Origin of the sequence: Nocardia sp. NPDC004151, from assembly GCF_042874235.1 — a bacterium.
GTDB lineage: Bacteria > Actinomycetota > Actinomycetes > Mycobacteriales > Mycobacteriaceae > Nocardia.
The window spans coordinates 1-115,343 of sequence record NZ_JBIAMR010000021.1; the positions used below are offsets into that span (position 1 = coordinate 1).

90 protein-coding genes and 3 pseudogenes (1 of these 93 running past the window's edge) are annotated in these 115,343 nt (G+C 68.9%); 75 read left to right on the forward strand and 18 right to left on the reverse strand.

Features of this window, described 5'->3' with window-relative positions; all coding sequences use genetic code 11:
* Together ACFYTS_RS32965 and ACFYTS_RS32970 are read left to right on the forward strand one after the other, a co-directional pair.
* A pseudogene (locus ACFYTS_RS32965) lies at positions 1 to 243 on the forward strand (esterase family protein); the annotation flags it as partial.
* Positions 244 to 369: 126 nt separating this feature from the next.
* Positions 370 to 1,623, forward strand: a complete 1,254-nt coding sequence (locus ACFYTS_RS32970; protein WP_387309280.1) for an Nramp family divalent metal transporter — start codon at positions 370 to 372, stop codon at positions 1,621 to 1,623.
* 9 nt (positions 1,624 to 1,632) lie between these two features.
* On the opposite strand, the gene ACFYTS_RS32975 is transcribed toward ACFYTS_RS32970, so the two are convergent.
* Positions 1,633 to 2,421 carry an enoyl-CoA hydratase-related protein gene (locus ACFYTS_RS32975; protein WP_387309281.1) on the reverse strand — a complete coding sequence of 263 codons (789 nt, stop codon included), beginning with the start codon at positions 2,419 to 2,421 and terminating at the stop codon, positions 1,633 to 1,635.
* Positions 2,422 to 2,548: 127 nt separating this feature from the next.
* Here ACFYTS_RS32975 and ACFYTS_RS32980 point away from each other — a divergent pair, with 127 nt between their 5' ends.
* Complete coding sequence (locus ACFYTS_RS32980) at positions 2,549 to 3,790, forward strand: TetR family transcriptional regulator (RefSeq protein WP_357285044.1); 1,242 nt, start codon at positions 2,549 to 2,551, stop codon at positions 3,788 to 3,790.
* A 61-nt stretch (positions 3,791 to 3,851) separates the two neighbouring features.
* Here ACFYTS_RS32980 and ACFYTS_RS32985 read toward each other — a convergent pair whose 3' ends face one another.
* Complete coding sequence (locus ACFYTS_RS32985; RefSeq protein WP_357285048.1) at positions 3,852 to 5,333, reverse strand: aldehyde dehydrogenase family protein; 1,482 nt, start codon at positions 5,331 to 5,333, stop codon at positions 3,852 to 3,854.
* Positions 5,334 to 5,665: 332 nt separating this feature from the next.
* Between ACFYTS_RS32985 and ACFYTS_RS32990 the strand changes: the two genes are divergently transcribed.
* The 4 genes from ACFYTS_RS32990 (at position 5,666) to ACFYTS_RS33005 (ending at position 9,492) form a co-directional block, all read left to right on the forward strand.
* A complete protein-coding gene (locus ACFYTS_RS32990; RefSeq protein ID WP_357285051.1) occupies positions 5,666 to 6,673 on the forward strand; it encodes an ATP-binding cassette domain-containing protein in 1,008 nt (335 codons plus the stop codon).
* On the forward strand, positions 6,670 to 7,479 hold the full coding sequence (locus ACFYTS_RS32995) for an ABC transporter permease (protein WP_387309282.1): 810 nt from the start codon (positions 6,670 to 6,672) through the stop codon (positions 7,477 to 7,479). Before ACFYTS_RS32990 ends, ACFYTS_RS32995 begins: the two co-directional genes overlap by 4 nt.
* Entirely contained in the window at positions 7,476 to 8,366 is an 891-nt protein-coding gene (locus ACFYTS_RS33000; RefSeq protein ID WP_357285054.1) for an ABC transporter permease, read from the forward strand. The genes ACFYTS_RS32995 and ACFYTS_RS33000 overlap by 4 nt, the downstream gene beginning before the upstream one ends.
* Positions 8,367 to 8,463: 97 nt before the next feature.
* Positions 8,464 to 9,492 (forward strand): SDR family oxidoreductase, encoded by a 1,029-nt coding sequence (locus ACFYTS_RS33005; protein WP_387309283.1) that lies wholly within the window; start codon positions 8,464 to 8,466, stop codon positions 9,490 to 9,492.
* A gap of 33 nt (positions 9,493 to 9,525) precedes the next feature.
* Here the strand turns inward: ACFYTS_RS33005 and ACFYTS_RS33010 are convergent, their stop codons facing one another.
* Positions 9,526 to 10,758: a lycopene cyclase family protein gene (locus ACFYTS_RS33010; RefSeq protein WP_387309284.1), complete on the reverse strand. Its 1,233-nt coding sequence runs from the start codon at positions 10,756 to 10,758 to the stop codon at positions 9,526 to 9,528.
* 61 nt (positions 10,759 to 10,819) lie between these two features.
* Complete coding sequence (locus ACFYTS_RS33015) at positions 10,820 to 11,296, reverse strand: hotdog fold domain-containing protein (protein WP_357285062.1); 477 nt, start codon at positions 11,294 to 11,296, stop codon at positions 10,820 to 10,822.
* Positions 11,297 to 11,489: 193 nt separating this feature from the next.
* On the opposite strand from ACFYTS_RS33015, the gene ACFYTS_RS33020 reads away from it, so the two are divergent.
* From ACFYTS_RS33020 to ACFYTS_RS33095, 16 genes and pseudogenes are all read left to right on the forward strand, one after another.
* The gene (locus ACFYTS_RS33020) at positions 11,490 to 11,915 is read left to right on the forward strand and encodes a hypothetical protein (protein ID WP_357285064.1); all 426 of its coding nucleotides are present in this window, start codon (positions 11,490 to 11,492) and stop codon (positions 11,913 to 11,915) included.
* 495 nt (positions 11,916 to 12,410) lie between these two features.
* A complete protein-coding gene (rpsJ, locus tag ACFYTS_RS33025; protein WP_040804197.1) occupies positions 12,411 to 12,716 on the forward strand; it encodes a 30S ribosomal protein S10 in 306 nt (101 codons plus the stop codon).
* 14 nt (positions 12,717 to 12,730) lie between these two features.
* On the forward strand, positions 12,731 to 13,396 hold the full coding sequence (gene rplC / locus ACFYTS_RS33030; RefSeq protein ID WP_357285067.1) for a 50S ribosomal protein L3: 666 nt from the start codon (positions 12,731 to 12,733) through the stop codon (positions 13,394 to 13,396).
* Complete coding sequence (gene rplD / locus ACFYTS_RS33035) at positions 13,393 to 14,064, forward strand: 50S ribosomal protein L4 (protein ID WP_357089175.1); 672 nt, start codon at positions 13,393 to 13,395, stop codon at positions 14,062 to 14,064. The genes rplC and rplD overlap by 4 nt, the downstream gene beginning before the upstream one ends.
* Positions 14,061 to 14,366: a 50S ribosomal protein L23 gene (gene rplW / locus ACFYTS_RS33040; RefSeq protein ID WP_067712168.1), complete on the forward strand. Its 306-nt coding sequence runs from the start codon at positions 14,061 to 14,063 to the stop codon at positions 14,364 to 14,366. Before rplD ends, rplW begins: the two co-directional genes overlap by 4 nt.
* 32 nt (positions 14,367 to 14,398) lie before the next feature.
* Entirely contained in the window at positions 14,399 to 15,229 is an 831-nt protein-coding gene (gene rplB / locus ACFYTS_RS33045; RefSeq protein ID WP_067712165.1) for a 50S ribosomal protein L2, read from the forward strand.
* Between the two features lie 14 nt (positions 15,230 to 15,243).
* Positions 15,244 to 15,525, forward strand: a complete 282-nt coding sequence (rpsS, locus tag ACFYTS_RS33050) for a 30S ribosomal protein S19 (RefSeq protein WP_019931198.1) — start codon at positions 15,244 to 15,246, stop codon at positions 15,523 to 15,525.
* Positions 15,522 to 15,923, forward strand: a complete 402-nt coding sequence (gene rplV, locus ACFYTS_RS33055) for a 50S ribosomal protein L22 (protein ID WP_213558069.1) — start codon at positions 15,522 to 15,524, stop codon at positions 15,921 to 15,923. The genes rpsS and rplV overlap by 4 nt, the downstream gene beginning before the upstream one ends.
* Complete coding sequence (rpsC, locus tag ACFYTS_RS33060; RefSeq protein ID WP_033091021.1) at positions 15,924 to 16,730, forward strand: 30S ribosomal protein S3; 807 nt, start codon at positions 15,924 to 15,926, stop codon at positions 16,728 to 16,730.
* A 3-nt stretch (positions 16,731 to 16,733) separates the two neighbouring features.
* Positions 16,734 to 17,150: a 50S ribosomal protein L16 gene (rplP, locus tag ACFYTS_RS33065; protein ID WP_213558068.1), complete on the forward strand. Its 417-nt coding sequence runs from the start codon at positions 16,734 to 16,736 to the stop codon at positions 17,148 to 17,150.
* On the forward strand, positions 17,150 to 17,389 hold the full coding sequence (rpmC, locus tag ACFYTS_RS33070) for a 50S ribosomal protein L29 (protein WP_040804215.1): 240 nt from the start codon (positions 17,150 to 17,152) through the stop codon (positions 17,387 to 17,389). The genes rplP and rpmC overlap by 1 nt, the downstream gene beginning before the upstream one ends.
* Positions 17,386 to 17,682 carry a 30S ribosomal protein S17 gene (gene rpsQ, locus ACFYTS_RS33075; RefSeq protein WP_357285070.1) on the forward strand — a complete coding sequence of 99 codons (297 nt, stop codon included), beginning with the start codon at positions 17,386 to 17,388 and terminating at the stop codon, positions 17,680 to 17,682. Before rpmC ends, rpsQ begins: the two co-directional genes overlap by 4 nt.
* Positions 17,683 to 17,922: 240 nt before the next feature.
* A complete protein-coding gene (locus ACFYTS_RS33080; RefSeq protein WP_379276771.1) occupies positions 17,923 to 18,516 on the forward strand; it encodes a hypothetical protein in 594 nt (197 codons plus the stop codon).
* 234 nt (positions 18,517 to 18,750) lie between these two features.
* Positions 18,751 to 18,822, forward strand: a pseudogene (locus tag ACFYTS_RS33085) (hypothetical protein); the annotation flags it as partial.
* A gap of 173 nt (positions 18,823 to 18,995) precedes the next feature.
* A complete protein-coding gene (locus tag ACFYTS_RS33090) occupies positions 18,996 to 19,091 on the forward strand; it encodes an FAD/NAD(P)-binding protein (protein WP_387309285.1) in 96 nt (31 codons plus the stop codon).
* A 154-nt stretch (positions 19,092 to 19,245) separates the two neighbouring features.
* Positions 19,246 to 19,488: pseudogene (locus tag ACFYTS_RS33095) on the forward strand (3-carboxy-cis,cis-muconate cycloisomerase); the annotation flags it as partial.
* An 8-nt stretch (positions 19,489 to 19,496) separates the two neighbouring features.
* Here the strand turns inward: ACFYTS_RS33095 and ACFYTS_RS33100 are convergent.
* Positions 19,497 to 19,919: a DUF5997 family protein gene (locus ACFYTS_RS33100; protein WP_357285076.1), complete on the reverse strand. Its 423-nt coding sequence runs from the start codon at positions 19,917 to 19,919 to the stop codon at positions 19,497 to 19,499.
* A 60-nt stretch (positions 19,920 to 19,979) separates the two neighbouring features.
* Here ACFYTS_RS33100 and ACFYTS_RS33105 point away from each other — a divergent pair, with 60 nt between their 5' ends.
* The 4 genes from ACFYTS_RS33105 (at position 19,980) to ACFYTS_RS33120 (ending at position 24,991) form a co-directional block, all read left to right on the forward strand.
* Positions 19,980 to 20,942: a LysR family transcriptional regulator gene (locus tag ACFYTS_RS33105; protein ID WP_387309286.1), complete on the forward strand. Its 963-nt coding sequence runs from the start codon at positions 19,980 to 19,982 to the stop codon at positions 20,940 to 20,942.
* Between the two features lie 202 nt (positions 20,943 to 21,144).
* Positions 21,145 to 21,657, forward strand: a complete 513-nt coding sequence (locus ACFYTS_RS33110) for an EXLDI protein (protein ID WP_357285081.1) — start codon at positions 21,145 to 21,147, stop codon at positions 21,655 to 21,657.
* A 38-nt stretch (positions 21,658 to 21,695) separates the two neighbouring features.
* Positions 21,696 to 23,855 carry an MMPL family transporter gene (locus ACFYTS_RS33115; RefSeq protein ID WP_387309287.1) on the forward strand — a complete coding sequence of 720 codons (2,160 nt, stop codon included), beginning with the start codon at positions 21,696 to 21,698 and terminating at the stop codon, positions 23,853 to 23,855.
* A 137-nt stretch (positions 23,856 to 23,992) separates the two neighbouring features.
* A complete protein-coding gene (locus ACFYTS_RS33120; RefSeq protein ID WP_387309288.1) occupies positions 23,993 to 24,991 on the forward strand; it encodes a sulfotransferase domain-containing protein in 999 nt (332 codons plus the stop codon).
* Between the two features lie 196 nt (positions 24,992 to 25,187).
* On the opposite strand, the gene ACFYTS_RS33125 is transcribed toward ACFYTS_RS33120, so the two are convergent.
* Positions 25,188 to 25,952, reverse strand: coding sequence for a CPBP family intramembrane glutamic endopeptidase (locus ACFYTS_RS33125; RefSeq protein ID WP_357285086.1), 765 nt, complete (start codon positions 25,950 to 25,952; stop codon positions 25,188 to 25,190).
* A gap of 46 nt (positions 25,953 to 25,998) precedes the next feature.
* Positions 25,999 to 26,931 carry a pseudouridine synthase gene (locus ACFYTS_RS33130; protein WP_387309289.1) on the reverse strand — a complete coding sequence of 311 codons (933 nt, stop codon included), beginning with the start codon at positions 26,929 to 26,931 and terminating at the stop codon, positions 25,999 to 26,001.
* A gap of 123 nt (positions 26,932 to 27,054) precedes the next feature.
* On the opposite strand from ACFYTS_RS33130, the gene ACFYTS_RS33135 reads away from it, so the two are divergent.
* The 4 genes from ACFYTS_RS33135 (at position 27,055) to ACFYTS_RS33150 (ending at position 33,134) form a co-directional block, all read left to right on the forward strand.
* Positions 27,055 to 27,876, forward strand: coding sequence for a DUF4190 domain-containing protein (locus tag ACFYTS_RS33135; protein WP_387309290.1), 822 nt, complete (start codon positions 27,055 to 27,057; stop codon positions 27,874 to 27,876).
* 94 nt (positions 27,877 to 27,970) lie between these two features.
* Positions 27,971 to 29,854, forward strand: a complete 1,884-nt coding sequence (locus tag ACFYTS_RS33140) for an ABC transporter ATP-binding protein (protein WP_387309291.1) — start codon at positions 27,971 to 27,973, stop codon at positions 29,852 to 29,854.
* Positions 29,851 to 31,587, forward strand: coding sequence for an ABC transporter ATP-binding protein (locus tag ACFYTS_RS33145; protein ID WP_387309292.1), 1,737 nt, complete (start codon positions 29,851 to 29,853; stop codon positions 31,585 to 31,587). The genes ACFYTS_RS33140 and ACFYTS_RS33145 overlap by 4 nt, the downstream gene beginning before the upstream one ends.
* 251 nt (positions 31,588 to 31,838) lie before the next feature.
* Positions 31,839 to 33,134, forward strand: coding sequence for a SidA/IucD/PvdA family monooxygenase (locus ACFYTS_RS33150; RefSeq protein ID WP_357285100.1), 1,296 nt, complete (start codon positions 31,839 to 31,841; stop codon positions 33,132 to 33,134).
* Here the strand turns inward: ACFYTS_RS33150 and ACFYTS_RS33155 are convergent.
* A complete protein-coding gene (locus ACFYTS_RS33155) occupies positions 33,089 to 33,745 on the reverse strand; it encodes a GNAT family N-acetyltransferase (protein WP_357285103.1) in 657 nt (218 codons plus the stop codon). The two genes, ACFYTS_RS33150 and ACFYTS_RS33155, sit on opposite strands and share 46 nt — an antisense overlap.
* 156 nt (positions 33,746 to 33,901) lie before the next feature.
* Between ACFYTS_RS33155 and ACFYTS_RS33160 the strand changes: the two genes are divergently transcribed.
* From ACFYTS_RS33160 to ACFYTS_RS33180, 5 genes are read left to right on the forward strand one after another with little or no spacing between them, the layout of a single operon-like run.
* Positions 33,902 to 34,657 (forward strand): thioesterase II family protein, encoded by a 756-nt coding sequence (locus ACFYTS_RS33160; RefSeq protein ID WP_387309293.1) that lies wholly within the window; start codon positions 33,902 to 33,904, stop codon positions 34,655 to 34,657.
* Positions 34,658 to 34,662: 5 nt separating this feature from the next.
* Positions 34,663 to 35,970: a polyketide synthase gene (locus ACFYTS_RS33165; protein ID WP_387309329.1), complete on the forward strand. Its 1,308-nt coding sequence runs from the start codon at positions 34,663 to 34,665 to the stop codon at positions 35,968 to 35,970.
* Positions 35,963 to 39,229 carry an SDR family NAD(P)-dependent oxidoreductase gene (locus ACFYTS_RS33170; RefSeq protein ID WP_387309294.1) on the forward strand — a complete coding sequence of 1,089 codons (3,267 nt, stop codon included), beginning with the start codon at positions 35,963 to 35,965 and terminating at the stop codon, positions 39,227 to 39,229. The genes ACFYTS_RS33165 and ACFYTS_RS33170 overlap by 8 nt, the downstream gene beginning before the upstream one ends.
* Before the next feature lie 19 nt (positions 39,230 to 39,248).
* Positions 39,249 to 44,318: an amino acid adenylation domain-containing protein gene (locus ACFYTS_RS33175; protein WP_387309295.1), complete on the forward strand. Its 5,070-nt coding sequence runs from the start codon at positions 39,249 to 39,251 to the stop codon at positions 44,316 to 44,318.
* Complete coding sequence (locus ACFYTS_RS33180; RefSeq protein ID WP_387309296.1) at positions 44,315 to 48,856, forward strand: amino acid adenylation domain-containing protein; 4,542 nt, start codon at positions 44,315 to 44,317, stop codon at positions 48,854 to 48,856. Before ACFYTS_RS33175 ends, ACFYTS_RS33180 begins: the two co-directional genes overlap by 4 nt.
* Before the next feature lie 67 nt (positions 48,857 to 48,923).
* On the opposite strand, the gene ACFYTS_RS33185 is transcribed toward ACFYTS_RS33180, so the two are convergent.
* Positions 48,924 to 50,021: an AMP-binding protein gene (locus tag ACFYTS_RS33185; protein WP_357285119.1), complete on the reverse strand. Its 1,098-nt coding sequence runs from the start codon at positions 50,019 to 50,021 to the stop codon at positions 48,924 to 48,926.
* Positions 50,022 to 50,231: 210 nt separating this feature from the next.
* Between ACFYTS_RS33185 and ACFYTS_RS33190 the strand changes: the two genes are divergently transcribed.
* Genes ACFYTS_RS33190 through ACFYTS_RS33200 form a run of 3 tightly spaced genes read left to right on the forward strand, consistent with a single transcriptional unit; the run spans position 50,232 to position 52,923 of the window.
* A complete protein-coding gene (locus tag ACFYTS_RS33190) occupies positions 50,232 to 51,206 on the forward strand; it encodes an ABC transporter substrate-binding protein (RefSeq protein WP_357285121.1) in 975 nt (324 codons plus the stop codon).
* The gene (locus ACFYTS_RS33195) at positions 51,203 to 52,552 is read left to right on the forward strand and encodes a SagB family peptide dehydrogenase (RefSeq protein WP_387309297.1); all 1,350 of its coding nucleotides are present in this window, start codon (positions 51,203 to 51,205) and stop codon (positions 52,550 to 52,552) included. Before ACFYTS_RS33190 ends, ACFYTS_RS33195 begins: the two co-directional genes overlap by 4 nt.
* Positions 52,553 to 52,587: 35 nt before the next feature.
* Positions 52,588 to 52,923 (forward strand): MmcQ/YjbR family DNA-binding protein, encoded by a 336-nt coding sequence (locus ACFYTS_RS33200; RefSeq protein ID WP_387309298.1) that lies wholly within the window; start codon positions 52,588 to 52,590, stop codon positions 52,921 to 52,923.
* A gap of 20 nt (positions 52,924 to 52,943) precedes the next feature.
* Here ACFYTS_RS33200 and ACFYTS_RS33205 read toward each other — a convergent pair whose 3' ends face one another.
* Both ACFYTS_RS33205 and ACFYTS_RS33210 read right to left on the reverse strand, forming a co-directional pair.
* Positions 52,944 to 54,980 carry a M13 family metallopeptidase gene (locus tag ACFYTS_RS33205; protein ID WP_387309299.1) on the reverse strand — a complete coding sequence of 679 codons (2,037 nt, stop codon included), beginning with the start codon at positions 54,978 to 54,980 and terminating at the stop codon, positions 52,944 to 52,946.
* A 77-nt stretch (positions 54,981 to 55,057) separates the two neighbouring features.
* Entirely contained in the window at positions 55,058 to 57,106 is a 2,049-nt protein-coding gene (locus ACFYTS_RS33210; RefSeq protein ID WP_387309300.1) for a M13 family metallopeptidase, read from the reverse strand.
* 302 nt (positions 57,107 to 57,408) lie between these two features.
* Between ACFYTS_RS33210 and rplN the strand changes: the two genes are divergently transcribed.
* From rplN to ACFYTS_RS33240, 6 genes are all read left to right on the forward strand, one after another.
* The gene (rplN, locus tag ACFYTS_RS33215) at positions 57,409 to 57,777 is read left to right on the forward strand and encodes a 50S ribosomal protein L14 (RefSeq protein ID WP_033090674.1); all 369 of its coding nucleotides are present in this window, start codon (positions 57,409 to 57,411) and stop codon (positions 57,775 to 57,777) included.
* A gap of 2 nt (positions 57,778 to 57,779) precedes the next feature.
* The gene (gene rplX / locus ACFYTS_RS33220; RefSeq protein WP_357089127.1) at positions 57,780 to 58,094 is read left to right on the forward strand and encodes a 50S ribosomal protein L24; all 315 of its coding nucleotides are present in this window, start codon (positions 57,780 to 57,782) and stop codon (positions 58,092 to 58,094) included.
* 1 nt (position 58,095) lies between these two features.
* On the forward strand, positions 58,096 to 58,662 hold the full coding sequence (gene rplE / locus ACFYTS_RS33225; RefSeq protein WP_120741133.1) for a 50S ribosomal protein L5: 567 nt from the start codon (positions 58,096 to 58,098) through the stop codon (positions 58,660 to 58,662).
* A 3-nt stretch (positions 58,663 to 58,665) separates the two neighbouring features.
* Positions 58,666 to 58,851 (forward strand): type Z 30S ribosomal protein S14, encoded by a 186-nt coding sequence (locus ACFYTS_RS33230; RefSeq protein ID WP_029923637.1) that lies wholly within the window; start codon positions 58,666 to 58,668, stop codon positions 58,849 to 58,851.
* Positions 58,852 to 59,002: 151 nt separating this feature from the next.
* Positions 59,003 to 59,212 (forward strand): type II toxin-antitoxin system VapB family antitoxin, encoded by a 210-nt coding sequence (locus ACFYTS_RS33235; RefSeq protein WP_357285135.1) that lies wholly within the window; start codon positions 59,003 to 59,005, stop codon positions 59,210 to 59,212.
* A complete protein-coding gene (locus ACFYTS_RS33240; protein WP_387309301.1) occupies positions 59,209 to 59,628 on the forward strand; it encodes a PIN domain nuclease in 420 nt (139 codons plus the stop codon). The genes ACFYTS_RS33235 and ACFYTS_RS33240 overlap by 4 nt, the downstream gene beginning before the upstream one ends.
* A gap of 521 nt (positions 59,629 to 60,149) precedes the next feature.
* On the opposite strand, the gene ACFYTS_RS33245 is transcribed toward ACFYTS_RS33240, so the two are convergent.
* Positions 60,150 to 60,758 (reverse strand): hypothetical protein, encoded by a 609-nt coding sequence (locus ACFYTS_RS33245; RefSeq protein ID WP_387309302.1) that lies wholly within the window; start codon positions 60,756 to 60,758, stop codon positions 60,150 to 60,152.
* 420 nt (positions 60,759 to 61,178) lie between these two features.
* On the opposite strand from ACFYTS_RS33245, the gene ACFYTS_RS33250 reads away from it, so the two are divergent.
* Complete coding sequence (locus ACFYTS_RS33250) at positions 61,179 to 62,783, forward strand: alpha/beta fold hydrolase (RefSeq protein ID WP_387309303.1); 1,605 nt, start codon at positions 61,179 to 61,181, stop codon at positions 62,781 to 62,783.
* Between the two features lie 156 nt (positions 62,784 to 62,939).
* Here ACFYTS_RS33250 and ACFYTS_RS33255 read toward each other — a convergent pair whose 3' ends face one another.
* Positions 62,940 to 63,413, reverse strand: coding sequence for an SRPBCC family protein (locus ACFYTS_RS33255; protein ID WP_357285147.1), 474 nt, complete (start codon positions 63,411 to 63,413; stop codon positions 62,940 to 62,942).
* Positions 63,414 to 63,505: 92 nt separating this feature from the next.
* A complete protein-coding gene (locus ACFYTS_RS33260; RefSeq protein ID WP_387309304.1) occupies positions 63,506 to 64,036 on the reverse strand; it encodes a hypothetical protein in 531 nt (176 codons plus the stop codon).
* Positions 64,037 to 64,438: 402 nt separating this feature from the next.
* Between ACFYTS_RS33260 and ACFYTS_RS33265 the strand changes: the two genes are divergently transcribed.
* From ACFYTS_RS33265 to ACFYTS_RS33340, 16 genes are all read left to right on the forward strand, one after another.
* Positions 64,439 to 65,191, forward strand: coding sequence for a helix-turn-helix transcriptional regulator (locus ACFYTS_RS33265; protein WP_357285152.1), 753 nt, complete (start codon positions 64,439 to 64,441; stop codon positions 65,189 to 65,191).
* Between the two features lie 73 nt (positions 65,192 to 65,264).
* Positions 65,265 to 65,726, forward strand: a complete 462-nt coding sequence (locus ACFYTS_RS33270) for a PPOX class F420-dependent oxidoreductase (protein WP_357285155.1) — start codon at positions 65,265 to 65,267, stop codon at positions 65,724 to 65,726.
* Positions 65,727 to 65,823: 97 nt separating this feature from the next.
* A complete protein-coding gene (locus ACFYTS_RS33275; protein ID WP_387309305.1) occupies positions 65,824 to 66,603 on the forward strand; it encodes a hypothetical protein in 780 nt (259 codons plus the stop codon).
* A gap of 230 nt (positions 66,604 to 66,833) precedes the next feature.
* Entirely contained in the window at positions 66,834 to 67,232 is a 399-nt protein-coding gene (gene rpsH / locus ACFYTS_RS33280; RefSeq protein WP_213558035.1) for a 30S ribosomal protein S8, read from the forward strand.
* A gap of 14 nt (positions 67,233 to 67,246) precedes the next feature.
* Positions 67,247 to 67,786 carry a 50S ribosomal protein L6 gene (gene rplF, locus ACFYTS_RS33285; RefSeq protein WP_033087353.1) on the forward strand — a complete coding sequence of 180 codons (540 nt, stop codon included), beginning with the start codon at positions 67,247 to 67,249 and terminating at the stop codon, positions 67,784 to 67,786.
* A gap of 3 nt (positions 67,787 to 67,789) precedes the next feature.
* Complete coding sequence (gene rplR / locus ACFYTS_RS33290; RefSeq protein ID WP_357089108.1) at positions 67,790 to 68,197, forward strand: 50S ribosomal protein L18; 408 nt, start codon at positions 67,790 to 67,792, stop codon at positions 68,195 to 68,197.
* 31 nt (positions 68,198 to 68,228) lie between these two features.
* Entirely contained in the window at positions 68,229 to 68,876 is a 648-nt protein-coding gene (rpsE, locus tag ACFYTS_RS33295; RefSeq protein ID WP_357285161.1) for a 30S ribosomal protein S5, read from the forward strand.
* A gap of 1 nt (position 68,877) precedes the next feature.
* Positions 68,878 to 69,057, forward strand: a complete 180-nt coding sequence (gene rpmD, locus ACFYTS_RS33300) for a 50S ribosomal protein L30 (protein WP_040804320.1) — start codon at positions 68,878 to 68,880, stop codon at positions 69,055 to 69,057.
* A gap of 2 nt (positions 69,058 to 69,059) precedes the next feature.
* Entirely contained in the window at positions 69,060 to 69,503 is a 444-nt protein-coding gene (rplO, locus tag ACFYTS_RS33305; RefSeq protein WP_357285164.1) for a 50S ribosomal protein L15, read from the forward strand.
* A gap of 154 nt (positions 69,504 to 69,657) precedes the next feature.
* Entirely contained in the window at positions 69,658 to 70,977 is a 1,320-nt protein-coding gene (gene secY / locus ACFYTS_RS33310) for a preprotein translocase subunit SecY (protein ID WP_357089100.1), read from the forward strand.
* The gene (locus tag ACFYTS_RS33315) at positions 70,974 to 71,519 is read left to right on the forward strand and encodes an adenylate kinase (RefSeq protein WP_357285167.1); all 546 of its coding nucleotides are present in this window, start codon (positions 70,974 to 70,976) and stop codon (positions 71,517 to 71,519) included. Before secY ends, ACFYTS_RS33315 begins: the two co-directional genes overlap by 4 nt.
* Complete coding sequence (map, locus tag ACFYTS_RS33320; protein WP_357285170.1) at positions 71,520 to 72,320, forward strand: type I methionyl aminopeptidase; 801 nt, start codon at positions 71,520 to 71,522, stop codon at positions 72,318 to 72,320.
* Positions 72,321 to 72,428: 108 nt separating this feature from the next.
* Entirely contained in the window at positions 72,429 to 73,928 is a 1,500-nt protein-coding gene (locus ACFYTS_RS33325) for a YncE family protein (protein ID WP_387309306.1), read from the forward strand.
* Positions 73,929 to 73,955: 27 nt separating this feature from the next.
* On the forward strand, positions 73,956 to 74,165 hold the full coding sequence (locus tag ACFYTS_RS33330; protein ID WP_387309307.1) for a hypothetical protein: 210 nt from the start codon (positions 73,956 to 73,958) through the stop codon (positions 74,163 to 74,165).
* 4 nt (positions 74,166 to 74,169) lie between these two features.
* Positions 74,170 to 74,331 (forward strand): hypothetical protein, encoded by a 162-nt coding sequence (locus ACFYTS_RS33335; protein WP_387309308.1) that lies wholly within the window; start codon positions 74,170 to 74,172, stop codon positions 74,329 to 74,331.
* An 87-nt stretch (positions 74,332 to 74,418) separates the two neighbouring features.
* A complete protein-coding gene (locus ACFYTS_RS33340) occupies positions 74,419 to 75,237 on the forward strand; it encodes an SDR family NAD(P)-dependent oxidoreductase (RefSeq protein ID WP_387309309.1) in 819 nt (272 codons plus the stop codon).
* A gap of 9 nt (positions 75,238 to 75,246) precedes the next feature.
* Here ACFYTS_RS33340 and dtd read toward each other — a convergent pair whose 3' ends face one another.
* Positions 75,247 to 75,690 (reverse strand): D-aminoacyl-tRNA deacylase, encoded by a 444-nt coding sequence (gene dtd, locus ACFYTS_RS33345; RefSeq protein ID WP_387309310.1) that lies wholly within the window; start codon positions 75,688 to 75,690, stop codon positions 75,247 to 75,249.
* A gap of 114 nt (positions 75,691 to 75,804) precedes the next feature.
* Between dtd and ACFYTS_RS33350 the strand changes: the two genes are divergently transcribed.
* The 13 genes from ACFYTS_RS33350 (at position 75,805) to ACFYTS_RS33410 (ending at position 113,594) form a co-directional block, all read left to right on the forward strand.
* Entirely contained in the window at positions 75,805 to 77,889 is a 2,085-nt protein-coding gene (locus ACFYTS_RS33350) for a hypothetical protein (RefSeq protein ID WP_387309311.1), read from the forward strand.
* A complete protein-coding gene (locus ACFYTS_RS33355; protein ID WP_387309312.1) occupies positions 77,886 to 78,680 on the forward strand; it encodes an ESX secretion-associated protein EspG in 795 nt (264 codons plus the stop codon). Before ACFYTS_RS33350 ends, ACFYTS_RS33355 begins: the two co-directional genes overlap by 4 nt.
* Positions 78,681 to 78,792: 112 nt before the next feature.
* On the forward strand, positions 78,793 to 79,107 hold the full coding sequence (locus tag ACFYTS_RS33360; protein WP_387309313.1) for a hypothetical protein: 315 nt from the start codon (positions 78,793 to 78,795) through the stop codon (positions 79,105 to 79,107).
* Between the two features lie 6 nt (positions 79,108 to 79,113).
* Positions 79,114 to 79,602 carry a YbaB/EbfC family nucleoid-associated protein gene (locus tag ACFYTS_RS33365; RefSeq protein ID WP_387309314.1) on the forward strand — a complete coding sequence of 163 codons (489 nt, stop codon included), beginning with the start codon at positions 79,114 to 79,116 and terminating at the stop codon, positions 79,600 to 79,602.
* A 29-nt stretch (positions 79,603 to 79,631) separates the two neighbouring features.
* Complete coding sequence (locus ACFYTS_RS33370) at positions 79,632 to 106,301, forward strand: hypothetical protein (protein WP_387309315.1); 26,670 nt, start codon at positions 79,632 to 79,634, stop codon at positions 106,299 to 106,301.
* 105 nt (positions 106,302 to 106,406) lie between these two features.
* A complete protein-coding gene (locus tag ACFYTS_RS33375; protein ID WP_387309316.1) occupies positions 106,407 to 106,688 on the forward strand; it encodes a hypothetical protein in 282 nt (93 codons plus the stop codon).
* 12 nt (positions 106,689 to 106,700) lie between these two features.
* A complete protein-coding gene (locus ACFYTS_RS33380; protein ID WP_387309317.1) occupies positions 106,701 to 108,371 on the forward strand; it encodes a hypothetical protein in 1,671 nt (556 codons plus the stop codon).
* A 78-nt stretch (positions 108,372 to 108,449) separates the two neighbouring features.
* Positions 108,450 to 110,303 carry a hypothetical protein gene (locus ACFYTS_RS33385; protein ID WP_387309318.1) on the forward strand — a complete coding sequence of 618 codons (1,854 nt, stop codon included), beginning with the start codon at positions 108,450 to 108,452 and terminating at the stop codon, positions 110,301 to 110,303.
* A gap of 2 nt (positions 110,304 to 110,305) precedes the next feature.
* Positions 110,306 to 111,097, forward strand: a complete 792-nt coding sequence (locus ACFYTS_RS33390) for an ESX secretion-associated protein EspG (protein WP_387309319.1) — start codon at positions 110,306 to 110,308, stop codon at positions 111,095 to 111,097.
* Complete coding sequence (locus tag ACFYTS_RS33395; protein ID WP_387309320.1) at positions 111,094 to 111,432, forward strand: hypothetical protein; 339 nt, start codon at positions 111,094 to 111,096, stop codon at positions 111,430 to 111,432. Before ACFYTS_RS33390 ends, ACFYTS_RS33395 begins: the two co-directional genes overlap by 4 nt.
* A 179-nt stretch (positions 111,433 to 111,611) precedes the next feature.
* Complete coding sequence (locus ACFYTS_RS33400) at positions 111,612 to 111,929, forward strand: type VII secretion target (RefSeq protein WP_357089064.1); 318 nt, start codon at positions 111,612 to 111,614, stop codon at positions 111,927 to 111,929.
* A complete protein-coding gene (locus ACFYTS_RS33405; protein ID WP_387309321.1) occupies positions 111,926 to 113,185 on the forward strand; it encodes a hypothetical protein in 1,260 nt (419 codons plus the stop codon). The genes ACFYTS_RS33400 and ACFYTS_RS33405 overlap by 4 nt, the downstream gene beginning before the upstream one ends.
* Positions 113,186 to 113,276: 91 nt before the next feature.
* Entirely contained in the window at positions 113,277 to 113,594 is a 318-nt protein-coding gene (locus ACFYTS_RS33410) for a PE family protein (protein ID WP_357285204.1), read from the forward strand.
* Between the two features lie 24 nt (positions 113,595 to 113,618).
* Here the strand turns inward: ACFYTS_RS33410 and ACFYTS_RS33415 are convergent, their stop codons facing one another.
* The 3 genes from ACFYTS_RS33415 to ACFYTS_RS33425 all read right to left on the reverse strand — a co-directional run.
* Positions 113,619 to 113,906: a hypothetical protein gene (locus ACFYTS_RS33415; protein ID WP_379105131.1), complete on the reverse strand. Its 288-nt coding sequence runs from the start codon at positions 113,904 to 113,906 to the stop codon at positions 113,619 to 113,621.
* Positions 113,907 to 113,990: 84 nt separating this feature from the next.
* Positions 113,991 to 114,659 (reverse strand): hypothetical protein, encoded by a 669-nt coding sequence (locus ACFYTS_RS33420; protein WP_387309322.1) that lies wholly within the window; start codon positions 114,657 to 114,659, stop codon positions 113,991 to 113,993.
* A gap of 59 nt (positions 114,660 to 114,718) precedes the next feature.
* On the reverse strand, positions 114,719 to 115,343 hold the 3' portion of the coding sequence (locus ACFYTS_RS33425) for a hypothetical protein (protein WP_387309323.1). Its footprint extends 4,832 nt past the window's final position; 625 of the gene's 5,457 nt are visible here — the last part of the coding sequence; its start codon lies off the right edge, out of view; its stop codon occupies positions 114,719 to 114,721.

The window sequence follows — 115,343 nt, forward strand, 5'->3', positions numbered from 1 at the left end:
TACGACACCCTCAACGGCGCCTACGCGCTGCCCGGCTCCTACGGCCTGGCCAACCAGATGATCATCGGTGGCGTCATCGAGGCGGGCACCAACTTGTGCAGCCACAACCTCGCGAACAAGCTGAACTCGCTGGGCATCCCGGCCACCTACAACTTCCGGCCGACCGGTACCCACTCGTGGGGCTACTGGAACGACGAGTTCATCGCGTCGTGGCCGCTGCTCGCCCAGGGTCTCGGCATCTAGAGACCCACGCGCACAACGTGATACGGCCCGGCACCGGAAGGTGCCGGGCCGTTCGCCGTTATGGCTGTGGTCACAGGGTGCACGGAAGGGCTAAACAAAAAGTTCGGGAACCCGTAAACTCATCTTGTGAGTACCAGCGTGGCCGATAAGAGCAGCACCCCGTTCCAGCGAGCGCGGTCGGCCAGTGTGCTGCTGGGCCCCGCCTTCGTCGCCGCGATCGCCTATGTCGATCCCGGCAATGTCGCCTCCAATATCAGCGCCGGCGCCGAATACGGCTATCTGCTCGTCTGGGTCGTGGTGATGGCCAACATCATGGCCGGGCTGGTGCAGTTCCTGTCCGCGAAACTCGGCCTGGTGACCGGCCGCTCCCTCCCGGAAGTGGTGCGCGCCAAGGCCGGTCGCTGGGTGCGGCTCAGCTATTGGGCCCAGGCCGAGACCGTCGCGGTGGCAACCGATCTCGCCGAGGTCGTCGGCGGCGCCATCGCGCTCAACCTGCTGTTCGGACTGCCGCTCATGGTCGGCGGCATCATCACCGGCTTCGTATCGATGATCCTGCTGCTCATCCAGAACCATCGCGGGCAGCGGCCCTTCGAACGCGTCATCACCGGACTGCTCGGCATCATCGCCATCGGATTCCTTGCCTCCGTGGTCATCTCACCGCCCTCCGCGTCCGGCACCGTCGGCGGCCTGGTGCCCCGCTTCGCCGACTCCGGCAGCGTGCTGCTGGCCGCCGCCATGATCGGCGCGACCGTCATGCCGCACGTGGTCTACCTGCACTCCGGCATGGCCCGTGACCGGCACGGGCACCCCGAGGTCGGCGCGGCTCGAAATCGCCTGCTGCGCATCACCCGCTACGACGTCGCCCTGGCCATGCTGCTCGCGGGCACCGTGAACCTGGCCATGCTGCTCATGGCCGCCAAGACCCTGCGCGGCCGCGAGGGCGTCGACACCATCGAGGGCGCGCACGCCGCGGTGCAGGACGTGCTCGGTCCCGTCGCGGGACTGCTGCTCGCGGTCGGCCTGCTCGCCTCCGGGCTGGCGTCCACCTCCGTCGGGGCCTACGCGGGCGCGATGATCATGCAGGGTCTGCTGCACCGGCACGTCCCGCTGGTGGTGCGCCGCGTGATCACGCTGATCCCCGCCCTGGTGGTGCTCGCGGTCGGCATCGATCCCACGCGGGCGCTGATCATCTCGCAGGTGGTGCTGTCGTTCGGGATCCCGTTCGCGCTCATCCCGCTGGTCCGGTTCACCAGCGACCCGGAACTCATGGGGGAGAACGTCAATCACCGCGTCACCACCGGGTTGGCCTGGCTGGTGGCCGCCATCATCACCACGCTCAACGTGGTGCTGATCTACCTGACGGCCACCGGAAAGGGCTGACGCCGGGCGCTACTCGGCGAAGACGGCCGTGCGCTTCTGCAGCATGGCCGCCGCGCCCTCGGCGAAATCGCCAGAGCCCAGCAGTTCGCACTGGCCCGTCTTCTCGGCGGCCAGCGCGGCCTCGAGCGAGGTCAGCGCCGCCGCGTTGAGGGCGCGCTTGGTGAGCTCCAGCGCCCGGCGTGGGCCGTGCGCCAGCTTGGCGATCACCGCCTCCACCTTGGCGTCCAGTTCCTCGTCGGAGTACACGCCCGCGATCAGACTGTGCTCCAGGGCCTTTCGGGCCGGGAGCCGCTCGCCCAGCAGCGCCATCTCGGCGGCCAGCGGCCGCCCGGCCGCCGCTGCCACCAGCGCCGCCGCCCCGCCGTCGGGCATCAGGCCGATATTGATGAAGGCCAGCAGCAGGTAGGAGTCCTCGGCGGCGTAGGCGAGATCGGCGGCCAGCGCGAACGCCACGCCCACCCCGGCGGCCGCGCCCTTGACCCGGGCGACGACCGGGATCGGCGCGTCCACGATGGCGCGGATCATCCGGTTGGCCACGTCCATGGTCATCTCGGGCGTGATGCCGCGGGCCTTCTCCTCCGGGGCGGAGGACAGGTCGGCGCCGGTGCAGAAGTCGCCGCCCTCACCGGTCAGCACGATGACCCGGACCGCCGGATCCGCCGAGGCCGCCAGCACGGCGTCGCCCAGGCCCGCCATGGTGTCGTAGCTGAGCGCGTTCTTGCGTTTGGGATTGGTGATGGTGATGCGCAGGATGCGCCCGTCCTTGATCGCGGTGTACCCCGGCGTGCTCGTGGTCATCGGGCGCTCCCCAGATATATCTGCGGCCTGGCCGCAGGCTGTGTGTTCGGCTTTGCGAATTGTGGTTAACTTAGGAGCGTTCGTCCGGCACTGTCAACAGCCGGTGTCATCGAGAAGGAGAAACTGTATGGTCGCCGATCGCAGCGAGGCCGCCCTCGCTACCGGGCGACCGGCCGGTACTCCCGACGGGGAATCCGGCCCCCGCCGTCGCCCCAAGAACCGCAAGGCGCAAATCGTACGAGTAGCGGCGCGAGCCTTCGCCGAACGCGGCTACCACCCGGTCGGCGTCGACGAGATCGCGGCCGAGGTCGGCATTTCCGGCCCCGCCCTCTACCGCCACTTCCGCAACAAGTACGCCCTGCTGGTCGCCGCCGCCGAAATGGGCGCGCAGCAATTGCTCGACGCCGCCAAGGCCGCCGACAATCCCGACCTGGAACCGGAACCACGACTCACCGCGCTGATCCGCGGAATCGCCGAGTACACCATCGACGTGCGCCGCGAGGGCGGCCTGTACCGGTGGGAACGCCGCTACCTGGAACGCGAGGACCGCGCCCGCATCCGGGTCATCTACACCGAACTGCACGACACCGTCGCCGCCGCCATCGCCGCGCTCTACCCCGACGCCGATCCGGCCGACACCCAGCTGCGGGCCGCCGCCCTGCTCAGTGCCATCGGATCCATCACCGCGCACCGCACCGCGCTGTCCACCACCCGGCTGGTCAACCTGCTCACCGAGATCTGCTGGGACATCCTGCGCGCCGACCTGCCGCCCGCGCCCGCCCCGGCCACCGGCGAGCCGCTGGTGCGCGGCCTGCCCGTCATCTCCAAGCGCGAGCAGCTGCTCACCGAGGCCATCCGCATCTTCGGACGGCAGGGCTACCACGAGGCCAGCATCGAGGAGATCGGCGCGGCCGCGGGCATCAACGCCTCCAGCGTCTACCGCTACTTCGCCAGCAAGGCCGACCTGCTCGCCGCCGCCTTCCACCGCACCGGCGAACGCGTCGCCATCGCCAACAACGAGGCCCTCGCCGAGGCCACCAGCCGCTCGGACGCCGCCGTGCGGATCGCGGACCGCTTCGCCCGCATGACCTTCGCCATGCCGGAGATCCTGCCGGTCTACTTCTCCGAATTCTCCAATCTGCCCGCCTCCGAACAGCATCGGCTGCGGTCCGTGCAGCGGCAGAACGTCCTGGAATGGGCGAACCTGCTCGACGGCGACCAGGTCGAGGCCCGCTTCCGGGTGCACGCCGCCATCGCCCAGGTCATCGACGTGGGTCGGCGCATCCGATTCGACGGACGGCCGGAGAACCTGGCCCGGGTGAGCGCGCTCATGCGCGCGGTGCTGCTGGGCGCACCCGCCGCCGAATAGGTCCGGCGAACAGGTCGGGCCCACCGCCGAATCGGCCTCGGCGGCAGGCCCTCCCGAATCCTCAGACCCGGTGCCGCATCCGGAACAGCGCCCGCGCCACCCGCAACCGGCGCGGATGCTTCTCGAACGTGCCCGAGGTGATCTGGTCCGGCGGGTGCTTCTCGGTGATCGTCTGCGGCCGCGTGAACTCCCGCAGCGTGCGCGGATCCCGGATCCGTCCGGGACCGTTCACGCCGTACACCGGGGCCGTGTTCACCGTGATCAGCTCACTGCGCAGCCGGGCGGCGAACTCCGGGACCGAGCGGACGTCGCGGGTGAACACCGAGACCGTGCGCGGCTTCCGATCCGCGTTCACGCGATCGGCGGCCTCGTCCATCGTGGCCACCCGATTCACCACCAGCACCGGCCCCACGGGCTCGCCGGTCACCGCGGCGCTGTTCTCCGGCACCTCGGTCAGCACGATCGGCTCGATGTAGGGCTCGCGGATCGATTCCAGGCTCCCGACCACCAGCCGCGCGCCCCGGGTCACCGCGTCGCGCACCTGGCGGCGCACCACGTCGATCTGGGCGTCCACGATCATCGGCCCGTAGGAGGCGCGCCGGTCCGCGCCGGGCCGCAACCGCCGGGCCTGATCGGCGACCAGCTCCAGGAACGGCTCGTACACCGAGTCGGCCACGTACACGCACTGCACCCCGGCGGGCTGCTGGCCCGAATTGGCCATGGCGCCGTACACCGCGGCGGCCGCGGCGCTGTCGAGCTTGGCGTCGACCTGGACCACCATCGACCCACGCCCGCCCGGCTCGATGACCAGGGGAGTGGACGCCTCGGCGGCCAGCGCGGCCACCTCGCGCGCCCCCGCGCCCGACCCGGCGTAGGCGAGCTTGTCCACCGGTGCGCGGCACAGGGCGGCGGCGGTGCCGCTGTCGCCGGTGACCACTTGCAGCACCGGCTGATTCGGGGCCAGGTGATTCCAGGTGTCGGCCAGCCACGCGCCCACGCCGGGCGTGAGTTCACTGGGCTTGAACACCACCGCGTTGCCCGACGCCATCGCGCTGGCGATCGAATTCATCGGGGTGAGAACGGGATTGTGCCAAGGCCCCAGCACGCCGACCACACCCAGCGGCAGGTAGCCGATGGTGCCGGTCGGTTCGCGGCGCAGTGTGGCGCCCAGCCGGGTGGTGCGGCCCAGTGTCCGTTCGGCATGTCGCGCAACCCAATCCAGGTGCTCGACGGCCAGGGTGACCTCGATGGCCGCGTCGATGCGCGGCTTGCCGGTCTCGCGGCTGATCAGTTCCACCAGGTCGCGGGTGCCGCGGGCGAGGCTGCGTTTCCAGTCCAGCAGCCAGCGTTTGCGGGCATCGAATCCCAGTGCCGCCCACCATTGTTCGGCGCTGCGGGCGGAGCGCACGGTGCGGGTCAGTTCGCCCGCCCCCATGCCTGCGTATTCGCCCACGACTTCCCCGGTTCTGGGGTCATAGGACGTGAGTACCTTGGATCTGCGCGCGCCGGCGCGTCCTGCTGCCGGCTGCGCCGACTCGGCCATGGTCAACCTCTCGTGGCCTGTGAATGTCTCTCCCCGCCAAGGCCAGACTATGGTTCGAGGCGCAGATGCGACAAGGTAGCGAAATCGCCGCATACCGCCCGGTCTGCGCCTGGATCAGCGGCTATTCGGCCGGCCCTCGATTTGTGACCAAGGGCACAGTTTGAAATTCGCTGCTTCGGCAAAGAAACGGCCTCCCGCGCGGCACGCCGGTAACATCACGGCCGGCGGTGTGGATCATCCCGGCGGGCGGTAACTACCGCCCCCGCGCGATGTGGGGACCCGCCGCCCCGGGGCGACATCGTTCAGCCCGACCAGCCGATAGTGGAGAGTTGATGCCCAGCTTGGACAGACCGGAACCCGTAGCAGCCGACGATCCGGCCGTTTTCGTCGAAGACATTCGCAAGTCCTTCGGCGATGTGCACGCGCTGCAAGGGGTCAGCTTCACCGCCGCCCGCGGCCAAGTCCTCGGTATCCTCGGCCCCAACGGGGCGGGCAAGACCACCACGGTCAAGATCCTGTCCACCCTGCTGCGCCCGGACTCCGGCGTCGCCCGCATCGCCGGGCACGACGTCCGCACCGATCCGGCCGCCGTGCGCCGGTCCATCATGATGACCGGCCAGTACGCCGCCCTCGACGAAAACCTCTCGGGACGCGAGAACCTCGAACTCTTCGGCCGCCTCATGGGCCTGCCCCGCAAGGCCGCCCGGCAGCGCGCCGACAACCTGCTCGAGGAATTCGACCTCACCGGCGCCGGCCGCCGCGCGGTCCGGCACTACTCCGGCGGTATGCGCCGCCGCGTCGACATCGCCTGCGGCCTCGTGGTCCGGCCCGAGGTGGTGTTCCTCGACGAACCCACCACCGGTCTGGATCCCCGCTCGCGCCAGGGCGTCTGGGACCTCGTCACCGCGCTCAAGACCCAGGGCATCACCGTCCTGCTGACCACGCAGTACCTCGAAGAGGCCGACGTGCTCAGCGACAACATCATCGTCATCGACAAGGGCACGGTCATCGCCGAAGGCACCGCCGACGCCCTCAAGGAGAAGACCGGCGGCAGCTACTGCGAGGTCGTGCCACTCGACCCGACCCAGCTGACCAAGGTCGCCGACGCCCTCGGCGACCTGGTGCCCGCCGCGGTCCGCGCCGAACTCTCCGGCGACCGGCTGTCCATCCCCGCCCCCGAGGGCGCGGCCACCCTCTCCGAGGCGCTGCGCCGGCTCGACAGCGCGGCCGTCAAGCTCGCCGACATCGGCCTGCGCCGCCCCTCGCTCGACGACGTCTTCCTCACCCTCACCGGGCACTCCGGCACCAAGGAGACCGTCGGCGCGGAAGGCGCCGCGTGACCGCGCTCGCGGCGAACGCCGCCGATCTCTTCGCCGGGGTACCCCCGGCCCGGCCCAACAGCTTCGCGCAGTGGCGGGCCCTGACCGGGCGCGTGGTCTGGGTGATGTTCACCAAGGGCGAGATGCTCATCGCGGTCATCGTGCCGCTGGTCTTCACCCTCGGCTTCTACCTGCCGCTGCGCTACGTGATGAAGTTCCAGGGCATCGACTACGCCCAGTTCGTCATGCCGATCATCGTGCTGCAGACCATGTCCTTCACCATGATGTCCAACGCGCAGCTGGCCGCGTTCGAAGCCATGACCGGACTCAACACCCGCATGCAGACCATGCCCATCGGCAAGATGGTGCCGCTGGTGTCGCGATTGTCCGCGGGCTTCGTGCGCTCGGTGGTCTCGCTGATCGCGGCGCTGGGCTGGGGACATCTGATCGGATTCCACTTCGTCGCCGGCTGGGGTCAAGCCGCGCTGTTCTGCGGGTTCTCCCTCGCCGTCGGCACCATCCTGGCCATCGGCGCCGACGGGCTCGGGTCGCTGACCAAGAGCCCCGAATCGCTGAGCCAGGCCCTGACCCTGCCGACCCTCATCTTCGGCATGCTGTCCTGCGGCTTCGTGCCGGAGAACGGATTCCCCGTCTGGGTGCGGCCGTTCGTGCGCAACCAGCCCATCTCGCAGTTCTCCTTCGCACTGCGCGACATGGCTCAGCACGGGGTGACCTGGAATGTGTTGTGGGTGCCGCTGGTGTGGCTGGGCGGCCTGCTGGTCGTCTTCCTGCCGCTGGCGGTCTGGGCGAGCGTGAGGCGGTCATGAGCACGGCGACCACGGCCGAGACGGCCGTCGACAAATCCGGGGACCCGGTGACCCAACTCGATTCGTGGGCGGGGCATGAGCCGCTGCCCGTGGTGAAGCCCCGCTCGGAGCGCGCGCTCTCGGTGTGGGCGCAGCAGAGCGTGATCCAGTGCAAGCGCATGCTCATCGGCTGGATGCGCGACCCCGCCACCACCATTCAGACCTTGGTCTACCCGGCGGCCACGCTGATCATGTTCCGGATCGTGCTCGGTGACTCGATCACCATGGCCACCGGCATGCCCAGCATCTACGGCACCGTGCCGATGGTCATGCTGGTCGCGGCCATGTCCGGATCGGTGGTGAGCGCGCTCGGCTTCAAGGTGGAGAAGGCGACCGGTCTGCTCGGGCGGTTCTACACCATGCCCATCCACCGCGCCGCCGGGCTCACCGGGCGACTGATGGCCGAGGCCATTCGCGTGGTGATCACCTCGCTGTTCGTGCTCGCGGTGGGCGTCGCGCTGGGCTTCCGGTTCTGGTACGGGCCCGCGGCTTCGATTGCCATGCTGGCGATTCCGGTGCTGTTCGCACTCGGATTCGCGGTGCTGGTGACGGCGCTGGCCACCCTCACCGAAGGCGTCATGCTGGTGTCGCTGGTGGGCATCATCAACACGCTGCTGATGTTCTTCAACTCCGGGTTCGTGCCGGTCTTCGCCTACCCGGTGTGGTTGCAGAAGACGGTCGAGAACCAGCCGATGAGTACGGCCATCGACGCCATGCGCGGCCTGTCCTACGACGGGCCCATCGCGACCCCGCTGTGGAAGACCGCCGCCTGGGCGATCGGCATGATCGTGGTGTTCGCCTACCCCGCCATCCGCGGGTACCGGCGCGCGGCCGAGACCGGAGCCTAGACACGCCGGGAACCGGTCGGGCGGACACGCCCGACCGGTTCCCCCCGGGTGTGACCCTCAGGGTTCCAGTGGCGTGCGTCACGTTAAGGTGGCCCCCATGTCATACCTGGTGACCGGGGCAACTGGGTTCATCGGTCGGTTTCTCGTACCCGAACTGCTGAAGCGCGGCGCGGACGTTCACGTCCTGGTGCGGCCGGGCGAGGACTCGGTGCTGCGCTACAACCGCTGCCTACGCGACTGGGGCGACCGCGACCGGGTCCACCCGGTCCGCGGCGACCTCGCCGCGCCCGGCCTCGGTGTCGACGCGAGCTGGATTGCCGCGCACCGCGGTTCGATCGACCACGTCTTCCACCTGGCCGCCGGGTTCGACGCCACCGGCGCGGGCGGCGGCACCCTCCGGGTGGCCGAACTCGCGGGCGCGCTGGAAGCGGGACGACTGCACCATGTTTCGACCATGCGCGTGGCCGGGGCCTGGGAGGGCGTGTTCACCGAGGACATGACCGACGTCGGCCAGCTACTGCCCACCCCTCACCAGCGCGCCATGTTGCGCGCCGAACAGGAGGTGCGCGACCAGACCGCGGTGCCCTGGCGGATCTACCGCCCCGCCATTGTGATCGGCCACTCCCGCACCGGCGAGATCGACCGCATCGACGGCCCCTACTACTTCTTCCGGCTGCTGCGCATGGCCGCGCAACTGCCGCGCATCCTGCCCGTGGTGGCGCCCCAGCTCGGCGAAACCAATATGGTGCCGGTCGATTTCGTGGTCCGCGCGCTCGACCACATCGCGCACCGAAACGGCGACGGGCCGGACACCTACCACCTGGTGGACCCGCGCGAGCAGAGCGTCGCCGAGGCCTTCAACCTCTTCGCCGACGAGGCCGGCGCCCCGCACCTGATCGAGGTGATGCCCAAGCAGACCCTCGACGTCACGCTGCGGGTGCCCGGCATGGGGTGGGCGCTGCGTCAGATCGGCATCCCGATGGAGGTCATCGAGGACTGCGAGTTCGCCTGCCGCTTCGACTCCCACAATGCCGCGGCCGCTCTCGCCGGGACCGATATCAAGGTCCCGCCGCTGGCCGCCTACGCCGGGGTGGTGTGGAAGTACTGGATCGAGAACTGGGTCTGAGGCGCGCGAGCCCGCGTCGTGGCTGCCGCGGCCTCAGGGCGTGTCGTCCCCGGGCAGCAGGCTGTCCGGGGGCAGCAGCAGATCGTCCAGTGTGCGGGCCCGCCCGTAATCCCAACCGACCCAGCGGTTTCGATTGGTCCAGCCGACCAGGTCGTACCGCCACGTGAACGGCCAGGTGGTCGCGACCGTCATGAACAACGCCGTCCCCAGCGCCGAGTAGTCGTCGTGCGCCGACAGCAGGGCGCGCTGCTGCCGCGGCGGCCGGGTGAAGAACGCCTCGAACATGGCGATGGACTGCGCGGTGGTGAGCCGCCCCAGCCCGTACACGCCGCGCATGCGCATCCAATAGACCAGCCGCGCCTGCCACGGCCACAGCGCCTCGATCGGATCGGTGCCGCGCTGCACCGCGTCCAGCGCGGTGTCGACCAGCGCCAGCGAATCCGCCACGCAGTACCCGGTGATCGGATGCATCATGCCGCCGCGCGAACCGAACGGAATCACCGCGCCACGACCGGCTTTCGGCGGCAGTTCGTCGAGCGGATAGTGGGCGGCCTCGGTCGGCTCGTCGCCGCGCAGCCGAATCCCGTGCGCCGCCAGCCGATTCAGGGTGCGCCGCCGCAATTCGTGCTGCGGCATGCCGCCGCGCAGGCCCAGGCTGGTCTCCTCGAAGATGACCGTGCCGTCGCCGAGTGGCACCGAGTACAGGAACGACGGCGGCTCGTCCGGGCCCGCGCCGTTCTCGTCGCGCCAATCCAGCAGCAGCCCTTCACCGGCGGTGACCAAGGGCGCGGCGATGTCCTCGTCCACGAAGATGCCGTGCGCGCTGGCCGTGCGGCGCGCGCCCGGCGTGGCCTGGCCGCGGGTGTCGAAGACGGTGGCCGCGCGCACCTCGGTGCCGTCGGCAAGCTCCACCCGGTGCGCCTCCACGGTGCGGGCGCGACCGGTGATCACGGTGGCGTCGTCGAGCGGGAGCGCGTCGAACAGGCCCTGCTTGGACAGCACGCAGTAGGGCCGCGGAATGCGGTGCTCGGTGGTGGTCCACACCGCGGGCGCCTCGATCCGGCTGGCGATGGCGCTGTGCCCCAGCCAGTGCGGCAGTTCGTCCACCCAGCAGGAGAAGGTCGGGGCCCACAGCCGCGTCGGCCGCGGATCCACCGCGACCACCCGCAGGCCCGCCACCATGGCGCGGTGCGCCAATGCCCGCCCCGTGGGACCGAGCCCCACCACACACACGTCGGCGGCCCTGCCGACCTCCCGGCCACTCATACCCGCATTCAAACAGCCGGGACCCGTGCACGCCAGGTCGGTCCCGACTTCGCGCACCCGATTACTTGGGCGTCACCCAGGTGGTGATGTCGGCGTGCACGACCTCGAGCCCGGACCGGTCGTAGATCGACACCGGCACCACGAGTTCGCGCCCCTCGGTGATCTGCGCGAAATCGGGCACCTCGTCCAGCTGCGCGACCGCCCGCAGGCCCGAGTTGGCCTTGGCCAGGTACTGCACGTTCATGGCCTTGGGAATCCAGCGGTGGGTGTCGGGCACGGTGGCCTCCGACAGCATCCCCATCGCCACCTCGGCCAGGTTGCACGCCGCGATGGCGTGGAAGGTCCCCAGGTGATTGTGGATGCCGAACCACTTGGGCGCGGTCACCTCGCACAGCCCCGGTTCCAGCCGTACCACGCTCGGCAGCACGGTGCCGAAGTACGGCACCCGGGCCACCATCCCGAGCGAGAACAGCGTGTGCCCGATCCGGTTGTCCGGAAGCTTCTTCCACCCGCGATACGTAGCGGTCTCTTTACCCATGACCCGTATCTTACTCAAAAGTAAGTTCCATGGAAGTGCCGTGTCGTATAGGTCATCGGATCGGTCGGCAGGTTGCCTGGCCGCGCGAAACCAGCCGGTTGCTAGTTATCTGGGAAGGCTGCGCCACGAGCGCGGCTGGGAGCCGGTACCACCCCGGACCGGCTATCGGGGAAATATAGGAGTTCTCGACATCATGCGTATTCGCACCGCGGTGGCCACTGTCGGCATCGCACTCGCGGGGGCGGCCGCCGCCACCGCGTCCGCCGGCTCGGCCGCCGCCTTCACGCCGTACAGCAACCCGGGTGAGGGCATCATCCTCGGCGTGGACCTGACCCACGATGAGACCGTGGCCCTGTCCAACACCTGGATCCCGGCGGCCATCACCCAGATCAACGGCGGTCACAATATGATCGCCCCCGACCCGTACTACTCCGACCTGGTGGTCGACGGCCGCCCGCACGGCAACATGACCCAGGTCATCGGCGAGGCCGCCGATGTACCGGGCGGGCAGGTCGGCCTGTACCTGGTCGACCCCGCCCGGTTCCGCGGCGGCAACTTCCTGTTGCTCCAGGATCTCGGCGGCTGGGACTATTACCTGCGCCACATGCACGACAACTGAGGGTGAAATGGCCGGTGCGCGAACCGAATTCCGCACCGGCCGGCACGCGGGCCGGGCCGGGGGGCTCGACCGGGTGTGACCAGGGCCATTGGCTCGGGGGTGGGGGAGGGGGCGATTTGAAGTGGGGCGGGGGCTCGAGGCATACTGTTCGGGTTGCCCACACCGGGTTGCGTCTTTTCCGTTGGATCGGCGCTGGTGGTGGGTGAGCAAGACCCAATTTTGCACCCCGCTGATTTGCGGCGTGGGTGCGTCCGGAACAATGTTCCGAGGCTTGTAAGGATTTTGGTCCGGGGCCGAGGAATGAGCGGCGGAGCGACACGCCCGACCGCGTGGACCGGATGAACCATGACAGATGAACAGCGGCGATGGATCGGGCCCGAGGGCCTAGGTCGTGTGGTGGCTGATGCGTCTTCGTGTGTTCGGCAGTGCAAATGAGGGTGGTTCGGGAGTGAAAGCTCCTGGGCCACAACGCAAGCGGAGAAAAGGACACTCAGCGTGGCGGGACAGAAGATCCGCATCAGGCTCAAGGCCTACGACCATGAGGCGATCGACGCGTCCGCGCGCAAGATCGTCGAGACGGTGACCCGTACCGGTGCCCGTGTGGTCGGCCCGGTGCCGTTGCCCACCGAGAAGAACATCTACTGCGTCATCCGGTCGCCGCACAAGTACAAGGACTCGCGCGAGCACTTCGAGATGCGTACGCACAAGCGGCTTATCGACATCCTCGACCCGACGCCGAAGACGGTTGACGCCCTGATGCGTATCGACCTGCCGGCCAGCGTCGACGTCAACATTCAGTGACGGGGACTTCGAATATGACTGACAACAAGAGCCGTCCGGCCGCGGGCATCCTGGGCACCAAGCTCGGCATGACCCAGGTCTTCGACGAGAAGAACCGCGTCGTTCCCGTGACCGTCGTCAAGGCGGGCCCGAACGTCGTTACCCAGATCCGTACCCAGGAGCGCGACGGCTACGCCGCCATCCAGGTCGCGTACGGCGCCATCGACCCCCGCAAGGTGAACAAGCCGGTCTCCGGTCAGTTCTCCAAGGCCGGTGTCACCCCTCGCCGCCACATCGCCGAGCTGCGCGTCGCCGACGTCGCCGCCTTCGAGGTCGGCCAGGAGATCAACGCGGACGCCTTCGAAGAGGGCAGCTACGTCGACGTGACCGGCACCTCCAAGGGCAAGGGCTTCGCGGGCACCATGAAGCGCCACGGCTTCCGTGGTCAGGGTGCCTCGCACGGTGCGCAGGCCGTGCACCGTCGTCCGGGTTCCATCGGTGGTTGCTCCACCCCGGGCCGTGTCTTCAAGGGCATGCGCATGTCGGGCCGTATGGGTAACGACCGCGTCACCACGCAGAACCTCTCGGTCCACAAGGTGGACGCCGAGAACGGCCTGCTGCTGATCAAGGGCGCGATCCCGGGCCGCACCGGCGGCATCGTGATCGTCAAGAGTGCAGTGAAGGGTGGTGCCCGGGCATGAGCACCGAGACCAAGACCAACCTGACGCTCACGGTCAAGGCCGCTGGCGGCAAGACCGAGGGCACCGTCGAGCTCCCCGCGGAGATCTTCGACGTGACCGCGAACATCGCGTTGATGCACCAGGTCGTCGTGGCCCAGCAGGCCGCGGCTCGCCAGGGCACGCACGCCACCAAGACCCGCGGCATGGTCCGCGGTGGTGGCAAGAAGCCGTACCGCCAGAAGGGCACCGGCCGTGCGCGCCAGGGTTCGACCCGTGCGCCGCAGTTCGCCGGCGGTGGCACCGTCCACGGCCCGCAGCCGCGTGACTACACCCAGCGTCTGCCCAAGAAGATGAAGGTCGCCGCGCTGCGTGGCGCTCTGTCGGACCGGGCTCGCAACGAGCGCATCCACGTGATCACCGAGCTGGTGGCGGGTCAGACCCCGTCGACCAAGGCGGCCAAGTCCTTCCTCGCCGAGCTGTCGGAGCGGAAGAACATCCTGGTCGTCGTCGGCCGTGAGGATGTCACCACGTGGAAGAGCGTGGCGAACCTGCAGGGCGTGCACCCGATCGCCCCCGACCAGCTGAACACCTACGACGTTCTCAAGAGCGACGAAATCGTGTTCTCGGTCGAGGCGCTCAACGCCTTCGTGCACGGCCCCGCCGAAGCTGCACAGGAGGAGAGCAAGTGACCACCATCGCCGACCCGCGCGACATTCTGCTGGCGCCGGTGATCTCCGAGAAGTCCTACGGACTGATCGAAGAGGGCACCTACACCTTCATCGTGCACCCGGATTCGAACAAGACGCAGATCAAGATTGCTGTCGAGAAGGTTTTCGGCGTCAAGGTGACCAGCGTCAACACCGCCAACCGTCAGGGCAAGCGCAAGCGGACCCGCTTCGGTTACGGCACGCGTAAGAGCACCAAGCGCGCGCTCGTCACCATCTCGGCCGACAGCAAGCCCATCGAGATCTTCGGAGGCCCGGTCGCGTAAGCGGCGGGGACTTCAGAAAGGCAGAAGAACTCATGGCAATTCGTAAGTACAAGCCGACAACCCCGGGCCGCCGCGGTGCCTCGGTCTCGGACTTCGCCGAGATCACCCGCTCGACCCCCGAGAAGTCGCTGCTGCGTCCGCTCACCAAGACCGGTGGCCGTAACGCGCAGGGTCGCATCACCACCCGTCACAAGGGTGGCGGTCACAAGCGCGCCTACCGTCTGATCGACTTCCGTCGCCTGGACAAGGACGGCATCCCGGCCAAGGTCGCTCACATCGAGTACGACCCGAACCGCACCGCCAACATCGCGCTGCTGCACTTCGCCGACGGCGAGAAGCGCTACATCATCGCGCCCAAGGGCATCGCCCAGGGCACGAAGATCGAGTCGGGTCCCGGCGCCGACATCAAGCCCGGCAACAACCTGCCGCTGCGCTCGATCCCGACCGGTACCACGGTTCACGCCGTGGAGCTGCGTCCGGGTGGTGGCGCCAAGCTGGCTCGTGCCGCGGGCATGTCCATCCAGCTGCTGGGTAAGGAAGGCGCCTACGCCGTCCTGCGTATGCCCTCCGGTGAGATCCGTCGCGTCGATGTGCGCTGCCGCGCCACCATCGGCGAGGTCGGCAACGCCGAGCAGTCGAACATCAACTGGGGTAAGGCCGGCCGTATGCGGTGGAAGGGCGTTCGCCCGACCGTCCGTGGTGTGGTCATGAACCCGGTCGACCACCCGCACGGTGGTGGTGAGGGTAAGACCTCCGGTGGTCGCCACCCGGTCTCCCCGTGGGGCAAGCCCGAGGGCCGTACCCGTAAGCCCAACCGTCCCAGCGACAAGCTCATCGTCCGCCGCCGCGGCAAGAAGCGTTAAGGAGGAGGTTAGACATGCCACGCAGCCTGAAGAAGGGCCCGTTCGTCGACGAACACCTCCTCAAGAAGGTGGACGTCCAGAACGAGAAGGGCACGAAGCAGGTCATCAAGACCTGGTCGCGTCGTTCCACCATCATCCCCGATTTCATCGGCCACACGTTCTCGGTCCACGACGGCCGCAAGCACGTGCCGGTGTTCGTGTCGGAGAACATGGTTGGACACAAGCTCGGTGAATTCGCGCCGACCCGCACGTTCAAGAGCCACGTCAAGGAAGATCGGAAGAGCAAGCGGCGATGAGCACTGAAACTCAGAACCCGACCGCGCGCGCGACCGCCAAGCACGTTCGCGTGACGCCGATGAAGGCGCGTCGCGTCGTGGACCTGGTCCGTGGCCGTAGCGTGCAGGACGCGCTGAACATCCTGAAGTTCGCGCCGCAGGCCGCGAGCGAGCCGGTTGCGAAGGTTGTCGCCTCGGCGGCGGCCAACGCCGAGAACAACCTCGGCCTCAACCCGGCCACCCTCGTCATCTCGACCGCGTTCGTCGACGAGGGCGCGACCATGAAGCGTTTCCAGCCGCGTGCCCAGGGCCGCGCGTTCCGGATCCGCAAGCGCACCAGCCACATCACCATCGAGGTCGAGAGCGTGCCCACCGCCGGCGCTGCCACTCGTAGCCGCCGGAAGGGAGGGGCAAAGTAAATGGGACAGAAGATCAATCCCCATGGCTTCCGCCTCGGTATCACCACCGACTGGAAGTCGCGTTGGTACGCGGACAAGCAGTACGCGGACTACGTGAAGGAAGACGTCGCGATCCGCAAGCTCCTCGCCACCGGCATGGAGCGGGCCGGCATCTCGAAGGTCGAGATCGAGCGCACCCGTGACCGCGTGCGTGTGGACATCCACACCGCGCGCCCGGGCATCGTGATCGGCCGTCGTGGCGCCGAGGCCGACCGCATTCGCGCCGAGCTGGAGAAGCTCACCAAGAAGCAGGTTCAGCTGAACATCCTCGAGGTCAAGAACCCCGAGTCGGACGCTCAGCTGGTTGCTCAGGGTGTTGCCGAGCAGCTGTCCAACCGTGTGGCGTTCCGTCGCGCGATGCGCAAGGCCATCCAGTCGGCCATGCGTTCGCCGAACGTCAAGGGCATCCGTGTGCAGTGCTCCGGCCGTCTCGGCGGCGCGGAAATGTCGCGCTCGGAGTTCTACCGTGAGGGTCGCGTGCCGCTGCACACGCTGCGCGCCGACATCGACTACGGCCTGTACGAAGCGAAGACCACCTTCGGCCGTATCGGCGTGAAGGTCTGGATCTACAAGGGCGACATCGTCGGCGGCAAGCGCGAGGTCACCGCTGTGGCCCCGTCCGGCCGCGATCGTGACGACCGCCCGCGTCGCGAGCGTCCGAGCCGCCCCCGTCGCAGCGGTGCCCAGGGCACCACCGCGACCAGCACTGAGGCCGGCCGCGCCGCCACCGCTGTGGCGGAGGCTCCGGCAGAGAATCAGGAGGGCTGACCTATGTTGATGCCCCGCAAGGTCAAGCACCGTAAGCAGCACCACCCCGGCCGTTCCGGCATGGCGAAGGGCGGCACCGCGGTGACGTTCGGTGAGTACGGCATCCAGGCTCTCGAGCCGGCCTACGTCACCAACCGTCAGATCGAGTCGGCTCGTATCGCGATGACCCGCCACATCAAGCGTGGCGGCAAGGTCTGGATCAACATCTACCCGGACCGCCCGCTCACCAAGAAGCCGGCCGAAACCCGCATGGGTTCCGGTAAGGGTTCGCCGGAGTGGTGGATCGCGAACGTCAAGCCCGGACGCGTCATGTTCGAGCTGTCGTACCCGACCGAGGAGATCGCTCGTGAGGCCCTGCGCCGCGCGATGCACAAGCTCCCGATGAAGTGCCGGATCGTGACCAGGGAGGAGCAGTTCTGATGGCTACCGCCAACCCGACTGCAGAGCTCCGCGAGCTCGACAATGAGGCGCTCGTCGCCAAGCTGCGCGAGTCCAAGGAAGAGCTGTTCAACCTGCGCTTCCAGATGGCGACCGGTCAGTTGCAGAACAACCGCCGCCTGCGCGTGGTCCGCCACGAGATCGCGCGCATCTACACGGTCATGCGTGAGCGCGAGCTCGGCCTGGCCTCCGGTCCTGAAGGCAAGGGAGACGCCGCATGAGCGACGCCAAGGGCCCGGCCAAGACGCCGGCCACCCAGGAGGAGCGGGGCCAGCGCAAGACGCGCATCGGCTACGTCGTCTCCGACAAGATGAACAAGACCATCGTGGTCGAGCTGGAAGATCGCGTGAAGCACTCGCTTTACGGCAAGATCATCCGCACCACCTCGAAGGTGAAGGCCCACGACGAGAACGAGATCGCCGGTGTCGGCGACCGCGTGCAGCTGATGGAGACCCGTCCGCTGTCCGCCACCAAGCGGTGGCGTCTGGTCGAGGTGCTGGAGAAGGCCAAGTAGCCTGCTCCATGACTTGAACCAAGTCATTGATCACCGGTCCGCTTCCCCGTGGGGAAGCGGACCGGTGTGTTTTCGGAGGGAGAGTGCGGGAACCGCTTGCCATTCGGGAAGCGGTTCCTTTCTTTTTGTCCGGGTACTGGCCGGTAATGCCAAACCTGGACGAGTGTGACCAAACTGAAACCCCATATGTCCAAATGGAATTGGCGTGTCGCCCGGCAGAAGCGTTAGCGTGTACGAGCTATGAGGGATGCTGCGACAACAACTTCCGGGGCTTGGCGGATCGACGACCGGACCGCGGTGACTTTCCGCGACGCGGCCGTGGCCTGGTCCCTGGCCGCCCACGAGGTACTGGCCGAATGTGCTTCCGGCTACGGACATTTCGTCACAGTGAACGAACTGGCCGAGCGTGTTCAGGAGATGTCGGGCATTCGCACCGACGCGCCGACCCGCACCTGGATGGACGCCATCCTGCGCAAGGTCGCGCGGCGCTGCCACAATGCCGGCGAACCGCCGCTGACCGCCCTGTGCGTCAAGCAGAATCACAAGGTCAGCGACAGCTACAAGTACGTGTTGGAGCTGGCGCATCTGCCGATTCCCGCCGATCTCGAGGTGCATGCCGCCTACGCCCGGTGGCAGTGCTACGCCGCCTACGGCGCGGACATTCCGACCGACGGTGGTATTCCGCCGCTGATTCCGCGCAATGGCGGCGCGCCGCGCCGGGTCACCGCGGCGGCCGCGGCGCCGGTGGCAAAGCCGGAGCCGGAGGCGCGCAAGGCCGTGTGTGTCAACTGTTTCACCGAGCTCCCGGCCAATGGCGTCTGCTACTACTGCTGAGAATTCCGGCGCTGTTGACAATTCCGGCTGAGCAGACGTTCCGCACCGATTATTCTCGAGGGCCTGTTCCACCCACTGCTAGCCTCGGCGGCGTATCCGGATTCGAATACGGCTAATCGAGCGCGATCGGTGAGTCTGCATGCTCGACAATGTTTTACGGATCGCCATCGTTGGGTCGGTCCTTGAGGTCTGAATGTTTTCGAACGTGTTTGCGCCAATGCACGCCAATTAGGTATCGACGCCGGTGTCGAGCTGGTGGTCATCGACTCGAATCGGGTCGGCACCGGCTCGGCCTGGCGGACCGACCAGTCGTCACACCTGCTCGTGAACACCGTCGCCGAGCAGGTCACGATATCCACCGACGGCACCATCGAGATGGCGGGTCCGGTCGACCGGGGCCCATCCATTCCGAGTGGTCGAACTTCCTGGCCAAGATCGGCAATTTCGCGTGCCTGCCCACCACCGCCTTCGGTGTGGCCGTGCGGATTTCCCCCGACACCTATCCGCCACGCGCCTTCTATGGCCATTATCTGCGCTGGGCCTTCGAACGCACCCGTGATCGATACGCCGAATAGGTGCGGGTCCGCGAAATCGCGGCAACCGTGGTGGATATGCGCGAGGGCCCCGGCGGCTTCCAGGAACTGGAACTCAGCACCAGGGAGCGACTGCGCGGGTTGCACGCGGTCGTGCTCACCCAGCGCCATCTTGCCGAGGCCGCTCCGGCCGCGCCCGATCGCCGATCTGGCCGTCACCTCGGGCACCCTGGGCAAGCTGGCCGTCGACGTGATCTCCCGGTCCCGGGACCAGACCGCGGAACCGACCGAGCCCGCCGCACCCGGCCACGGGGAGTCCTCGGCCATGCCGCGGAAGCGGAACCCGGTGCTGAGCACCATGATTCGCGCGCTCCAGGTCCCGGCCCCGGCCTCGACCTTGTTCGGCGCGCTGCTGGCCGAGGACGAGCGTTCGGCCGGGGTGAATCCCTACTTGGGGCCGAAGAGGTTCTTGGGCGGACGGTTGCTGGCGGCGCGGCGCGCGGCGTCCTTCTCCTTGACCCGTTCGGCTTCCTTGCGGACGGCCACCAGGTTCTCGCGTTCGCGGACCAGCCATTCCGGCGGATCGGCGAGGAGGGCGGTGATCTCCTCGGCGGTGAGTGCGTCGGACACCCCCGCGCGGCCCAGGCCGGAGTTGGAGATGCCGAGTTTCCGGGCCACCACGTCGCGCGGGAACGGGCCGTTGGCGTACAGGTCGGTCAGCCACTGCGGCGGGTTGGCGCGCAGTTCCTCGAGCTGGGCGCGGGTGATGGGTGAGCTCTGGAACTCCTCCGGGGTAGCCGGGAGGTAGATGCCGAGTTTGTTCGCCGCGGTCAGCGGCTTCATGGTCTGGGTGTTCTTGTCCGGGCTCACCGGTCCAGCGTATCGGGCGGGTGGGGAGAACCCGCTGGCCGGTGCAATAACCTGGACCCCATGACAGGTCAGGGCCGGTTGGAGTCCATCGACGTCACGCGTCTGCGCTGGTTCGTCGCGGTTGCCGAGGAATTGCACTTCGCCCGGGCGGCGCGTGGCCTGGGCATTTCCCGGCAGCGTTTGAGCGGCACGGTCATCGAGCTGGAGGAAGAGCTCGAGATCAAGCTGTTCGTGCCGGGCGCGCAGCCGACCCAGTTGAGCGAGGACGGTCGCGCCGTGCTGGAGCAGGCCCGGGCGCTGATCGCGGCCGCCCCACCGGAACCGGTCGCCGCGCCGGAGGCGGTGGATCGCCTGCGCGTCGGTTTCGTCCCGGGCGTGACCGTCACCAAGTGGGAGCGCATCTGGGGCGAGCGTTTCCCCGAGGTCGCCCTCGACTTGATCCCGGTTCCGATGAAGGAGCAGGAGACGGCATTGCGCACGGACGCGGTCGACATGTGCTTCGTGCGCCTGCCCATCGACCGCGACGGCATGAGCGCGATCCCGCTCTACCGCGAGGTCCCGGTGGTCGTGGTCCCCAAGGACCACCCGATCGCCCTCTTCGATCAGGTCGCCACCGCGGATCTGGCCGACGAGCGCATGCAGGACGCCGCCGACCTGGACGACGCGGCCATGACCATGGAACTGGTGGCCGCGGTGAGCGGCGCCGCCATCGTCCCGCATTCGATCGCCCGCCTGCACCACCGCAAGGATCTGGTCTATCGCACGGTCACCGATGTGGCCGAGACCGAGATCGCGCTGGCCTGGCCGGCCGCCGCCACCACCGAGCTGGTGGAGGAGTTCGTCGGTGTGGTCCGCGGCCGCTCCCAGCGCAGTTCCCGGTTGCCGTCGGGGCAGCAGCCGGACAAGCAGGCCAAGCAGCAGTCCGCGCCGAAGCGCAAGCCCGCCCCCGCGAAAAAGCCCGCGGCCGCGGCCAAGTCGAAGCAGGGGGCCGCGCGGAAGCCGGGTAAGCGGCGCGGTCGCTGACCGTTTCAGGGGTCGACCTGGAGAAATCTCAGGGTCGACTCAGGGTTGCTCTATACGTATACGTCTACTTATAGTGACGTAAGACGGCGTTCCGCCGTCGGGAACCGCTGAGATCGATAGCGGCGCACCGGATGTGAGATCCGGGGTGTCGTGTCGTACACGCATGCCCATATAAGCATCTACGAATGATTCGGAGCGTCTCATGGCCCTCGAAATGGACAAGCCCGCCACCGACCTGGTCCCGGATCCGCAGCCCGAGGGCATGCGTGAGATCACCCTCCGCGTCGGCCCCGGCGGCGGCCGCACCCAGCGCTTCGTCGGCCGCCCGCTGGCCGACGGTCGCAAGGTCACCGGGGAGGGGAGCGAATCGGTCCAGGTCTTCCTGAGTCGCAAGGGCAAGCTGGTCGTCCACCGGCACTTCCTCGACTGGACCGACTTCGCGCGTGCCACCAGGACGGTCGCGGAGGAGCGGAAGGACGAGTACCTGACCGTCCGGAAAGGTTCCGATCGGTCGGATCTCTCGCTGATGGCCGAATGGCTCAAAGGATTTGGGGGGTGGCGGGAATTCCTTCAGTTGGGTAAGGATGGATACGGCGACTTCACCGTCGACATCGTGGACTCGCCGGGGGAATTGCGTGATCTTGTTCCAGCGAAGGTCTACCGGACCGTCGCTGATGCGCTGGAGAACCCGGCATCCCAGGTCCTCGACATCTGATCAGCGCGCGGCCGAAACCCCGAAAGGACTTCTCCCGCATGTTCTCCGGACTAGGACGCCTGGTCGTCCGCTTCCCGTGGCTGGTGATCGGCGCATGGCTGATCGCGATCGTGGCGGTCGTCGCCACGGCCCCCAAGCTCACGGCCACCACCGAGCAATCAGACTTCCTGCCTTCGCACTACGAATCCGTCCAGGCGATGGAGTTGCAGCAGAAGGCCTTTCCGAACAGCAACACCCCCGCCGCGCTGATCGTCTTCGAGCGCTCCGACGGGGCCCCGCTGACCGATCAGGACGCGGCCGTCATCTCGTCGGCCGCGACCAAGCTGTCGGACAAGCACATCAAGGACGTCACCGCCGTCCAGGCGCTGCCTCCGTCGCAGACCAAGGTGATCGGCGTGGTCGCTGTCGCCATGGAGAAGGCGACCGACGCGGCGGCCAAGAACCAGACCGACGCCGTCAAGGCGCTGCGTGACGCCTTGAAGGAGCAGGTCTCCGGCACCGATCTGAAGGCCGGCGTCACCGGCACCGCGGCCCAGATGCTGGATCAGCAGGATTCCAGTGAGAAGGGCCTGGCCATCATCGGCATCGCGACCGTGGTGCTGATCCTGGTGCTGCTGCTGGTCATCTTCCGCAGTCCGATCATCGCGTTGCTGCCGATCATCGTGATCGGAATGGTGTCCGCGCTGGCGAACGGCGTGATCGCCTCGGCCAGTGCGGCATTCGACCTGAAGATCGACAACTCGGTGCAGTCGCTGCTGGTCGTGGTGTTGTTCGGCGTCGGCACCGACTACATCCTGTTCCTGATGTTCCGCTTCCGGGAGCGCCTGCGCGCCGGTGAGGACCCGAAGACGGCCATGGTCAGTTCGGTCGAGCGGGTCGGCGAGGCCATCACCTCGGCCGCGGCGGCGGTGATCATCGCCTTCGGCGCGCTGACCCTGTCCACCCTGGGCATGTTCCGGTCGATGGGCATCGCGCTGGCCATCGCGGTGGCGGTGGCGCTGCTGGCGGGTCTGACCCTGGTCCCGGCCATCGTCTCGCTGTTGGGCACCAAGGTGTTCTGGCCGTCGAAGGCCTGGCAGACCGAACCCGAGGGCGCGCGGTTCCGGGCGGTCGGCAATGCGCTGGGCAAGCGTCCGGCGGTGTTCGCCGCGGTCTCCGGCGGCGTGCTGCTGGTGCTGGGTGTCTTCGCGCTGGGCTTCAACCCGACCTTCGATCTGAGCTCCGGTTCGACCTCGAACGCGGCCGAATCCACCGTGTACGGCAAGGAATTGCTCAAGGGCATGCCCGCGGGCAGCACCCAGCCGTCGCAGGTCTACCTGCGCGCCGAGCAGGGGACGCTGAACCAGGGTGAGCTCGACGCCTTCCGGACGGCGCTCACCGGCGTGAGCGGTGTGGGCCAGGTGTCGTCGGCGACGCTGTCGAAGGACAGCGCGGTGGCCGAGTTCCAGGTGACCCTCGCCGACAAGCCGGAATCCGATGCCGCGCTGGAGACCGTGAAGGGTCCGCTGCGCGATACCGCGCACGCCTCGGCCCCGGCCGGCACCACCGCGGTGGTGGGCGGTATGACCTCGGTGTTCGTCGACTTCCAGCACGCCATGAACCGTGACTACATGGTGGTGTTCCCGGTCGCGGGCATCCTGATCATGATCGTGCTGGCGCTGCTGCTGCGCAGTGTGGTCGCGCCCTGGTACCTGATGGCCTCGGTGTTCCTGGGCTTCGCGGCGACGCTGGGTTCCGCGGTGCTGGTGTTCCAGCGCATCCAGGGCGAGCAGGGTCTGATCTTCCAATTGCCGTTGATCATGTACCTGTTCGTGGTGGCGCTGGGCACCGACTACAACATCCTCATGGTGGCCCGTCTGCGGGAGGAGGCCCGCGAGGGCAACGATCCGCACGCCGCCGCGGCGCTGGCGGTGCGGCACACGGGTCCGACGGTGGCGGCGGCCGGTGTCATCCTGGCGGGCACCTTCGCCTCCATGATGCTGGCGGGCAATTCGGTGCTCTCCCAGATGGGTTTCGCGATCTCGCTGGGTATCACCATCGCGGCGTTCGTCATGGCGATGTTCTTCACGCCCGCGGTGACGGCTCTGGTCGGCCGCTTCGCCTGGTGGCCCGGACATGGCGGGGATGCCGAACAACCGCCGGTATGGGATACCGAATGGTCGGAAACCGATGTGGTAAGCGGACAGTCGCGACACTGAGTTTCGAATAGGTATCCGAATAGGTATCCGAATAGGCCGGCTCGCTTCTCCGTTGGAGAAGCGGGCCGGTTCGCTGATACCGTCTCCGCCAGTCGATTCCCGGTGGCAGTGGGATCGTCTGGTGAGGGGATAAGTGAATGAGTAAGTCCGACAGTGCTGTTCAGGAGGGGGCCTGTACCGGCGATGACCGGTATACGGAGGGCTTCCAGGTATTCGAGCAATGGCAGTTGCGGCGATACCACAATGAGCGCCATCTGAAGCATCCGGTTCGCAGTCTGCGCCTGGGTTGGCGGTACCTGACGCTGAATCACTATTTCGGTGCGGTGCCACCGATTCGGCTCTGGTGGCGGTCCCGTTTCGGCGGACCGCGCGCGTTGCCCGACTTCACGTGTGTGGGAGCACTGAAGAGCGGAACGACCGATCTGGCAGCCTATTTGATGCAGCATCCGAGCGTGGTGGTGCCGCTGACGAAGGAGATCGGTCACGGTTTCCCGGCCGCCTGGGGGCCGTACCTTCCGACCGAGCGGGAGAAGGCGGCGGTCGCCGAGCGCACCGGTCGAGCGCTGGTGGGGCATTTCGATCCGCTGCTGCACGATGTGCCGCTGATCGACAATCTCCGCGAGTCCAGCCCGGGCGCGAAGGTCATCATCATGCTGCGCGATCCGGTGCGGCGGGCCTATTCGCACTACAAGTGGGATCTGTTCCTCAGCGGTGAGAACGGTTTGCGCAGTGGGCGATACGGCGAGAACTTCGGCGATTACGTGTCCTTGGCGCTGGGGGCCTTCCCGGGTCCGCCGCCGCCGACCATGCTGCCGACCATGCCGATGCTGGCGGCCGGGATCTACGTGAATTCGGTGCGTCGCTGGCTGGACACCTACGGCCGCGAGAACGTGCACCTGGTCGCGGCGGAGGACTTCTTCGCCGATGTGTCCAAGACGGTGTGCGGCATCCACGAGTTCCTCGGGCTGCCCGCGGTGGAGCCGGAGTTGCATGCGGAGGTGGTGAACCGCAATCCGCTGGAGTACCCGCCCGCCGAGGTCGAGTCGCTGGCCCGGTTGCGGGAGTTCTACCGCCCGTACAACGAGGAGCTGTTCGAGCTGTTGGGCCGCGATCTGGGGTGGAATCGCCCGGCCTGATCTGGTCTGACAGAAACGCGTTTCACTTTTTTCGCGAAACTGCCTCGCGGTGAACTGGACAACCGATACAGTTCGGGCCGACGCACAGACTCGGTTCGGCGTGGCCCAACCCGCCGAACCGACCCCGGGCCGGCTGACCATAATCCTCTGTTCCCAGGTCAGCCGGCCTCCTCTTCTTTCGTCGGAGAGGCCGCCGCTAGCGCACGGTCACGTGCCACACCACCGCGGCGGCCAGCGCGCCCGCGCCGTTCACCGCCCAGTGCAACGCGATCGGCGCGAGCAGGCTCCCGCTGCGCCGCCGCAGCCAGGTGAAGACCATGCCCGCCCCGGCCGTCGCCAGCACCGCGAGCCCGATCCCGAGGATCTGCCCGGCCGGGCCGCTGCCCAGGAATCCGGTGAGGCCCTTGTTGCCGCTGGTCAATCCCAGCGATGAGGCAATGTGCCAGAGCCCGAACAACATCGACCCGGCGGCGAATACGCCACGCGCGCCGACCACGCGGTCCAAGGTGCCGTGCAGCACGCCGCGGAAGGCCAGCTCCTCGGGAATCGCGGTCTGCAAGGGGATGACGATCATGGACGCGATGAGCGCGCCCGAGACCGCGGCATAGCGGTCGTTCAGGAAGAACGGCCGGGTGATGGGCAGGGCCGCGCCGATGGCCACGGCCGCCAGCACCACGCCCACCGCCGCCACTGCCCAGAGCGAGCCGCGCCGCCACTGCGAGGGGGAGAGTCCCAGCTCCGCCCAGCCCAGTCCGCGACGCCGGACCATGGCCACCAGCACCACCGCGGCAATCGGCACCGAGAGGATGCTGGCCCACTGGTTGGTGAAGTGTGCGATGAGGTTGGTGCAGGTCAAAACGACGACAACGACGGCAACGTCCACGTAGGCGTGCAGCTTGTGGCCGGGCGAGGTGGGCGCTTCCGGCGATGCCGCCGCCGCGCCGTTATCGTTTCGAGACATCCTGGCCAGTGTACGAGCGAATTCTTGGAATCCGCCTCGATTGTGGTTAATCGCTCGCCCAGCCCGCGGGGTCGTCCCAGGCTCGCAGGGTGCGCGCGGTTTCGAAACGCCGGGTCTCGCGGGTGACAGGGTCGGGGAACTCCAGCGCCGACGCCAGCAACTGCAGCGGCCGCGTGTAATCGTCGACCGGCTTGTCGGTGAGCTCGGGATAGAAGTCGTCGCCCAGGATCGGGATCCCGAGGCTGTTCATATGGATGCGGATCTGGTGGGTGCGCCCGGTCCGCGGCCGCACCCGGTAGCGGCCCAGCCCGTCCCGGTGGTCGAGGAGTTCGATCAGTGTCTCGGCATTGGGCTCGCCCTCGGTCTCGTAGGCCTTGAGCACCTGCCGTTCCTTGACGATGCGGCTGACGACCGTGCGCGGCAGGTCCAGGCTGGGATCGAAGCGCGCGATGGCCTCGTACTCCTTGTGGACCAGGCGCTTGTGGAACATGGTCTGATACGCCCCGCGCCGAGCCGGATTGATGATGAAGAGAACAAGGCCGGCGGTCACCCGGTCCAGCCGGTGCGCGGGCACCAGATCCGGCAGGTCCAGTTCGCGGCGCAGCTTCACCAGGGCGGTCTGCAGGATGTGCTGGCCGCGGGGGATGGTCGAGAGGAAGTGCGGTTTGTCCACGATCAGGATGTCCTCGTCGCGGTGGACGATGCCGATCGGGAAGGGGACCTCGGTCTCCTCGGGCAGATCGCGGTGGAACCACACCGCGCCGCCGGGTATGTAGGGGGTGTCGAGGGCGATGGGTCCCGCCAGGTCCACGATGCCGCCCTCGCGCAGCAGTTCGTCGATGCGTTCGGGCCGGACCCGGGGCAGCCGTTCCACGAGGTGGTCGCGGATGGTCGCCCAGTCGCCCTCCTCGGGTAGCCGCAACCGGGCCGGATCCAATCCGTGCCGCTTCGGTAGCGGTGGTTGCTGCCTGCGTCTCACCTGGGAAACCCTAGCCCCCGGGTATGTCCGGATTGCGGGGTACGGTGGGCCGACGCCCGGAATGTCCGGGTCAGCGCCGTGATCGGGGGTCTCGTGTATCCGAACGACCAACAGCCTCAGGGTGTGCCGGGCCAGCCCGGTCAGCCGCAGCCGGGCCAGTACGGCTACCCGCAGCCCGGGCAGCCGGAATACGGCCAGCCCGCGTATGGACAGCCGGACTACGGGCAGCAGCAGCCCTTCTACGGTCAGCCCGACTACGGCCAGCCCGGGTATCAGCCGATGCCGCCTGGCTATCCGGTGGCGCCGCCGCCCGCGCAGGGCACCAATGGTTTCGCGATCGCCGCGCTGATCTTCGGTCTACTCGGCTGCACCAGCCTGCTCGCGGTGCCGTTCGGCATCATTGCGCTGAATCAGACCAAGCAGCGTAATCAGGGCGGCCGGGGACTGGCCATTGCCGGGCTGATCCTGGCGGGGTTGTGGTTGCTGTTCTCCGTCGTGCTGGTCGCGATCGGCGCGGTGACCGATTCGAACACCACGGCGGCGCAGGACAATACGACCCGCACCTCGGCCCTGTCGGATTCGCCGACCTCCATCTCCATCGACGAGGTGAAGACCGGTGACTGCGTGCAGACGGTGGAGGAGAACAACCACATTCGCAAGGTGACCGTGCTGTCCTGCGATTCTCCGCACGACGGTGAGGTGATCACCCAGGTGCACCTGCCGGGTTCGTGGCCGGGTTCGGGTGACGCGTCCTTCGACAAGGCCAGCGAGGCCTGCCAGGTGCAGCTGGACAAGCTGCTGGCCTCGAGCCCGGTGGTCGAGCAGCTGGAGTCGTTCATCCTGTATCCGGCGAACGAGACGCAGTGGAACAAGTCGAACGGCCGCGCGACCTGCATGGTGCATAACGCGGACGGTTCGAAGTTGACCACGAAGGTGCCGCGCTGACCCTCGGTGTGGTCGGCAAGCCAAAGTTAGCCTAACCTATCTTCTCGCCGGTGTTCGTGGGAGCGCCGGACGGATGAAGGTGGAAGGCGGACTGATGACGGTCGAGTCACCGCCCGCGGTCGAGGCGGGCCCGGAGCCGAGCGGGCCCGACGCGAAGGCCGAGGTGAAAGCGCGGCGGCAGGCGGAAGCCGCCGCCCGCAAGGAGATCCTCGCGCCGGTGCGCGGGCCGCTCACGGTCGCCGGGCTGATCGTGGCCGTGGCCGCCGTCTGCTCGGTGGTCCCGTTCCTGCTGATCGTCTCGGCCTGCCGGGAGCTGCTGCGGGAGGTCCCCGACACCGATCGGGTGTGGCGGCTGCTGCTGATCGCGGTGCTGGTCCTGGTGGCCCGCGCGATCCTGCAGGCGGTCGCGTTGACCTGGTCGCACGCCGTGGATGCGCGTTATCAGCTGACCCTGCGCCGACTGCTGGCCGACAAGCTGACCCGGGTGCCGCTGGGCTGGTTCGGCGCCCGCGCCTCCGCCGACGTGAAGAAGTATCTGCAGGACGACGTCGAGGCGCTGCACTATCTGGTGGCGCACGCGCGCTTGGACTTCATCGGTTCGGTGACCGCGCCGCTGGTGACCCTGGTGTACCTGGCCACGGTCGACTGGCGGTTGACCCTGGTCCTGCTGATCCCGCTGATCGTGTACGCGCTGTGCATGCGCGCCATGCTGGACGAGCCCGGCCGTGAGCGGCTGCTCGCTTATAACGCCGCCGAACAGCGCACCCGTGCCGCCACCGTGGAGTTCGTGGACGGCATCCAGGTGGTGCGGGCCTTCGGGCGAGCGGGCAAGGCGCACAGCGAGTTCCGCGCGGCCGTCGAGGAGCAGACCGACCGGCTGCGGCGGCTGAAGCTGCCCGTCATGACGGTGCAGTCGATCTCGGACACCGTGGTCTCCCCGGTGTTCGTCATGCTGCTGGTCGTGGTGGCCGGGCTGGCGGGTGTCGGCCTGGACTGGCTGGAGCCCCTCGACCTGCTGCCCTTCCTGCTGGTCGGGCTGGGCTTGGGCAGTTCGCTGCTGGGCCTGGGCTACGGCACGCAGGCGTTGCGCACGGCCGGTGACGCCGCGCTGCGTCTGCACGAACTCATGCAGACCCCGGAATTGGCCTCCGGCACCGGGGCATCCGCGGCGCCGGACGTGCCCGCGGGCCTGATCCGTTTCGAGGGCGTGAGCTTCGGCTACCGCGCCGATCATCAGGTGCTGCGCGGCGTCGACCTCGAGCTGGCGCCCGGCACCATGACCGCCCTGGTGGGCCCGAGCGGCTCCGGCAAGTCCACGCTGGCCAAGCTGCTGCCGCGCTTCTACGACGTGGACAGCGGCCGGATCACCATCGGCGGCAGGGACATTCGCGACATCCCGAGTGCGGAGCTGTATCGCACGGTCGGCTTCGTCTTCCAGGATGTGCGCCTGATCCGCGGCACCATCGCCGACAATCTGCGGCTGGCCCGCCCCGAGGCCGACATCGCCGAGCTGGAACGCGCGGCGCGTGCCGCCCGCATCCACGATCGCATCACGGAGCTGCCGCGCGGCTACGACTCCGAGATCGGCGCGGATGTCGTGCTGTCCGGCGGTGAGGCGCAGCGGCTTTCGATCGCCCGCACGCTGCTGTCCGACACCCCGATCCTGGTGCTGGACGAGGCCACCGCCTTCGCCGACCCCGAATCCGAGGCCGCCGTCCAGGACGCGCTGGCCGAGCTGGTGGCCGGCCGCACGGTCCTGGTGATCGCGCACCGCCTGCACACCATCACCGGTGTGGACCGAATCCTGGTGCTGGAGAACGGAACCCTGGTCGAACAGGGCGACCACGCGAGCCTGCACGCCGCGGGCGGCCTGTACCAGCGGCTCTGGGAAATCAACGCGGCGGCCCTGGCCGATGTCGCGGCCACCGACCGTCCCGCCCAGCCGGTTCGCGCCGATGCCGAGGAGGCCCTCCGATGATCCGCAAGGTGCTCGGCCTGGTGCCGGGCGAATTCGCCGCGCTGACACCGCGATTGCTGCTGGCCATCGTGGCTCAGGCGTTGTCGCAGGCGGCCGCGTACGTGCAGCTGGTGCCCGTGCTGAAGGCCCTGTTCGCCCAGGATCTGGGCCGGGCCTGGTGGTGGACGCTGTGGCTGGCGCTGGCCGTGGCCGGGGTCGTGGTGTTCGGCTACTTGCAGTCGGTGCTGGGCCTGCGGGTCGGCGTGGGCATGCAGCACGGATTGCAGACCCGGCTCGGCGATCATCTGAACGCATTGCCGCTGGGCTGGTTCGACGACAGGCACGCGGGCGAGCTGTCGCGGGTGATGGTCGAGAACGTTCGCGAGGTGCAGGGCCTGATCGCCTATCTGCTGGCGAAGATGCTGACCGGCGTGCTGGTTCCGCTGGGTGTCGCGCTGGGCATGCTGTTCGTGGACTGGCGGATCTCGCTGGCCATGCTGGTGACCGCGCCGGTGCTGTTCCTGGTGAACCTGTGGGCCAACCGTTCCTATGTGACGGCCGACGAGCGCATGCACGAGGCCGCGACCGAGGCGAACGCCCGGGTGCTGGAATTCGCTCAGGCGCAGCCGATGCTGCGTTCGCTCGGCGCGGTCGGCGCGGGCAATCGGGCGCTGGACGCGGCCCTGGCGCGCCAGCGCACCGCCGCCAACGGTCTGCTCGTCGCGGCGGTTCCCGGTCTGATCGGTTTCGCGCTGGTGGTGCAGGCCGTCTTCCTGGTGCTGGTGTACCTGGTGGTGGGCCGGGCCACCGACGGCGCGATCTCGGCCGCCGCGGCGATCGCCCTGATCGCGGTGAGTGCGCGTTTCATCGAGCCGCTGACCCAGGCCGCCCAGCTGGGTGGCGCGTTGCGCACGGCCGCGGCCGCCGCCGATCGGGTGAGCGCGCTGCTGGCGGAACCTGGACTGGCGCAGCCGGATTCCCCGGTCGAGCACGCTGCCGCGCGGGTCGAGTTCGACGGCGTCACCTTCGGTTATGGCCCGGGCAAGACGGTCCTGGAGGACATTTCGTTCACCGCCGCTCCCGGCACGACGACGGCGATCGTCGGTCCCAGCGGCGCGGGCAAGTCCACGCTGCTGCGCCTGGCGGCCCGGTTCCACGACGCGGATTCGGGCCGGGTCTCGGTCGGCGGCCACGATGTCCGCGACCAGCCCGCCGAGTCGTTGCTGAGCCGGCTGGCCCTGGTCTTCCAGAGCGTCTACCTCTTCGATCGCTCCGTGCTGGAGAACATTCGGGCGGGCCGCCCGGACGCGTCCGACGACGAGGTCCTCGCGGCCGCGCGCACCGCACGGGTGGACGAGATTGCCGAGCGCCTGCCCGATGGTTGGCTGACCGCGGTCGGTGAAGGCGGTTCGGCGCTGTCCGGCGGTGAGCGCCAACGGGTTTCGATCGCGCGTGCCTTGGTGAAGGACGCCCCGATCGTGCTGCTGGACGAGGCGACCAGTGCGCTGGATCCGCACAACGAGGCGGCCGTGGTGCGCGGTGTGCACGAACTCACCCGGGGCCGAACGGTACTCGTGGTGGCGCACCGGCTGGCGACCATCGCGCACGCCGATCAGATCCTGTTCATGGACGCCGGTCGCATCGTCGAACGTGGCACCCATGCGGAGCTGATCGCCCTCGACGGCCGTTACGCCGCCTTCTGGAACGAGCGCACCCGGGCGTCGGGCTGGCGTCTGGCTCGGGTCTCCGCCTAGCGAAACGGCCCCGGATCCCTTGGGGTCCGGGGCCGTTCGTGCGGGCGAACCATCCGATCGTCAGAGGCTGCAGGGCAGCATCGCGACGCCGGCCACGGTGCACTCGGCCACGGGGCATGTGTTCTGTCCAATCTTTTCGTCTCGAGCGCTTCGCAAGCGAAGCCTAAGCAATATAAGGTAAGGCTATGCAAACCTAAGCGTTGGTGGTTTGTGCGAGGCAGGCGACAAGTGAGCAACTGGGACGGAGAGCGGTGGAGACACTTCTGGTGGTCGGAGCGGGGCCGAAAGCCCTGGCGGTAGCGGCCAAGTCGCGGGTGCTGCGGGACCTGGGCCTGCCCGCGCCGCGGGTGACCGTCGTCGAAGCGCGGACGGTGGGCGGCAATTGGCTGCCGACCGGTGGCTGGACCGACGGACGGCACCGCCTGGGCACCAGCCCGGAGAAGGATGTCGGCTTCCCGTACCACTCCACCTGGGCCCGCGGCCGCAATCGCGAAATCGACGAGGCCATGCGGGCGTTCAGCTGGACCGCCTTCCTGGTCGAGCACGGCACCTACGCCGAGTGGATCGACCGCGGCCGTCCCAGCCCGCAGCATCACGTGTGGGCCAAGTATCTGGGGTGGGTGGCCAAGCGCTGCGACATGGACCTGGTCCAGGGCTCGGTGACCGGTATCGCCGCCGCGGCCGACGGCTGGCTGGTCTCGGTCACCGACGCCGACGGCGGGGTCGACGAGATCGATTGCGACGCCGTCATGATCACCGGTCCCGGCCGCAGCGACCGCGCCCTGGCCGAGCATCCGAAGGTGCTCAGCATCTCCGAGTTCTGGGAGCTGGCGGGCCGCCGCGAGCTGCCGCCGTCCTCGCGCGTCGCGGTGATCGGCGGTGGCGAGACCGCGGGTTCGGCGCTGGACGAGCTGATCAACCACGACATGCTGACGGTCTCGGTGATCTCGCCCAAGGCCACGCTGTACACCCGTGGGGAAAGCTATTTCGAGAACTCGCTCTACAGCGATCCGACCAAGTGGGCCGGGCTGGGCATGGCCGAGCGTCGGGATGTCATCCGCCGCACCGATCGCGGCGTGTTCTCGGTGCGCGTGCAGGAGAGCCTGCTGGGCGACAACCGGGTGCATCACCTGCAGGGCCGCGTCGTGAGCCTGGCCGAGCAGGACGATCGGGTCGCCCTGACCCTGCGCAACGATCTGCGCCCGGATCAGGTGCACACCTTCGATCTGGTGGTGGACGCCACGGGCGGGCAGCCGCTGTGGTTCCTGGATCTGTTCGATTCCGCCGCAACCGATCTGCTGGAGCTGGCCGTCGGCGGTCCGCTCGAGCACGGGCGGCTGGAGGCGGCCATCGGTTACGACCTGGCGGTGTCCGGGCTGGACGCCAAGCTGTATCTGCCGAATATGGCCGCCATGGCGCAGGGTCCGGGTTTCCCGAATCTCAGCTGCCTGGGCGAGCTGTCGGACCGGATCCTGCAGCCGGTGGTGAATCCCGGTCCGCGCTACCGGATCTCGGGCAGGTCCGCCGCGGTCCGCGGCAGCGTGTAGAGCGAGATCCGACGGTCCGGTCGAATGTCGAAGTCGCCGAGGTGCTGCCACCCGATCTTCTCCAACGCCTTCCGCATGGGGGCGTTGCGGTGATCGGGTTCGCACAGCAGCCGGCGGCATTCGGGTTCGGCCGCCAGGACCGCCCGGCCGAGCTGCCGCATCCAGTCCGACATGACGCCGCGGCCCAGCAGGGCGGTGTCGGCGGTGGCGATGTGGAAGCCCATGTCGTGGGCGTCGGCGTCGTAGAGGCGAGCGATCTCGTCCTTGGCGGGCCGGTACAACTCCACATAGGCGACCTCGCGATTGCCCAGGTCGGGCCGGTCGAGTGCGGTGAAGTCGTATTCGAGAACGCAGGGGCGGGAGAAGGTTCCGGCCAGCTGGGTCGCGCAGTCGAGGCGGCGGCGGTCGGCGTCCCAGGCCTGTTCCCAGGTCTCGAGCAGGTGCGGCCGGTGCATCCATTCGGTGATGGTCTCCGGATCGCCGGATTCGACGTCCACCAGGCGCAGCGTGAACGGCGCGGGGAACTCGGGCACCACGGGTGCGGGGGCGCTGCGGATGTGGTCCGGAAGGTCCGTGAGTTCGCGCGCGAGGACGTAGGTCGTCCGGTTCATCGCTGTGGCGCTCCGTTCGTCGGTTAGCTTGATCACCCTGATTGGTAAGGCTAGCCTATACTAACTAGGCGGTGTTACGGTTGCCCGGACATTGCAAGGGGGACAAGCGGAACCGGCGGCTGATGCGGTCGGGCGGGTCGTAGGAGAGATGCGGACATGGCACGGGAACTCGGCTGGATCAGGCAATTTCAGGCCCCGAGTGCGGAATCCGCGCCACCGCTGCTGATCTTCCCGCACGCGGGTGCGGGCGCTTCCGCCTACCGGGTCTTCGCCAAGAAGATGGCCGCCGAATTCGACGTCGTGGTCTTCCAGTACCCGGGCCGGCAGGACCGCGCCCGCGAGGCCGCGGCGGAGACGCTGCAGGACATGGCCGCCGGAGCCTTCGAGGCCTTCCGGGACTCCGCGCACGACTCCGGTGCGCCGCTGACCATTTTCGGCCACAGCATGGGCGCCATCGTCGCCTTCGAATTCGCCCGGCTGGCCGAGGCCGCGGGGTTGACCGTGCAGTTGCTGGCCGCCTCCTCGGCCGCCGCTCCCGCGCGCATCGCCGATCTGCCGAACCACCCCACCGACGACGAGGCGCTGCTCGACCACATGTCGGCGCTCAACGGCACCGGCGCGGAGGTGCTGGGCAGTCGTGACGTGCTGCGCATGGCGCTGCCGGTGATGAAGGCCGATTACCGCGCCTTCGACGCCTACTCCTGCCCGGCCGAGGTCGCCGTGGACGCCCCCATTCACGTGCTCGGCGGCGACGAGGACGAATTCGTCGCGCCGCGTGACCTGTTCGCGTGGGAGTGTCACTCGCGCGCGGGCATCCGGGTCACCATGTTCGCGGGCGGCCACTTCTATCTGGACCAGCACGTGGACGGCATCGCCGAACTGCTCGTCGCGGAGAAGAGCGTCGTCGCGTGACCCGAGTGGACTCCGGCGATCCGATCGTGATCGTCGGCATGGGCATCGAGGCGCCCGGTGGCGTGGACACCCTCGCGGAATTCTGGTCGGCGCTGGCCTCGGGCCGTGAACTGCTGGGACCGTTCCCGCGGGACCGGGACTGGCCGCTGGCGGAACTGCTGAGCCTGGGCGCCCAGGACGGTTGGGGCGCGGTCCCCGACGCGGGCGGCTTCCTCACCGGCGCGACCGCGTTCGATCCCCTGTTCTTCGGCATCACCCCGCGCGAGGCGGTCGCCATGGACCCGCAGCAGCGGGCCGGCATGCGGGTGGCCTGGCGAGCGCTCGAGCAGGCCGGGATCAATCCCGCCGCGGTGGAGGGCGATTCGGCGGGCTGCTGGATGGGCGTCTCCGTGATGGAGTACGGGCCCCGGGTGGCCTCGGTCAACGAGCACAGCGGCTACCGGGTCACCGGGACCGCGCTGGGCGCGGTGGCCGGGCGCATCTCGCACGGGCTGGGCCTGACCGGGCCCTCGATCAGCGTCGACACCGCGTGCGCGTCCGCGCTCACCGCCGTGCACCAGGCCGCCGCCGCCATCCGGGCGGGCGAGTGCGAGTGGGCGCTCGCGGGCGGAGTGTGCGTCATGGGTTCGCCGGGCGCGTTCTACGAGTTCTCCAAGAACAACGCCCTGGCCTCCGACGGCCACTGCCGCTCCTACGCCGCCGACGCCACCGGAACACTGTGGGGTGAGGGCGCGGGAGTCGTTGTGCTGGAACGGGAATCACGGGCGCGCGCGCTCGGGCACCGGGTGTACGGACGGCTGCTGGGCTCGCGCGTCAATCACAACGGCAAGGGCGCGCCGATCGCGGTGCCCAGCGCGGCCGCGCAGGAACGACTGATCCGCGACACCCTGGCGGTGTCCGGCATCACCGCCGAACAGGTCGGGCTGATCGAGGGCCACGGCACGGGGACCCCGGTCGGCGACCCGCTCGAATTGGCCGCTCTCGCCGCGACTTACGGCGTCGAGCGCGCCGACACCCCGCGTCTGGGCTCGGTGAAGTCCAACGCCGGTCACGCGCAGGCGGCCTCGGGCCTGCTGGCCCTGATCAAGGTGCTGCTGGCTGGGATGCACGGGCAGATCCCGCCCACCCTGCACGCCGAGCGTCCGACCGGCGAAATCGATTGGGACGCCACCAGTCTGCGGCTCGCCACCGAACTCGAACCGTGGTCCGCCGCGGACGGCGTGCGCTACGCGGCCGTGTCCTCGTTCGGTGTCGCGGGTACCAACGCGCACGCCCTGGTCGCCATGCCCGAGCTGGAGGAAAGCGATGTGTAGCCACCGGCTGCCCGATGGCAGCATCCCCGTCCTGCTCTCGTCCGACACCGCCGACGGCGTGCGCGCCGAGGCCGCGGGCATTCTGGAATTCTTGGAGTCGCGGCCCGCGGTCACCCCGGAACGGGTGGCGGACATGCTGTTCCGCACTCGCGCCGCGCGCCGGTACCGGGCCCTGGCCATGGTCACCGGACGTGAGGAACTGCTCGACGCGCTGCGCGCCGTCGCCGCAGGGACCGCGCATGCCGCGGTGGTGGCCGGCGACGGTCCCGCCACCGCGCGCCGGATCGGGTTCGTGTTCCCCGGCCAGGGCAGTCAGCGCCCAGGCATGGGCAAGCTGTATTACGAGCTGTCCCCGGCCTACCGGGCGGCGGTCGACGAGTGCTCGGGCCTGCACGCCGAACGCTTCGGCCACGACCAGCCGCTGCACTACCTGCTCGGCTCCGAGGGGCAGTACCAGGACACGGTGTGGGAAGTGCAGCCCGCCTTGATGTTCCACATGGCCGGTCTGGCCGCCATGTGGCGGGCCGCGGGCGTCGAGCCCGCCGCCACCGTCGGACACAGCCAGGGTGAGCTGGCCGCGGGCGCGGTCTCGCGGGTGATGTCGGTGCGTGACGCCGTGCTGGTGGTCACCCACCGCGCGCGCCTGGTGGAGCGGCTGTCCCCGCGCGGCTTCTCCATGGCCGTGCTGGCCATGGACCGCGAGGACTGCGAGGCGCTGCTGGCGCGGAACTCCGGCTGGGCCGAGCTGTCGGTGGTGAACGCCCCGCACATCATGGCCATCTCCGGTGACCGCGAGACCATCACCGACATGGTCGCCGCGGCCACCGCCCAGGGCCAGTTCGCCCGCGAGATCGGTGTCGCCTACCCGGCCCACACCTCGATCGTGGCCGAGCTGCGCGAGGAGTTCGAGGGCTTCCTCGGCGGCGAGATGAGCAGCGCGACCTTCCTCGACACTCGAATCCAGTGCTATGGAGCGACCTTGGGCGCGCCCATCACCGCCGACCTGATCCAGGAACAGTACTGGTACTGGAACCTGCGCAACCGCGTCCGCTTCGACCGCGCCGTGGTGGCGGCGGCCCGCGACGGCATCGACACCCTCATCGAGGTCGTCGAGCATCCGGTGCTGCAGCTGGCCCTCCAGGAGAACCTCACCCTGGTCCCGCCGGACCCGGCCCGCGGCCCCCGCGACTTCAAGGTCCTCGGCACCTCCCTGCGCACCGCGACCACGCTGCGCGAATTCACCCGCAACCTGGCGACCGTCGCGGTCCACGACCTCGGCTACGACTGGAATGCCCTGCGCACCGACGCCGTCCCGGCGCTCCCGCTGCGCGACTTCCCGCACACGGTCATGAACCCCAAGCGCCTGTGGGCGAACCCGGGCTACGCCCCCGACAAGGTGACCGCCCCGGCCCCGGCCGTGCCAAAACCCCAACGCCTGGTGGAGAAGTGGGTTACCTGGGAGCGGCGCTCCCTGACCGCGCCCCGCCGATTGGCCTTCGTCGACCCCACCGGCCGTTGCGCCGACCAGCTGGCTGCGCTCCTGGCCGCCGCCGACCGCTACGGTGCGACCGCGACCACGTTGGTCGTGGATACGCCCGGTGCGCGGTCCGATGCCACGGTGGCCACGCCTGCCGCCGACGGTGATGCGCCGACTCGTGCGGGTTCGAGTGCGACCGCGCCGAACCCTGTGCCCGGCAAGGGAACCAACAGCTCCGCTATCGCTGCGGTGCCGAACCGGGCCACGCCGCCCGCCAAGGCGCCGGACGGCGGGTCGGACTTCGACAGCGTCGTGATCCTGTGGCCCGCGCTGGCGGCCGGCGCGACCGTGGATGCCGTTGCCGAGCTGAGTGAATTCTTCGCCGGGCGGGCGTGGCTGCCCGCGGTCGCCGGTGTGCGGCCGGGCGGCGACTTCTGGCTGGTGACGGTCGGCGGCGAGACAGTGGTGCCGGGAGATGCGGTGCCGCAGCTGTTCCACGGTGCCGTGGCCTCCGGATTCCGGTGTGTCGGTGTGGAGAAGCCCGGCGTGCTGTTCCGGCACTTGGATCTGGCGGCCGACGCCGGGACCGCCGAGTCGAATCGGATGGTGGCGGCGCTGCACACGGCGGGTGAGCCGGAAGTGGCGCTGCGCGGCGGGAAGGTCTTCGTCAAGCGATTGGTCGCCGACGAGTCCGAGCCGGGTGCGGCCGCCGATCTCGATCATGTGCTGATCGTGGGCGGCACCGGCAAGCTCGGCCTGTTGTTCGCGGAGCATTTCGCCCGGCAGGGCGCGGGCCGGGTCACCCTGGTCAGCCGGTCCGGCGAATCCGGTGCGGCCGCCGCGGATTTGGCGCGGGTGCGGGCCGCCGGAGCCACCGAGATCGTGGTCGAGGCCTGTGATGTGAACGCCGCCGACGATGTGGCGCGCCTGGCGTCGGGGTTGGGGGAGCGGCCGGTGAGCCTGCTCGTTCACGCCGCCGTCAACTATGTGGACGCGGGCATCGAGGAGATCACCGCCGACATGGTGGCCACCGCCGCCGCGTCGAAGGTGCTGGGCCTTGAAGCCGTGCTGGACGCGGTGCCGTTGACCGCGACCGGCCGGGTGCTGCTGTGCTCGTCCATGGCCGCGACTCTCGGTGGGCGCGGGCAGATCCTGTACGCGGTCACCAACCGGATGCTGGATGTGCTTGCCCGTCGTGTGCGGGAGCGTGGCATCGACTGCTCGTCGCTGGAGTGGGGGCTGTGGAGTGTCGCGGGTCCGCTGGACGAGGCGGGCATGGCGCGGGTCGAGGGCGCCGGGGTCTTCCCGATGCATCCCGCCGACGCGATCGCCGCCGGATTCACCGGACAGCCGACGGACGCCATCGTCATCTCCGCGGACTGGCCGTTCCTGCGCGATGTCATGGGAGCGTTCGGTCAGGCGTCGGTGCTGTCGGACGTGCCGGAGCCGGAACCGGTTCCGGCGATCGCCGCCCCGGAACCGGAAGCGCCCGTCGCGGCCGAGGTCGTCGCGCCGGAGCCCGCCGCGCCCGCGCCGGTCGTCGCCGGCCGTCCGCTGGCGGATCAGGTGCTCGCCGAGCTCGAACGCGTCATGGGCATCGACACCGGCGACAGCATCGACCGTTCGGTGCCGCTGGTCGCTCTGGGTCTGGATTCGTTGCAGGCCCTGGACTTCCGCAAGCGCGTGCAGGCGTCGCTGGACCGGGATCTGCCGGTCGCCGCGATTCTCGGCGGTGCGTCACTCGACGATGTCGTGCTGCTCATGGCAGCGAACACCAACTAAGGGCTAGGGGCCAGATCTCATGTCAGACACCGATGCCACCGTGACCGTGGCCGGAACCTCCGTCGCCGACCGCCGCCGGGAACTGTTGCGGCGCAAGCTGGCCGAGCAGGGCTTGGCCGTCGACACCGCCGCCCCGGTGCGCCGCACCGCGGCGGGGGAGCGGCGGCCGCTGTCGGCCGGTCAGCGCCGCATGTGGTTCCTGCAGACCCGTGACCCCGAGGGCACCACGCTGAACATCTGCGTGGCGTACCGGTTGACCGGCCCGCTGGACGAGGAGCGGCTGCGGCAGGCGGTGGCGTCGGTGTTCGCCCGGCACGACGTGCTGCGCACCACCTTCGGTGTGGACGAGAACGGCGAGCCCTTCCAGGTGTTCACCGACGAGATCGCCCTGCCCTGGCAGTCGCACGATCTGACCGAGCTGGCCGAGTCCGCCCGCCAGGTGCGGGTGGAGGTGCTGGCTCGCCGCGAGTTCGGCCGCCCCTTCGATCTGGCCACCGAACTGCCGCTGCGGATCACGCTGGCGCGCACCGGAACCCAGGAGTGGGTGCTGCTGTTGTCGGCGCACCACGGCTGCTGGGACGACGACGCCTGGGGCGTGTTCTTCGCCGACCTGAACGCCGCCTACAACGGCGCCGCGCGGTCCACCCCGCCCGCGCAGTTCGTCGACCTCGAGGTCCTCGACGCTCTCGCGGACGACGAGGCGGACATCGCCTACTGGCGGAACACCCTGCGCCCCTTGCCCGAACCGCTCGAGCTACCCGGCGCGGCCGTGGCCGCACCCTCCAAGCGCGCCGACCGCTGCACCGTGGCGCTGCCCGCCGACCTGCTCGGCCGGGTGGACGCCTTCGCCCGTGAGCACGCGGCCAGCCCCTTCATGGTGCTGCTCGCCGGGTACGCCGCGCTGATCCAGCGCTACACCGCCGCCGAGGACTTCCTGGTGTCCATCCCGGTCACCAACCGCCGCTCGGCCGCCGCCGAACAGCTCATCGGCTATTTCGGCAACACCCTGCTGCTGCGCGAGACCTTCGCCCGCACCGAGACGTTCGCCGGTCTGGTCGAGTCCACCAAGCGCACCTGCCTGGACGCGTTCGCCCATCAGGCCGTCGGCATCGACCGCGTCGTCCGCGAGGTGAATCCGGAGCGGGTCGCCGGCCGCGACGGCATGGATCAGCTGGTGCGGCTGGGCTTCAGCGTCCGCAAGAGTGCCGACGGTTTCGCGTTGCGCGGGGTCTCCTCGGTGCAGCTGGACGAGCTGGGCGCGCCGACCGCACAGGTGCCGCTGGCCCTGGCCGTCGTCACCGAGAGCGCGCACGGCGCGGTGCTCGAGGCCGAGTACCAGGTGGACGTGCTGTCCGAGCCGCTGGTGCGGCGCATGCTGGAACATTTCGTGCGCCTGCTGGATCGGGCGCTGAGCGCGCCCGCCGCCCGCCTCGCCGACCTCGACATGCTGGGCGGCGACGACCGCACCGCGATCCTGGAGCAGTCGCGCGGCGCGCAGGTGCCCTCGGACGAGACCACCATGGTCGACCTGTTCGAGGCCGCTGTCGCCGCCGGACCCGAGACCCTCGCCCTGGTCTCGGACGACACCGAACTCACCTACGCCGCCCTGAACCGCCGCGCGAACCGCCTGGCGCACTGGCTGATTCGCGAGGGCCTGGGCGGCGAGGACATCGTCGCCCTGCGCATGAGCAATTCGGTCGAGTTCATCGTGGCCGTCTACGCCGTGCTCAAGGCGGGCGCGGCCTACCTGCCCATCGACCCCGCCTACCCGGACGACCGCATCGACTATCTGGTCGCCGACGCCGCCCCCCGGCTGGTGCTGGGCCGGGTCGAGCTCGACGCCGCGGAGGAGGCCGCCGCCGGGCTGCCCGACACCGACCCCTCCGACGCCGATCGCGTCCGCCCGCTGCTCCCGGCCAACCTGGCCTACGTCATCTACACCTCGGGGTCGACGGGCAAGCCCAAGGGCGTCCCGGTCTCGCACGCCGCGATCGCCGAGCATGTGGTCGGCTTCACCGCCGAATGGGGCATGACGTCGGAAGACGTGTTGCTGCAGTCGTCCTCGGTGTCCTTCGACGCCTCGCTGCTCGACATCTTCGTCACCCTCGCGCTGGGCGCGCGCCTGATCGTGCCCAAGCCGGAGGCGTTCCGCGACATCCGCTACGTCGCCGACCTGATCACCCGCCGCGGCGTCACCGTGCTGCACATGGTGCCGTCCATGCTCAGCACCTTCCTGCTGCTGCCCGAGGTGAGTGAATGGCGGGCGCTGCGTCACGTCCCGGTCGGCGGTGAGGCGCTGCCGGGCGAGGTGGCCGACAAGTTCGCGGCCGTCTTCGACGCCGAACTGCGCAACCACTACGGCCCGACCGAGGCCGTCGTGTGCGCCACCCATCAGCCGGTGTCGGGCCCGCAGGGCACCGGGATCGTGCCGATCGGCGTCCCCAATCGGAATGTGCACGCCTACCTGCTCGACGAGGCCCTGCAACTGGTGCCCGCGGGCGTGGTCGGCGAGATCTACCTGGGCGGTGCGCAATTGGCGCGCGGCTACCTGGGCCGCCCGGCCCTCACCGCGAGCCGTTTCGTCGCCGACCCGTTCACCCCGGGCGCGCGCCTGTACCGCTCCGGAGACCTGGCCCGCCGCAACGAGTTCGGCGAGATCGACTTCGTGGGCCGCGCCGACGAGCAGGTGAAGGTGCGCGGCTTCCGGATCGAACTCGGCGAGGTGGAGTCCGCGCTGGCCGCGCACCCGACCGTCGGCCACTGCGTGGTCGTGGTGACCGAGGACCCGGCCGTCGGCGCCCAGCTGGCCGCCTACCTGGTGCCCGCCGTCGGCGCGACCGTGGACGTGGAGCAGGTCCGCGCTCAGGCCGCCGCCGCGCTGCCGGAGTACATGGTGCCCAGCGCTTTCGCCGTGATCGACGAGATCCCGCTGACCGTCAACGGCAAGCTGGACAAGCGCGCGCTGCCCGCCCCGACCCCGGCCGTGGAGCGCGTGCACCGCGCGCCCGCCACCGCCACCGAGCGCCGCCTGTGCGGGATCTACTCGCACTTGTTCGGCGTCCCGGTCGTCGGCGCGGACGATTCGTTCTTCGAACTCGGCGGCCACTCGCTGCTGGCGGCCCGCCTGGTCGCGCAGATCCGCGCGGAGTTCGGTGTCGAACTGGATGTGCGCATCGTGTTCGACACCCCGACCCCGGCCGGTCTCGCGGCCGGTCTGGTCGACCGGTTCCGTGACGAGTTCGGCATCGACCTGGACGCCATGGACGACGCGGACGAGACCGCCGAGCCGGTCGAAACCGTGGTCCCCGCACCGGTTTCCGGCCGTCCCGCCGTGGCCGAACGGGAGCGCCCGGAGCGGCTGCCGCTGTCGTACTCGCAGCTGGCCATGTGGTTCCAGTACCGCATGGAGGGCCCCAGCGCGGTCGGCAACCTGCCCTTCGCCGTGCGTTTCGACGGCGGCCTCGACATTCCCGCGCTGCGCGCCGCGCTCACCGACGTGGTGGCCCGGCACGAGGCGCTGCGCACCGGATTCGGTGAGCGGGACGGCATTCCGTACCAGGAGATCCGAGCGGCCGGGGAGGTCGCGCTCGACGTGACCGGCGTCGACCCCGAACTGCTGGCCGACGAACTCGCCGAGATCGGCCACTACGCCTTCACCGTCGAATCCGAGCCGCTGCTGCGCGCCCGGCTGCTGGTGCTCGACCCGAGCACCCAGGTGCTGTCGCTGCTGGTGCACCACATCGTGGCCGACCACGCCTCGCTGGGCATTCTGCTCGACGACCTGATCGCCGCCTACCGTGCCCGCGTCGAGGGCGGCCGGGCTTCGGAGTGGACTCCGCTGGCCGTGCAGTACGCGGATTACGTGCTGTGGCAGCACGACGTCTTCGGGCCGGGAACGGATTCCGCGGCGCGCGACTACGGCCGGGCGCAGCTCGAACACTGGCGCGGCGCGCTGGCCGACGTCCCGGACCAGATCGACGTCGCGCCCGACCGGGCCCGCCCCGCGGTGCTCGGCAAGCGCGGCGAGGTCGCCACCTTCGCCGCTCCGGCGGCCCTGCGCACCGGGCTCGCGACCCTCGCCGAGTCGTGTGGCGCAACGGAATTCATGGTCTACCAGGCCGCCGTCGCGACCCTGCTGCACAAGCTGGGCGGCGGCTCCGACATCGCCCTCGGCACCCCGGTGGCCAGCCGTGTCGACCCGGCCGTCGCGCCGCTGGTCGGCCTGTTCGCCAATATGGCGGTGTTGCGCAACGACCTGTCCGGCACGCCGACCCTGCGCGACACCGTGCGCCGGGGCCGCGAGGTGGTGCTGGACGCCCACGCGCACCAGGAACTGCCGATCGAACGCCTCGTGGAGGCGCTCAACCCGGCGCGTTCCCGCTCCCGCAATCCGCTGTTCCAGAGCATGCTGCACTTCCGCGGCGCGGACTGGGCCCCGGCGACGGTGACCGTGGCCGGCGCCACCACCGCCACCGTGCTGCCCGTCGACTTCGACGTGTCGTTCCTGGATCTCAATATCTCGGTGAACGTCACCGGCGATGGCGGACTGGCCGTGCGCGTGGTCGCCAACGCCGACCTGTACGAGCCGGAGACCGTGCGGCTCATCGGGTCCGCGCTGGTCACCACCCTGGAGGCGTACGCGACCGCGCCCGACCGCACTGTGGTCGAGCTGGAGGTGCTGCCGGTCGCCGACCTGAACCGGCTGCTCGCGCCGCCCGCGCCGGCCGCGCGGACCCTCTCCGTGGCCACCGGCGACCACTCCGCCACCGAACGCGCCCTCATCGACCTGCTCGAGGAGCTGCTCGAGATCGACGACGTCGAGGCCGACGAAAACTTCTTCGCTCTCGGCGGCGACAGCGTCATCTCCATCCAGTGGTCGGCCCGCGCCACCGCGCTCGGCCTGGCGCTCACCCCGCAGCTGGTGTTCGAGCACCTCACCATCGCCGAACTGGCCGCCGCGGTCGATGCCGCCGAACCCGTCGCCGCGCAAGCGGAGTCGATTCCGCAGGAGGAATCCGCACCCATGAGCGCTTCGGGCCTCGACGCCGCCGCCCTCGCCGCCCTGACCGCCTCCTGGGGAGCCCGATGACCGCCGCCGCTGAAACCCCGAGCGCCGCACCGCCGCGGATCGAGGACGTCCTCGCGCTGAGCCCGTTGCAGGAGGGCCTGTTCTCGCTGTCGCGGCTCGCCGGCGACGGAATCGACCTGTACACCATGCAATTCGTGGTGGACATCGACGGCCCGCTCGACACCGGCCTGCTGCGCCGCAGCGCCCAGGCCATGCTGGACCGGCACCCCAACCTGCGTGCCGCGTTCTGGGACGAGAACGTGCCGCGGCCGGTGCAGATCGTGCCGGCCCACGCCGAGATGCCGTGGACCGAACAGGACGCGCGGCCCGAGGAATTCGACGACCTCGCCGCCGCCGAACGGCGCGTCCCGTTCGATCTGAGCCGCGGGCCCGCCCTGCGCGTGCTGCTGCTCACCGTGCCCGAGACCGGCGCGCGGCGCATGATCCTCACCGCCCACCACATCCTGATGGACGGCTGGGCGGTGGCGATCTACTTCACCGAGCTGCTGGCCGTCTACCAGGCGGGCGGATCCGTCGCGGCACTGCCGAAACCACGTCCCTACCGCGACTACATCGCCTGGCTCGGCGCGCAGGACACCGCGGCCGTCACCCAGCGCTGGACCGACTACCTGGCCGAGCTGACCGGCCCGCTGCTGCTGGCGGGCGGCGCGCCGATCGCCGCCGACGCGGTGCCGGAGAAGACCCGCCTGCTGCTGTCGGCCGCCGACACCGCGGCCGTCCGGTCCTGGGCGGGCGCCCACGGCCTGACCCTCAACACCGCGGTGCAGTTCGCCTGGACGGTCCTGCTCGGCCGCCTCACCGACCGTCGTGACGTCGTCTACGGCACCACCATTTCCGGTCGCCCCGACCAGCTTCCGGGCGTGGAGGGCATGGTCGGGCTGTTCATCAACACCGTGCCGGTCACCCACCGCCTGGACCGCGAGCTGTCGGTGGTCGAGCAGTGCGCGCGCCTGCAGCGCGAATGCGCGTCCATGCGCGACATCGGCTACGTGAGCCTGTCGTCGGTGCAGCGCGCCGCTGGGCACGGCACGCTCTTCGACACCCTGTTCGTGTTCGAGAACGCGCCCATCGACGACGCCATCCGCACCGTCACCGCCCCCGACGGGGCCCGGTTCCGGCCGGTCGAGATGGAATCCCTCGCGCACTACCCGCTCACCGTGGTCGCCCACATGAGCGGCGACGAACTGCTGGTCCAGTTCGAGGCCATGCCCGCCGCCCTGCCGTACCTGCCCGCCGAGGGTCTCGGCGAGCGGCTGCTGGCCGTGCTGCGCCGGCTGCCCGGAATCGGGTCGGCCACACCGGATGCGCTCAGCGTGCTCACCGACGCCGAGCACGCCGCGTTCGCCGCCGCCGAGACGCCGAGCGTGGACCCGGCCGAGCCCGCCGATTCGGTGTGGGAGCTGTTCGAGCGGCAGGTCGCCATGACACCGGAAGCCGTTGCGCTCCAGGACAGTTCCGGACTCCGGCTGACCTACCGGGAGCTGCGGGAGCTGGCCGCCCGGCAGGCGGTCGAGTTCGCCGAGCGTGGTGTCGGCGCGGAAAGCGTTGTCGCGCTGGTCATGCCGCGCTCGCCGCGATCGATCATCGCCCTGCTGGCCGCGTTCGCCGCGGGCGGCGCGTACGTGCCGGTGGACACCACCTTGCCCGCCTCCCGCATCGAATCGATCCTGCGGCAGGCGAACCCGGCGCTGGTGGTCACCGACGCCGCCACCCGCCACGACCTCGATCCAGAGGGCGCCCTGCTGACCGGTTCCGTACTGGTGCTGGACGATTCCCCGGTCGTGCAGGGCCTTTCGGGCGAGCACGTCGCGACCCCGCGGGTCGTCCGGCACCCGGATCAGCTCGCGTACCTCATCTTCACCTCCGGCTCGACCGGCGAACCGAAGGGCGTCGCCGGAACCCAGGCCGCGCTCATGGCCTACTTCGCCGATCACCGCGACCGCGTCTACCGCCCGGCCACGGCGCGGCTGGGCCGTCCGCTGCGCATCGCGCACGCCTGGTCGCTGAGCTTCGACGCCTCCTGGCAGCCCATGGTCGGTCTGCTGGCCGGGCAGGCCATCCACCTGTTCGACGCCGTGGAGATGCGCGACGCGCACCGGTTGTGCGCGGGCATGATCGCCGCCGACATCGACATGATCGACACCACCCCGTCGATGTTCGCGCAGCTCAACGCCGCCGGACTGGTCGACCGCGAACTGCCGGTGCTGGCACTGGGCGGCGAGGCCATCGACGCCGCCCTGTGGGCGCGACTACGCGAGCTGGCCCTGAGCGCCGGCAGCGGACGCGGCGGGACCGCGGTGTACAACTGCTACGGCCCGACCGAGACCACGGTCGAGGCCGTGGTCGCTCCCATCGCCGAGTTCGAGACCCCGACCATCGGCACCCCCAATGCCGGAATGTCGGGCTACGTCCTGGATTCCATGCTGCGCCCGGTTCCCGGCGGCGTCGTCGGTGAGCTGTACCTGTCGGGTCCGCAGCTGGCCCGCGGTTACATCGGCCGCGCGGCAACGACTTCGGACCGCTTCGTGGCCGACCCGTTCCGGCCCGGCCGCCGCATGTACCGCACCGGCGACCTGGTCCGTCACCTGCCGCACGGCGGCCTCGGCTACCTGGGTCGCGCCGACGCGCAGGTCAAGGTGCGCGGCTACCGCATCGAGATCGGTGAGATCGAGACCGCGCTGCGCCGGCTGCCCGGCGTGGACACCGCGGCCGTCACCGTGGTCCGCCGGGCGGGTGGGGCGAGCCTGGTGGGCTTCGTGGTCGGCGAGGCCGATCGGGTCGTGGACCCGGTGCGCACCCGCGCCGCGCTCTCGGAGCGACTGCCCGCCTACATGATTCCGGCCCGGGTGCTCGCGCTGCCGCGGCTGCCGGTCAACGCCAACGGCAAGCTCGACGGTCCCGCCCTGACCCGGCTGGCCGAGGCCGCCCTGGCCGACACCGGCTCCGACACCGCGCCGCGCACCGCCACCGAGAAGGAACTCGCCGAACTGCTGGCCGAGCTCTTCGACGGCCGCGCGCCCGGCGTGGACGACGACTTCTTCGCCCTCGGCGTGGACAGCATCGTCGCCATCTCCCTGGTCAACAAGGCCCGCCGCCGCGGTCTCACCCTGACCCCGCGCATGGTCCTGGCCACCCCCACCATCCGGGAACTGGCCGCCGCCCTCGACGCGGCCGAGACCGCCGCCGCCGAGAAGGTCGCGGATTACGGTGCGGTACCGCCGCTTCCGGTGGTGTCGTGGATGTACGAGTACGGCAACTACCGGCGTTTCACCCAGACCGCGCTGCTGCGCCTGCCCGCCGGCATCGACCGGCAGGCCATCGAGGCCGCACTCCAGGGTGTACTGGACGGCTACGACACGCTGCGCTCCAGCCTCACCGATACCGACGACGGCCCGCGCCTGATCACCGCGCCGCCCGGCGCGGTGCGGGCGGCCGACATCCTCACCCACATCGCCGATCCCGCCGACACCGCCGAGGCCGTGCACGGCGTGGCCCGGGTCCTGATGGACGAGATCGACCCGCGCACCGGCGATATGGTGCGCGCGGCCTGGTTCTCCGGCACCGATCAGGGTGACGTCCTGCTGCTCACCATCCACCACCTGGCCGTCGACGTGGTGTCGTGGCACCTGCTGATCGCAGCCCTCGGGGAAGGGGCCGCGCTGCCGGAGTCCACCTCGTACCGGGAGTTCTCCCGGCGGATGGCCGAGCGCGCCGAGTCGGCGGAAATCCTGTCCCAGAGCGCGTATTGGCGTGAGCAGCTGGACGCCCCCGACCCGGCCATCGGCCGCCGCATCCCGTATCCGGACACCGACACCTGGTCGTCGCTGCGGGTCGCCACGGCCGTCACCCCGGTCCCCGTGACCGAACGGGTGCTGGCCTCCCTCACCCGCGACGAGGGCGTGCGCGAATTCCTGCTCACCGCCCTCACCGTCACCCTGGCGAGCTGGCGGCGCGAGCGCGCCCAGGATCCCGCGCACGGCGCGCTCATCGCGCTCGAGGGTCACGGCCGCGCCGACGACCTGCTCGGCACCGACACCAGCAACACCCTCGGCTGGTTCACCACCGTGTTCCCGGTCCGCCTGGGCGCGGGCGCGACGGTGGACATCGAACGCGCCGAACAGGATCCGGCGGCGGCGCGCGCCCTGCTGGACGCGGTGACCGCGCAGCTGGCCGCGATCCCGAACGGTGGCTCGGACTACGGTCTGCTCCGCTACACCACCGGCGTGCCGGAGCTGGCCACCGCGCGGCACCCGCAGGTCGAGTTCAATTACCTGGGCCGCGTGGACCTCAGCGGCCAGGCCGCCGACTCGTGGTCGCTGCTCACCGGCCCGCTCAACGATTCGCTGCCGCTGGATCCGGAACCGGACCTGCCGCTGCGCTACGCCCTCGATGTCATCGCGGGCATCGGCTTGACCCCGGAAGGCCCGCAGCTGACCACGAATTGGCGCTGGAGCGAGACCCTGTTCACCGAGGCGGAAGCCACCCGTCTCACCGAACTCTGGCAGCGCAGCCTGGCCGCGCTGGCAGCCGCCACGTAGCGGCAGACGAGACGATATCGGCCGCCGATCTCGAAAAGGTCGGCGGCCGTTCGTCTATGGGAACGAATCAGGCGGCGGCGGATTCGCCGCGGTGACCGTGACGCGGCGCGGAGAGCCGCCGCTCGATGGCCGATGACGCCGCGGGAGCGACGGACCCCTCCAGATCGAGCAGCAGCCAGCCGTCGGGCGTCCAGCCGCCGTGGATATCGGTCCGTGCCAGGCGGCCGCCCGGCACGAACGGGTCGTTGACGAATCCTTCGGCGGCGCCGTCCAATTCCAGCGCCAGCGCCGAGCCGCCCAGGTACACACGGCCGGACCGGCCCGGCGGCACCAGCCGCAGCGCGTCGTCCAGCACCAGCAGCCGAGCGCCCGGAATCGGCCGCACCCGCCCCGAACCGTCCAGAGGTCCGCGCGCCGCCACGCCCGCGTATTCCGGTGTGGTGTAGGCGAATCCGGTGCAGGAGCCCGGAGCCAGTTCGTGCAGCAGCGCCGACAGCGCCGCCGGGCAGTCGTTTCCGAACACATCCCAGCGGCGCACGCTGGGCAGCGCGGGGGAGGGCAGGAAGGCCAGGTTGGCCAGGGTGTCGGCGTCGGCCACCACGTGGGTCGCCGCACTCAGCGCGATGAGTTCGGCCAGGGCGCCGGCGTCGGCGCGCTGCGGGGCCGTGGCCAGGACCAGCGTCGCCCCGTCGGCCAGCGCGGCCAGCAGTTCGACCGCGGCGTCGGTGGTGTCCCAGCGGGTGGCCAGCAGTCGCGAATCCGGCGAGCCGTAGGCCCGGTCGATCTGGCAGGAGCGCTGATCGGCGGCCACCGCGCGGCGGTCGTCGGCGGCCGCGGCCACCGCGACCGGTTTCAGTCCGGTGCCGGTGGGGCCCAGTTCGGCCAGTACCGTGCCGAATTCGGCGGCGCTGGCGATATCGCAGAGGATGCGGGCCAGATCGTCGAGGGTGGGTCCGGCGGTGCCGGTCACGCCGCCGTCGAGCCGTTCGTAGAGTTCGGCGTAGGTGAGGATGTGCCCGCCGCAGCGGACGGCGGTGCGCAGTGACGGCACGCGGCGTCCGCCGTCGATGAGCATGGAAACCGAGGGGACGTCGTACAGTTCGACCCCATTGGCCCATTCGTCCGCGAGCCGATGACGCTCGACGGCGGACAGTGAATCCGGCACCGCACGCTCCATCGTTCCAAACCCCCAGTACTAACTTATGCAACCCTAACCTAATCCATGAAGGGCACGATCGGCCACCCCTTCGGGGATCGAATCGGCGACAACGGTCTGCAACTCGGGAGAAAATTAGGCTAGGCTCACCTACCGCTCGACCGTTTCGGCCGGGCACGCTCGGTCGATCCGGTCGGGCAGAGCAGACAGGAGAGCACGATGAAGTCGCGGTCGTTCACCGCAAAAGCCGCCCTGGCGGCAGTCGCAGGCCTGCTCGCGCTCGGGCTCACGGCCTGCGGATCCAGCTCCGACGACACGGCCTCGGGTGGCGGCGCCCCGGTCACCATCACCCACGCGCACGGCCAGACCACTGTCGAGGGCACCCCGACCCGCATCGTCGCCCTGGGCAACCAGTGGCTCGACACCACACAGGCGCTCGGCGTCACCCCGGTCGGCTACATCGACAACATCGCGGTGCTCAGCAAGGGCGCCCCGCCCTGGGAGCCGGCCACGTTGTCGCAGTCCAAGGCCCTCTCGACCACCGGCAATCTGGCCGAACAGGTCGCCGCGCTGAACCCGGACCTGATCCTGGCGGACCCGTTCATCGCCGACGCCAAGACCTACGGCGACCTGTCCAAGGTCGCGCCCACCCTGCCCGGCCTCACCAAGGAAGCCGTGACCCCGTGGGCCGACCAGGTGCACGCGCTGGGCCAGGTGCTGCACAAGACCGCCGACGCGGACAAGGTGGTCGCCGACCTCAACGGCCGCATCGACGGTATCGCGCAACGCAATCCGGGCCTGAAGGGCAAGACCTTCATCAGCTCCTGGCTGGCCGGGCCGTCGCAGCTGATGGTCCTCACCGACCCGAAGGACGGATCCAGCCGCCTGTTCACCCAGCTCGGCATGACCATCCCGCAGCGCCTGGTGGAGCAGGGCGGCAACGGCGGCCGCCTGGCCCTGTCGCCGGAGCGCCTCGACGAACTGAACTCCGACCTGCTGCTGGCCGGCTACTCGCCCGGCCTGGACGAGAAGTACCGCGCCCTGCCGGGCTACAACGACCTGCCGTCGGTGAAGAAGAACTCGATCGTCTTCCTCACCGTCCAGGAGATCAGCGCCATCAACCAGCCCACCCCGCTGGCCCTGCCGTACCTGCTCGACAAGCTCGAACCGGCTCTGGCCAACGCCGCCAAATGACCCGCGCCGACCACCGCTACGCGCTGCGCCCCGGCGTCACCTGCCTGACGATGCCGGGCGGCGCGGTCCTGCTGAACCCGCCCCGCAACGAGAAGCTGACGGGCCTGACCGCACCCCAGAGCCAGGCCCTGAAGACCCTCAATCGCGGCCCGGCGACCCTCACCCAGCTGGAGCCCGAATCCGATTCGGTGACACCGCTGCTCGACCGCCTGACCGGCGCGGGCTGGCTGGAGGTCACCGTCCGCGACGGCGATCGGGACCTCTACACCCTGCGGCCCTTCGCCACCCCGCCCGCCCGTCCGGCGGGCGCGGCGGCGGCCCCCCTTTCGAAATTCACGGTGATCCACCGTGATTCGGAGGGCCTGGTGCTCGAGCACCCCACCTCCTGGTGCGACCTGCGGGTGCACGACCCGCGCCTGCTCGCCGTGGCGGGCGGTGCGAGCCCGTCCGAACTCGGCCTGCCCGAGCATCTTTCGGCCCGCATCGCCGCCGACCTGGCCTGGGGCGGCTTCACCGCAGACCCGTCCACCGAGTCCGGCGACTTCACCACCCGCAGCTGGAGCGCCCCCGATCTGTGGTTCCACCGCCGCAGCACGCTGGGCTCCCGCACGGTCACCTGGGACAACTTCGGTCCGACGGCGTGGGCGAAGGACGAGTTCCCGCAGCTCCCCGCGCACCGTCCGGCCTACCCGGGCGAGTCGATCGCGCTCCCGGCCCCCGATCTGGCCGCGCTGCGCGCCTCGGACCTGTCACTGACCGCCGCCGTCGAGGACCGCCGCTCCTGCCGCGCCTTCGATGACAGCAACCCGATCACCCTGGCTCAGCTGGCGGAACTGCTCTACCGCACCGCTCGCACCCGCTCGATGGAACGGACGCCCGACGGCGGCGAACTCCCGTCCCGCCCTTACCCTTCGGGCGGCGGCGTTCACGAACTGGAGCTCTACCCGGTGGTCCGCACTGTCGAGGGCCTGCCCCCCGCCATGTACCACTACGACTCCTTCGAGCACGTCCTGCGCCCCGTGGCCCCCGCCGATTCCCCCGAGGTCGAGCGTCTGCTCCGCACCACGACGGCGACCCTGGCGAACGCGTCCGAACCGCAACTGCTGCTGTTGATCTCGGCGCGCGCGGGCCGGGTCATGTGGTCCTACGAGTCGGTCGCCTACGCCAACATGCTCAAACACGTGGGCGTCCTCATGCAGACCCTCTATCTGGCGGCCACCGCCATGGGTCTGGGCGCGGTGGCCCAGGGCTTCTCCGACACCGCCGCGTTCACCGCCGCCACCGGCGTCTCCGAACTGGAGGAATGCAACGTGGGCAGCGTCATCCTGGGCACCCCCGCCGCCTGAGCCGGTTGTCGGACCCGCCTGGGAGGATCGATCACATGATGGTGACCGGGGATGATGTTCGGGCGGTGGCGCTTTCGCTGGCGCGCACCGCCGAGCAGTTCGAATGGCAGATGCCGACCTTCCGGGTCGCGGGGAAACTGTTCCTGACCCTGCCGGAGAACGAGACCTCGATGGCCGTCCGGTGCCCGATCGCCGACCGCGACGAACTGGTGCGGGCCGAGCCGGACAAGTTCTGGATCGCCCCGCACGAGGCGGGCAACGCCTGGGTCCGGGTTCGCCTGGCGGCCTTGGACGATCGCGACGAGCTGGAGGCCATCGTCACCGACTCGTGGCGGCAGGCCGCGCCCCGGGAGTTGACGGACCCGGCCTGAGCGGCCGGGTCCCGCGTGGGTCAGAAGGTGACGCGCTGGTCCTCGGGCAGGAAGAGCTTGTCGCCGGAGGTGACGCCGAACGTGCTGTAGAACTCCGGCAGGTTGCGGACCACCTGGTTGCAGCGGAATTCGTCGGGGGAGTGGGTGTCGGAGAGACCCTCGGCGGTGAGCTCGGGGGTCTGCTTCGCACGCCAGCCCCGGGCCCAGGACAGGAACATTGTGCGGTAATCCGGGTTGTCATTGCCCGCGCGCTTCTCGGCGAGCCGGTAGGCGGCCAGGGCGATCTGGAGTCCGCGCAGGTCGGCCAGGTTCTCGCCGAGCGTGAGTTTGCCGTTCACCTTGTTCTCGGGCGACACCCCTTCGGGCACCAGGCCGTCGTACTGGGCGACCACCTTGGCCGCGCGGGCTTCGAAGGCGGCCTTGTCCTCCGGGGTCCACCAGTCCCGCAGGTTGCCGTCGCCGTCGTATTTACGGCCCTGATCGTCGAACCCGTGACCGATCTCGTGGCCGATGGTCGCGCCGACCGCGCCGAAGTTCACCGCCGGCTGCGCGTCGTTGTCGAAGTACGGCGGCTGCAGATACGCGGCGGGGAAGACGATCTCGTTGTTGGGCGGCGAGTAATACGCGTTGACGGTCTGCGGGCTCATACCCCACTCGGACTTGTCGACCGGCGTGCCGAGCCGGTCCCAGTCCTTCTTGTTGTTGAAAGCGTTGATGGCGAGCAGGGATTGGACGAGCTTGCCGCGGGTGACGGTCAGCTTCGAGTAATCGTCCCACTTGTCCGGGTACCCGATCTTGACTCGCATCTTGTCCAGTTTGGCCAGGGCCGCGTCCCGGGTGGGCTGCGTCATCCAGGCCGAGGCGCGGAAGTTCTCCCGGTAGGCGTTCAGCAGATCGTCCACCATCCGCTTGACCTCGTCCTTGGCCGAGGCCGGGAAGTGCTTGTCCACATACAGCTTCCCCAGCGATTCCGGCAGCGAGGAGTTCACCAGGTTGACGCCGTATTTCCAGCGCTCCTGCCGCTCCTGCTGTCCGCGCATGACCCGCCCGGCGAACTGGAAGTAGGCGTCGTTGATCGCGATCGGCAGGTAGGGCGCGTAGGCGCGAACCACCGACAGCTTCAGATAGTCGCGCCAGATCGCGATATCGGTGTCGGCCCAGATCTGCCCGGCCGCGGTGATGTAGGACGGCTGCGCGACAATCACTTCCGCGAACAGGTCCTTGGGCCGGTCGGTGCATCCGGCCAGCCACGGCTCGAAGTCGAAGCCGCGGCCGAGTTCGGTCAGCTGCTGCCAGGTCATGCGGTTGTAGGAGGCGTCGGCGTCGCGGCGGCGCACCCGATCCCAGAAGACGGCCGCGATGCGGGTCTCCAGGTCGAGGATCCGCTGCGCCATTCCGCTCGGATCGGCGAACCCGGCGCCCTTCGCGATCGCTTCCAGGTAGACCCGATACCCCTTCAGCTTCTCGGCGTACTGCGGTTTGCTGTAGTAGTCCTCCTCCAGCCCGAGCCCGGACTGCGAGATCCCGGGGATGTAGGCGTTGGAGTTCTTGCGGTCGATGCTGACGCCGATCCCGATCAGCCCGCCGATCGGCAACGCGCCCATCACCTTCGCCAGATCGGGCTTGGTCGCGGCCTTGTCGACCTGGTCGAACAGCTCCTGCAGCGGCGACATCCCGAGTTTCTCGACGGTGTCCCAGTCGACGCGCGCGTCGTAGAGGTCGCGGATCTTCTGCGCGTCCGAACCCGGTTCCGGGTCCTTGATCCCGTCGATGATCTCCCGCAACTGGTTCAGCGTGCGCTCGTTGGCCTCGCTGATCGCACCGAAGGCGGGCTTGTCCGGCGGCAGCTGGTACTCGCGCAGCCACTTGCCGTTGACGTACCGGTACAGGTCGTCCTGTACCCGGACCGCCTCGTCGGCTCCCGAAAGATCCGGTCCCGTCAACGTTTTCGCCGTCGAATCCTTGCTGCAGGACGCCAAGGCGGCCGCGGCCGGAACCAGCCCGAGGGCGATCAGGAATGCGCGGCGATCCAAGCGCGCCGAACCCGACGAAGTCACAGGCACTACCTCTCGTGAAGCTGCGATACCGACGCGAGGCTACCGGGGAAGGCAGCCCCGCGCGGGGTGTCGCGAGCTCAGAGGGTGACGCGCTGGTCCGGCGGCAGGTACGCCTTGTCGCCTTCCTTCACGTCGTAGGTGCTGTAGAACTCGCCGAGATTGCGCACCACCTGGTTGCACCGGAATTCCGCCGGCGAGTGCGGATCATTGGCGAGCTGCCGTTCGAGCGACTCGTCGGTCATCTTGGTCCGCCAGGTCCGGCCCCAGGATTCGAACATCGGCTTGTAGTCGGGCGTCGCGGTCCCTGCGCGCTCCCGCACCATGCGGTACGCGGCCAGCGAGATCTCCAGTCCGCGCAGGTCGGCCAGGTTCTCGCCGACGGTGAGCTCACCGTTCACATGCTGATCGGCGGGCAGTCCCTCCGGCACCAGCACGTTGTACTGCGCGATGAGCTGCGCGGTCTTGGCCTGGAAGGCGGCCTTGTCCGCCGGGGTCCACCAGTCCTTCAGATTGCCGTCCCCGTCGTACTTCGCGCCCTGATCGTCGAAACCGTGGCCGATCTCGTGGCCGATGACCGCGCCGCCCGCACCGTAGTTCACCGCGGGCTCGGCGTTCGGGTCGAAGAACGGCGGCTGCAGGAACGCCGCGGGGAAGACGATCTCATTGCCGCTGGGGTTGTAGTAGGCGTTCACGATCTGCGGCGGCATACCCCACTCCGATCTGTCCACAGGCGTCCCCAGCCGGTCGAACATGCGCTTGGCCTCGAAGGCCGCGGAGGCGCGCAGGGATTCGACCAGGCGGTCGCGGGTGACGGTGAGCTTGCCGTAGTCCTTCCATTTGTCCGGGTAGCCGATCTTGGCGTCGATCTTCTCCAGCTTGGCGATGGCCGCCTCCCGGGTGGGCTGCGTCATCCAGGTCGAGTTCTTGAAGTTGTCCCGGTAGGCCGCCCGCAGATCGTCGACCATCTCCAGCGCCCGCTTCTTGGCCTCGGGCGGGAAGTGCTTGTCCACGTAGAGTTTTCCGAGCGCCTCGCCGACCACCTCGTTGACCGTGGACACCGCGGTCTTCCACGGTTCGGGCCGCTGCTGCAGGCCCGCCATCTCCCGGCCGAAGAAGTCGAAGTTCGGGTCGGCGATGGCCTTGGGCAGATAGGTGGCGAAGCCGCGCACCAGCGCCAGCTTCAGATATTCACGCCAGGCGGGGATGTCGACCTCGGCCCACAGCTGTGCGGCACCCGTGACGAACGACGGCTCGTCGACATTGACCTTGCCGAACAGGTCCTTGGGTCGGTCGGTGGTGCCCGCCAGCCAAGGGTCCCAATCGAATTGCGGCCCCAGCGCGGTCAAGTCGGCCCACGTCTTCAGGTTGTAGGTGGCGTCGGTGTCGCGCAGTTTCACATTGTCCCAATGGAATCCGGCGATCCGTTTCTCCAGGTCGACCACCCGGTCGGCCAGGGCGGTGGGATCGGCGAACCCGGCGCCGGCCGCGATGCGCTGCATATAGGTCCGGTACTTGGCGAGCTTGTCGGCGTTCTCGGGCTTGCGGTAGTACTGCTCGTCCAGCCCGAGCCCGGCCTGCGAGACCCCGGGCAGGTAGGCGTTGGAGTCCTTCGGGTCGGGCCCCACCCCGATCCCGATCAATCCGACCCCGGGCAGCGAACCCATCACCCTGGCGAGGTCGGCCTTGGTCGCGGCCCGGTCGATCTGCTCGAACAGATCGTTGAGCGGCGTGATGCCGAGCTGTTCGATGATGTCCTTGTCGATGCGCCCGTCGTAGAGGTCGCGGATCTTCTGCGCGTCGGTTCCGCCCTTCGGGTCGTGGATGCCCTCGATGATCTCCTTGAGCTGCTGTTCCACCCGTTCCTGCACCTCGTCGAAGGTGCCGAAGGACACCTTGTCCGGCGGCAGCTGGTACTCGCGTAGCCATTTCCCGTTGACGAACCGGTACAGGTCGTCCTGCGGCCGGATCGCCGGATCCGATCCGGCCATGTCGGGCCCGATGAGCGTGGCCGGTTTCCCGGCATTGGCGTCGTTCTTGTTGCAGGAGGCCAGCACGGCCGCGGCGGGCACCAGTCCCAGCGCGATCAGGAAGCCACGGCGGTCGAGAACAGGACGCTCGGAAGTCAACGCGAATCTCCTCTACCGGATAATCGGGATAGCTCGTACGTTGCTCGGGCCGACGCTAGCGGACCCGGCTGAGGAACCCCTGAATCCGCGCCGAACCCCCTGATTTGGGTAGGACCTGGGCCTTCGTTAGACTGTTGCGGTTGCCTGCGGGAGCTATGCCCGCACTTCGGCCGCGAACCCACAGTGGTTGTTCTCCCAGTTTGGTGAAAAACCGCTGGCAGGCGCGCGTCGCAGGGCAACTGACCATGCTCGTCGGGTCGGCAATCCGGCGTGCATTTCGTCCAGGTCTAGGAGGAGCTGAAGTGATTCAGCAGGAGTCGCGACTGCGCGTCGCCGACAACACGGGTGCGAAGGAAATCCTCTGCATCCGCGTGCTCGGTGGTTCGTCGCGTCGCTATGCCGGCATCGGTGACATCATCGTCGCCACTGTCAAGGACGCCATCCCCGGCGGCAACGTCAAGAAGGGCGAGGTCGTCAAGGCCGTCGTCGTGCGCACCGTCAAGGAGCGTCGTCGCCCGGATGGCTCGTACATCAAGTTCGACGAGAACGCTGCGGTGCTCATCAAGGCGGACAACGATCCGCGTGGCACCCGCATCTTCGGCCCGGTCGGCCGTGAGCTGCGTGAGAAGCGCTTCATGAAGATCGTCTCGCTGGCCCCGGAGGTGCTGTAACCATGAAGGTGCACAAGGGCGACACGGTCATCGTGATCTCGGGCAAGGACAAGGGCGCCAAGGGCAAGGTCATCCAGGCCTTCCCGGCGACCGGCAAGGTCCTCGTCGAGGGCGTGAACCGCATCAAGAAGCACGTCGCGGATTCCGCGAACCAGCGTGGCGCCAGCTCGGGCGGCATCGTCACCCAGGAAGCGCCGATCCAGGCCTCCAACGTGATGGTCGTCGACTCCGACGGCAAGCCGACCCGCGTGGGCTACCGCACCGATGAGAACGGCAAGCGGGTCCGCATCTCCCGTCGCAACGGGAAGGACATCTGAGATGACTTCTACCGAGAACAAGGTTCAGCCCCGCCTGAAGACCCGCTACCGCGAGGAAATCAAGCCGGCCCTGAACAACGAGTTCAACTACGCCAACGTGATGCAGATCCCGGGCGTCGTGAAGGTCGTCGTGAACATGGGTGTCGGCGACGCCGCCCGTGACGCGAAGCTGATCAACGGCGCGGTCGCCGACCTCACCCTGATCACCGGCCAGAAGCCCGAGATCCGCAAGGCCACCAAGTCCATCGCGCAGTTCAAGCTGCGTGAGGGCATGCCGATCGGCGCGAAGGTCACCCTGCGCGGCGACCGGATGTGGGAGTTCCTGGACCGTCTGATCTCGATCGCGCTTCCGCGTATCCGCGACTTCCGCGGTCTCTCGCCGAAGCAGTTCGACGGCCACGGCAACTACACCTTCGGTCTCTCCGAGCAGTCGATGTTCCACGAGATCGACGTCGACAAGATCGACCGTCCGCGTGGTATGGACATCACCGTGGTGACCACCGCGACCAACAACGAAGAAGGCCGCGCGCTGCTCAAGCACCTCGGCTTCCCGTTCAAGGAGAACTGATCCATGGCTAAGAAGGCTCTGATCAACAAGGCCAACGCCAAGCCGAAGTTCGCGGTGCGCGCCTACACCCGCTGCCAGCGCTGCGGTCGTCCGCACGCTGTGTACCGCAAGTTCGGCCTGTGCCGCGTGTGCCTGCGCGAGATGGCCCACCGCGGCGAGCTCCCGGGCGTCCACAAGTCGTCCTGGTGAGCCGAAGCTCCTCGTGAGCTGACAACTCCACACCCGAAGGCCCCCACCGTGATTCGTCCCGGTGGGGGCCTTCGGCGTTCGGCGCCCACCTGCGGCCGATATCCGGTATATTTGGGTCGGCTATTACATATATCAATGGGAGGTGGTCTCGATGTCCAAACTGCTGATCGACGTCGATGACGAGGCGCTCGCGGAGGCGCAGCGCCTGCTGGGCACCGCCACCAAGAAGGACACTGTGAACGCGGCTCTGATCGAAGTCGCGAAGCGGATCAAGCGCGCCAAGGCACTGGCCGAGCTAGTCGAGATGGCCGAGCGAGGTGACTTCGACTATCTGCTCGACAAGCAGGGGTATCGCTCGTGATCGAATACCTGATCGATACGTCCGCAGTCGGGCGCCTGCTCCTGAATCCCTCGATCCGTAAGGCATGGGACGAGCCGCTCAATGCGGGGTTGATCGCCATCTGCGACGCGGTCGAGCTGGAATTGCTGTACGGCGCGACCTCTCTAGCTGATCGTCTGCGCAAGAAAGAACTGTTCGATGGATTGTTCGGTTGGGTTGTCACGCCCGACGCCGCGTGGCACCGGGCGCACCGCATTCAGCAATCCCTCACCGAGTCCGGTCGGCATCGCAGTGCCGGGGTGGTAGATCTCCTGGTATCGGTAACCGCCTCCGCCCACAACCTCACAATCCTCCACTACGACCATGATTTCGAGACCATCGCCGGCGTGACCGGCCAACCAACGCAATGGATTTCAACGCCCGGATCGGTTTCCTGAGCCCCTGTGATCGGGGGATCCAGTGGGAAGGGATAGCCGGATCTGGGAACGCTGACTCAGTACGGCAGGTGAGGGTGCAGGCCGAGGCATCGGAATCCGTAGCCAAGCTGCTCGTAATCGCCTCGTCGTCCGGCTTCCGGGGTCTGTAACTCCGGGGCGGTCACCTGGAGCCGCCGCAGTGGTCCGGGTTCGAGGTCGGTGTGGATCGCGAAATCCAGGCGATCCTCGCCAGCCAAAATACTGAACTGCGGTGGTGATTGGTACGGTGGTCAGGATCGCCTGTCTGGGTCAGCAAGAAGACTTGATGCCCAGCCGAGTTGACGAGATGTATCGATCACCGCGGCGAGTCCCCGGGCGCCCACACGTCGTCCTGGTGACTCACCGGTCCTGGTGACCTGGTAGCACCGAACCCGAAGGCCCCCGCCGAGTTCCGATTCGGCGGGGGCCTTCGGCATTGTCGTCGACCCCTATTTCTCGCAGCTCTTCCCCGACCAGTTGACCCCTTACTCACCTGCCAGTGATCACGGCTGGGCGGTGACCCACGCTGTTACGGCGTCGAGGAACTCCGGGCCGCCTGTGATGTATCCGCCGATGGTTGCACCGATCAGCGCGCCCACGGGAATGGTGAGCCCCCACAACAGGAACACGCACGCCCCGAGGAGGCCGCCCACAATGGCACCGGTGACGACGCCGGGCAGGTTTTTGTCGATCTGGTCCTTCAGGCGGTCGTAGGAGCTGATGTTCTTCAGTTGCGCCGTATCTTCCGCCGTTGGGGTCGGTGTCAGCGTCAAGGTGCGGCCGTCCGCACCGATGTGCTGCACGAGCGGAATCGAACGCCCCTCGACGGTGAACCGTTGCGGCATTTCGGTCCTCGCCGCTCCGTTGCCGGACTCGAGCACCACCGCGCCGTTCCGCTCCATCTCGAACTTGCCATTCTGAACGGTGGTCGTGATGACCTTGTCAACCGGCGAAATGGTGATCTGGTAGCCGATTTCATGATCCAGACCGGAAATCATGTCCGCCGCAGCCGGCTGCTCGGCGACGGCCGGCTCTGCATGGGCGGTTGCCGCAGTAATGCCCACGGCCGAGATGGCCATGAAAACGACAGCGGTGATCTTCTCGAACTTCACTCTTCGAATCCCTCCACTCAGCTGCCCCTGATGGGGCGGACCGCACCAGACCTTAGGCGTCGAATTCGCCGGTGTGTGGTACGCCACACGCAGTCGGACACCTTACTCGCCGGCGGTGTCCGGAAATACTGAACCGCTCGGATTTGGTCGTTGCCGCGTCCGGCGCACCAAATATGACGATTTATCCGAAAAGGGTGATTATGGGCAGGGTTTCGGATGTGTTGGGGGTGGTACCGGTTTCGGCGCGACTTTTCGCCTGGCCGGCCATTGCGTGATCGGAAGCTACACTCGGTTCGCCAACCCACCGCGAAATACGTGGCCGAGGCCGCGGAATTCCGTGGGTTTCCCGGAATTGCCCGGATTTACGGTTGACCCGGACTGATTTCTGCGCGGCTGGATGGTTGGCGGCGTTGGCTCCCGGTGCGATTCGATCTCGACTTGCTGAAAGGTCTTGTCCTCGTGGGTGTTGGAGATCCGTATTCGATAGCGTCCCCTGAGCGTCGCTCCCGAAGTTCGCTGAATGATGTGTGGGGTGTTGTCGCGGCGGTGATCGTCGCCGTACTCGCGGTCACGGTGGCCTCTGCTTCGGGTGTTGCCGGCGCTGAACCGGGAGATCCGTTGGCGCGCTTTCATCAGCAACATCTCGACTGGCGTACCTGCGAGGACGCGGCCCTGACGGCGGAGGGCGCGGCCTGCACGGATGTCACCGTGCCACTCGATTACGGCAGGCCGGACGGGCCGAGCATCACCATTGCGGTCTCGCGGATCCCGGCCCACGACGTGGCACACCGTCGCGGTGTGCTGCTGACCAACTCGGGCGGACCGGGCACGCCTGGGCTCGATGCGTTCGATCTCGTCGGTGATGTTCTCGAACCGGATGTGCTGAGCCGCTATGACCTGATCGGATTCGACCCGCGGGGAGTCGCCCGGTCCGGGCGGCACCAGCGGTGCGGATGGCCGGTCGCCGGCTCGATCCGCTCGGCCGGTGTCGGGTTCCCCGGGTTCGTCTCCGAAACAGTCCTGCAGGCACAGCTGGCCGCCGATTGCCTGGTGGGCGATCGGGACTGGATGCGGCAGCTCAGCACTCGCAACACCGCCCGCGACATGGACGTGATCCGTGCCGCACTGAGTGAGGACCGCATCAGCTATTACGGCGTGTCATACGGGACCTATCTGGGTGCGGTCTACGCCCAACTGTTCCCCGATCGATCCGAGCGCATGGTGCTCGACAGTGTCATCGATCCGCGGCGCTACTGGCTGGGGTTGCAGCAGGACTGGGGGCCGGCGGTGGAAGCGGCCTTCGACGACTGGGCCGACTGGGCCGCAGCTCGTGACCAGCAGTACCACCTCGGCGACTCCGCGACCGCGGTACGTCGTGGAGTCGAGGACCTGATCGACCGTGCGTCGCTGTCGCCGATCGTGGTCGAGGGCTTCGGTTTCGACGATCATCTCCTGCCGAACCTGCTGTGGACGATGTTGCGGGACGCGCGATTGAACGAGGCTCTGGCGTCATCGGTACGGGCCGTCACCGACGCGGCCGACGGACGCACGCCGCAGGTGCCCCCACAGCTGCACCAGCAGATCGAGGCCGAGAAGCAAGGTGAAGATTCGGTTATGGTGCAGATCTGGTGTGCGGACGCACCGATGCCCGCCGACCCCGCCTGGTATTGGAACGCGATCCAGGCGGCGCGTCCGAGCCAGCCGATCTTCGCCGCACTGGCCAACAATATTCAACCCTGCGCATTCTGGTCACCGCCCCCGGAACCGCCCACCGTGGTCGACAACGCCGTGCCCGCACTGATCCTGCAGGCCGCCGGCGACAACCGGACGCCCTACCCCCATGCCGTAGCGCTCCACCAGCAAATGTCGGGGTCACGCTTGATCACCTTGATCGACACCAGGATCCACATGGTGCTTCGCCCGGGTCTGAGCACCTGCATCCTCGACACCGCCAACCGCTACTTCGGCGATGGAACCTTCCCGGCGGAAGACCGCACCTGCGCGCCCACCACACCACTCGAGTAGACACGTATATCCGGGCCATACAGCACGATTCGCGTCCGACTGCGGCGATGGGGGGCCCGGCGCCCGGCTCCCCCGGCGAACTGAGCGGCTCCAAAGACGAAGTCCCCCAAGGAGATATGTCTCCGGTGGGGGACTTCGGCGTTGTGCCGCAGGCGGTCACAGGCCGGCGGCTACCTCCTGCAGCTGCGCCATCCCGATCGGCGCGAATTCCGCCATCCCCGAGGCCGCCATGCCGTCCCGATCCGCGACGGACTGGAACACCGACAGCGCCGTCACCCGCGTCTTGCCGTCTTCCTCCTCGAAGGTGACCGATTCCAGGCACACGTGTCCGGGCGTGCCGTCGAACTCGAAGGTGTTCACGATCCGGTCGGCGCCGACCTCGTGGTAGACGCCGCGGAATCCGTACTCGTTGCCCGCGGGATCGACATGCACGATGTGCCACGATCCGCCCGTCACCGGCTCGAACCGCTCGACTTTGCTGGTGAGCTCGCGCGGCCCCCACCAGCGCACCATCAGGTCCGCTTCGGTGTAGGCGCGGTAGACGGCGGCCTTGGGCGCGTCGATCAGGGCGACGGTGGTGGCCACATGGCTGTCGGGTTCGGCGGTGAAGGTGGTTTCCGGGTTGCTCATCGTCTTGTCCTGTCTCCCGAGTTTCTCGATCCCGGGCCGCGTGGGTGCGGCCTCGAAACATTGGACGACGCGAACCACTCGAATTAATCGCTTCAGCTGCCGCCGCTCGGGAGATGCCCGCCGAATCCGCCGCGCAATACCCGGCCGCCGGACGTGGGGACGCCGCGGTCGAGGACGCGGCCGGCGGTGGGCCGGATGAAGCTGCCCAGGGCCAGGCCCACGACCGCGCCGACGGCGGGGTAGATCAGCGCCGAGGAATGATGCAGCCAGAAGCGGGAATACGTGTCCTCGTCGGCGTCGCACAGGTCATCGTCGACCCGGACGTTGGTTTCCGGATCCAGGCAGATCGCCACATCGGTCGGTTCGGTATCCGCGGAGGTGGTGGTCGGGGCCGGTGTGGTGGCGGCCGGGACCGTGGTGGTCGGGGGCGCTGCGGCGGTCGTCGGCCGCAGGGTCGTGAGGGCGGTCGGCGGCAGGGAGGTGCTCGGGGCCGCACGCTCGGAGGGGGCGGCGACGCACCCACTCGATACCAACGCGGCCGCCACCGTCGCCGGTAGCAGATATGACACCCGCAGTGAGCGCTTGCGCGGTGCAGCGGTTGGCGTCCCCATCTTTCCGGGCATGAGCCGGTCCTTCCCCCATAGGCAGACCGGGGAGCCTAGCAGTGCCGGGCGGGCGCGCATCGATTCCGGCCGAGACCGGCTCGGCGATGACCGATTGCCCGGCCGATTCGAATCGGACATCGGTGCGGCTACTTTCGATCCGCCCGAGACTCGACCGTAAGGCCCCCATCGAGATTCGTCCCGGTGGGGGCCTTCGGCGTTCAGGTCCCCGTTGACCCGCACGATTCGGGGACGACCTGACCCTCCCCTCCAATGACGGCCAGGGCGCCACCGAGGGTCAATCCTGTCAATCGGCCGATCCCAGGAGCAAGATCAGGAGCTATCCCAACCTGGTGGTAGCGTCGTGCGCTCTACCCCCAATGTGGGGGACCTCGATCTCGCACGGCCGCAAAGGGTTCACACATGCACTTCGACAATGGGGCCGACGTCGAAATGCCGACGCTGGCGGCATTCGTGAAGCGCATGCGGCTGCGCCGCGGCTGGACGCAGCGTGAGTTCGCACAGCACGCCCACCTCGGTATCGGCACCGTGCAGAAGCTCGAGCAGGGCGACAAGGTCAGCGTGGGGGATCGCGCGCTGTCGGCGCTGGCCGACGCCGTCTGCGACAACGAGCACGAGCGTGAGCATTTGCGGGCCTTGGGCGGTCGCCCCGGCTTCGCGCTGGGCGGGGCCGCGTCGTCCGCCGACATGTCGGCGCTGCTCGATCAGCTCACCTCGATTCCCGCTGCGTGGGTGGTGGATTGGGGCGTGGTCGCCGCGAACGACCGTTATCGCCACCTCATGCCCGGTATCGACGAGGCGCCCAGTATCGCCCACTGGCTGTTCGGGGACCCGCGTTCGAGGATGGTGTTGCCGGACTGGCAGACCGAGGCCGCGTACATGGTGGGTATCCTGCGTCATTACTACGTCGCCGCACCGAGTGTCGGAGCCACCGGCGACACCGGCGTCACCGCCCGCATCGTCCGTGAGCTGGCGGCCCGCCACCCGGATTTCCGCCGCGTCTGGGCCACCGGCGACGTCTACGTCCGCCGCCCCGAGAGCGACCGCCGGGTCTGGACCCCGGCGGACGCCACGATGACAGCCTGGCGCGAATCCCTGATCCCCGCCGCCTCGGGTTGGCTGGCCATGTGCTTCCCCACCACCCCCGCGACCTGATCTTCGAAGATTCCCGAACGGCGGCCGTCGGCGACCTACACTCGAGATCGCTCGAGTGGAAGGACGCACAGGCATGCCGGTCGAAGTTGTTGGGGACGTTCGCAAATGGCTCGAGGAGCCCCGGTTCTGGACCGTCGGCACCCTGAACGAGGACGGCTCTCCCCAGCTGACCCCCATGTGGGTCGGCCTCGAAACCGTCGACGGCACAGAGCACATCGTGATGAACACCTCCGTAGGCCGCATCAAGGAACAGAACCTCCGCCGCGACCCCCGCCTCTCCCTGTCCAGCTTCGACCCGGGCCAGCCCTACGACCGAGTCGAAATCCGCGGCCGCGCAGTAGGATTCATCGAGGGGCAAGAAGCGGTCCACATCATGGACCGCTTGGCGCAGAAGTACCTGAACGCCGAAACCTTCCCCTGGCTGATCGACGGCGAGACCCGGGTCGCGGTCCTCATCCAGCCCGACCGCATCCACCGCACCGTCGGCGTCGAGCCCTTCCGCCCGGGAATCCTCCCCGACGGCCGGGTCCTGTAACCCGCTGGCGCCCGCGCGGATTGGCCGTCGCGGGACCGGCGCGCTACCGTGACGACTCGTCGGAAATGACGGGTTTCAAATCGGGGGTGGGTTCCGTATGCGCTGGATCGTGGCTGCGGCGGCCGTCTTGCTGGCGTTGTTCACCGGCGGGTGCGGGCTGATCGACGGCTCCGCGAATGGTGTCAGCCAGGGGGACTGTCTGAAGAAGAGCGGGGACGAGGGGTTCGACGAGGTGTCGTGTTCCTCGTCGGACGCCGGGTTCGTGGTGCTCGACCGGGCGGGGAGCGACAAGCCGCACAACCGGTGCGTGGATGTGCCGGGTACCGAGTACGTATATACGGACAAGGGCAGTGGGTCGATCTGCGTCGGGATCAAGGGCGCCGACCCGGCTCGCGCGGCGAATGCGGCTCAGAAGGGTGACTGTCTCACCGACACCAAGGGCAGTGCCGTGCAGAAGGCGCCGTGCACCGACCCTACCGCTGTCTACCGCGTCCTGGCCCGCCCCGACGGCTCCGAGTTCATGACCGATTCGGCGTGCAAGAACGTCGCGGGCACCCAGACCACCTACAGCTACCTGCTCGAGGCCAAGAAGGGCATCGGTGCGTTCGGTACGGGCATCGTATTCTGTTTGATCGCAAAGGATTCCGACGCGACGCGCACGATCGACAACGCGAAGGTCGGCGACTGCCTGAAGAAGACCGGCGCCAACGACGTCGAGATCACCGCCTGCACCGCCCCCGACGCCAAGTACAAGATCCTCAGCTCGGTCCTCGACAAGTCCTTCTGCGACCGCGTCGCGGGCTCCATTGCCAGCTACTCCTATCAACAGGCCGGCGAGATCATGCCGAAGGTCTACTGCCTCGGGTCGCCCCGTTGATGTGACGCGGACCTCGATTTGGTCGCTGATCAGGGGTTGTCTACACTAGACCGGTTGCTCGGGCACAGCTGTGTCCGCACGCGTTCTCGCGTGCGGCGTTGCTCCGGGCGCAAGCGATTCATCCGGTCGGGCGTTCCCGGCTGGACCGCCCCGAATTGTCGTAGGCCCACGACCGCCGATCTCAGACGGTGCTGAATGGGAACCGCGGCAGGAAGGTACCGGTCAAACACATGACCATGACTGATCCCATCGCAGACTTCTTGACCCGTCTGCGCAACGCCAACTCGGCGTACCACGATCAGGTGAAGGCGCCGCACTCGAAGCTCAAGGTGAACATCGCCGAGATCCTCAAGCGCGAGGGCTACATCGCCGACTTCCGCGTCGAAGATGCGCCCGTCGGCAAGAACCTGATCGTCGACCTGAAGTACGGCCCGAGCCGTGAGCGCTCCCTGCAGGGTGTGCGCCGCGTGTCGAAGCCGGGCCTCCGGGTTTACGCGAAGTCCACCAACCTGCCCAAGGTGCTCGGCGGCCTCGGCGTGGCGATTATCTCCACGTCCTCCGGTCTGCTCACTGACCGTCAGGCCAAGCAGCAGGGCGTGGGCGGCGAAGTCCTCGCCTACGTCTGGTAAGGGAGGTAGGAACAATGTCGCGTATCGGTAAGAAGCCGATCCCGGTTCCCGCCGGCGTCGAGGTGACCATCGACGGCCAGAACGTGACGGTCAAGGGTTCCAAGGGCACCCTGTCCCACGTTGTCGCCGAGCCGATCACCGTCGCCCGGGCTGAGTCCGGTGAGCTCGAGGTCGTTCGTCCGAACGACGAGCGTCAGAACCGCTCGCTGCACGGCCTGACCCGCACCCTGATCAGCAACATGATCGAGGGCGTCACCAAGGGTTACGAGAAGAAGATGGAAATCTTCGGCGTCGGTTACCGTGTCGCCGCCAAGGGCTCGAACCTCGAGTTCGCCCTGGGCTACAGCCACCCGGTTCCGGTCGACGCCCCCGAGGGCATCACCTTCGCGGTGGAGTCCCCGACCAAGTTCTCGGTGTCCGGCATCGACAAGCAGAAGGTCGGCCAGATCGCCGCGGTGATCCACGGCCTGCGTAAGCCCGATCCGTACAAGGGCAAGGGCATCCGCTACGCCGGCGAGGTCGTTCGCCGCAAGGTCGGAAAGACGGGTAAGTAAGCCATGGCACAAACCGAAAAGCAGAAGGCCGCTCGTAAGCCGATCGGCAAGGACGCCTCGACCTCGCGCCGCCTGTCGAAGACGCGTCGTCACTTCCGTCTGCGCAAGAAGGTCGTCGGCACCACCGAGCGTCCGCGCCTGGTGGTCAACCGCTCCGCGCGCCACCTGCACGCCCAGCTGATCGACGATTCGGCCGGCAAGACCATTGCCGCCGCGTCGACCATCGAGGCCGATGTGCGCGCGCTCGAGGGTGACAAGTCCGCCAAGGGCGCCAAGGTCGGCGAGCTCATCGCCGCCCGTGCCAAGGCTGCCGGCGTCGAGGCGGTCGTGTTCGACCGTGGTGGTCACGACTACCACGGCCGTATCGCGGCTCTCGCCGATGCCGCCCGTGAAGGTGGGCTGAAGTTCTGATGATCAACACTGCGAACGAAGGGAACGTCTGATGCCGGGACGTCAGCGGCGTGACGGCGGAAGCAACGGTCCCGCCGGACAGAACAGTGGCAGCGACAACCGCGATCAGCGTGGTGGCGGTCGCGACCGCCGCGGCGGTAGCGATCGCCGGGACAATGCCGCCGAGAAGAACCAGCTCGAGCGCGTCGTCGCGATCAACCGTGTCTCCAAGGTCGTGAAGGGTGGTCGTCGCTTCAGCTTCACCGCCCTCGTGATCGTCGGTGACGGCAACGGTCTCGTCGGCGTCGGCTACGGCAAGGCCAAGGAAGTTCCCGCGGCCATCCAGAAGGGTGTCGAAGAGGCTCGCAAGAACTTCTTCCGCGTTCCGATGATCGGCTCCACGGTCACCCACCCGGTTCAGGGTGAGGCGGCTGCCGGTGTCGTCATGCTGCGTCCGGCTTCGCCCGGTACCGGTGTGATCGCCGGTGGCGCGTGCCGTGCCGTTCTGGAGTGCGCCGGCATCCATGATGTTCTGGCCAAGTCGCTCGGTAGCGACAACGCCATCAACGTCGTGCACGCCACGGTTGCGGCTCTGAAGATGCTGCAGCGTCCCGAAGAGGTCGCGGCCCGTCGTGGCCTGCCGATCGAGGACGTGGCCCCGGCTGGCATGCTGCGTGCGCGCGCGGGACAGGGAGTCTGATATGGCACAGCTGAAAGTGACCCAGGTCAAGTCCAGCATCGGCGCCAAGGCGAATCAGCGCGAGTCGCTGCGCACCCTCGGGCTGCGCAAGATCCGCCAGTCCGTGACGCGTGAGGACAACGCGCAGAACCGCGGCCTGATCAACGTCGTGCGCCACCTCGTGGAAGTTGAGGAGGTCTAAGCATGACCATCAAGTTGCATCACCTGCGTCCTGCCCCGGGTGCCAAGACCGAGAAGACCCGTGTGGGTCGCGGTGAGGGCTCCAAGGGTAAGACCGCGGGCCGCGGTACCAAGGGTACGAAGGCTCGCAAGAACGTCCCCGTCCGCTTCGAGGGCGGTCAGATGCCGATTCACATGCGTCTGCCCAAGCTCAAGGGCTTCACCAACCCGTTCCGCACCGAGTACCAGGTCGTGAACGTCGGTGACATCGCCCGCGTGTTCCCTCAGGGCGGAACCATCGGCAAGGCCGAGCTGGTCGCCAACGGCCTCGTTCGCAAGAACGAGCTCGTGAAGGTGCTCGGCGAGGGCGAAATCGCTGTGGCCGTGCAGGTTTCGGCCGACAAGTTCTCCGGCTCCGCCAAGGAGAAGATCGCCGCAGCGGGTGGCACTGCCACCGAGCTGGCCTGACGGTAACCTGAAGTAGCAACGGCACCGGGCGAGTCGCGAGCTCGCCCGGTGCCGCTGTTAAAGTTCAAGTGTTGTCTGCCAACACCCCGTCATGGTTCTCGGCGTTCTTTCGCTGAATCCGTGGCCTGACCTATGTCGTTAGCCAGGAGGATCTGTGCTTTCCGCCTTCGTGTCGGCTTTCCGGACCCCGGACTTACGGCGGAAGATTCTCTTCACGCTGGGACTGATCGCGCTCTACCGGCTCGGTGCGTCGCTGCCTTCGCCGGGCGTCAGTTACAAGAACGTTCAAGAGTGCGTCAATCTGGTCAACGGCGGTGACTCCGCCGGCATCTACCAGCTGATCAACCTCTTCTCCGGCGGCGCGCTGCTGCAGCTGTCCGTGTTCGCGATCGGCATCATGCCGTACATCACGGCCAGCATCATCATCCAGCTGTTGACCGTCGTGATCCCGCGGTTCGAGGAACTGCGAAAAGAGGGTCAAGCGGGTCAGAACAAGATGACCCAGTACACGCGCTATCTGTCCGTGGCGCTGGCGATCCTGCAGTCGACCGGTCTGGTCGCGCTCGCCTCCCGCGGTCAGCTGCTGCGTGGCTGCCCCAAGGACATTCTCGACGACACCTCTATCTTCGGCATGATCATCATCGTGCTGGTCATGACCGCGGGCGCGGCCCTGGTCATGTGGTTCGGTGAGCAGATCACCGAGCGCGGCATCGGTAACGGCATGTCGCTGTTGATCTTCGCGGGTATCGCCGCCCGTATCCCCTCCGAGGGCAAGATGATCTGGGACAGCCGCGGCGTGGGCATCTTCGCCCTGGTCTGCGCGGCCGCCCTGGTGGTCATCGTCGGCGTCATCTTCGTCGAGCAGGGCCAGCGCCGGATTCCGGTGCAGTACGCCAAGCGCGTGGTCGGCCGGAAGATGTACGGCGGTTCCTCGACCTATCTGCCGCTGAAGGTCAATCAGGCGGGTGTCATCCCGGTGATCTTCGCGTCCTCGCTGCTGTACCTGCCGAACCTGCTGGCGCAGCTGACCCAGAAGAGCACGGGCAATCCGGCCAAGTGGCAGGAGCTGATCCAGAAGTATCTGGTCAACCCGAGCAACCCGGTCTACGTGGCGATCTACTTCGCCCTGATCGTGTTCTTCACCTACTTCTACGTCGCGATCACCTTCAACCCGGAGGAGCGCGCGGACGAGATGAAGAAGTTCGGCGGCTTCATCCCGGGCTACCGGCCGGGCAAGCCGACCGCCGATTACCTGAACTATGTCCTGAGCCGGATCACCCTCCCCGGCTCCATCTACCTCGGTGCTGTCGCTGTTCTGCCGAACCTGCTCCTCGGGATCGGGGCCTCCGGCGGCGTGACGAATCTGCCGTTCGGTGGTACCGCGGTGCTGATCATTGTGAGCGTCGGCCTCGATACCGTGAAGCAAATCGAGAGCCAGTTGATGAACCGAAACTACGAAGGGTTCCTGAAGTGAGACTCGTACTGCTCGGACCGCCGGGCGCCGGTAAAGGCACCCAGGCCGAACTGTTGTCGGAAAAGCTCGGTGTTCCGCACATCTCCACTGGAGCCCTGTTTCGCACGAACATCGACCAGCAGACCGCGCTGGGCAAGGAAGCCCAGGGGTACATCGACGCCGGCAACCTGGTGCCGTCGGACGTGACCAACCGCATGGTCGAGGCCCGTATCGCCGAGCCGGATGCCGTCAACGGCTTCATCCTGGACGGCTACCCGCGCACCGTGGATCAGGCCGAGGCGCTGGAGAAGATGCTGAAGGGCATGGGCAAGGAGCTCGACGCCGTGCTGTCCTTCGTGGTCGACGAGGACGTGGTGGTCGAGCGCATGCTGGCCCGCGGCCGTGGCGACGACACCGAAGAGGTCATCCGCAACCGCATGCGCGTCTACCGCGAGGAGACCGAGCCGCTGCTGGTGCACTACGACGGCCAGGTCGTGTCGGTCGAGGGCGTCGGCGAGATCGAGGATGTCAACGCGAACGCGCTCAAGGCCCTGGGCCGCTGAATGGTCTTCGGCCGTAAGAGCAAGCGGGTGGTGCCTTTCCGCACCGCCGGTGAACTGGATGCCATGGCGGCGGCCGGCGCTATCGTCGGCCGCGCGCTGGTGGCGGTGCGCGCTGCCGCCAAGCCCGGGGTCTCGACCCTGGAGCTGGATGAGGTGGCCGAGCAGGTCATCCGTGAGGCCAACGCGATCCCGTCGTTCAAGGGCTACCACGGCTTCCCGGGTTCGATCTGCTCGTCGGTGAACGACCGTGTGGTGCACGGCATCCCGTCCAAGGGCGACATCCTGTCCGAGGGCGATCTGGTCTCCATCGACTGCGGCGCCATCCTCGACGGCTGGCACGGCGACTCGGCGTGGACCTTCGGCGTCGGCACCATCATCGAGGCGGACCGCCTGCTCAGCGAGGCGACCAAGCTCTCGATGGAGGCCGGCATCGCCGCCATGATCCCCGGCAACCGCCTCTCGGACGTCTCGCACGCCATCGAGCAGGGCACCTACGCCGCGGAGAAGTTGCACGGCCGCAAGTACGGCATCGTCTCCGGCTACGGCGGCCACGCCATCGGCCGTGAGATGCACATGGATCCCTTCCTGCCGAACGAGGGCGCTCCCGGCAAGGGTCCTGAGCTGCGCGTCGGCTCGGTCCTGGCCATCGAGCCCATGCTCACCCTCGGCACCACGGAAACCCATGAGCTGGACGATCATTGGACCGTCGTCACCGATGACGGTTCCCGTGCCGCGCACTGGGAGCACACGGTCGCGGTGACCGAGAACGGTCCCCGCATCCTGACGCTCCGTCCGGAGTAACCCTCCGCCGCAATCCGCTTCCGCACCCGCCTCGGCCCCGCCGAGGCGGGTGCGGTCGTTTGCGCGGGTTACGATCGAGGTCGCAGTGGTCCAGGGGAGGGGATTGTCTTGACGGGTATCGGTGTGTCCGGCCTGGCCGCCGGAATCGCTCCGGCCCCGGCGGGTTCGCGGATCGCGGTGATCGACTTCGGTTCGGCCGCGTTGACCGTCGCGCTGCTGACAGTGTCGGCGGATGGCTCGACACGGGTGATCGACTCTCGCGACCTCCCACCGGTTTCCGCCGCGGATCTCACGGAGTCGGGCCTGCCGCCGGTGGTGAGTGCCGCGGTCGATGTCCTGCGCGGCGCCGGTATCACCTCGCCGGACGACATCCATGCGCTGTATCTGGCGGGGGCCGCCGCGCACAATCCATTGGTACAGCAGGCATTTCGGCCCCTGTGTGCGGACCAGCGCGTGAAACAGACGGTGCCGCAGCCGGTTCCGTTCGCGGGTCCCGCACCGGCGAGCCCGGTGGGTCGGCGGAACTCGAGTTCGAATCTCTCACTGATCATTTTCGCGGTCCTGGTGGTCATCGTCGTAGCCGTCGGAGTCGTGGTCGCCATGGGTGGTGGCCGGCGTGCCGCGCCGGACTACCCCGCGGTCTCGGTGGGGCGTGAGGCAGGGGCCAAGCAGGGGGTGGTCGACAGCGCGGCCGGACGGCTGTACGTGGCGGACGATATGGCCAAGTCCGTAGCGGTGGTCGATACCGCGAATCGCACCGTGGTCAGCACGATTTCCTTCCAGGACGAGATCGTGGGGATCGCGCTCGATCCGGAGCTGCACCGGCTGTACGTGGAGTCGCAGGGTGATCGGGGTCATGCGGATTCCACGATTCGGGCGGTGCTGTGGGTGGTGGACACCACGACGAACGGCGTGGTCGCCACGATCGAGACCGGTGCGGAAGGGCGGGGTGTGGCGGTCGATCCGGGCACCCACCGGGTGTACGTCACGAATGAGCGGTTTCTCGGGTACCAGCTGGACCCGAAGACGGTGAACATCAATGCGGCAGCGACACTTTCGGTGATCGATCCGCGGTCCGCGGCCGTGGTCGCGTCGTTCGAGTTCGGGACGTCCGCCGGGGAGGTGGTGATCGACCCGGCTACCCGGGTCGCCTATGTCGCGGGGTCGCGCTACGACCAGGTGCGAGGGAGCGAAAACGGCGTCATCGTGGTCGACTTGGCATCGAATCAGGTTGCGGGACAGATCACCGTCCCAGATGCCGGTCTGCTCCGGATCGCCGCGGATCTCACCGCGAATACTCTCGTCCTGGTCGGCAGTGACGCGATCCGTCTCGCCGATACCGTGACTCGGACCGTCGACGCCACGCTCCGGGTGGTGGGCGCATCCGGTTCGATCGGCGTGGATCCCGTGAGGCACGTCGCGTATGTCGCCGACAACGGTCGGGACGGCTACCAGTTGCTGATCGTCGAACTCGCGGAACGTCGCCTGAGCGACGCCTCGATCGAGACGGGTATGAAGTCGCTCGTAGGTTCGGCCGTCGATCCGCGATCGCGAGCCGTCTACGCGTTCGTGGCCGGCACGGTCATGTTCGTCCCACCCCCGCAGTGATCCGGCTGGCGCGACAAGCTTTCGGCGGTGCAGAAGTCGACCCACTCGGTGAAGGATCTGCGTGACGCCGCCCGCAACTTCCGCGGCGACGACCAGTCGGGTGTCCGCGCGGACGGCAAGAAGTTGTCAGGGTTCACCGGGTCGGGTTTCCACTGGGTCAAGGACGAGGAACTCGACGCCGCTACCGTCTCGATTCGAGCTGTCTGCCAAGCGAATTCCTTCAAGTCCGGGAAGTGACGCCATGAACCGCGATATCCGCAGCCTGGTCCCGGCCGCCTTCACCCTGCTGCTCGGTGTGCTGGCCCTGGTGCTGACCACCAGCTGGGTCTGGCCCGGCGTGATCCTGGTGCTGGGCGCCATCGGTCTGATCGCCGCCCTGGTGACCCCGGCCCGCGAATCCTGAGCTACCGGCCGCCTCGGACCTGCCGCTCGCTGATTCCCTTGGGCGTGGCACCCCGAGGTCGGGTCCAGGCCCTGGTTCTATGAGGCAATGGCCGACAAGGTTGTTCTCATCACCGGGACTTCCACCGGTATCGGGCTGGCGGTCGCCGCCGCGGCGGTCCGGGCCGGGTACAAGACCGTCGCGACCCTGCGCAACCTGGACAAAGCCGGGCCGGTCCGGGACACCGAGGCTGACGTCCGGCAGTTGGATGTCACCGACTCGGCCTCCATCGCCGACTGCCTGGCGGGCGTGGTCGCCGACTACGGCCGTCTCGACGCCGTGGTCAACAATGCCGGGATCTCGGTGCTGGGCACCGTCGAGCACCTGCCGATGGAGGACATCCGACGGTCCATGGAGGTCAACTACTTCGGCGTGGTCGAGGTGACCAAGGCCGCCATGCCGCACCTGCGCGCGTCGAAGGGCCGTCTGGTGACGGTGACGAGCGTCGGCGGCGCGGTCGGCCAGCCGTTCAACGAGGCCTACTGCGCGGCGAAGTTCGCGGTCGAAGGCTTCATGCAGAGCCTCGAGCCGGTGGCCGCCACGGTCGGCGTCGGCGTGAGCGTCATCGAACCCGGGGCTGTGACAACGGAATTCGTCACCAACGCCCGCATCGACATCCCCGCCGCGATCGACGCCGCCGGCCCCTACGCCCCCGCACTGCAGGCTTACATCAACCGCACCCGCGGCGCGTACAGCACCGCCCAAACCGCCGCCCAGGTCGCAGACGTCGTCATGTCGGCCCTCACCGCCTATCCGGTCGTCTTCCGCTGGCAAACCTCGGACTACGCCCGCTCCTTCGTAGCCGACAGCCTCTCGGACCTCGACGGCTCCATCGTCGCGGGCCTGACCTCCAAGTGGGTCCGCTGATCGCGGATTTCAGCCCTCCAGCAGGAGGGTGACCGGCCCGTCGTTGACGAGTTCGACGTGCATGTGCGCGCCGAAACGACCGGTGGCGACGGTGGCGCCGAGTTCGCGCAGCGCCGCGGCGAAAACCTGCACGAGCGGTTCGGCGACCGCGCCGGGCGCGGCCTGATTCCAGGACGGCCGCCGGCCCTTGGTGGTGTCGGCGTAGAGGGTGAACTGGCTGATGACCAGCACCGGGGCGCCCAGATCGGCCGCGGAACGCTCGCCGTCGAGGATCCGCAGCCGGAAGAGCTTGTCCGCCAGCGCCTTCGCCGTGGCCTCGGTATCGGTGTGCGTCACCCCCACCAGCGCCACGAGTCCGTGCGGCGCACCGTGCGCGGCGGGATCGATCCGCCCGACCACCTCGCCGTCCACCGTCACCTGCGCCGCGCTCGCTCGTTGCACCAGTATCCGCACGGCAACCATCTTGGCAGACCGACCGTGAATTTCATTGCGCGCCATGGCGAGTTCACGAACGTAGGCTGTGCTGGAACCTTCAGCGGGCAGAGGCGGAGTGGACAGTAGTTAACGATGGCACCTGACAACAGTGAGAAGTACAAGGGCAAGGACCACACGGCTTTTCCGAGCCTGTGGGAGAAGGCTGGTACCGGCAAGCTGGAGTTCGAGCCGGGCGCGGCCGAGAAGGGCGCGAAAGCCGCGGCGAAGCTGATCGAAGAGCTGCTGTACTACCAGGGGATCATCGACGGCAATCTCAAATACGTCGGCAATATCGGCAATCTCGACTCGGGGCGCAAGCTGGCCGCGGCCCTCGGGAAGATGGGCGAGCACTACTCGGACGCGATGACCACCCACGTCGCGATCCTGCGGGACATGATCGAGACGTTCAACGCCGCGGGCCGGGCCTATGTCAATACCGATCACCTGTCGGCGGAAGTGTTGGGCCGCCTGAACACCAAAGCGCCGGACGGTCCCGCCAAGGACCAGTCGAAAGACGTGCGCATCGACATTCCCCACAAGTCATCGCCCTACGCGGGTACGAACTCCGCCGAGGACAACTACCCGGACAAGCTGAAGAACTGGGTCCAGGACAAGGGCAAGGCCAAGGATCCCGTCTCGGTTTCCGCGGAGCCCAAGGACCACATGCAATGGGGAATGCTGTACTCGCTCGGCACCTCGTTGTCCCCGGACCCGTACAACAACGCGTATGAGCTGTACAAGCTGTTGAAGTCGCGCGTCGAGACCTCGCTCAACAACTACAAGACCGAAGTGCAGGCTCTGCAGAGCGAGTGGTTCAGCGACGGCGCCGTGGAAGCGCAGAATGCTGTGCAGCGCTATTACGAGGACTTCCAGCCCCTGATCGACACTCTCGACTACTCGGCCCAAGTCATGAGGTATGTCAGCCGCTGGATGCTGTGGACCAAACACGTGATGCCGACGAGCCCGACGCCTCCGGATCCGGATCGCGCGGTCGGCGATCAGAGTCTCGAGCACAAGCGCGACCTTTACGAGCAGCACTACGGTAAAGGCCTCGATCAGACCGCCGGTGCACTGCCCGGCGTGCCGTCGCCGCGAACGGTTGCGGGGCCCTGGCCGGTCGTCAACCCGCCGGTGGACAAACCGGGGGATAAGCCAGGAGACAAGCCGGGCGATAAGCCTGGGGACAAGCCCGGCGATAAACCGGGCGATAAGCCTGGGGACAAGCCCGGAGATAAGCCTGGGGATAAGCCGGGCGATCGCCAGGGTGGTGGCAATCAGGGTGGTGGCAATCAGGGCGGCGGCAATCAAGGCGGCGGCAACCAGGGTGGTGGCAACCACGGTGGTGGCGGCAACCAGGGCGGCGGGAACGGCAACCACGACAAGAAGAACGACCAGCACAACAAGAACGACAAGAACGGCAACAACCAGCAGAAGCCGAACCAGCAGAAGCCGAACCAGCAGAAGCCGAACCAGCAGAACCCGAACGGGTCCAACCCCAACGGCTCCAATCCCAACGGTTCGAACCCGAACGGTTCCGGTGGCAATGGCGGCAACCCCAACACGAATACGCCGCAGGGCACTTCGCCGAACGGCTCGGGCAACTCCGACATGTCGCAGCTGACCAGTGCGCTGACCCAGCTGGCTTCGGGCATGACCACGGGTATGTCGGCGCTCTCGCAGCAGTTGCCGCAATTGCTCCAGCAGTTGCAGGCCGCCGTGCACTCGAGCGACATGTCCACGCTGGCGAATCTGCTGGGCGTGCCGGAGGACAGGGTGACCTCGGCGTTCGCGGCGATCGAGAAGGACCCGGCGAAGCTGTCGCAGCTGTCGCACCTGCTCGGCCTGACCCCGGACACGCCTGCCGCGCCCGCCGCCCCCGCGGCCGGGTTGCCCGGCGACACCGCTCGGATGGGTAGCGCCGCCGCGTCCCCGATGGTGGGTCACGCGATGGCGGATCCGTTCGGAGGTCTGACGAATCTGTTCGGCCCGCGGGCCGGTGTCGACACCGGTTTCGTGATGCCGGAGGCCGGTGTGGCGGCAGGGTCCGCCGAGGGCGCGGTGGCCGCGTCCGCGTCCGTCGCCGGCACCGACCCGGTACGCGAGGTGGTGGACTTCTTCCGCGAGATCGCGCATCCGGCCGCGCCGGCCGCTGAGGGGTCCGCGGTGGTCGAGCCATGACCTGGCAGTTCACCGACCTCGAGTTCAAGGTGCTGTGCAATCGGTATCGGGAGGGTTCGACGCCCGCGCCGTTCGTGTACACCTGCCGGACAAGTGATGCCGACGAATATCGCCGGCAGCTGTGGGCAGCGGAGGACGAGCTCGATCAACGACTCGACTCGACGTTCCGGCCTGTGTTCGAAGCGGTCGCCCACCCCGAGGTGATCGTGGTGGTTTACGGCTGGAAGGACGCGGACCGAGACAACCCGGAGGCGTATGTGCGGGTGCACGGGGTCCGCCGTGGTCGCCGCGCCTGTGTGCTCGTGCAGCAGCCCGGTGAGTCGCTCGAGCACAGCACCGGCGTCACGCTGATCGAGTGCGAGCCGGAGGAGTTGGCGCAACTGTTGGTGGCGCAGCTTCCGGAGGTGCCGGGCGGACGGTCGCCCGCGATTCCGATCGTGGACGAGCCGGTGGTCGTGGATCCCTATGAGGCGCCGCGTGCTTCGGCCTTCGACAGTTTCGAGGAATCCGTCGAGACGCCCGGTCTGCGGTTTCTGTCCACCCCGACCGATCAGGCCGGGCGGATGCAAATCCTGCAGGCGCGGTCGAAGTACGGTCCGCGAGGCGTCGCGATGACGCGGCTGGAGTGGCGGGATCTGCCCGGCGACGGCCGCTATGTGATCGATCACGACCAGGAGTCGAAGTCCGCGATCGGTATGGACGGCCGAAAGCTCGCGGGTTACATCGATATCAGCATCGCGCGGATTCTCGAGCATATGGAATCCCGTGGTGAACAGGACGAATTCGTGTGATTCGGGATGGGGGCGCGGCGGTTCCGCATTGCCGCGCCCCCGCTGGAATCGGCACTCGCCGTTCAGCTTCCGGCTACTACCCGGTTGCCAACGCCTGACAGGGTTTCCTCCCATGAGCGGTCGGCTGGAAGCTTACGAGGATCTGTTGACCAAGGCGGCTGGTAAGACGGACAAGGTGCGCGACGGCATCGAAAAAGTCGTGAGCACACTGGCTTCCGCGGCCGACGGGCGGGGAACGCCCTGGGGGAACGACACGCTCGGCGGCAACTTCGCCAATGGTGAGCAGGGGTACCTCGCCAGCCGCAAGAACATCATCGAGGGTGCGGACAATATGGCCGGCACCTTCGGCAACTTCTCGGACGGCCAGCTGAAGGCCGCCGCCGAGCTGAAGAAGATGGATCACGGCAACGGCGACGGGTTCGAGTGACCGATCATGGTGAATGAGCGGGCCAAGGCCGACTTCTCGGATATTCTCGACGACTTCCGCGATCAGATGCGCACCATCACCCAGTTGCAGCAGCAGCGGGCGGCGATCACCGCGTCCGCGAGCGTGCGCGGCAAGCGGGTGACGGTCACCGTCAATGCCGACGGCACGGTGATCGAGACCAAATTCGCTTCGGACATCGACGATCTCGACTATCAGGAGATCGCCAAGGCGGTGACCGAGGCGGCGCAGCAGGCGTCCGCGGAGGTGGCGCGGCGTAGCCGGGAGATCATGGCCCCGGTGTCGCAGAACCGCAATCGGCTGCCCAGGCTGTCCGAGCTGGTGCCGGACATGCCGGATCTGTCCGAGGCGCTGCGGATTCCGGAACCGCCGGTGGTGTCGACCGCGCCGCCCAAGGCGCCGGAACGTCGTGCCGCGGACCCGGATTCGGATGATGTGCGGCGAAATCGTGGTGGGGCCACCGATTCCGGATGGTGACACCGCTTGCACCGGTGGGTTAGCGGCGCATGACCCTCCACCTGCCTTCGGAACTCGAATGGCTCGGCTACCTCGTGGGCGTGGAATGGCCCGAGGGCGACGAGGACCAGATGTGGGCGCTGGCCGAGGATTGGCGCAATGCCGCCGCCGGCCTGCGCGATCAGATCCCGTCCATCACCGATGCCAAGTCAGCGACGCTGGCCGCCTATGTGAACGGCGACGGTCGCGACGAGATGGCGCAGCTGTTCGACAAGCTGGCCGCACCGGCGAGTGGCGACGGCACGGGCAATTCGATTCTGGATCTGGCCCAGCATTTTCAGCAGCTGGGTGATTCGGTCGAGGAGACCGGCACCGAGATCCAGTACACGAAGCTGATGTTCTACTCGTCGATCGCGATGGCGCTCGGCGAGATCATCGCCGCGTGGGGTTGGCCGCCGACCGCTCCGATGGTGGAGGCGATGATCATCGCGGTCACGCGTGTCGCCGTGCGGATGATCGGCCGCGCGGCGCTCGACCGCATCCTCGCCATCGCGGCCCGGATGGGCATCACCGCGGTCGTGAAGTTCGCGATGCGCCACATCGTGATGAACACGCTGCTCGGCACGCTGCAGGACTACGGGATTCAGCAGTATCAGGTCGATACCGGGCACCGGAAGAGCGTCAACTGGACCCAGGTCGGCGTGACGTCGATCAGCTCCGCCGTGGGTGGCGCGGTCGCGGGTCCCATCGGCGGTGCGATCGGCAACTCGCTCGGTCAGCGCGGCATGAACCGCTATCTGACCGGAATGATCACCGGTACCACCGCCGGATTGGTCGGCGGCGGTGCGGGTTTCGTCGGCGCGACGGCCGCGCAGTTCGGTTTCGACGTGGCGCAGCACGGCTGGGACAATGCCGTCGAGAACCTGAAGAACACCCAATTCGACCCCCGCATGCTCACCGGCGGCATGTTCCAAGGCGGGTTATCGGGTGTGAATCACACCGGGGCGCACACTGTTTGGGAACCGAAGGTCACCCGCATGCACGCGGGTATCACTCCCGGTGATCTCACCCTCGTGGGGTCGCGCCCGGACACTCCGGGCGTCAACGGCACCGGCGGCAGCCACGACCCGGGAACCCACGGCTCCAACGGTTCTCACGCTCAGGGCGGCGCTCCCGGCTCCGACGGCACCCGCGTGCACCCGGCCTCGGTCGACGGCGGCGAACCGACCGGTGATGCCGGCGCCCGTCCGACCGGTGACGGCAGCACCGCACACCCCGACGCCAACGGCCACAACGGCGGCGGCGTCACCACCGATTCCCGCACCGCCGATCGCAACACCCCCACCGACCAGGGTGGCGCCACCCAGACCGGCCCGTCGAACACCTCCGGATCGACCCCGCAAACCCACATCAGCGCCGACACCAACGGCGCGGGTGGCGCGACCGTCAGCCATCCGCAGGCGGGAGCACCCGAATCCTCGGCCCCGGTGCAGAGCGGCATCCAAGGCGGCGGAATCCACGACACCTCCTCTGCTGCACCGATTTCCAACGCCGCTGCGAATAGCGGAAGCTCGGCCGCCCCCGCGTCCTCGACGTCCGGTGGGGCATCCAACGCCGGTGGCTCGTCCAACGCCGGTGGTTCCTCGAACACCGGTGGCTCGTCGAACGTCGGTGGTCCGTCGAATGCTGGTGGAGCCCCCGCGAATACCGGCGGGGGCCCGTCGAATGCTGGTGGAGTCCCGGCGAATACCGGCGGAGGCTCGTCGAATGCCGGCGGTGCCCCTGCGAATACGGGTGGCGGTTCATCGACCGCGGGCGGCGGCTCGTCGCCGGGAGCCAACGGACCTGCTACCCACGCGGCTTCCGCCCCGGGTGGCAGCTCGACCGCTTCCGACACGCCCGCCCGCGCGGGATCGACCGGCGGACCGGCAGATCCGTCCGCCACCGGCGCGCGCGCCGGTGCCCCGTCCGCGACGCCCGCCGGATCGGCTCCGGCCTCGGGAGCCTCCTCTCCCGCCGGTGCGACCTCCGCGAGCGGCTCGCCCTCGTCCTCACCTGTCGCCGCCTCCTCCGGCGGCAACGCCGCCCCGGGCTCGACCACCCAGCACGCCGGCGGCACACAGCAATCCGCCACCGCCACACCGGACCAGCGCGCAGCCGCCCCCCGTGCAGGCGAGGCGGCCACCACCCCGAAGGCCGCAGACGCCCCGAGAACGGACGCGCCGCGCGCTGACGCTCCGAAGTCGGATACGCCCCGAGCCGACACTTCCAAGCCGGATGCCCCACGCTCGGATGCTCCGCGGTCGGACAGCCAGCGCTCCGACTCCACCCGCACCGACGCTCCGCGTTCCGACAGTCGCACCGGCGCCTCGGACAGCCGCGCGGGTACCCCGGAGCAGCGCTCCGACGCTCCGCGTCCCGAGTCCACCGGTGAGGATTCCCACCCCGGTCCGCGGCCAGACGGCGACCGGTCCGAATCGACCACCACTCGCCCGGGCGACCACGACACCGCGCCGGAGTCGGAAAAGGCGAGTGGCAGTGCGGATTCAACCCGTCCCGCCGACACCACGCCGCCGCGCGAAGGTGCAGACCCGACCACCGACCACCCCGCCGACAAGCCGGACGCCCCCGCCGACCACCGCGCTGGTGAACCTCCGGAATCCCGGAAGCCGGTCGACGACCAGCCCGCCGAACCGCCCGCTGACCGCGACCGCCCGGACGAACACCCGGAGTCCCGTCGCCCCACCGACGAGCCGACCGAGGCGCGCCACGACGATCAGCCTGGTGCGCGGCGTGACGAGGACACCCCCGGTACCCGTCGCGAGGACGAGCCGACTGCCCGCCGTGAGGACGAGCCCAAAACTCGTCGCGAAGACGAGCCCAATGCTCGCCCTGACGACGAGCCCACTGCCCGGCGTGAGGACGAACCCAACGCTCGGCGTGAGGATATGCCCAACGCTCGGCGTGAGGATGAGCCCGACGCTCGGCGTGAGGACGAGCCGGAAGCTCGGCGTGATGACGCCGCTGCCCGGCGCGATGGTGAGCCGGAAGCCGAGCGCGGCCATGAGCCTGTCGCACGGCATGAGGACGATCCCGCGGCTCGGGACAACGACCCTGCGCGTCCCCGCGATGAGGACGCACGCGACGACTCGGTCAGGCCGCGTGATGAGGACACCCCCTCGGATGCGGCGGATCGACCGGTGCGGGACGGGCGGGAGCAAACCGCCGACGAGCCGGTGCGCGAGCCGGATTCGAACCGCCACGAGGATGTCCCGGCCGAAGTGATGCGGCCGACCGGGGAGAAGTCGCCGTCGGATACCTCGGAACCGGTGCACGACGACCCGGCGCACCGCGATGCGGACAGCCGGGACCGTGGCGCGCGGTTGCAGTCGGAATCGGCTGACCCCGAACGTGATTCACATCCGTCGGATCGGGACCGGCGCGCCGGCGATGGATCGACGCCCGAAGACGGCTTCGTGGTCGCGCCGATTCCGCTGGGCGACGGGCCGGAGGTTCGCGCCAACGAGGGTGAGCGCCGCACCCCGGGCGAGCGTCACGGGGGCGACGAAATCCCCGCCCCGGCAAAGGACCGCCCGGGGCTCTCCGATCGCGGCGATGCCCGGCGTGGCACGCCGACCGATCGCACCGACGGTCACAGGGCGCATCCCGGCACTCTCGACGATTCTTCGAATGCTCCTGTCCGTGGCGAGGATTCGAGCGAGCCCGCACCGAATGATCCGGACGTCGTCCGCGCGAAGAACCGCGGCCGCTGTGGCGAGTTGGCCTTGCGCCTGCTGCGTGAGATCACCGGCAACGAATCCATCCGCCCGCCCCAGCGCCGGGTCGGCCCGCAGGGGATGAGCCTCGAGGAGCTGGTGTCGGGTGCGGGCGGCAAATTGCAGGACTTCCCGAAGAATCTCGATCGACCGGACCGGCCGAGCGGTCACGACGCGGTCGCGAGACGCCTGCTGAAGCTCGGCGACGGCGCCTCCGCCCTGGTGGTCGACCGCTATGCCGGACCCGTCGACGAGCACGGTGTGGGCGCGCACGCCTACGTGATGGCCAATGAGGGCGGCAAGATCGTGGTCAAGGACCCGGCCGCCGGTCTGGAACACGGTTTCCCGCCGCAGGTGCCCAAGGAGACCGCGGGCGTTCACGCCATCCTGTTCGACGCCCACGGCAAGGCCTGGCATCCGCTGAAGGATTCGGTGCGGGCCGGACTGCTGCACCTGGCGGATGCGCATGTGCGTGTCGGTGAGGCGCACCGGCCGCCGGGCGACGATACTACGGGTCCCGAGAATCCGGTGCGCTTCCTGCGCACCTCCGACGAGATAGTCCCGGATTTCGTGCGGGCCGGTGAGTACGGGCGGGAAGTCTGGTCGGACGCCCACGCCCAGCTGACCGATGAGCAGCGGTCGGCGCTGCGCGCCTACAGCGACGGGGGCGAGGACTCTTCGCGGCCCAGCGCCTCGGACATCGATGCGGCGCTGCGTGGCGACCGGGAGATGACTCCCGAGATCGCCCAGGGCATAGGGGATATCGACGATTCGCTCGCGCTGCGGCCGTTGCCGGAGCCGGTGATGGTGACGCTCAGTGCCGGGGACAACCCGTTCGGCGCGCCGGTCCACGAGCTACCCGGGACGGTTCAGCACCTGCCGGGCTACGTGAACGCCTTGATCGGTGCGGTCCCGTCGATCGACGGCATCCACCACCACATCGAATTGGTCGTGCCCGCCGGAACCCCCGCCCTGCACCTGGGTGATCTGTCCCGGTACGGCGAGCGCCTGCCGATGGTGCTGATGGCCCACGGCCTCGACATTCACATCGACTCGGTCGAACCGCGCGGTCCGGGCCACTACGGTATTCGCGGCACCGTGGTCCCGATCGACCCTGCCGCGAGTCCACACCGCACCAGCCCCGACGCCGTCCCCTCCGATCGGCCCCACCCCGAATCGCGTGCCGACACCACCCGCCCGGATCTGCGACGCCCGGACGTCACTCGCCCGGACCTGCTGCCGCGCCCCGAGGTGCCTCGCCGGGAAGTCCCGCGTCCCGAAGTCACCGGAACGGACTCGCCGACCCCCGAAACACGCAGGCCGACAGCCGATTCGCCCTCCGTCAAGGATCGCACCGACGATCCCGCGGGCAACGACGACCACACTCGTTCCGACCTACGCGCCCGCGACGATGAGCCGACCCGTCCCGATGAGCGCCCCGCCGCCGAGCGCCCCCGTGACACCGAGCAGCCCCACGACACCGAGCGGTCCGCCCGCACCCGAGAAGAGTCCGCCGACCCCACCACCCGCCCCGACACCTCGCGTCGCCCCGAGGACGCCCGCGAAGCGGCTGCCCGCCCCGAGCCCACTCGCGAGGATGCCCGCCGCCCGCAGGACACCCGCGAGGACATCGCCCGCCCGCACGAAACTCGGGAAGACGTCGCACCGCCGCAAGAAGCACGTGATGAGACGGTGCGCCCGAAGGACTCCCGCCCGGAGTCGCGCGATTCCGCCCGCCCGCAGGACACCCGTGAAGAAGCGGTCCACCCCCGGGACACGCGAGAAGACGTTCTGCGCCCGCAGGACGCGCGGGAAGACACTGCGCGGCCGCAAGATACTCGAGAGGACGTCGCCCGGCCGGAAGATACGCGGGAAGACGTTGTGCGCCCGCAAGATACGCGTGAGGACGTTGCGCGGCCGCAGGAGACGCGTGAGGACGGCGCGCGGCCGGAGAATGCTCGGGCAGAGGCCGCCGAGACTCGCACCGGCACGCCGCATCGGGAAGAGGGCGCGGTGCGGCGGGTGCTGCGGCGATTGAAGGTGCGGCAGCGGGATTTGCCCGCACCCGGTGGCGAAGGGCCGGAGCGCAGGCCGCAGCAGCGTCAGGACGCGGACAATGATTCCGGCGCAGGGCATTCCGGCGACGAGACCGCGCCCGACTGGTCGCATCGGCCTCAGGACGACTGGTCGAAGCTGGATCGTGACGCCATTGCGAAGAAGCTGCACGAGGACTGGGATCTCGAGGTCACCGGCTTCGACAACACCCGTGTCGATGTCGAGGTGCTGCGCGAATTCGCCCGCGCCCTCGAGGACATGTTCGGCCGGTTCCCGGACACCGAGCTGATGGAAGTCCGCATCGCCCGCCTCGATGACGACAGCGTGTTCGCCGAGGTGGATCCGGGTCGTGACGAGAACGGCCACTTCGCCGACATCCTCACGCTCAACGAGCGTTTCGCCCGGAAGCCCGCCGACCTCGCCCGCCGGGTCCGGCTCAACGAGGAGAACGGCCACCTGGTCCCAGGTTCCGGTGACCGCCCGGTCTATTCGACGATCGTGCACGAGTTCGCGCACACCATCGACTTCACCACCCAGATGCAGGCCCGCGTCGACGCTTTCGAGGCGCTGGAACGCCACTTCGATCGCGTGTACGGCGGCGATACCGAAGAATTCCTGGGCTGGCTGCACGACGAGCTGAGCGGCTACAGCTTCGACGAGCACGGCATGTACGACCACGCGGAGGCGCTGGCCGAGGCCTTCACCGACGTCATCCTCAATGGCGATCTGGCCAGTGAGCCCGCCCAGATCCTGCACGATCACCTGGAGCGGACCTACCGCGACCACGCCGCCGACAACCCGGTCTACGAGCGCGAAACCCCCGAGCACCGCTCCCGGCCGGTCGACGAGGATCCGGGCCCGGCCGCCCGCCGCGACCGCGAGCCGGAACCCGAACCGCAGCATACGGACCGCGGGTCCGAACCGAGCCCGCACGTGTCGCCCCGCGACGACGAGGGGGCGGGTGGCGAGAAGTCCTCGCGTGAACCGGAATTCGTGCTGCAGCCGCCGGAGCCGATCGAAACGCCCGCGGTCGTGGACCATTGGACCACCCTCGATCGTCAGGGTGTGCTGGATCGGATCACGATCGACCTCGGCATCGAGACCGTCGGTTTCCACATCGTCGGCGACGTGGAGACGCTGCGGGAGTTCGGCCGAGCTCTGGAGGAAGGGATCGCCGACAACCTGGGCATCAAGCCGCGCCGCGTCGAGATCGGCCCGATTCCCGGCGATACCGAGGTCATCGCCAGCGCGTTCGGCGTTCGGCAGGCGGACGGCAGCGGACCGTGGCGGCCCGACCGGATCGTGTTCAACGACCGGTGGGCCTTGGATCCCAGGGGTTTCGAACAGGGGATTCGGGAGGCGGTCGCCGCTGGATTCCATGTGCCGGGCGCCGGCGAGCGGCCGATCTACGCGGTGATCGTCCACGAATACGGCCACCTGGTGGACTATTACGGCCAGCTGGAGGCCCGCGAGGGCCTGATGAAGGCCCTGGCCGACCGGTACGTCGAAACCAATGCCGGCGCCGACTTCGCCGAGTTCAGCGACTGGCTGCACCGCGAGCTGCCCGGATACGCCCTCGACAAGCACGGCATGCTCGACGCGGGGGAGGCCCTGGCCGAGGCGTATCGCGATGTGAAGCTCAACGGCGACAACGCTTCCGACCTGTCGAAGATGATGGTGGACCGGTTGCACGCCGCCGCGCGCGACGCCGCGGGCCTGCATGCGCAGGACCCGGCCGCGCCGCCCGAGCACGGCTCCGGAGAGAGCCGTCAGGACCAGCTGGGCTCCCATGAAGAATCCGGCCTCCCGTCGGAAAAGCCTGCCACCCACCGTGATCCGGCCGATCCGGAAGGATCCGTACCGCCCGAGGGCGCGGCCGATCCGGCCCCCGGCCACCCGCCCGCGGATTGGTCGCCGCGTCCGGACGACTTCTGGTCGGAGCTGGACCGCGACGGAATCATCCGCGAGATGAAGGACCTGTTCGGCATCACCAGGTTCGAGGGCTTGGACAACACGTCCGTCGATCCGGAGGTACTCCGCGAGTTCGCCCGTGCGCTCGACGATGCCACGACCGTCAACAAGTTCACCTTGCGTGGTATCGAGATCGGGGAGCCGGTCTTCGAGGACTCTCTCGCCGAGGCGACCAGCGTGCGAACCCCGGACGGCCACATAGTCACCGAGAAGATCGTGGTGCGTCTGGAACACGCGCTGGATCCGGCCCGGATGGCCGAAATCGTGCGGAACGGCGAGGCCGGTGGTTCGTTCCCGAGGGGAGCCGGCGAGCGCCCGATGTACTCGGTCTTCCTGCACGAACTCGGTCATGCGATCGACCACGCCGGAGACCGCGCGGCCCACGCCGAACTCGCGAACGCGCTGCTGGACCACTACCTGCGCACACACGGCGACACCACGGCCGTCGAGTATCTCGGCTGGCTCTCGCAGCTGTCCGATTACAGCTTCAACGCCGACGGCTCGATCAACCACGCCGAGGCGTTGGCCGAAGCCTTCGTCGACGTCACGCTCAACTTCGACCACGCCACCGAACCCGCCAAGGTCCTCCACCGCCTGCTGACCGACCGCGCCGCGGAGAACGCGCACATCACCCGCGAGCCCGCGCAGCCCGCCGAACCGGTGACGCGGACCGGCGACGAGCAATCCGACACCACGTTCACCAATGCGCGCCGCGACGCCGTGCGGGCCGATGATCGCCCCGAGCCGATGCGGTCCGACGACGACGGAAAGCCTTCGCAACAACCCGATCTGGTGCTGTCGCCGCCCGAGCCGCCCGAGGTCCCGGCGATCACAGACCACTGGACCGGCCTGGATCGCCAGGGCGTCGTCGACCACATTCAGAACGAGCTGAAGATCCCGACCGTCGACTTCCACTACGCGAGCGATGTCGAAACGCTGCGCGAATACGGCCGCGCGCTCGAGGACATGCTGGCCCGGCACCCGGGCGTCAAGCCCAACCGGGTCGAGATCGGTTTCATCCCCGAGGACCCCGACGCCATCGCCGCCGTCTACCCGGGCCGCGAGGACGGCCGACGGGTCGCGGATCGCCTCGTGCTCAACGCCCGATGGGCCATGGACGCCGACGGCCTCGACGCGCTGATTCGCGCGAATGTCGACAGCGGCCACCATGTGGCGGGATCCGATGAGCGGCCGGTGTATTCGGCCATCGTGCACGAATACGGGCACGTGCTGGACCTCGCCGGTGGACGTGAGGCCCGGTACGAGCTGACCGAGGTTCTGGCGGCGCACTTCGAGGCCACACGCCGCGCTCCGGTGGATGCCCAAGCCTTCACCGAATGGCTGCACCAGCTGCCTGAGTACGCCTTCGACAAGAGCGGCGCCCTGCACGAAGCCGAGGCGCTGGCGGAAGGCTTCCGCGACGTCATACTGAACGGCCGCAACGCTGCCGAGCCGTCACAGGTGATGTACCAGATGCTCCGCATCGCCGCTCAGGACTCGGGAGTCCTCCAGCCCCATGGCGTGTCGGGACATCAGTCCACACCGACCGAACATCATTCTGCGCCTTCCGAGCTCCGGTCCGGACTCACCGAGCATCCGTCCGCACTCGCCGACCATTCGCCCGCACCGTCCGAGCGTCAGCCTGCGCCAGCCGAGCGTCAGCCCGTGCCAACCGAGCGTCAGCCCGCGCCAGTCGAACACGAGCCAGCGATAGCTGATGCCGATGACCGGTCCGGCACGGACAGCCGTCCCGACCTACTGGGATCCCGTGACCAGTCCGGGGATTCGTCGGAATCCCGCGACCCGAACCGGCCCCAGCGTCCCGACCAGAATCAGTCCGACCCGCGCGAATCCAATGAGCCGCCCACCGGTGCCGAGGAACCGGCCCAGCCCATCACCCCGATCACCGGCGACCCGGCTTCCGAATCCCGCACTCCCGCACCGGAACCGTCGGTAGGCGACGAACGCTGGTTCGACCAGCGGATGGCCGAACACGCCGACTTCGCCGCGGACATGGAAGCCAAGCACGCCCGCTTCCTGCACGAGATGGCCGATTCCGCGCCTCCCGGCAGCACCGAGGAACGCTTGTTCCGCGAGCAGGCCCGCGAGGTCGACGACATGGCCCGCAGCTCCGCCGAACGTGCCGACCGCCTCTGGGCGGACCTCGGCGGCCGCCCCGACCCTGCCCCGGCCACCCGACCCATCGGTGAGGAAGGCCCTGGGCCACACAAGGGGCAGGATTCCGGAACCGGTTCGCGCGCAAAGCAGGACCCCGCGACGCAGCCGCGCACCGGTCAGGACCGCACGCCCGAGACCGCCGCGGCGGGCGACGGTCAGCCGCCGAACGATGGACCGCCCCGTCGCTCCGCAGCCACGCCGGACGACCCGGACGCCTGGTTCAACGAACAGCGCGCCATCCAGGCCGACTGGGTCGCCCACATGGATGCCGAGCGCGCCAAGTGGTTCCACGACATGGCCGACCAGCTCGAGCCCGGCAGCCAGGCCGAGCGCGAGGCGCGCTTCGAGGCCCGCATGGCCGACGCCGAGGCCCGCCTGTCGGCCCTCCGCGCCGAGTACATGTGGGACTTCGCGGGCGGCCGCCCCGAACCCACCCCCGGCGAATCCACAGCCAAGCAGCCCGCGAGCAGCTCCTCCAACGACCAGTCCCGCTCGGCTCGCCCCACCCCGCCCGGCCCGTCCGCCCCCGTGTCGCCCTCCACCACCGCCCCGCGCTCTGGCGACGGAGCCCGGTCGGACGGCACCCAGACCGGCCCCCGGTCGAAACCGCTGGGCGCGAACCCGGACGAGGCCCCGACCGTCGAGGTGAAACGCACGGGTGCGAATCCGGATGAGACGCCGACGGTCGAGGTCAAGCGTCCGGAGCAGTCCAACCCCGACGAGACGCCGACAGTTGAGCTGAAGCGGCCGCAGCAGTCGAACCCGGATGAGACGCCGACGGTTGAAGTGAAGCGTCCGGAGCAGTCGAACCCCGACGAGACGCCCACGGTTGAGCTGAAGCGGCCCGAGCAGTCGAACCCGGATGAGACTCCCACCGTGGAGATTCCGCGCCAGGAGGCGGAGTCGCCCAAGCCGCCCGCCGATCCGGCCGAGGCGTCGCCCGGATTGCATGCGGCTCTGGACCGTCTGCGTGCGGCGGATCCGGTCGCGGGGGAGCGCCCGCGCAGCCTGGAGGACCAGGTCTACGGCGCGCGTCTCACCGACGCGCTCGGTGTGGTCGAGGCGCTGGCCAAGCGCCCGGACGCACTGTCCGCGCTGCGTCATCTCGCCGAAACCGCTGCGGCCGAGGGCTTCTTCCACGACCCGGCGAATGGTCTCGGCGCGCGTCCGCACGTGCCCGAGGGCGGGGAGCCGCGCACGCTCACTCTCGAGGAGCTGCGCACCGAACTTCTGCGTCGTCTCGGCCTGCCCGAATCCACGCCGGACGATCAGCTGCCCCGGATCGTGGGTGACGAGCAGTTGCGGAACCTGCTGCGCGCGGGCGGAATCGAGGCTCTCCGCGAGGCGGTCTTCCGTCACGACACCGCGACCGGCCCGGAACGCGAGCACGCCGCCCGCACCCGCGACGGCTGGGCGGAGCTGCTCGGCGTCGACAAATCCCTCCTCGATCCGGCCCACGCCACCCCCGAACAGCGTCGTGCGATCCTCGACGAGCTCCGCGCCGAAACCCTGCGTCACGCAAGCGATGTCGCGGACCTCATGGTCGCGAGCTTCCACCACCCGGGCTCGGACCACACCCACGTGGTCCTGGAGGCCGACGGCGAGCGCGTCCACATCCGCGTCACCGAGGACGCCGATGGCAACAAGCGCGCCGAGGTCATCCAGCGCCCGGACCTGCCGCGCGAAACCCCGCCGGAGACCAAGGAACCGGAGAAGAAGCCCGGCTGGCTGAAGCGCACGTGGCGGCGCATGATGCACGGCTACCACGGTCAGTCGCCGAAGTACCCGTCCGGTTCGGGCAACGACTCCAAGGGCCAGACCATGCTGGCGATGGAGATCGGCTACGTCACCCACGACGAGGCGCTGCTGCATCTCAAGGACAAGTTCAACCCCGCGCGCATCCTCAAGGAGACCGCGACCCTGTGGAAGGAGCGCGAGCGTCTTCCGCTGATCAAGCATCTGACCGCGCGGGTCGCCGATGTCGCCGGGACCCTGATCCCGATGCGCACCCGCGACGGCGGCGAGTACCGCCCGTGGGTCACCGAGGCCGATCCGCGGATTCGCGCCGAGGTGGAGGAGACCCTGCGCGGCGCGAATATGCCGATCGAGTCGGAAATGCCGGAGCCGCAGCACGAGGCGCTCGACCGCGGCCCCGTCCTCGATCCGCCGGCGCCCCGCGAGTGGAGCTCCGACCTGCCGCAGCCGCTGGTCGACGCGGTCACGACGCGCGACGCCGCCCTGGCCGATCTGGTCCGCCTGGCTCGCGGGCTGAAGATCGACATCCCCGACGACAGCCCGGAAACCCTGCGTCGCGTGGTGGACGAGGCCGTCTACAAGCTCATGCGCCGCGCGGGCGCGATCGAGGCGCTGCGCGATGTCAGCGAGCGCTGGCTCATGGAGGACGCGCAGATCCCGTTCAGCCGCGAGGTCAGTATCTTCGACAAGGATCCGCTGGGCCGCTACCTGCGCGAGTTCGCGCACGCCGAGGCGCTGCGCACGGAGGAGGAGAAGGCCGCGCGCCGCCGCGCGGAGGCGGGCGTCGGCCCGGACGACGATTCGCTGGAGTTCCGTCCCCGCCGTCCGCGCGCCTCCTTCCTGGATCTGCAGGGCGTCAATAATGGCGGTGAGTGGCCGCGCCACTTCGACGACGCGGACGAGGAACTGTCCAGCCGGCGCGAGGGCCGCCTGTTCGAGGACGCGTTGCGCCGCGACCAGATTCAGGACGAGCGCTCGAACTGGGCGCAGTTGCTCGACATCGGATTGGACCGGCTCGAAACCGAGAAGAAGCTGCGGGAGGCCATCGTCGAGGCCCGGGTGGGCGTGCGCGACCGGGCGGACGGCATCCTCGAACTCGACGCGGCCGTCAAGCATTTCATCGACCTGGACTCCGCGGCGCGGCAGCATGCCGCCGATCTGGCCGACGCGGCCGCACACGACTGGGTGAACGAGCACGGCGGCGTCATGCTCGACCCCGAGCGCGGGCTGGCGGTGCTCCCGGGTGAGCCGCGCCGTCTGGTGGTGATCCGCGGTGAAGCGGATCACGATGTGCGCCTGGTTGATTCGCTGTCCGCCCACCCGGAGATCCGGGAACAGCTCAATCGCGGCGAACTGCGGCTCGATTACCGCGTGGTGGGCCTGGACGGCAACGACCGGATCCAGGTCATCGAGGTGGATCCGCCGCAGATCCGATTCCACGACATCGAGGTCGACGGCGAGCGCACACCGGCCGCGTTACTGCGCAACGGTCTCGAGCCGTGGCGCACCGTGCAGCCGACACCGGAGGTCAGCGCCCCGCACGCCGAACCGGCCGCCGAGCCCGCCGCGCCGCGCGATCCGGCCGTGGTGCGCGCCGAACGCAACGCGGTGGCGGCTCGCCTGTCGGTCTACGACATGGATCTGGGCGCGAACCTGGACCGGACCATCGCCGACCTGCACCACGACAATGCGTTGCGCGCCGCCCAGATCGAGGGCATGGCCGACTTCATTCGCAGTTCGGACGCCATCGACAACTTCCACGACCTGGACCGCACCCTCCAACAGCTGGCGCACCGCCTCGGCCTCGACCCGGACACGCTGTCGCCGCAGAAGCTGGCCGAGGCGATGGCCGATCCGAACGTGCGCAAGGTGCGCCGCCTGCAGGCCGTCGACGACCTCATCAAGTACGCGAAGGTCCTGCGCGAGAACATCGACGAGAAGGCGGTGCTCGCGGCCCGCAAGGAGCTGGCGAACCGGCTCGACGTGGAACCGGACGACCTGTCCCCGCGCAAGCCGAAGACCGAGGACGGCGAGGTCATCGGGTTCACCACGGACTCGAAGAACACCGACAAGCACGCGCTACTGGACGCCATCCACAATCTGCTGCGCGATTCCGCCGACCGCCCGGAATTGCTGGCGGCGCTGCTCGAATACAGCAGTGTGCTGGGCGACCTGGACCCGTTCCGCCAGAACCTGCGCTACGACCCGCTGACCGACCCGCGCGCCGTCGACGGCGAACTGCCGATCCACGACGGCGACGCTCCGGCGGCCCTGCGCGCGTTCATGAACGACTCCATCGGCGAGCCGCCGCTGTCCGACAACCCGTCGGCGGCGGCCACCGTGTGGTCGCGCCTGCTCGGCGTGCACATGAACGACTTCGCCCGAACGGTCAAGATCTACACCGAGCAGCTCGGCGGCCTGCACGACCGGGTGACCCCGACGCAGTTCGCGGATGTGCTGACCACGCTGCGCGAGACCGGCGACTCGACGGTGGCCTACGAGCGCTATCGCGACAGCGCCGCCGACCCGGCCAAGATCCTGACCAAGGACCAGCTCGCCGATCTGGTGCGCGGTGTCCGTAACGCGCGCTACGCCGAGGTGTACGAGGCCTACCGCGACGGCAAGATCGAGAAGCACGAGCGGCTCAGTGCCAAGGAACTGGCCGCCACCATCGACGAACTGCGCGCCGACGTCCGCGCCCGCGAGGCCGACATCAAGCTGCTGGAGAAGCTGGCCGCCGAACACGACGCGCTCACCAAACCGCGTCCGCCCGAGGGCCCGCCGCGCGACCCGCGCGCGGTCGCCACGGATCTGGCCGCCGCCCGGCACGAACTGCAGATCGCCGCCGAGGGACGCGACTACGCGCAGGGCCGGGCCTATCGGGAGAACCCGGGCCCCGGCTTCCGGCCGCTGCGCGAAGGCGACCTGACCCCCGAGCGGATGCCGGGCACCAACGACTATCTCGCCAACCGCCCGTCCGACGAGGGCGGTCAGCTGCCGGGCCTGGAGCAGCGCCTCACCGATCTGACCGCGGCCGTCGAGGAACACGACGGCGCACGGTCCAGGGTCCACACCCTCGAGTCGGAGATGCGCCGCGCCGTCGAGGCGGGTATCGGCCCGGACGAGTCGCCGGTGGACGCGTGGAAGCGCGAAGTCGACACGGCACGAGCCGAATTGGAAGAGCTGGTCGCCGCCAACCCCGACTTGGCGCGGCACGGCCTCGACCGCACGCTCGCGGACATCGAACGCCTCTCCCGCATGCCCCAGCAGTGGGGTGACGTGTTCACCGACGAGCTGGTCCCGCTGCGCGACGCCGCGCACCGCTACGAACAGGCCCGAGAATTCCTGGCCGCCGCCGAGTCCGACGCCGCCGCGGCGGTACGCGCCGCGGAGACTCCGGAACAGACCGCAGCCCGCGAATTGACCTCTGCCCGTGACGATCTCGCGAACGCCGCCCCCGCCGATCGCCAAGCCGCGCAGGACCGCGTCTCCCGCTGGGAAGCCGAGCACCGCCTCCTCGAGGCCCGGGCCGCCCACGCGGCCGACACCCCGCACCAGGCCGCCGAACGCGCTCGCACGGCCGCGCACGACGACCTCACCAGAGCGATCGAGGACTTCCGCCGCACCACCGGCCTGGACGTCACCGCGGCCGAACTCGCCCCGGAACGCCTGCGGGACACCGTCAACCGCCTGCTCCCCGAGGCGCGCGGCACCCTGCCCGAGGTGGTCGGAGCCTTCGATCGACTCGAGAACGCGGCCCGCGCCCTGCACCGCGCCGACGCCCTGACCGAGTGGGTCGACGCCCATTTCCCGGAATCCGGCCACACCGGTCGCGAGGGCGAGGACCCCGGCGCCTCCGGCGCCCCCACTCGCCCGCAAGGCCCGACCCAGCCCAACTCCGACCCGTCCTCCGCCGCCCGCAATCCGGAAGGCGATGGTCAGGACGGCGAATCGAATGCGGTGACGCACAACGACTCCGGCGAGACCGACGTCAATCACTCCTTCGCGCGGCGCGTGGAGGAAGCGATCGCGGCGGGTGAGGCCGAGGTGGTGGTCCTCAGCACCGGTATCGGGCGGATGGCCGAACGGGTCGAGTTGGTCACCTTCGCTACCGAGCCGCCGACCCAGCTGATCCGCAAGATCGTCACCAATCCGCAGCACGCGCAGGCCGAGTCGCTGGTCTCGCTGGTCGGCCAGGCGGTCGGCGCGAATGTGCCGAAGGTACACCGGGTCGAGGACCGAGTGGTGTACATGGAGGTGATGCCCGGCGAGGCCGGAGGGGATCGTTTCGCGACGCCCATGGCCGCGGGTCTGGACGCGGTGCTGGCGACCCCCGACGGCCGCCGGCTCGGCCTGCTCGACGTGCTCGTCGGCATCCCCGACCGCAACCTCGCCAACTGGCTGATCACCGCGGACGGGCACATCAGCGGTATCGACCACAGCCTGGCCTTCGGTGGCGGCCGCCGCGGTGACGAACTGTCGACCAGCCTCTTCGCCCGCCACTACGCGACCGAGGGGCCTGACGGCGAAATCACGTGGCACGACCATGATCTGAGCGCTTCGGACATGTCCGGCATGCGTACCCGCCTGGAGGGCCTGGCCCCCGAATTCGCCGCCCTGGGCCGCGAGGACTGGCACCGCGCCCTGATGGATCGCTTCGACGAGGTCCAGCGTCATGCCCGGGCCTCCGACGAGGGGCGCACCGGCGACGAGGGCGATCCGGGCCCCACCCCCGCGCGCCCGAGCAACCCGAAGCCGCCCGGCTCCAGCCCGTCGGCGGCCACCCCTCCGGTCGGTGCGACCCCGCCCGGCTCGGGCGGCGGCGGCAAGGAGCCCCCGAACCGAAACTCCTCGACCCCATCGAATCCCGACCCGGACGAGCCGGGCAATTCCGGTCGAAACGGCGACCAGAACTCCACCCCGCCGTCGAAGCCCGGTGACGGGCAGACCGCGAAACTGCCCGAGGGCAGCGAGGACCCGACGGTCAACCTGTCGGCGGGTGGCGAGGATTCGACCAAGAAACTGCCGGAGGGCAGCGAAGACCCGACGGTCGAGAACCCGGCGCCGGGCGAGGCGTCCTCGTCGAAGATGTTCGAGGGCAACGACGACCCCACGGTCAACCTGTCGCGCGAGAACGCCTCGAGCGAGCGGACCTTCGAAGGCAACGACGATCCGACCGTCAAGAACCCCCCGCCCGGCGAGGCGTCGTTGAAGCCGTTCGAAGGCAACGAAGACCCGACGGTGCGGATGGAGCGGGGCAGCGAGGCCAAGCCACCGGGGAGTGAAGACCCGACTGTCGAGCTGCCCAAGCCGCCGGGCAGTGAGGATCCGACCGTCGAGCTGACCCGGCCGAGCGAGGCCGCGACGCTCGAATTGCCACGGGTGGAAGAGGAAGTGCTGCCGGTGGATCCGGTGGCGGACTCCCCGTCGCTGCAGGCGGCGGCCCGCTTCCTGCGGGACGCCGTCAACGACCCGCTGGCCCCCGGCCGCGAGGTCAACGCGGTGCTGTTCACCTCGCGATTGATGGACGCGCTCGGCCTCGAGACCGCCGCGGCCCACCTCAACGATCCGCTCGCCCATTTCCGCGAGATCGCCGAAATGGCCAAGGCGCGCGGCTTCTTCGGCGACCCGGATGACGCCGCCCCGCCGCTGCCCATGCGTGAGGCCGACGACTATCGGCCGCTGACCCCCGAGGAGCTGTACGGTTCCGAGGAGTACTGGCGCACCGAGGCGGATCCGGAGACGCTGCGCGCCATCGAAGCGCATCTGCGCGAGACCGGCCTGGACCGCCGGCTGGCCGAGCTCGAGGCAGGGGAGACGACCCGCGCCCTCGACCCGGCCGCCGCGAGGCGCGAATTGCCCTCGAGCGCGGCGCATCCCGAGGGTGGCGGCGAACCGGTCCGGGAACGCCCGCTGGAAACCTGGTCGCAGCGCCCGCACGATCCGGACGGCGCCGAATCCAGGGTCTTCACCCTCGACGAACTCCGCGAACGCCTCGCCGGCGAGTTCGGCCTCTCGGCGGAAGACCTGCAGCGGCGGAACCTGCCGGAGCTCGCGGGCGACCTGCAGTTCCGGAACATGTTGCGGATCGGTGGACTCGAGGCGCTCGACCATGTGTTGAGCAGTCACGACGCCGCCACCGGCGCCGAACGTGAGCACCTGGCCCGGGTGCGCGACGAGTGGGCGCGCCTGCTCGGCATCCCAGAATCCGTGCTGGATCCCGCGCACACCACCGGCGAGCAGCGCGACGCTGTGCTCGCCGCCGCCCGCTCCGAGACCCTGCGCCGCGCGATGGATGTCGCCGACCTCATGGTCGCCGCCCTGCACGTCCCGGATTCCGAACACGCGCATGTGGTCCTGGAGACCGACGGCGAACGCCTGCATGCTCGCATCGTCGAATCGCCGGACGGCACCAAGCGTGTCGAGCTGGTCCCGCGGCCCGAGCTCGGTCCGCTGCGGCCTGCGGCGAAGCCGTCGCCGAGCTGGATCGACAACCTGCTGCAGCGCCTGCAGCAGGGCTACCACGGACAGTCGCCGAAGTATCCGTCCGGTTCGCGCCTGGATTCCTCCGGAATCTCCCTGCTGACACTGGAGTTCGGCTACAACGTCCTCCACGACCACGACTTCCTCGGGATGAAGCCCAACTTCAACCCGGTGCGCATCGGCAAGGAGATCCTGACCCTGTGGGAGGGTCGCGAGGAGCTGCCGTTCGTGCGTCGTCTCACCCGCCGGGTCGCCGACATCTCCCCGCCGCAGATCCCCATGCGCACCGCGGACGGGGGCGAATACCGTCCGCATGTCACCGAGGCCGATCCGCTGCTGCGGGCCGAGGTCGAGGAGTCGCTGCGCGTGGCGGAGATGACCATCGAGTCGGAACTGCCCGAGCTGCGGCACGAACCGGTCGATCCGGTGACCGCCGAGCCCGAGCCGCACGAGTGGGGCACCGATGTCCCGCAGCCGTTGGTGGACGCCGCGGACGTCCGCGACGCCGCGCTGGTGGATCTCGTGCACCTGGCCCGGGAGCTCCGCATCCCCCTCGCCGATGCCGATCCGCAGACCGTGCGGGCGGCCGTCGAGGAGGCGAGGTACCGGCTCATGCGCCGCGGTGGTGCGGTCGAGGCGCTGCGCGATGCCGGGCAGCGCTGGCTGCTCGAGAACGAGGTCATCCCGTTCAGCCCCGAGGTCAGCATCTTCGACAAGGATCCGCTGGGCCGCTTCCTGCGCGAGTTCGCCCATGCCCGCGGCATCGAGCTGGAGGAGCTGAAGGCGCGTGTCCGCCGCGAGGAGGCGGGCGTCGGGCACGACGATCCGCCGCTGGAACTCCGTGCGCGCGAACCCCGCCCGTCCCTGCTCGACGTGGAGGGCGTCAACAATGGCGGCGAATGGGTGCCGCACTTCGACGATGTCGACGAGGAGCTGGTCGAAACCCGCGAGGGCACGCTCTTCAAGCACGCGCTGCGACGCGACCAGATGCAGGACGAGCGCTCGAACTGGGCGCAGCTGCTCGATATCGGACTGAACCGGATCGAGACCCAGGAGGATCTGGACCACGTCATCTCGGATCAGCGCATGCGCGTCCGTGACGGCCGCGCCCGGATGCTCGAGTTCGCGGCCCTGGCCGACCGCTTCCTCGGCGCGGACGACCAGCTCCGCGAGCGCGTCCACGAGGTCTCCGATCGGGCGGCCCGGGAATGGGCCGACGCCAATGGCGGCGTCATGCTCGACCGCGAACACGGTGTCGCGCTGCTCCCGGGCGAGAACGGCGGCCCCGAACGCCTCGTGGTGATTCGCGGCGACGGTGAGCACGACACCCATCTGGTGGACGCGCTCGCCGCGCACCCCGACGTGCGGCGAATGCTGAATCACGTTGAGCTGCAACTGGATTACCGCAATATCGGGCTCGACGAGCACGGCAACGTCCACCTCGTCGAGAAAGCCGCGCCCACCGTGCGGTTCCACGACGTGGACGTCGACGGCCACCCGCGACCGGTCGCGGTCATGCGTGAGGACGGCCGGGGCCTGCGCCTGGTGGAGCCCACACCGGAACCGGTCGCCGCACCACACGAGGCGAGCAATGAACCGGCCGTACCGCGCGATCCGGATACCCTGCGGAACGAGCGCAATGCGGTGGCGCGCCGACTGTCGCTCGAGGTGGAATTCGACCTCGGCGAGAATCTGGGCCGCACCATCGAGTCGCTGCGGCAGGAGCTTTCGCTGCGCGCCTCGCAACTGGAAGGCATGGCCGATTTCATCCGGACGTCGGATGCCATCGACACCTTCAACGATCTGGACGGCGCGCTGGGCAATCTCGCGAACCGGCTCGGCCTGGACCCGGAGCAGCTGTCGCCGCGTGCGGTGGCCGAGGCGTTCGGCGATCCGCGGTTCCGGATGGGGGAGCGGCGGCATCAGGCGTTCGCGGACCTGCTCGAGTACGCGGACGTGCTGCGCAAGAACGGGCACGAGACGGCCGTGCTCGCCGCCCGGGATCGGCTGGTGCGCCTGCTCGACGTCGATCGGGAGAACCTGCACGCTCTCAAGGCGGTCAAGGACGCCGAGAAGGTCGAGATCATCGGGTTCGAGCCGGACTCGAAGACCACGGTTCCGGACGCGATCGCCAGGGCCTTCGAGAACATGGCCTTCCGGCCGGACGAGCGCCGGGCGCACGCCATCGACGCGCTGACCGACTACATCGAAGCGATCGCCGCGCTCGACCCGCACCGTGAGGGGCTGCGCTACGACCCGAATACGGATCCGCGGGCCGTCGACGGCGAGCTGCCGGTACACGATCCGAAGGGCCGCGAGCTGCTGAGCTCGTTGTACGGCGACTCCGTCGGCGAGCCGCCGCCGGCGAGCGAGCTGATCCAGGCCGGAGAGGTCTGGTCGCGTCTGCTGGGCGTAGACACCTCCAGCATCGACAAGACGGTCAAGATCTACCAGGAACGCCTCGGCAGCCTGCACGATCGGATGAGCCCGGCGCAGCTGCGGGAGGTGCTGCGCACGCTGACCGACACCGCCGGTGACTCGGCGGCGGCCTATCAGGGCTACCGCGACAGCGTGACCGATACGCGGAAACTCCTCAGCCCCGAACAGGTTTCGGAGATCGTGCGGGTCGTCCGCAAGGCGCGCAGTATCGAGGTATACGAGGCGTACCGCGACGGCAAGATCGAGAAGCACGAGCGGCTCAGCCCGAAGGAGTTCTCCCAGGCGGTCGAGGCCATGCGCGGGGAGATCCGGGCCCGCAAGGCCGATATCGACCTGCTCGAACGACTCGCGGCCGAGCATCACAACCTCACCAACCCGCCGGATCCCGAAGCGCCGCCCCGGGATCCGCGTACGGTCGGACCCGAACTCGCGGCGGCCCGCCACGAGCTGCAGATCGCCGAAGAGGGCCTGGACTACGTCAAGGGCCGCATGTGGCGTGAGCGCGAGGGGGAGGAATTCCGCCCGCTCGCCAACAGCGATCTGACCCCGGACAATCTGCCCGGCACGCAGGACTATCTCACCAACCGCAACCGCGCGGAGGGCGGCGAGCTGCCGGGCAACGAGCAGCGAATCGATGACCTGTCCACGGCGGCAGCGGAATTCGACCGGGCACAGAACCGGGTACAGGATCTGGAGACCGAACTGCGCCGCGGCATGGAGGCGGCCACCGAGCCCGGCGAGACGCCCGCCGACGCCTGGCAGCGAGAAGCCGAATCCGCGCGCGCCGACCTGGAGGCGCTGGTCGCCACCGACCCGGCCGCGCCCCGCGGCATCGACCACGCCATCGCCCAGATCGAGCAGCTGTCCCGCATGCCGATGGCCTGGGGCGACGTCTGGACCGACGAGCTGGTCCCGCTGCGCGACGCCGTACACCGCTACCAGCGGGCCGAGGAGTTCCTGGCCGCCGCCCGCGCCGCCGAGGCCGATGCCGCCGCCGCGGCTGCCCGCGCCGCCGAGACGCCCGAGCAGACCGCGGCCCGCGAACTCGCCACCGCCCGAGACGAACTCGCCGCCGCCGAGGCGGAGGGCGACAACGCCCGGCGTGACGCGGCCGCCGACCGCGCCGCCCGCTGGGAGGCCGAGCAGCGTCGCATTGCCGATGCGGCGGCCGCCGACGCGGACACGCCCCAGACGGCGGCGCACCGTGCCCGTGAGGAGGCGCACACCGAGCTGCGCGCGGCCATCGAGAACTTCCAGCGCGCCACCGGCTTGGAAGTCACCGAAGCCGCATTGGCCCCGGATCGCCTGCGCGCCACCATCACCGAGCTGCTCGGCCAGGCCCGCGGCAACCTTCCAGACGTGGTCCGCGCCTTCGACCGCCTTCAGTCCGCGGCCGAGGTCCTCCATGCCGCCGACACCGTCGCCCACTGGGTCGACGACCACTACCCCGACCCGGTTCGCGCGATCGAGCCCGGCGGCGGCGAACCCGGCGGCGGCCCGAAGCGCCTCGGCCCCGGCACCCCGCCCACCGACCCCTCCGGCGGCGCCGCCGCCCGCCCCGGCCCCACCACACCCGGCGCCGGCCCGGCCACGACGGCCAAGCCGCCCGAATCCGTCGCACAGCCGGCGACGCCGATCACGCATTCCTCCACCACCGCAAACCATTCCGGATCGGAGGAGTCCACCGGCCCGCACCAGAACGGCTCGGATCAGTCCGGCCCGAAGCAGCCCGACACCGGCACGAACGGGACCGGCGAGAAGACCCACGCCGTGCCGGAACAGAATGCCGCGCCGGAACAGAACGCGGGCACACCGACCGGGTCGAACTGGGTGGTCGTCGAACCGGGAGCCGTTCACGCCTGGTCGGATCCGCGGTTGGCGGACGGGGCCGACGGCGCGATGGCCCGGGCCCGCGCCGCGGTCGAACGGCATGATCTGGCTATCGATGACCTGCACGCGGTCGCGCGGGAGCTGGGCGTGGATCCGGACCGGCACCACATGCAGCCACTGCGGGAATTGCTGCTGTCGCAGCTGGCGACCGAGGTACAGCGCCAGGAACAGCTCCGCATGACGCCCAATGGGATGGGCCCTGCCGAAGCGGTGGCCCAGATGAGGGCCGCGGAAAAGCGGATCAAAGAGCTGACCGAGTTCCGCGTCCGAGTCGAAGAGGCGACCCGCGTAGCCCCGCAGACCGAGAAGGAGGCGAAGGCACTCCTTCAGGCGGTCTATGACGTGGCGGTGCAGGACATCCTCACCGCCAACGGAGCATCGATACGCGCGCCCGGCGTCGGGATCGTCTACGGCGAACCCAACACTGTCCTCGTCGTCTCGTCGAGTACCGACCCTTACGCCGTTCTGGGTGTGGAGGGCGCGAAAGTCGTTGTCGAGGGCGAGATTCCGCTCGAGGCGAAATTGGTGACCCTCGATTTCGACGGCATCGTCCACGTCAACGACCTCGCCGCTCCGCCTCCACCCCACGCCCCCGAATCCACCCCGCACTCGGGCCCTCCGGCCAAGCCCCCGACCACCCCCGACCACCCCGGGGGCTCCGGCCATCCGGGGACGGTTGGTCAGCCAGGAGCACCCGGCCATCCCGGTACCCCTGTGCATCCCGGTGCGCCCGGCCAGCCCGGAGTTCCCGTGACCCACGGTGCTTCTGGGCAATCCTCTGCCCCGGTGCATCCTGGCAGTGCTGGGCAACCCGGCGGTGCCATCGAATCGGGCAGCGCTGGCGGGCAAGGCGATGCCGCCCACGGCTCGCAGCCGACCGCGTCGACTTCGCCCACGCCGGAGCCGCCGACCGCGGTGGTCGTCGCCGAGGTGACCACGCCGCAAGCCGATATTCACGGCACCGTCCTGTTCGAGGGCAACCTGCCGGGTGGTCCCGACGCCGCACCGCTGTACCGCGGCGTTCCGCGCCTGCTGCCGGACGGTTCGGTGAACCCCGCCTACCTCGACGGTCTGCGCGGCATCGCCCCCGCCCGCGGCGACCTGGATCTCGACTACGACGGCCACACCTCCCACCTCGGCAGCCAGAGCGACGCCACCTCCTGGAGCCGCAGCCCATCCATCGCGGCGCATTTCGCCGGCACCGACGGCCTCATCCTGGAATGGCGCACCGGCGCACCCCCGGAAGGCGCGACCTGGCGCTTCAAACCCACCTACGACCTCGACGACCTCTTCTCCCAGGTCCTCATCCAGGGCACCCTCACCGACGCCCGGGCCATCCGCCACCTCCCGTCCGTCCCGACCCCCGAAGCACTCCCGACCCCCACCCCCGAAACCCCGACACGCCCCACCCCGCCTCCGGCCGCCGTCACCACGCCCAGCCCGTCCCTCGGCATCGACCCACCCACACCCGCAAAACCGCACTCGGACACCACCACTCCGCCTCCGCCTGCTCAGCACCCGGCGCCCTCCGGCGACCTGACCAAAACCACAAGCACCGATCCGTCGCCAGATTCCGCAAACGCGCAGTCGGACAACGCCTCCCAGCTGCCGCCCGCCGAATCCCCGCAGGGTTCGAACAACCACGGCGCACCCGGAAGCTCCACGCACACGGAGACAGGTGAATCCGCCGGCGCGGGTGAGCCCGTGTCGGTGGAGGACCCGGCTCACCCTGGTGCGGAGGAGCCCAACACCTCCGGAGACGCCACAAAACCGCAGGGCGACAACACTTCGCAGCCTCTCCTGCCTGAAGAATCGGCAGCCTCGAGCGATACGGGCGCACCGAAGCCCGCGGACGGCTCCGCCGAACCCCAGCAGGACGGCGGCCCCTCACTCCCGCCCATCCAGCCTCCAGTGGACACCGGCGACACGGGCGTGCCTGCGAAGGCCGCCGACACCGACGAATCGGGTGAGTCGGCTGCCTCGAGCGATCTGGCACAGTCGGATGCAGGTGAGTCCGGCAGCACCGACGACGCCGCAAAGCCGCAGGCCGATAGTGCCTCCCCGCTTCCGGCTCCCCAAACGTCGGAGGCCTCCGGCGACACATCGGTTCCCGCGAAGCCGACGCCTCCGACCACAGACGATTCCAGCGGTTCGGAAAACTCGGGTGCGCTCGGTGATCCGGCCAAGGCCGCGTCGGGAGACTCTGACGGGTCTCGTGATGCCGACGCGTTTGGCGACCCCTCGCACGTCGGGGCGGGTGATCCTGACGGATCAGGTGCATCGGATGATCCGGTCCAGCCGGGCCAGGGTGATTCCGGCGGCGCGAGCGATGGTTTCGAGCCCGCGGGTGCGGGGGAGTCCGGTGGTTCCGGCGGAACCGGCGAGCATGTCGGTTCCGGGCGCTCGGATGCGGATGATTCGGACGAATCGGGTTCCGGTTCGGCCTCGGAACCGGACGCGGGTGATGGCGACCGCTCCGACGACAACGCCACGACCGGCGACGACACCCCGTTCCGCTACAGCCCGAACTGGCGCTCGCACCTGCCCCTCGTGCCGCACCAGTTCGACCCGGAATTCCCCGACTACACCCCGAAGCCCTCGGAACAGCCCGCCCCGTGGACTCTGCCCCCGGAGCCCAACCCACCTCACACTCCTCCGCAGCCCCACCAGCCGCAGCCGGCGCCGCACCAGCCGACCCCGCACCAGCCGACCCCGCATCAGCCGACGCCGCAGCCGCATCAGCCGACGCCGCCGCAGGCGCCAGTACCGCCGAATACACCGCAGCCGCCCCATATCCCGCAGCCGCCGAATCTGCCGCAGCCGCCGAGTATCCCCACTCCGCCGCCGCAGCCGACCCCTCCGCATATCCCGGTACGGCCGAATATGCCGACTCCGCCGCATATTCCGTTCCCGCCGAACCTGCCGGAACCCCCGCGGTTGCCGCAGCCTCCGCACATCCCGGGTACCCCGCAGCAGCCGAACCCGCCGCAGTGGCCGCAGCTGCCGCCCAACCCCAGCGCCCCGCATTGGCCTACTGATCCCGGTGCCCCGCACGCGCCGCAGTGGCCGACGAATCCGGGAATGCCGCATGTTCCCGCGAACTCGGGCTGGCCGCAGTTGCCTCCTCAACCGGGAGTTCAGCCGTCGGATCCGGGTCTGCCGCATCCGACGCGGTGGCCGACGGATCCGGGTCTGCCCCAGCAGCCTTCGCAACCCGGTCCGCAGCAGCCGACACACCCCGGTACGCCGCTTCAGTCGCCCTCGCACCCTGGCGTGCCGCAGTACCCAGGAGTGCCGTCGCAATCGGGCGCGTCGGGGCAGCCGTCGAATCATGGTGCGCCGCAGTGGCCGAATGAGGTTGGTGGGCAGAATGGTTCGCAGCAACCGACCCACTCCGGTGAGCCGCATGGGCCGGTGGATTCCGGGTCGTCGCAGCCTGGGCGTCCGGGTGGGTCGCATTTGCCGCAGTGGCTGACGGATGCGCTGGGGTCTCGGATACCGGTGCAGCCGGGGATGCCGGAGGCGCCGCAGCAGGGGCATCCGCACACCGATCCGGGTATGCCGCGGTGGGTGGCGGATTCGCCCGATGCCGGGAACCAGGCTGTGAACGGTGGCGGGCACCCGAGCGCCAACGGCGGCAACGGGATTGGTGGCGGTGCGGGACAGGGGTTCCCGGGTGGCGCGCCGATGATGCCGCCGCAGGGTGCGCCGGGTGGCGGGAACGGGAATGGTGGTTCGCGTGGCAACAGCCGGTTCCCGCGGGCGTCCGCGCGGCATGCTTCCGGTGGCCAGATCTATCTGCGGTCGCATTCCGGGTTCGGTGAGTACGCGTTGATGGATCCGATGACGGGTCAGTTGAGCGCCGCGCCGGTCGGGACCGGTGCGCCCGCGGGTGTGTTCGATGAGCTGGATGGTTTGCGGGTTGTTTTCTACCGCGATCCGGCGGCGGGGCTGGTGCTGCGGGTCGGTGATCAGGTGATCGAGTTGGATCGGATGGCGGCGGGGGCGCTGTGGGAGCGCTCGGGGCAGGGCTTCGTGCGTCTGGTCATCGGCAGTCCGGGCGATGTGCGGTGTGAGCTGCGGTACAGCGAGCGCCCGGCCGACGCGGACCTGGGCTTGCTGATTCGCGATGTGCTGTCGGATTCGTCGCGCCGGCTGGGGATCTTCGGATGATCGCCGCTGAGGTGTTCGCCGAGTTTTACGATTCCGGCAACCGCACGGTTGTCCCAGGTATGTGATGCTGACAGTTGGTTTTCGGAACGGATGAGGAGGTTCGACGTGCGCGGTGAGCGGCCGAGCGAAGAGCAGCTGCGGCGGAATTTCGACACGATCCTGGCCGATGTGCGGGAGGGGCGTGGCGTCCGGACCGCGTCCGGTCTGGATTCGCCGACCGAGGACGCCCTGTGGGCGATCGCGAAGGCGTACCCGAACGTGTCGGAGGACCTGGTGACCGCCGCCCGTGAGTCCTTCACGGGTCAGCTCGACGGCAGCAATGCCGCCCGCTGGCGCGCGGACCTGGAGCGCCGGTTCGCCGAGCGCAAGCGGACTTCGGACAGTTAGCGGCGATCCCGCGTGACCGTATCCCGCGAGTTCAGTGAAAATCGTTCCGGTGCAACGAGTTCCGATCCGAATTCTGAATCCGACACGCCCGCAGACGATTCCGGTCCGACCGCAACCGATCCCAGCTCGACGGCAACCGATTCCGTCCCGACCGCAGCCGATTCCGGCATCGAAAAGGCCGCCGATTACGACGGCCCGCGAATCCACCCGCTGTCCGCGGTCCTGGGGGAGGATCCGGCCGAAACCCCGGACGCCGCAGGGGAACCCAGCCCCGACGTGGGCTTCAGCATGGCCGCCGAGGAACTCGATGTCCCCGAGCGCGCCCGCCGCCTCGCCCACCGCATAGCCGCCGAACTCCAGGAGCTCGCCCCCGAGGGTTGGACCCGGGTCCGTGCCGCGTTCGCGCTGGCCGCGTCCGGCCAGCGCTCCCGCATCCTGTACTCCGACGGCGATCAGCGTCAGGCCCTGGTCCCCGCGACCGACACGATCATGACCCTGGTGGTCTCCCACCGCCTGCTCTCCGCCGAGCTCGGCGACCCTTGGTGGCGCCTGGAACTGGACCTCACCTCCGAGGGCGCGCTGAGCGTCGACCACGACTACGGCGACGACCCGTTCCCGGACGACCAGCTGTTCTCTCCGCAGGAATACCTGGCCGACCTCGAGGCCGCCCCGCGCGAGTCCCTCCCGACCTGGCTGGCCGCCTATGTCGGCCACGGCAACCGCCAGTCCCGTTCCCCGCGTAAGGCGGCGGAACAGGCCCGCGCGGATCGCGAATCCGGTTATCTTCCGGTGGTTTCCGAGGACGACTTCCCGCCCTTCCCGCTGCTGTGGTCGCGCTGGTCGGCCATCGCCGCCGCGTTCGTGGCGGTCGGCTCGGAGTGGGGCCCGCGGGTCCTGCCGTCCTTCGGCTGGTTCGAGGGTTCCCGTCGTTCCGGTTCGTCCTTGTACGAGCTGCCCGGCGGTCGTGCCGTGCTGTCGGGCGGTGTCTGGAACGCCCCGGAACTGGATGTCGCCTACAACCGCAAGACCCCGCTGCCCAGCCTGTACGCGGGCGCCCCCGAATGGGTGGCGAACCCGGTGCTGAACACCCGCGCGGGCGGCGGCCTGTTGAGCTTCTGCTACTGGTGGGAGCGAGGCCGCTGGTACCGCGGCGAGTCCCCGTCGGGCGCCGAGGTCGCGGTCGCGGTGCCCGGCATCTGGACCGCCGGCACCGCCGCCGACGTGATCTGCGACCTGCTCACCGAGCACCCCTCGGAGGAATTGCGTTCGGCGGTCACGAGTTTCGTCGATGCCGCGCAGCGCCGTGATGTCACCCACGCCCAGCTGTACGAGGTCTTCGGCGACGCGGCCGATCTGGACGCCGTGCACTACCAGCTGGCGCTGGCGGGTGTGGCACGCCTGGGCCCGGAGCCGATTCCACAGTCCGAGGCCTTGGAGATCGTGCGCCACCACCTCACCACCGAGGGCGTCGACCCCGCCGCCTTCCCGCCGGATCGCCTACGCGCGGAACGGCTTACGGTCGGCTGGCTGGTGTACGTTCCGGTGGAGCCGGAGGAGGTCGTGCTGGATCGCGCGCTCTTCTACGTCGCCGATGACGGCGTCCTGGAAGCGGCCACCTCCAGCACTCCGGCATCGGTCTACCTGTCCGGTTTCGAACAGCGTTTCCGCCAACGGCATTCGTAGTGGAATCGCGGCCGACGAGTGGAGTATCGGCGGTGCCGGGCCTTATCGTCGGGATGTCGCGCGAGTTGGGAGTGAGACGTGGGCAATGATGACGGCAACAACACGAACAATCGTTGGCTGGCGCTGGTTCCGCAGGCTCAGGCGGACCAACTGCAGTTGGGTCACGGTGTAGCGCTCGACGCCGCGAAAGTAGCGGCGGCGACGGCGAATGCGCTGGCGTTCGCCAAGAGCTACGTGGAGCTCCTCACCAAGCACAAGGGGTTCAGCGACAACGGCCGACTGGAACAGCTCCTGAGCCTCAAGGCGCGTTTCAACGACCAGGGCGGCCGCCTCGGCACCATTCTGGATCACTACGTCGAGCTGGTGAATGCCATGGCCGACACCATGATTCAGGCCGACAAGACCTATGACGCGCACGAGGAGGACGCGGCCGCCAAGTTCACCCGGTTGAAACGGGAGGCCGGTGGCGGTGCGGTCGAACCGGTCATGACCGGTGGCACGATTCTCGATCTGCCCGGGGATTCCACGCCGCGCATCGACGAGGACAAGAAGGGGCATCCGAACCTCTACGACATCGCCCACGAGAACGGTCATTACGAGGCGATCGACCCGGAGAACCCGTTCGCCCACAATGATCTCGACTGGTTCTACGAAGCCGGCGCGGGCATGCAGCCGCAGACGGTGGCGGATTTCAGCGCGACCTGGAAAACGGTCGCCGAGAAGGTCGACACGAGCTTCGGCGCGCTGAACAAGCAGCTCGGCAAGATGGTGACCGACAAGGCCTGGACCGGAGCGGGCGCGCAGGGCGCCGTCGACGCCGCCAATGCCTTCAAGGATCAGGCGAGCGCGCTCACCGACGACCTGCGTGCGATGGCGGCCAACCTGAACTACGTGGCGGGCTGGCTGGACAACACCAAGGCGATGATGCCCCGCAACAAGCCGAACGACTTCGACTACGACCATTACCAGCGCATGCAGAACATCATCAAGGCCGCGCAGCTGGCCTTCCAGCACTGGTATGTGCCGGGTTTGATCGGCGCGAGCCAAGCGGTCCCGAAGTTGTCGGACGCGACGGTCGCGAAGCCCAACCTGGATCCGCCCGCTCGGCGTTCGGATGGCGGTGGCGGTCAGAACAACAACAATGGCGGCGGTGGCGCGCGGAACCGTCTCGGTGGCGGCAGCGCGCCGAATCTCGGCAGCATGCCGAACAACAAGATCAACCCGAACGGCGTCAACCCCAACGGCACGAACCCCAATGGCACGAACCCTAACGGAATCGATCCGAATGGGACGAACCCCAACGGAATCAATCCGAACGGCACGAATCCCAACGGCACCAATCCGAATGGGACGAACCCGAACGGCACCAATCCCAACGGCACCAACCCGCAAGGGAATCCGTCCGGGACCAACCCGAACTCGAACTCCGGCCAGTCCAGCCAGGGCATGTCGCAGCTGTCGAGCGCGCTGCAGCAGGGCATGCAGGGCCTCACGAGCCTGCAGACCACCGAGCAGCAGAAGAAGCAGCAGCAGGAACTGAAGGACAAGCTGAAGGACTCCCCGCTGGCGGGCATGCCCAACCTCGAGGACCTGAAGAAGGGACTGGGTGGTGGCGGTGGTGGCGGTGGCGGCGGTGGTGGCGGTGCGCCCAAGCCGATGCTCGAGACCTCGCGGTTGTTCCCGCGCGCCGCGCTGGCGGAAACCGCGGAAGCGACCTCGATGGGCGTGGCCCGCGCGGGTGTCGCGGCGGGCTCGACCGGTATGGGCGGAATGGGCGGCGGTGGCGGTATGGGCCCAATGGGTCACGGCGCCGGCGGTCAGGGTCAGGGCGGCAAGGACCACAAGCGCCCCGAATTCCTGGATTCCAGCGAGTATCTGGACGAGGCGATGGGCACCGCGCCGGTGGTGGCCAAGCCGGTGGTCGAGGGCTGACGGTGCGGTCCTGGTCCTTCACCGATCTGGAGTTCCTGGTGCTGTGGGAGGCGCTCGGCGAGGAACACCTGCCCGATCCGCTGTTCTTCACCAGCCGCGCCCCGTTGTGGAGCGCGTTCCAGGACAGCAAGGCGCACGCCCGCGACAGCCTGCGTGCCCGTCACGACCCGGAATTCGACGAGGTGCTGCGTGCGCTGCACACCCCTGATGTCCGGGTGGAACTGCGCGGCTGGGACGGCGCGGACTGGCGCGCGCCCGAATCGAGCATCCGCGCGATCGGGGTGCGTTCCGGCGACGCCGGATACCTGGTCGTGCAGGAACCGGGCGAAACCATCGGCCGGGCAGCGGGATTCACCGTCGCCGAGTTCTGGGCCAATGATCTCGCCGAGCAGGTCGTGCGGCTGCTGCCGGAGATTCCGGCGGGCCGCGGCGGCGACCTGGTGCTCGCCGAGGCCGAGGACGTGGTCGATACCGACTACGGTTTCGGCCTGTCCCCGGCGCACGAGACCCTGGAGGGCGGGGTGGTGGACCGCGCCGCCGACTTCCTGGCGGTCGCCGCCTCCGCCCTCGGCACCATCGATGTGGTGCAAGGCCGTTCGCGTTTCGGGCCGCGCGGCATCACCCGGCATCACCTGCAATGGCGTGATCTCGCCGAGGACGGCCGCTATCTGATCACCGCCGACCATCCACCCGTGGCGATGGCCGCCGATCACCGCCGCGTGGTGACCGAAGTGAACACCCGGATCGCCGAAGTGGTCCTGGCCGTCGCCGACGAATGGGAGACGAACCGATGACCACCGACGAATTCCCGAGCGAGTTCACCCTGTCCTCGCGGACCGGTGCGATCGTGGTCACCACCACCGAACAGGGCCTGCCCCGGGCGATTTCGGTGGAACGGGACCGCTTGCGCCAGGATCCGGAGCTGCTGGCCTCGGAGATTCTGCGCCTGTGCAAGCAGTCCGCGGCCCGCGCCGGCGTCGAGCGACGTGCCCAGTTGCGGGCCGCCGGACTGTCCCCGGAGCTGCTGGCGCTGACCGGCTTGCCGACCACCGACGATGTGACCAGGCAGGAGTACGTCGAGGAGCAGGACTACGAGACCGAGCCCGACAGCTGGCTGCGCCCGATCTGAGCCGTGTGAATACGCGTGTGAAATATACAGTGCGGCAAGTTGATTCGCCGCACCCTCGATCACCTGGGGAATACCCGGTGTTCACCGGGCTGTTGGTCAATTAGTGAACTCTTCGTTATGCCGGGCGATTCACCGCTCTGTATAGTTCGAACCGAAATGATCTTCCTGATGGGGGTCTCATGAGCCATCTCGTTGCCACTCCGGACGCGATTCGCGCCTACGGCGATGCTTCGGCCGCCATGGCCACCGCGGTGGCGAGCGCCGCCGCGGTCGACCAGGTCGCCACGGTCGCCGCACTGGTACCGGTTTTCGGCCTCATCGGCCAGGACTTCCTGCTGAGTTACGCGGGCGCGCAGGGTAATCACCTGTCGTCGGTGGCGGAGCTGGCGGCCGTGCACGCCGGGACCGCGGTCACCGCGCACGAGGCCGCGGCGTCCTACGAGGCCGTCGACGGCGCCGCGGGCGTCGACTTCCTGTCGCTATCGCGGGACCTGTGAGCACGCCCTTCGACCAGGGTTCGACGGGAGCCGCGCAGGCCGCTCCCACGGTGGCGAGCGGGCAGTCGGTGGCGGATGCCCTGCGCGACACCGCTTTCGCGCCGCTGCTGGACTCGCCGGTCGCCGAGGTGCTGTCGACGCTGGGTCTGCCCGCGCTGCCGCAGATTCCAGCACTGCCCCCGATGCCGGACATGCCTCCGCTGCCGGCCCTGGATCTGACCGCGCTCACCAAGCCACTCACCGATCTGGCCTCCACGTTCGGCACCGGCCAATTGGGTCAGGGTCTGGACGCGTCGCAGATGCTCTCGGGTGTCTCCTCGGCATTGCAGCAGGTGATGTCGATCGCGCAGTCGGTGATGTCACTGGCCAACTCGAATTCCTGGGAGGGTTCGGGTGCGGCCGGCGCTGCCGAGAAGGGCGCGGCCGCCCAGACCAATGCGCTGGAACTGGAAACCCAGAACGGGCAGCAGAAGGCCGTCATGGCCGGTGCCGCGGGCTCGGTGGCCGTGGGTAGCGCGATGATGTCGGCCGTCATCACCAAGTTCGTCACGGGCGTCACCCTGGCCGCCCCGTTCATCGCCACCCCGCCGGGCCAGGCGTTCCTGCTGTCGCTGGCCAGCGAGACGGCCGCCGAGGCCACCGCGGTGGTGGCCAAGACGCGCACCGAGATGACCGTGCACAGCGCGAACATGACCACGGCCGGGCACAAGGTGAAGGTCACCGACGCGCCGAAGGGCGTGGACTCGCTCTCGCAGGTCACCCAGCTGTTGAGCGCGATCGCGCCGTTGAGCAGCGTCGCGGGCCAGGGCGCGCAGACCCTGCAGCAGCTGCAGTCGATCAGTCAGCCCTCGACCGTGCGGCCGGTGCCGGAGACCGAACCGAAGACCACGCAGCCGGGTCCGGGCGGACTCGGTGGCGGCGGCGGGCTCATGCCGATCGGTGGCCTGGGTGGCGGCGCGGGTGCGGCCCCGCTGGGCCAGACCAGCCCCCGGACCATGAGCGCGACCACCACCCCGCCGGTCGCCGCGCCCGCTCCGGTGCCGGGTGTCGGTGGCGCCGGTATGGGCGGGGGTATGGTGCCGCCGCCGATGGGCGCGGCGGGCGCGGGCGCCGGGCTGGCCGGCGACGCCGACGAGGAAGTGCGCACCAACCTGGTCACCGGTGAACACGGCGACGAGGTCGTGGGCGAGCTGGGCTACACGGGCGTGCCGGTGATCGGTGCGGTCGGCACCAACGGCCCGCGCCCGGCACAGTGATCCACAGCGCGGACCGGTGATCGACACCGCGGAAACCGGCTCGGTGTCCGTCGGTGCGACACGGTAGGATTCGCGGCGAAAGGGAGGGACGATGAGCGAATTCAACTTGGGCGGTGTGCGTTTCGACGCGGACACGGTGCTGGCCGCCGCCGCTGACCTGGAAGCCGTGGCCGATCGTCTGGAGGCGGCGCTCGGCGCGGACGCTCAGGCCCTGGCCGTGCCCGCCGCGGGCTCGGACAAGGTGTCGCTGTCGGCCGCCGAGACCCTCAGCGCCGTCGGCGCGTCCTTCGTGGACCAGAGTGGCGGCGGCATCGACGAATTGCGCAAGCTGGCCGCCGTCGTGCGGCAGCAGGCCGCCACCTTCGGCAAGGTCGAAACCGACAACTCGACCGACTTCACGAACCTCTGACCGATCGCGGTGCAGGCCGCGGGATCACTCCGATTCGCGTGAGCGGGACTCCATCTCGCTCAGCATCTGGTCCGCCTGCGCGTGCCACCGGGCGGCGTTGCTGCCGTCCAGTTGGCCGGCGAAGGCTTGGCGCGCGGCCTCCACGAGGTCGTCGGTGGCATTCGGATGGGCGCGGGCGACAGCTCGGAGCGCGGTCCGGGTCTCCTCGTCGAGCCCGGTCGAGCTGCGCAGCCCCTGTCCCGCCAGCGCGCGCGCCAGCATGCTCTCGAAGTTCAGCTTCAGTTGTTCCTGGCTGGGACGGCCATGCCGCACGTCCGTCTCCTTCTGCTTCGGCGTCCGGGCCATCGTATCGAGCTGCCCGATACCCGCGCTGTGCCCGGCTTGTGTTCCGGGATCTCAGAGTGTGAAGTGCCGGGACTCGCCGGAGGTCAGCTGCCAGTTGTCGGCGAGCAGTGCGTCCAGTGCCGTCTGGAGCAGCGCGTGCTCCGCGCTGCCCGCTTCGAGCCACCGTCCCCAGTGCACATCGAGTGTGAGGACCAGGATGCTGTCGAACCAGATCCTGAAGGTGACCGGTGGCAGGTAGGGGGCCGCGTCGGGGAGCGGGCCGAGCCATGTGGTTCCGTCCGCCTCGGTGGTGACGGGGAGGTTCAGAGTGTCGTCCCACAATGTGACTGGAAGGACGTCCGAGCTGGGTGATTCGTCGGTCGGTACGAAGCGGGTGGTCGCACCCAGTGGGGCGATGCTCTCGAACATCACGAAAAACCCTGGCGGGCAAGTGATCGTATTCAGCGCTTGCCGGTAAGTGCCGATCAGGTCCGCATCGGTGACGGCCGGAAACCGTGTGACGACAGCCGGTTGCGGGCCGTCGCCCTGCGGCAGCGGCGTATCCGTCCGCAGGACTTCCCAGTACTGGTCGGAGGGTTGCGGGTCGTCCACATTGATGTAGGTGTCCTCGATCGCGCAGGTGAACCACAGATCGAAGCCCGTGGGGCGCACGACATTCGCCAGATGGTCGCGCACGCGCAACGCATCCGCGAACAACACCTCGGAGCTCTCAACGTCCACGGGAAAGCTGCGCGTGAAGGTCAAACTCTCACCATGCGGCCGATACTCGCTGAATCCGATCACTGAACCTTTCTCCATCCATCACCCTCTCGGACGATCTGTCCCAGCAGGTTGCCATTCTCGTCCACGAAGCGAACGGCATCGAGGTTCGCCAGGTTCGGGTGCAATTTCTTGTTCATGGTGAAACCCCGGGCCAGCTCGTCGAGGAGGTTCCCCGTCTTGCGGACATTGCCGTTCGGGTCGACGATTTCATAGTCCCATCCGTTCGCACCGAACCTCCGTTCGTTGCCGCCGCCCAGCGGCTGGACGCGCCCCTCCGGTGGAATCTCGGGCATGACCACCGTGGTCTCGGCGGACGGTATCCGGTCCGGCATCGGCGCTACGGCCTTGTCCGCGCCGTGCAGTGCGGCGCCGTGCAGGCTCGTCGCCTGCTCGGGCAGGTGTTTCATCCGTTCGATCTCGACGCGTCGTTCGACCGTCGTCGCCCCATTGTTCGTGGTGCGTTCGACGAGGATGTCGAACGACTTGTCGCCGGATACACCGGGATTGAAGCGGACGCTCAGCTCCGGGTGGCCTTCGATCTCGCGGGCCAAGCGGTCGAGTTCGGTGAGCTCGGCGGCCTTGTCGAGAACCTGGTCCATATCGCCGGCTCGGGCGCGGGGGACGGTCTCTCCCATCCAATCC

Excerpts from the sequence above, each read along its gene's own strand:
- ACFYTS_RS33015 (WP_357285062.1), bottom strand. The coding sequence starts at position 11,296 with ATGGGTAAAGAGACCGCTACGTATCGCGGGTGGAAGAAGCTTCCGGAC.
- rplD (WP_357089175.1), top strand. The coding sequence starts at position 13,393 with ATGAGCACCGAGACCAAGACCAACCTGACGCTCACGGTCAAGGCCGCT.
- ACFYTS_RS33260 (WP_387309304.1), bottom strand. The coding sequence starts at position 64,036 with ATGCCCGGAAAGATGGGGACGCCAACCGCTGCACCGCGCAAGCGCTCA.
- ACFYTS_RS32990 (WP_357285051.1), top strand. The coding sequence starts at position 5,666 with ATGCCCAGCTTGGACAGACCGGAACCCGTAGCAGCCGACGATCCGGCC.
- ACFYTS_RS33270 (WP_357285155.1), top strand. The coding sequence starts at position 65,265 with ATGCCGGTCGAAGTTGTTGGGGACGTTCGCAAATGGCTCGAGGAGCCC.
- rplE (WP_120741133.1), top strand. The coding sequence starts at position 58,096 with ATGACTTCTACCGAGAACAAGGTTCAGCCCCGCCTGAAGACCCGCTAC.
- ACFYTS_RS33200 (WP_387309298.1), top strand. The coding sequence starts at position 52,588 with ATGATGGTGACCGGGGATGATGTTCGGGCGGTGGCGCTTTCGCTGGCG.
- rpsE (WP_357285161.1), top strand. The coding sequence starts at position 68,229 with ATGCCGGGACGTCAGCGGCGTGACGGCGGAAGCAACGGTCCCGCCGGA.
- rpsH (WP_213558035.1), top strand. The coding sequence starts at position 66,834 with ATGACCATGACTGATCCCATCGCAGACTTCTTGACCCGTCTGCGCAAC.
- ACFYTS_RS33255 (WP_357285147.1), bottom strand. The coding sequence starts at position 63,413 with ATGAGCAACCCGGAAACCACCTTCACCGCCGAACCCGACAGCCATGTG.
- ACFYTS_RS33125 (WP_357285086.1), bottom strand. The coding sequence starts at position 25,952 with ATGTCTCGAAACGATAACGGCGCGGCGGCGGCATCGCCGGAAGCGCCC.
- ACFYTS_RS33170 (WP_387309294.1), top strand. The coding sequence starts at position 35,963 with ATGTGTAGCCACCGGCTGCCCGATGGCAGCATCCCCGTCCTGCTCTCG.
- rplB (WP_067712165.1), top strand. The coding sequence starts at position 14,399 with ATGGCAATTCGTAAGTACAAGCCGACAACCCCGGGCCGCCGCGGTGCC.
- ACFYTS_RS33175 (WP_387309295.1), top strand. The coding sequence starts at position 39,249 with ATGTCAGACACCGATGCCACCGTGACCGTGGCCGGAACCTCCGTCGCC.
- ACFYTS_RS33410 (WP_357285204.1), top strand. The coding sequence starts at position 113,277 with ATGAGCGAATTCAACTTGGGCGGTGTGCGTTTCGACGCGGACACGGTG.
- ACFYTS_RS33275 (WP_387309305.1), top strand. The coding sequence starts at position 65,824 with ATGCGCTGGATCGTGGCTGCGGCGGCCGTCTTGCTGGCGTTGTTCACC.
- rpmC (WP_040804215.1), top strand. The coding sequence starts at position 17,150 with ATGGCTACCGCCAACCCGACTGCAGAGCTCCGCGAGCTCGACAATGAG.
- ACFYTS_RS33400 (WP_357089064.1), top strand. The coding sequence starts at position 111,612 with ATGAGCCATCTCGTTGCCACTCCGGACGCGATTCGCGCCTACGGCGAT.
- ACFYTS_RS33020 (WP_357285064.1), top strand. The coding sequence starts at position 11,490 with ATGCGTATTCGCACCGCGGTGGCCACTGTCGGCATCGCACTCGCGGGG.
- ACFYTS_RS33160 (WP_387309293.1), top strand. The coding sequence starts at position 33,902 with ATGGCACGGGAACTCGGCTGGATCAGGCAATTTCAGGCCCCGAGTGCG.
- rplF (WP_033087353.1), top strand. The coding sequence starts at position 67,247 with ATGTCGCGTATCGGTAAGAAGCCGATCCCGGTTCCCGCCGGCGTCGAG.
- ACFYTS_RS33145 (WP_387309292.1), top strand. The coding sequence starts at position 29,851 with ATGATCCGCAAGGTGCTCGGCCTGGTGCCGGGCGAATTCGCCGCGCTG.
- ACFYTS_RS33190 (WP_357285121.1), top strand. The coding sequence starts at position 50,232 with ATGAAGTCGCGGTCGTTCACCGCAAAAGCCGCCCTGGCGGCAGTCGCA.
- ACFYTS_RS33340 (WP_387309309.1), top strand. The coding sequence starts at position 74,419 with ATGGCCGACAAGGTTGTTCTCATCACCGGGACTTCCACCGGTATCGGG.
- ACFYTS_RS33120 (WP_387309288.1), top strand. The coding sequence starts at position 23,993 with ATGAGTAAGTCCGACAGTGCTGTTCAGGAGGGGGCCTGTACCGGCGAT.
- rplX (WP_357089127.1), top strand. The coding sequence starts at position 57,780 with ATGAAGGTGCACAAGGGCGACACGGTCATCGTGATCTCGGGCAAGGAC.
- map (WP_357285170.1), top strand. The coding sequence starts at position 71,520 with ATGGTCTTCGGCCGTAAGAGCAAGCGGGTGGTGCCTTTCCGCACCGCC.
- ACFYTS_RS33335 (WP_387309308.1), top strand. The coding sequence starts at position 74,170 with ATGAACCGCGATATCCGCAGCCTGGTCCCGGCCGCCTTCACCCTGCTG.
- ACFYTS_RS33360 (WP_387309313.1), top strand. The coding sequence starts at position 78,793 with ATGAGCGGTCGGCTGGAAGCTTACGAGGATCTGTTGACCAAGGCGGCT.
- ACFYTS_RS32980 (WP_357285044.1), top strand. The coding sequence starts at position 2,549 with ATGGTCGCCGATCGCAGCGAGGCCGCCCTCGCTACCGGGCGACCGGCC.
- rpsQ (WP_357285070.1), top strand. The coding sequence starts at position 17,386 with ATGAGCGACGCCAAGGGCCCGGCCAAGACGCCGGCCACCCAGGAGGAG.
- ACFYTS_RS32985 (WP_357285048.1), bottom strand. The coding sequence starts at position 5,333 with ATGGCCGAGTCGGCGCAGCCGGCAGCAGGACGCGCCGGCGCGCGCAGA.
- ACFYTS_RS33370 (WP_387309315.1), top strand. The coding sequence starts at position 79,632 with ATGACCCTCCACCTGCCTTCGGAACTCGAATGGCTCGGCTACCTCGTG.
- rplP (WP_213558068.1), top strand. The coding sequence starts at position 16,734 with ATGTTGATGCCCCGCAAGGTCAAGCACCGTAAGCAGCACCACCCCGGC.
- rpsC (WP_033091021.1), top strand. The coding sequence starts at position 15,924 with ATGGGACAGAAGATCAATCCCCATGGCTTCCGCCTCGGTATCACCACC.
- ACFYTS_RS33080 (WP_379276771.1), top strand. The coding sequence starts at position 17,923 with ATGAGGGATGCTGCGACAACAACTTCCGGGGCTTGGCGGATCGACGAC.
- ACFYTS_RS33155 (WP_357285103.1), bottom strand. The coding sequence starts at position 33,745 with ATGAACCGGACGACCTACGTCCTCGCGCGCGAACTCACGGACCTTCCG.
- ACFYTS_RS33355 (WP_387309312.1), top strand. The coding sequence starts at position 77,886 with ATGACCTGGCAGTTCACCGACCTCGAGTTCAAGGTGCTGTGCAATCGG.
- ACFYTS_RS33235 (WP_357285135.1), top strand. The coding sequence starts at position 59,003 with ATGTCCAAACTGCTGATCGACGTCGATGACGAGGCGCTCGCGGAGGCG.
- ACFYTS_RS33005 (WP_387309283.1), top strand. The coding sequence starts at position 8,464 with ATGTCATACCTGGTGACCGGGGCAACTGGGTTCATCGGTCGGTTTCTC.
- ACFYTS_RS33000 (WP_357285054.1), top strand. The coding sequence starts at position 7,476 with ATGAGCACGGCGACCACGGCCGAGACGGCCGTCGACAAATCCGGGGAC.
- ACFYTS_RS33010 (WP_387309284.1), bottom strand. The coding sequence starts at position 10,758 with ATGAGTGGCCGGGAGGTCGGCAGGGCCGCCGACGTGTGTGTGGTGGGG.
- rplO (WP_357285164.1), top strand. The coding sequence starts at position 69,060 with ATGACCATCAAGTTGCATCACCTGCGTCCTGCCCCGGGTGCCAAGACC.
- ACFYTS_RS33140 (WP_387309291.1), top strand. The coding sequence starts at position 27,971 with ATGACGGTCGAGTCACCGCCCGCGGTCGAGGCGGGCCCGGAGCCGAGC.
- ACFYTS_RS32975 (WP_387309281.1), bottom strand. The coding sequence starts at position 2,421 with ATGACCACGAGCACGCCGGGGTACACCGCGATCAAGGACGGGCGCATC.
- ACFYTS_RS33395 (WP_387309320.1), top strand. The coding sequence starts at position 111,094 with ATGACCACCGACGAATTCCCGAGCGAGTTCACCCTGTCCTCGCGGACC.
- ACFYTS_RS33180 (WP_387309296.1), top strand. The coding sequence starts at position 44,315 with ATGACCGCCGCCGCTGAAACCCCGAGCGCCGCACCGCCGCGGATCGAG.
- ACFYTS_RS33350 (WP_387309311.1), top strand. The coding sequence starts at position 75,805 with ATGGCACCTGACAACAGTGAGAAGTACAAGGGCAAGGACCACACGGCT.
- ACFYTS_RS33195 (WP_387309297.1), top strand. The coding sequence starts at position 51,203 with ATGACCCGCGCCGACCACCGCTACGCGCTGCGCCCCGGCGTCACCTGC.
- ACFYTS_RS33265 (WP_357285152.1), top strand. The coding sequence starts at position 64,439 with ATGCACTTCGACAATGGGGCCGACGTCGAAATGCCGACGCTGGCGGCA.
- rplR (WP_357089108.1), top strand. The coding sequence starts at position 67,790 with ATGGCACAAACCGAAAAGCAGAAGGCCGCTCGTAAGCCGATCGGCAAG.
- rpsS (WP_019931198.1), top strand. The coding sequence starts at position 15,244 with ATGCCACGCAGCCTGAAGAAGGGCCCGTTCGTCGACGAACACCTCCTC.
- ACFYTS_RS33365 (WP_387309314.1), top strand. The coding sequence starts at position 79,114 with ATGGTGAATGAGCGGGCCAAGGCCGACTTCTCGGATATTCTCGACGAC.
- rplC (WP_357285067.1), top strand. The coding sequence starts at position 12,731 with ATGACTGACAACAAGAGCCGTCCGGCCGCGGGCATCCTGGGCACCAAG.
- ACFYTS_RS33230 (WP_029923637.1), top strand. The coding sequence starts at position 58,666 with ATGGCTAAGAAGGCTCTGATCAACAAGGCCAACGCCAAGCCGAAGTTC.
- ACFYTS_RS33110 (WP_357285081.1), top strand. The coding sequence starts at position 21,145 with ATGGCCCTCGAAATGGACAAGCCCGCCACCGACCTGGTCCCGGATCCG.
- rplV (WP_213558069.1), top strand. The coding sequence starts at position 15,522 with ATGAGCACTGAAACTCAGAACCCGACCGCGCGCGCGACCGCCAAGCAC.
- rpmD (WP_040804320.1), top strand. The coding sequence starts at position 68,878 with ATGGCACAGCTGAAAGTGACCCAGGTCAAGTCCAGCATCGGCGCCAAG.
- ACFYTS_RS33115 (WP_387309287.1), top strand. The coding sequence starts at position 21,696 with ATGTTCTCCGGACTAGGACGCCTGGTCGTCCGCTTCCCGTGGCTGGTG.
- ACFYTS_RS33105 (WP_387309286.1), top strand. The coding sequence starts at position 19,980 with ATGACAGGTCAGGGCCGGTTGGAGTCCATCGACGTCACGCGTCTGCGC.